Genomic DNA, 110,842 nt, shown 5'->3' with positions numbered 1-110,842 from the left:
CGCCGTCCGGAGAGCAGCTGGATCTCCTGACCGCAGGCCGCCTCGGCGGCGCGGAGGAAGTCGGGACCGTTCTCGGCGTCCCGCGCCGCCGCGGTGGCGAGCACGAAGACCTGCCTGACGCGCATCGTCTGGCACAGCACCCGGAAACGACCCAGGGCGGCGAGTGCGCGGGCCACCGCCTCCTCGTTCAGCCGGCCGGTCGTCAGGACATTGCGGCCCAGGCCGCAGAGCACTTTCTCGTTGTAGAGCGGCGTCGGCGCCCGGGTCAGTCCGTCATACGCGACGAGGCGGACCGAGTTGGAGCCGATATCGATGATCGCCACCGGATGGTGCGCGGCGCGGTCGATCGCCTCCGCGTCCCGCGCGAGGGTGAGATTGGCAAGAGGGCTGCCCAAACGTCCGAGTCCTTCATCAGCCCGGCGCACCTGCCGGCGCGCCGTGCGGGAGGTTTAACCCAGCGACGGCGCGCGGCGAAACTCAGCTGCGTTGCGCGCGTCGGCTGAGGGCCCGCGGGCTCGACTTCTTCGAGGCCTTGCCGCGTCCCGAGAGGCTGGGATTGGTCATGAAATACTTGTGGGCATTGAACGGCTCCTCGCCCTCGGCGGGCTGGATCCGTTCGCAGCCGCCCGAAGCGAGGAGCCGCCAGCTCTGACGGTTGTCGAGAAGGTTGGCCAGCATGATCTGGTCGAGCACCTGCTGATGCACCGTCGGGTTCGTGATCGGCAGCAGCGCCTCGACACGGCGGTCGAGGTTCCGGCTCATCAGGTCGGCCGAGGAGATGTAGACCGTGGCCTTGGGGTGCGGCAGCCCGACGCCGTTGCCGAAGGCGTAGATGCGCCCGTGCTCGAGGAAGCGCCCGACGATCGACTTCACCCGGATCGTCTCCGACAGGCCGGGGATGCCCGGGCGCAGGCAGCAGATGCCCCGGACCACGCAGTCGATCTGAACGCCGGCTCCCGAGGCGTCGTAGAGCGCGTCGATGATCTGGCCGTCGACTAGGGAGTTGCACTTGATCCAGATCGCGGCCGGGCGCCCGGCCTTCGCGTGGGCCACCTCCGCCTCGATATGCTCCAGGAGGCGGTTCTTCAGGGTCAGCGGCGAGACCGCCATGCGCTCCAGCTCGGCCGGCTCGGCGTAGCCGGTGATGAAGTTGAAGATGCGCGACACGTCCCGCGCGATCGCGGGATCCGCCGTGAAGAACGACAGGTCCGTGTAGATGCGCGCGGTGATCGGGTGGTAGTTGCCGGTGCCGACGTGGCAGTAGGTGACGAGCTTGTCGCCCTCCCGTCGGACCACCAGCGACAGCTTGGCGTGCGTCTTGAGCTCGACGAAGCCGAACACGACCTGCGCGCCCGCCTTCTCGAGGTTGCGCGCCCAGCGGATGTTGGCCTCCTCGTCGAACCGCGCCTTCAGCTCCACGAGGGCGGTCACGGACTTGCCGAGCTCGGCGGCCTCGGCGAGGGCCGCGACGATCGGAGAGTTCGACGAGGTGCGGTAGAGCGTCTGCTTGATCGCGACGACGTTCGGGTCGCGCGCGGCCTGGGCCAGGAACTGCACCACCGAGTCGAAGGATTCGTAGGGGTGGTGGACGATGAAGTCCTTCTGGCGGATCGCCGCGAAGACGTCGCCGCCGCTCTCGCGGATGCGCTCGGGGAAGCGCGGGTTGTAGGGCTTGAACTTCAGGTCGGGCCTGTCGATGCCGACGACCTGGGACAGCTCGTTCAGGGCCAGCATGCCCTCCACGAGGAAGATCGCGTCCGCGGCGATCTCGAGCTCGTCGGCGACGAAGCTGCGCAGATCTTCCGACATGCCCGCCTCCACCTCGAGGCGGATCACGACGCCGCGGCGGCGCTGCTTTAGCGCGGTCTCGAAATGCAGGACGAGGTCTTCGGCCTCCTCCTCGATCTCCAGGTCGGAGTCGCGGACCACGCGGAACGCGCCGCTGCCCTTCACGAGGTAGCCTGGGAAGAGCCGGCCGGTGAACATCCCGATCACCTGCTCGATCGGCATCAACCGCGCCGCGGTCTCGCTCTCGGTCACCGGCAGGCGCACGAAGCGGTCGATGACGCCGGGCAGGCGGATGAGCGCGCGCAGCAGCCTTCCGTCCTTCGGCCGAACCAGCATCAGCGCGATGGTGGTGCCGAGATTCGGGATGAACGGGAACGGGTGGGCCGGATCGATCGCCAGCGGCGTCAGGACCGGGAAGACGTGGTTGAGGAAGTACTCCTCCAGCCACGCCGCCTGCTCGGCCGTGAGGGCGGCGGGCTCGACGATGTCGATGTCGGCCGCGTGCAGCTCCTCGCGCAGCTCCCGCCAGCGGGCCTGCTGGTCGGCGGCGAGGCGCGAGACCTCGGCGCCGATCCGGACCAGCTGCTCCGACGGCGACAGGCCGTCCTGCGACGGCACCGTGATCCCGGCCCGGACCTGATCGATCAGGCCGGCGACGCGGACCATGAAGAATTCGTCGAGGTTGTTGGCCGAGATCGACAGGAAGCGGAGGCGCTCCAGGAGCGGGTGGTTCGGATTCGACGCCTCCTCCAGCACGCGCCGATTGAACTGAAGCCAGGACAGCTCGCGGTTCACGAACCGCTCCGGCGTGTGACGCAGGGACCGCCCCGCTTCCAGAACCGACTCACGGGCCGCCCCGACCGACGGCTCCGCCGGGGCCGCGGCGGCCGGCCACTCGTCGTTGGCGTCGGCCGCCGGCGCGGCCGCCGTGCCGGCCGGGTCGACCGGCACGCGCCGGGCCACCGGCGCGCGCCGCGTCGCCGGATTGGCCGCCGCGCGCCGACGGGGCTCGGCGGCCTCGTCGGCGGCGTCGCGGTCCACGGGCTTCTGCGTCGATTCCATCCCGGATCCCTGTCTCTGCTCCTCGCGGCGGCGGAGCGTGTATCACCCTAGACGGGCGGCCTTCACGACGGTTTCGTGACGACTGCCGCATTCCGCGCTCAGCCGGTCGGGTCGGGCTCGTCCTCCAGCCCCATGCGCCGCAGGACGGCCAGCGCGAGCGGCCGGCTGATCCGCCGACCGCGCCCGAGGGCGTCGCGGTCGAGCTCGGCGACGACGTCCCGGGCGCGACCCAGCGACCGGTCGATCCGCAGGGCCAGCGCGTCGATGACGCCGAGATCGACGACCAGCTGCCGGTCCACGAACAGCTTGACCAGCACGGCACGTAGCAGGGCGTCGTCCGGCGCCTCGATGGCGCTGCGCGGGGCGAGGCGAAGCCGCGAGCGCAGGTCCGGCGTCGCGAGTCCCAAGGCGTCGATGCCCGTGGCGCTGGTCAGCAGGACCGGGCAGCGTCGCTCGCGTGCCCGGTTGAGCAGGTGGAACAGCGCCGCCTCGTCGAGCCGCTCCGCCCGGTCGATGTCCTCGACGACCAGCGCCCCGTTGGAGACGAGGTGCTGGACCGCGTCGCCGCCCAGCTCGGCGGCCGGGAGGGTCCAGGCGTGGGCGCGCTCGGCCCAGATCGCCGCGAGGTGGCTCTTGCCGCTGCCCGAAGGTCCGGTGAGGACCAGGACGCTGTCCGGCCAGTCCGGCCACGCCTCGATCAGCGCGTAGGCCGCCTCGTTGGCCGGTCCCACGAGGAAATCCTCCCGCCCGAAGCGAGGGTCGAGCGGCAGGTCGAAGGCCAGCTGCCGGGGTGGGGCGTTCTCGCGCATGTGCCGCTCAGGATCATCCCGCGCCCGCGGAGGTCAAGGCCGAAGGGGTCTTGCCGTCGTGCTCGATCAGGATCGGCTGGCCCGCGTGGTAGAGGCGGCTCTCCAGGTAGCGGGCCAGGGCGAACCGGACCAGAACGCCGATCGAGGCCGCGATCGGGACGGCGAGCAGCAGCCCGACGAAGCCGAACAGCGTCCCGAAGGCCAGCAGCGCGAACATCAACCAGACCGGGTGCAGCCCGGTGGAATCACCGACGAGCTTCGGCGAGATGACGTTCCCCTCCAGGAACTGGCCGACGAGGAACACGCCGACGGTCAGGCCGAGGTGCAGCCAGTCGGCGGAGGGCCAGAACTGGACCAGCGCGACGCCCACCGAGAGCAGGAAGCCGGTGAGCGTGCCGACGTAGGGGATGAAGGTGAGGAACCCCGCGATCAGGCCGATCAGCACGCCGAAGTTGAGGCCGACGAGCCAGAGGCCGATGGCGTAGAAGCTGCCCAGGATGAGGCAGACCAGCGTCTGTCCGCGCACGTATCCGGTGACCGCCCCGTCGATCTGGCGCGCCAGCTCGCGCACCGTCGCCCGGTGCCGGGGCGGTACCCAGCCGTCGATCGCAGCGACCATCCGGTCCCAGTCGACGAGGATGTAGAAGGCGACGACCGGCGTCACGACGAGCAGCGAAGCGATCGAGATCAGCGCCTGGCTGCCCGACCAGAGCGACTTCAGGAAGGCCAGGAGCCACGTCCCGGCCTGGGTGGCGAGCGTGCCGACGGAGGATTGCAGCTCGTTGAGGACGTTCGCGCCGCCGACGCGCTCGAGCAGGGTCCCGGACCGCTCGGCGATGATCGCCTGGAGCCGCGACACCATCCCGGGCAGCGCGTTGACGAGCGCCACGACCTGGTTGGCCGTGAGCGGGATCAGGATCAGCAGCGTCACGACGAGGGCGACGACGAACAGCGCCAGGATCAGCAGGCTCGCCGCCAGACGCCCGAGGCCGAGCCGCTCCAGCCGGTCGGCCAGGGGGTCGAGGAGATAGGCGAGCGTGATGCCGGCCACGAAGGGCAGCATCACCTCCCGGAGGAGGTAGACGATCAACCCGAGGGCGACGACAGCGGCCAGCCCGATCACAGCCCGTGCGCGCACGATGACGCTCCCCCCGCAGCACACCACGCCAGCGGGCAGAGTGGGTATGCGAGGCGCGCCGATCAAGGCGCCGCCGTGCCGACTCGCGCGCCGCGCGCGAAGTCGCTAGAGCGGGGCCTGGATAGAACGAGGTGGCGCGGGCATGACGGCCAAGGACGGCAACGAGCCGAAGACGGGGCTGACCTACGCGGCGGCGGGCGTCGATATCGATGCCGGCAACGCCATGGTCGAGACGATCAAGCCGCTGGTGCGCTCGACCCGGCGCCCGGGCGCCGACGCCGAGATCGGCGGGTTCGGAGGCCTGTTCGACCTGAAGGCCGCGGGCTTCCGCGACCCGATCCTGGTCGCGGCCAACGACGGCGTCGGCACCAAGGTGAAGATCGCCATCGAGACCGGCCGCCACGACACGATCGGCATCGACCTCGTGGCCATGTGCGTGAACGACATCATCGTCCAGGGCGCGGAGCCGCTGTTCTTCCTCGACTACTACGCCACCGGCAAGCTGGTGCCGGGCGTCGGCGCCGACATCGTGCGCGGCATCGCCGAGGGCTGCCGGCAGGCCGGCTGCGCGCTGATCGGCGGCGAGACCGCCGAGATGCCGGGCCTCTACGACGGGTCCGACTACGATCTTGCGGGCTTCTCGGTCGGCGCCGCCGAGCGCGGCGCGCTGCTGCCGCGGCCCGGCATCCGGCCCGGCGACGTCGTGCTCGGCCTGCCCTCCTCCGGCGTCCATTCCAACGGCTTCTCGCTGGTGCGCCGGATCGTCGCGAAGACCGGCCTCGGCTGGGACGCGCCGGCGCCGTTCGCCCCGGGCCGGAATCTCGGCGAGGCGCTGCTGGAGCCGACCCGGATCTACGTGAAGCCGCTCCTCGCGGCTCTGGGGGCCACCGACGGGATCCGGGCGCTCGCCCACATCACGGGCGGCGGCTTCCCCGACAATCTCCCGCGGGTCCTGCCGGACGATGTCGGCATCGCCGTCGACCTCGACGCCGTGACTCCGCCGCCGGTCTTCGGCTGGCTCGCCCGCGAGGGCGGCGTCGCCGAGGCCGAGATGCTGCGCACCTTCAACTGCGGGATCGGCATGGTGGTGATCGCCGCCGCTGACGCGGTCGACGACGTCGACGAGGCGTTGACCCGGGCCGGCGAGACCCCGGTCCGCCTCGGGCGGATCACGGCGCGCGGGCCCGAGCCGGTCACCTTCGCCGGCCGCCTCGCCCTCTGATGGCGGCCGCCCGCAAGACCCGCGTCGCCGTCCTGATCTCGGGGCGCGGTTCGAACATGGTCGCGCTGCTCGAGGCCGCGAAGGATCCCGCCTTCCCGGCCGAGATCGTGCTGGTCCTGTCGAACCGCCCGGAGGCCGCCGGCCTCGCCCGGGCGGCCGCGGCTGGCATCCCGACGCAGGCGATCGATCACCGGGCCTTCGCCGACCGGGCCGGCTTCGACGCCGCCCTCGACGCGGCGCTGCGGGCGGCCGAGATCGACCTCGTCTGCCTCGCGGGTTTCATGCGGATCCTCACGACGGAGTTCGTGGCGTCCTGGGCCGGCCGGATGCTCAACATCCACCCGTCGCTCCTGCCCCTGTTCAAGGGCACGCACACCCACCGGCAGGCGCTGGACGCGGGCGTGCGCCTGCACGGCTGCACGGTCCACTTCGTCGTGCCGGAGCTCGATGCCGGCCCGATCGTCGCCCAGGCCGCGATCCCCGTCCGCCAGGACGACGATCCCGACAGCCTCGCCGACCGGGTGATCGTGCAGGAGCGCCGCCTCTACCCGGCGGTGCTCGCCCTCGTGGCGGGCGGCCGCGCCCGCCTGGAGGGCGAGCGCGTGGTCATCGCCGACGCGGCGCCGGACGGCGCGCTGTTCAGCGTCTAGCGGGCGGCAGCACGGGCGTTTCCGTCCTGGCGCGCGGGGCGAAGCTATCCGGTAACGCCACGCTCGCCGACGTCTTGCTCAACGGGTTGCTGCGCTCCGCGCGCCAGGACGGTGCGCGGAGCCGGGAGCCTTCGGGCGCTCAGACCGGGCGCTGCAGCTTGCAGCTGTCCAGGGCCGAGAGCGCCTTGGCGCGGGCGGTGTCGTTGAAGTAGCCGGTGGTCCGGTAGGCCTCGATCTCGGAGGCGTCGAGGCTGCGCAGGGTCTGACGGGCGTAGCAGCCGCAGGGGCGCTCGAGGGACGCCTCGGTGGCGCTGGTCATGCGCGCCTGGACGACGGTGCAGGCGTGGCGCACGCGGCCTTCGAGATTGGTCTTGCTGGCGGTCTTGAGGGCCGGGTCGGGCTCGTACTGCTGGAACGGGGCCGAGGATCCGCCCGCGAGGGCGGCGGTCGCGCCGAGGGCGATCAGGCCGGTCGCGATCAGCAGGGGCAGGCGGCGCATCGTCATGGTCGGGGTCGTCCGGGGGCTGAGATTGGCTAAGCTCGGCCGTTGGACGCTTCCGGGCTCTGTCCCGTCAAGGACGACCCGGTCACACAGGGCGGCATTCCCGGCGGCGCCGGGTCCGGGGCGCGCGAATGGCGGGCCGGTGTGCCCAACCCGCCACCGCGCCGCGCCTCAGGCGGCGATGTCGGAATCCTTGAAGAACTGCGCGATCTCGAGCTTGGCGTTCTCGGCGCTGTCCGAACCGTGGACGGTGTTCTCACCGACGGACTCGGCGAACTTCTTGCGGATCGTGCCCTCGGCGGCCTGGGCCGGGTTCGTGGCGCCCATGACCTCACGGTACTTGGCGACCGCGTTCTCGCCCTCGAGGACCTGAACCACCACCGGGCCGGAGGTCATGAAGGTCACGAGCTCGCCGAAGAACGGGCGCTCCTTGTGCACCTCGTAGAACTTCTCGGCCTGCTCCTTGGTCATGCGGATGCGGCGCTGGCCGACGATGCGCAGGCCGGCCTCCTCGATGACCGCGTTGACCGCGCCGGTCAGGTTCCGCCGCGTCGCGTCGGGCTTCAGGATCGAGAAGGTGCGCTCGGTGGCCATGGTGCGTCCGGTCTGTCTGTGGAAAAGATCTGCGGCGCGCCGGCGATCCGGACACGCCGCGGCAGCGAGAATTTCGCTTCGGCGCCGGGCTTATAGCGGGCGCCCCCCGGTGTCTCAAGCCGCGCGGCGGGACCGGGCGGGACAAGCGCGGCCGTGGCTCTGCCGCAACACCGCCGAAAAATCGCCCGAATGCGACGGCTCAGTCGCGCACCAACCGACTTCGTCCACCCCTCGGGCGTCCGCGGACGCCCCAACACCGGAGACGAACCATGCGCCTCGCTCTCAGCGCCAGCCTGCTTCTCGCCGGCCTCTCCGCCGCCGCCGCCGACACCGCCAAGGACCCGTCCGGCACGTGGCTCACCGGCGACGGTCGCGCCAAGATCCGGATCGATCGCTGCGGACCCGGCCAGAAGCTGGTCTGCGGCAAGGTCGTCTGGCTCAAGACGCCGACCTTCGACAACGGCGCCCCGCGCACCGACCTCAAGAATCCCGATCCGAAGAAGCGTGCCCGTCCGGTGATCGGTCTGCAGCTGATCGATGGCTTGAAGCCGGACGACGCGAAGTTCACCGGCGAACTCTACAATATCGAGGAAGGCAAGATCTACACGGTCAGCCTGGAGCGCGAGAACGAGGCCGAGCTCAACGTCTCGGGCTGCATGCTCAAGATCCTGTGCGGGTCGCAGACCTGGACCCGCGTCCCGGACGTGAACCAGCAGGCCGCCAACAAGAACTGATTGCCCGTCAGATCGCCGCGAGGCCGCGCTGCACCGCCGGCCTCGCCAGGATGCTCTCGAGCCAGCGGGCGACGTTCGGCAGGGTGTCGATGGCGACGCCCTGCTTGAAGTTGAGCTTGGCCCAGGTGAACGTCGCGATGTCGGCGATGGAGTACTCGTCGGCCAGGAAGGCGCGGCCCTCGAGCCGCCGCTCCAGCACGCCGTACAGGCGTTTGGCCTCGGCGGTGAACCGGTCGATCGCGTACGGCACCTTCTCGGGCGCGTAGATCTTGAAGTGGTGCGTCTGCCCGAGCATCGGCCCGAATCCCGCCACCTGCCAGAACAGCCACTCGTCGACCTGCACGCGGGCGCGCTCGTCGGCCGGGTAGAATTGTCCGGTCTTCCGGCCGAGATACTGCAGGATCGCGCCCGATTCGAAGACGGAGATCGGCTGTCCGCCGGGCCCGTCCGGGTCGACGATGGCCGGGATCTTGTTGTTGGGCGAGATCGCCAGGAAATCGGGCGCGAACTGCTCGTTCTTGGCGATGTCCACGGGAACGATGCGGTAGGGCAGCCCGCACTCCTCCAGCATAATCGGGATCTTCCAGCCGTTCGGCGTGCTCCATGTGTGGACGTCGATCGGCCGCCCGGACACCGCTGCCATGCTCTGCCTGCTCCTGGACCCGATCGTCGGCGGCGCGGTGGTCCTCCGCCATTTCCAAACAACCCCGGCAGTGAAGACGATTTCCCGGCCGCGCTCAAGGGCAGCGGCCCGGGAGCCCGACGATTCGGCGAAGCTGCGCCGGAGCTGTCGTCGGCCGCCGGGGCGGGCTTGCCGGCCCCGCGCGAGAGCGGCGAGATTGCGGCTCGGGCGTGGTACGTCGCCCGAGGGGGAACATCCGATGATCGATCGTCTCGTCAGGATCGCGGTCCTGTCCGTGCCGCTGCTCGCCGCCTTCCGGTCCTCGTCAAGGACCCGCCCGCCAAGGACCCTCCCGCCAAGGATACGCCCGCCCGGGACGCGCCGGCCAGGGAGGCACCCGCGAAGGCGCCCGCCGCCGAGGCGCCGGCCGCCAGGACGCCGAGTCCGGGCCAGTCCGCCACCCGCGAACGGCAGAAGACCTGCGGCGCCGAGTGGCGCGCCCTCACCGACGCGCAGAAGGCCGCGCAGGGGCCGAAATGGCCGCAGTTCTGGAGCAAGTGCAACAAGCGCCTGAAAGGTGGCGACAAGGCCTGACCGGCTAGAACCGCGGGGCGTCCCGTTCGTTCAGACATCCGCGGCGCGTTGGCGGGAGACACGAGGCGATGACGGACCCTTCTCCGTCCGGACGGGCGGTGGACAGCGCGCCGCGCCCGGTCCGGCATGGCTGAGGCCCCCGCCGCATCCGCCGCGGATCGCCGCGCCGAACCGTTCGTCGACCGCGTCGTGGCGTTCCTCGATGCCTGGGTGCCGAAGCCGGCCGCCTGGGCCTTCGCGCTGCGGATCTGGATCGCCATGATGCTGGCACTGGCCGCCGCCTTCTGGCTCCAGCTCGACAGCGCCTCGTCCGCCGCCACCTGCGTGGCGATCCTCGCCCAGCCCAAGCGCGGGCAGGCGATCTCGAAGGCGGTCTACCGCCTCCTCGGCACGCTGATCGGCGCCGTGGTGGCGCTCGTCTTCATGGCCCTGTTCGGCCAGGACCGGGTAATGCTGCTCCTCAGCTTCACCGTGTGGCTCGGCCTCTGCGTCTTCGTCGCCCAGTTCCTGCAAGACACGCGGGCCTACGGCGCGATGCTGTCCGGCTACACCGTGGCGATCATCGCGCTGGGTCAGATCGACGAGCCGCAGGGCACCTTCGACGCCGCCGTGTCCCGCGTCGCCGTGATCGTGCTCGGCATCGTCGTGATCACCTTCATCAACGACGCCCTCGCCTCGCCGAGCACGTGGCGGGCCCTGCTGCCGCAATTGCGCGAAGCCTGGGACGAGACGCGCGGCTACGCCCGCGAGACGCTGGCGGTGGGCGACCTCGGCGCCACGCGCACCGCCGCGCTGATCCGCGCCATCGCGCCGATGCGGGCCGATGCCAGCGCCATCGCGGGCGAACTGGACGACGGCCGGTACCGCGCGGCCGGCGCGCGCAGCTGCATCGCCGCGCTCTACGTGATGGCGGCCGCGATCCGCAGCCTCGGGGCCGCGGCGGCCGGCCTGCGCAACCCGAGCCCGGCCGTCGCGGAGGCGATGGCGATCTGCCGGCGGGTGGCCGACGCACCGGATCCCGACGCCCTCGACCGCGACGACGAGCGCCTGCGCGACCTGATCGACACGGCCATCCGCGACGGGACCCGCCCCCTCGACGAGGTGGTGGTGCTTCAGCGCGCCCTCGACTTCGTCTGCGCCGCGACCTTCGCGCAGGACGGCATTCGTGCCGTCGCCGACGGCCACCGGCCGCTGCGCGACGCCCAGCTGCCGACCCATCGCGACTTCCCGGTCGCCGTGCGCGGTGCCCTGCGGGTCGCCCTGAGCTTCGCGGTAACCGCCGCCACCTTCGTGGCGCTCGGCCTGCCGCAGGCCTCCTTCGCGCTGGTCCAAGTGGCCGCCACCGCGGCGCTCTCGTCGGTCACGCCGGATCCGAAGAAGTTCGCCAACGGGGTCGTCATCGGGATGACCCTCGCCGCCACCTTCGCGGGCATCGCCCGGTTCGCGCTCCTCAACGGTGTCCAGGGCTTCCCGATGCTGGCCATGGTGATGGCCCCCGTGATCTTCCTCGGCTGCTTCCTGTCGCTGAACCCGAAGACCTTCGGCATCGGCTTCATCGTGATCGTCTTCTTCCCCGTGCTGCTCGGGCCCTCGAATCCCCAGTCGTACGATGCGCTGACCTTCCTCCTGAACGCCTTCCTGGTGGTCGTCGCGGCCGTAATCCTGTCGATCGTCGTCCGCCTCATCCTGCCGATCACGCCCGCCCAGCAGCGGGTCTTCGCCCTGGATTCGGCGCGGCGCGCGCTCGCCGACGCCCTCGTCGGCCAGGGGGGCGACGCCACCACCCGCACCAGCCTGAACGCCGACCGGCTGTTCCAGTTCGCGAATTACAGCTCGGGGAGCGGCGCCGTGCGGCGGGCGAACCTGCACCACGCCTTCGCCCTCGCCCGGCTGGAGGCCGCCGCCGCCCGCGCCCACGCGGAGCTGCGCCGCCTCTGGTCGATCGGGGCACTGCGCGGCGCGATCCCGCGGGCGCGGGACGCCCTGGCGGCCGGCGACGATCGCGGCCTCGAGACGGCGGCGCGCGAGCTGATCCGCGCCGCGTCCGGCCAGGACCGGGCGGTGCGGCTGACGACGGCCCGCGCCGCCAGCGACCTCGTCACAGCGTCGCGAACCATCACCCGCCACCGGCGATTCCTCCATCGCCTCGACGTCGCGCTATTCTGACGGCCGCTTCTTCCGGAATCACCATGCACGAGGACATCCATGTCGGCGGAGTGCTGGTCACGGCCTTCGTCGCTTACGCGCTGGCCGCCTTCGTGATCCTGGTCGTCCTGCGCCTCGTCTTCGCCCGCATCCACTTCAGCCGCTACGTCGCCAACGCCCCGCTCGCCGAGGCCGGCCTCTACGTCTGTGTCCTCGCCCTCCTGATCGCGTTCATCTGATGCCCGACACAACCGCCGACGAGGACGATCCGAAGTCCGCCTCCCGTGACAGCGCCCCCGGGCGGAGCGACCCGCTGCCCGCGGTGCCGCGCCGGGGCCGCGCCGCCAAGGTGTTCCGCCTCGCGGCCACGGGCGCGATCCTGCTGGCGGCGATCGTCGCGGCGGCCTTCGTGTGGGAATTCTACGTGGCGGCGCCCTGGACGCGCGACGGCACGGTCCGGGTGCAGGTCGCCAACATCGCGCCCCAGGTCGCCGGGCAGATCGTCGAGGTCCGGGTTCAGGACAACCAGACCGTCCGCAAGGGCGACGTCCTCTACGTCATCGATCCGGTCGACTTCGAGGTCGCGGTCACCTCGGCGGACGCCGAGGTGAAGAACCGCGAGGCCGACCTGCAGGTGAAGAACGCCCAGTCAGCCCGCCGGCAGGCGCTCACGACCGTGTCGACCTCGATCGAGGAGAAGCAGCAATTCGCCGGCGCCGCGAAGATCGCCGAGGCGTCGCTGGAGAGTGCCCAGGCGCAATTGCGGCAGGCCAAGGTGAACCTCGAGCGCACCCAGGTGAAGTCCACCGTCAACGGCCGGGTGACCAACCTGCTGATGCGCGTCGGCGACTACGCCCGGACCGGCACCTCGAACATCAGCGTAATCGACACCGATTCCTTCTGGATCGACGGCTATTTCGAGGAGACGAAGATGCCCAACATTCACGTCGGCGATCGCGCCGACGTGAAGCTGATGGGCTTCGACCCGCACCTGACCGGCACGGTCCACAGCATCACGCTCGGCATCTCCACGGCGAACGCCGCCGCCAGCACGCAGGGATTGCCGGACGTAAACCCGGTCTACACCTGGGTCCGCCTCGCTCAGCGGGTGCCGGTCCGCATCCGCATCGACCATGTCCCGGCGGGCGTCCCGCTCATCGCCGGCATGACCGCGACGGTGTTCGTCAATGGTGGCCGCGGCCCGGCGCCGAACTGGTTCATGGACTTGCGCGACCGCGTCTCCGCTCTGACCACGCCGGCGGCCGGGCCGGCCCAGGAGGCCGAGCGGCGCTGAACCGTCGCCCGGGCGACCGCGCCCGCAGGCGCGGCGCCGGCGTGGTCGGCCAGGCAACACGTCCGATACGGCCGGCGGCGACGACCCGCGGCGGCACGGAAGAGGCCGTCGACCGCAGGATCCGCCGTCCCATCGAGGACGATATGGGCGCCGACAAGTCGCTGGCGCGCGACACAATATTTCGCAGTGCCGCAGGATCGATCCAAGTCCTTGAGCCGGCACGCGCTGCGGCGCGGCGGCGCCGCGAAGTGAAGCAAAAAGGTCCGTTGCCGAGAAAATAGCTATTGACCGACCCGGATTACGGGCGCAGTCTCTCACTGTGCTTGGCGAGAGCGGGCACGGGCCGGCACGAAACCTTGATGAGATCAGGTTTCGCAGCGGTGTCGGTCGCTGGAAGCTGGAGGAGACAGGGATGACTCCACCGCAGCGGAATGCCGCCTAGACGGTCCATGGACAGGTTCGGCCCGAGACCTAGCGGCGCAACACGGACAGCCGGACGGACGCGGCTCCAGGGGCGCAGAAGCGGCCACGCATGGCACGCCTTCGAATGCGCGAAAGGCCCCACTTCGAGCCGTTCCGCCGCGGTTTCTCGCCCAAGGATCCGAATGCCCCACCTGCCCGGCAGCGCCGCGGCGGGATCTCGTCGTGGTCGAGGCGATGACGGGATCCGTCGAGCCCGCCGGATCCGCCGACTTCGACGTGAGTGCCGTCCGCTCGCGCCCCCGCGGCGAGGTGCGAGCGCGGCGAGCCGCGACGGAGTCCTCTGGCTGGTCGCCCCGTCCCTGTAGCTCCTCCTCGAGGCCCGCTGATGCGGGTGCTTCAGGATGAGGCCACGCGCGGGATGGCCGGTCGCCGCGGAACGCTCACTCGATCCCGAGCTTCGCCTTGAGCAGCGCGTTCACCGCCGCGGGGTTCGCCTTGCCGCCGGTGGCCTTCATGGTCTGACCGACGAACCACCCGAGCAGGGTCGGCTTCTCCTTGGCCTGCGCGACCTTGTCGGGATTGGCCGCGATGATCTGATCCACCGCCGCCTCGATGGCGCCCGTGTCGGTCACCTGCTTCATGCCGCGGCTCTCGACGACGGCGCGCGGGTCGCCGCCCTCGGTCCAGACGATCTCGAACAGGTCCTTAGCGATCTTGCCGGAGATCACGCCCTCGCCGATCAGGTCGATGATCGTGCCGAGCTGATCCGCCGAGACCGGGGTCGCTTCGATGGACAGGCCCTCCTTGTTGAGGCGCCCGAACAGCTCGTTGATCACCCAGTTGGCCGCGGCCTTGCCGTCCCGGCCCTTGGCCACCGCCTCGTAGTAGTCGGCGGAGGCGCGCTCGGCGACCAGCACGCCGGCATCGTAGGGCGAGAGGCCGAACGCCGAGACGAACCGCGCCTTCTTGGCGTCCGGCAGTTCGGGCAGCCCCTCGGCGAGGGCGTCGACGTAGGCCTGGTCGAATTCGAGCGGCAGCAGATCCGGATCGGGGAAGTAGCGGTAGTCGTGCGCCTCCTCCTTGGAGCGCATCGAGCGCGTCTCGCCCTTGGTCGGGTCGAACAGGCGCGTCTCCTGGTCGATCGTGCCGCCGTCCTCGAGGATGGCGATCTGGCGCCGCGCCTCGGTCTCGATCGCCTGCCCGATGAAGCGGATCGAGTTGACGTTCTTGATCTCGCAGCGGGTGCCCAGCGGCTCGCCGGGGCGGCGCACCGACACGTTCACGTCGGCGCGGAGCGAGCCCTTTTCCATGTCACCGTCGCAGGTGCCGAGATACCGCAGGATCGTGCGCAGCTTGGTGACGTAGGCCTTCGCCTCCTCGGAGGAGCGCAGGTCGGGCCGGGAAACGATCTCCATCAGCGCCACGCCCGACCGGTTGAGGTCGACGAAGCTCCGGGTCGGATCCTGGTCGTGCAGCGACTTGCCGGCATCCTGCTCGAGATGCAGGCGCTCGATGCCCACGGTGATCGACGCGCCGTCGGCCAAGTCGACCAGGACCTCGCCCTCGCCGACGATCGGGTCCTTGTACTGCGAGATCTGGTAGCCCTGCGGCAGGTCCGGGTAGAAGTAGTTCTTCCGGTCGAACACGGAGCGCAGGTTGATCTTGGCCTTCAGGCCGAGGCCGGTGCGCACCGCCTGGGCGACGCACTCGGCGTTGATCACCGGCAGCATCCCGGGCATCGCGGCATCGACCAGCGAGACGTGGTCGTTCGGCTCGGCCCCGAACTCCGTCGAGGCGCCGGAGAACAGCTTCGCCCGGCTGGACACCTGGGCGTGGATCTCCATGCCGACGATCACCTCCCAGTCGTGGAGGCCGCCCTTGATCAGCTTCTTGGGGTCGACGGGTGCGTTCATGGTCGGTCCGAAAGGCGGCTGGCATTCGAGGCGTCGCCGTCTCGGCGAGCGGAGCGAAGCGATCCGGGGAAGCGCACGGTTCACGCACGCGGCGCCGCTGGATCGCATCGCTCCGCTCGCCGAGACGGTGGCGTCGTCGCGTGCGTCGAGCGAGAGATTTTCTAGGAGGCCCCTGCCCGCAGGGTCAAGCGCGGCGTCCGACCGCCTGCCGGGCGCCGTAGCCCAGGATCGCCCAGAGCAGGGCCGCGACGGCGCGCACCGGGAAGAAGGTCGGGCCGTCGTGGGTGATCGGCGCCGGCCAGGGGATGCCGGCGGCGCTGACCGCGTAGGAGAACAGCACCGAGAAACCGAGCGCCGCGATCGCCGCGATGAAGACCTTGCCGAACTGGCTGGCGGTCCAGCCGAGATAGACCGCCACCACGATCAGCGCCGGATCGAAGCCGGCCCAGATCCAGACCGTCCAGGGATAGTACGGGACGGTCATGACCACCACGGCTCGGGAAGGACCGTCCGGCCGGCGGAGTCCTCGATCACCTGCGCGACCGCGAACAACGTCTCCTCATCGAAGGGCCGGCCGATAAGTTGCAGGCCCAGCGGCAGGCCCTGTCCGTCGAGACCGGCCGGCACGGCGATGCCGGGAAGCCCGGCCATGTTCACCGTCACGGTGAACACGTCGTTGAGGTACATCTCCACCGGGTCGGCCGAGGCCTTCTCGCCGATGCCGAAAGCGGCCGACGGCGTCGCCGGCGTCAGGATCGCGTCGACGCCGGACGCGTAGGCGGCCTCGAAGTCGCGCTTGATCAGCGTGCGGATCTTCTGCGCGCGGACATAGTAGGCGTCGTAGTAGCCGGCCGAGAGCACGTAGGTGCCGATCATGATCCGCCGCTTCACCTCGCGGCCGAAGCCGGCGGCGCGGGTGTTCTCGTACATCCCGGCGATGTCCTTGCCGGGCACGCGCAGGCCGTAGCGGACGCCGTCGTAGCGGGCGAGGTTCGAGGAGGCCTCGGCCGGGGCCACGATGTAGTAGGCCGGCAGCGCGTAGGAGGTGTGCGGCAGCGAGATCTCCTTGATCGTCGCGCCGGCCGCCTTCAGCCACGCGGCCCCCTCGTCCCAGAGCTTCTGGATCTCGGCGGGCATCCCGTCGACCCGGTATTCCTTGGGGATGCCGATGGTCAGGCCCTTCACGCCCCGCGACACCGCGGCCTCGAAATCGGGTACCGCGAGGTCGGCGCACGTCGTGTCCCGGGCGTCGGAGCCCGCCATGGAGCCGAGGAGGATGGCGCAGTCGCGCACCGTGCGGGCGATCGGGCCCGCCTGGTCGAGGGAGGAGGCGAAGGCCACCGTGCCCCAGCGCGAGCAGCGCCCGTAGGTCGGCTTGATCCCCACAGTGCCCGTGAAGGCAGCGGGCTGCCGGATGGAGCCACCGGTATCGGTCGCGGTGGCGCCGAGGCAGAGCCGCGCGGCGACCGCCGCGGCGGAGCCGCCGGAGGAGCCGCCGGGCACGATCGGTGCGTCCGATCCCGCGCGCCGCCAGGGCGAGATCACGTTGCCGTAGGCGCTGGTCTCGTTGGACGAGCCCATGGCGAACTCGTCGAGGTTCAGTTTGCCCAGCATCACGGCGCCGTCGCGCCACAGATTGGCGGACACGGCCGATTCGTAGTGCGGCTCGAAGGTCTTGAGGATCTTGGACCCCGCCGTGGTCGTCACGCCGTGCGTGCAGAACAGGTCCTTGATGCCGAGGGGAATGCCCTCGAGCGGCCGCGCCTCGCCGGACGCGATCTTCCGGTCGGAGGCCTCGGCCATCGTCAGGGCCCGGTCCGGGGTCTCCCGGATATACGCGTTCAGGACCCGGGCCTTCGCCATGGCGTCGAGATGCGCCTGGGTCAGCTCGCGGGCCGAGATCCGCTTCGCCTTGAGGGCGTCGCGCGCTTCGGCCAGGGTAAGTTCGTTCGGATCCACGCTGTTCACGTCCTCGCGCGCGCCGCGCGCCTGCCCGCCAGAAATCCGGTCCGCAAGGTCCGGGCCGCGCTCGGCCTACTCGACCACCTTCGGGACCAGGAAGTAATTGTCCTCGGTCTCGGGCGCGTTGGCGACGACGTCGGCGGCGCGGCCGCCCTCCGTGACGACGTCCTCGCGCTTCTTCATCGCCATCGGCGTCACCGAGGTCATCGGCTCGACGCCCGCGACGTCGACCGTGCCGAGCTGCTCGACGAAGGCCAGGATGGCGTTCAGCTCGCCCTGCAGGGGCCCGACTTCGTCGTCGGTGACCGCGATCCGCGCCAGATGCGCGATGCGCCGAACCGTCTTCTCGTCGACCGACATGCCGTCCCGTTCGTCCCTTGCCGGGAGCACTTTCCCGAAGTCGGTCGGGCTATAGCATCGGCTCTCGACGCGCCGCAACGCGGGTGGACACCGCCACACGCTCGGGGCCGACGGGCGGCGCGCCGCCCGAGGGCATCGGGTCGAGCCGAGCGGGGCGGCGTGATGCGGGGCGGGTCAGGTCACGACGTGGTGGGGCGTCACCGACATCTCGATGGTGATTCCCGGTTGCCGGACCGGCTGGATCATGGCTTGGGTGAAGCCCGCGACCAGGACCTCGAAGGCGAGGAGGAGCATCCAGCGGTGCTTGCGCGGCATCGCCCGCCGGCGCCCGTGCGGTGCGGAACAGGAGAGCTGGCCGTTCGTCGACAAGGCGGGCCCCTTTAGCGTGGTTTAACGGAACATTAACCTACCTAGACGCGAACGGCTCCGCGCGCACCGGGGGCGATCTGCGGAGGAGCCGAAGCCTGTGGACGGTGGAGCGGGAGCGATGTGGGACAAGGTTTTCGAGGAGCTCGCGCCGGGCTTCGTACCGGACGCGGCCGCCCTCGACCGCGCGTCCGAGGCGCTGGGCTTCGCCCTCCCGGCCTCCTATCGCGACTTCTGCCGGAGCTGCGGCGTCGGCCTCGCGGGAGGACAGTTCCGCGTCGCCGTGCCGGCGCCGTTCGAGGCCTGCGATCTGGTGAGCCAAGCGGCTCTCATCGCCCACAGCGTCGGCGCCGCGGTCGCCATGCTCGAGGACGGCGCGGAGCCGCATCGCTTCGACGTCGAGGGCGGCGATGCCGGTATCGTCGAGCGCGCCTGCTTCTTCGGCACCGGCGAGGATGGCAGCTTCCTGTTCTGGGACGTCACCGGGACCGACGGGGAATACGACGTCTGGCTGCTCGCGCCCGACCTGGAGACGGTGCGGTTCGGCGGCGAGAGCCTCGACGACTTCTTCACCCGGGTCACGGCACCGTCCGCGGCGCTGGTCCTGGGACCGGGTTCGGAGCCCCTCCCCGCCCGCTTCGAGGGCGTCACCGAGGCCACCCTCGCGCGCGCCGCGCAGGCGGAGTCATGAACTTCGACGCGATCCGCGCCTTCGCGGCCGAATCCCGCGGCGGCGCCCGCCTGATCGGCATCGATCTCGGCACCAAAACGATCGGGCTCGCCCTGTCGGATCTCGGCCGCCAGATCGCGACACCGCTTGAGACCATCCGCCGGGTGAAGTTCACCCCCGACGCGCAGCGGCTCGCCGCCCTGTGCCGGCAGCACGCGGTCGGCGGCCTCGTGGTCGGACTGCCGCTCAACATGGACGGCAGTGAGGGGCCGCGGGTGCAGTCGACCCGCGCCTTCATGCGCAACCTCGCGCCGATCCTCCCCCTGCCCCACGTCTTCTTCGACGAGCGCCTCTCGACCGCCGTGGTCACCCGCGCGCTGATCGAGGCCGACGCCTCGCGGGCGCGGCGCGGCCAGCTCGTCGACAAGCTCGCCGCCGCCTACATCCTCCAGGGCTGCCTCGACGTCATGCGCAACCTCGCGGACGCCGACGCGGACGACGACACCGAGGACGGGTCCCTCAGCCGCTGATCAGAGAGACGGTGCCGCTGCCGTGGCGCTCGATCCGTCCGTCGAGCTCCAATTCCAGCAGCACGCTCTGCACGATCCGGGCACCGACCCCGGCGCTCCGCGCCAGCTCGTCGGTGCCGACCGGACTCGGGCCGAGCAGCGCGACGATCCGCGCCCGGTCGTCCTGCGGCTCCGGTGGCCGGTCGTCCCGGGCGGGGCTCGGGGCGGACGCGCCGGCGTGCCGCTGCGGGAGCGGGTGAAGCGGCGCGTCGTCCGCGTCGAGGGCGATCTCGTCCCAGAAGTCCGGCTGCTCGGCGAGGTCCGGCCGCGCGCGCGCCGGCGTCGCCTCGGCGTCCGGGCCGCGCTCGATGATCGGGCCCAGCACCTCGAGGACGTGGGACACCTCGGCGACCAGGGTGGCGCCCTGGCGGATCAGGTCGTTGGTGCCCTCGGCGCGCGGGTCGAGCGGCGAGCCCGGGACGGCGAAGACCTCCCGATTCTGTTCGAGGGCGTACCGCGCCGTGATCAGCGAGCCGGAGCGCCGGGCGGCTTCCACCACCACGGTCCCGTAGGACAGGCCGGAGATGATCCGGTTGCGCCGAGGAAAGTCGCGCCCGCGGGGCTCCCAGCCCATCGGCATCTCGGCGAGGACGGCGCCGCCCTCCGCCAGGATCGCCTCGACCAGGGCGGCGTGGCTCGCCGGGTAGATCCGGTCCTGACCACCGGCCATGACGGCGACCGTGCCGGTCCGCAGGCTGGCCTTGTGGGCCCGAGCGTCGATACCGCGAGCGAGGCCGGAGACCACCGTCAGGCCGGCTTCGCCGAGACCGCGGGCGAGGCGCTCTGTGAAGGCGAGCCCCGCCGATGAGGCGTTCCGCGAGCCGACGAGGGCGGCGGCGGGCCGGTTGAGGATCGGTGCGCCGCGCAGGGCCAGGAGGGGCGGCGCGGCGTCGACCTGGGCGAGGAGCCGCGGGTACTCCGCCTCGCCGGTGGCGACCAGCCGGCCGCCGAGTCGCGTCAAGGCCGCGACTTCGGCCTCGGCTTCGCCGCGGGTGGGTGGCACGACCCGCCGTCCCTGGCGGCCGGTGAGCTCCGGCAGGGCCTCGAGGGCGGCGGCCGCGCCGCCGAACCGGTTCACGAGCCTCCGGAAGGTGCGGGGGCCGACGCCCTCGGTCCGGATCAGTCGCAGCCAGTCGAGCCGCTGGGCCTCGGTGAGCTGCATCCACCACCCCCAACCCTGCCCGAAGGTCGGCGCGGCGCGCCGGCACTCAGCCCTTCTGGCCGATGCGCCCCTCGGTGCCGGACGCGAGTCGGCGGATGTTGGGCGCGTGCTTCCACCATAGCAGCAGGCCGAGGAGCAGGAACAGCAAGGCCTGTGTCGGGGCACCGAGCGCCCAGAGGACGAGGGGCGTAGCCGCCGAGGCGGCGAGCGCCGCCAGCGACGAGTACCTGAGCGCGAAGGCGAGCCCGAGCCAGATCGCCGCGAACGCCGCGAGGGCAAGCGGGCTGAAGGCGAGCAGTACCCCGATGAAGGTCGCGACGCCCTTGCCGCCCTTGAAGCCCAGCCAGACCGGGAAGAGGTGGCCGAGGAAGGCGCCGAGCCCCGCGGCGAGCGCCGGGCCCTCGCCCAGCTGGCGCGCGATGAGGACGGCCGCCGTGCCCTTGAGGGCGTCGCCCAGCAGCGTCGCCGCGGCGAGGCCCTTGCGGCCGGTGCGCAGCACGTTGGTGGCGCCGATATTGCCGGAGCCGATCGCCCGCACGTCGCCGAGGCCGGCGAACTTCGTGAGGATCAGCCCGAACGGGATCGAGCCCAGGGCGTAGCCGAGGGCGAGACCGCCGAGGGCGGCCGGGGTCGCGAGATCCGGCGGCATCATGCGGCCGCCGCGAGGTCGTCGACCGCGTGGACGATCCGGCCGCCGACCAGCGTCAGCACCGCCGCGCCCTGGAGGCGCGCCTCGTCGAAGGGAGAGTTCTTGGAGCGCGACTTCAGCCGGCGCTTGTCGAGGACGTAGGGGAGGTCGGGATCGATCAGCACCAGGTCGGCGGGGGCGCCCACCGCCAGCCGGCCGGCCTCGCGGCCGAGGATCCGTGCCGGATTGACGGTGAGCGCGGCGACGAGCTTGGGCAACGCGAGGTCGCCGGTGTGGACGAGGCGCATCGCGGCGCCGAGCAGGGTCTCGATGCCGAGCGCCCCGTCCGCCGCCTCGGCGAAGGGCAAGCGCTTGGTCTCCACGTCCTGCGGGTTGTGGTCGGACACGACCACGTCGATCACGCCCTCGCCGAGGGCGCCCACCACCGCCTGCCGGTCGGTCTCGTGGCGCAGGGGCGGCGAGAGCCGGCAGAAGGTGCGGTAATGGCCGATGTCGTTCTCGTTGAGGACGAGGTTGTTCACCGAGACGCCGCAGGTCACCGGCAGGCCGTCCTGCTTGGCCCGGCGGACGATCTCCACCGAATCCGCGCAGGAGATCATCGCCGCGTGGTAGCGGGCGCCGGTCAGCCGCACGAGGCGGATGTCGCGCTCCAGCATCACGGTCTCGGCCTCGCGGGGGATGCCCATCAGCCCGAGGCGCGAGGCGAGCTCGCCCTCGTTCATCACGCCCTCGGCGACGAGGGCGGATTCCTCCACGTGCTGCACGATCAGCGCGTCGAAATCCCGGGCATACGTCAGGGCGCGACGCAGCACCTGGGCATTGGCCACGGCCCGGAGCCCGTCCGTGAAGGCGACCGCGCCGGCCTCCTTGAGCAGGCCGAACTCGGTCATTTCCCGGCCGGCCAGCCCCTTGGTGATGGCGGCCGCCGGCAGGACGTTGACACTCGCCGTGTCGCGGGCTCGCCGGAGCACGAAGTCGACGATGGCCGGCTCGTCGATCACCGGGTTGGTGTCGGGCATGCAGACGAGCGTCGTGACGCCGCCCGCCGCCGCCGCGGCGCTCGCCGAGGCCAGGGTCTCGCGGTGCTCGGCTCCCGGCTCACCCACGAAGGCGCGCATGTCGATCAGCCCCGGGGTCAGCACGCGGCCGGCACAGTCGACGCGCTTCGCATCGGCCGGGGCGCCCGGCGCCGCGCCGGCGGCGATGTCGGCGATGCGGCCGTCCCGCACCAGCACCGCGCCGGCGGTCTCGCGGCCGGTCGCGGGATCGAGGAGGTTGGCGTTCGCCAGAAGGTAGCTGCTCACAGGGGCGCCCTCGCGGAAGAGGCCGGACCGTCGAGGCGCATGGCTAGACCGGCCGCCGCCATGTGCGCCTTCGCCTCGGCGACGCTCGCCTGCCCGAAATGGAAGATGGAGGCCGCCAGCACGGCGCTGGCGCCGCCCTCGGCCACGCCGGCCACGAGGTCGTCGAGGCCGCCGACGCCGCCCGAGGCTATCACCGGCACGGTGACGGCGTCGCTGATCGCGCGCGTGAGGGCGAGGTCGTAGCCGGAGCGGGTCCCGTCCTTGTCCATGGAGGTGACGAGCAGCTCGCCCGCGCCCTTCTCGGCGACGAGGCGCGCGAAGGCCACGGCGTCGATCCCGGTCGGGTCGCGGCCGCCGTGGGTGAAGATCTCCCAGGCGGCCGGCGTGCCGGGGGGCGAGACGCGCTTGGCGTCGATCGCCACCACGATGCACTGCGCGCCGAACTTCTCGGCGGCCCGGGCCACGAGGTCGGGATCCTTCACGGCCGCGGTGTTGATCGCGACCTTGTCGGCGCCGGCGAGCAGCAGCGCGCGCACGTCCTCGACGGTGCGCACGCCGCCGCCGACCGTGAGCGGCATGAAGCAGGCCTCGGCAGTCCGGCTGACGATGTCGAGCAGCGTGCCGCGGGCCTCGCGGCTCGCGGTGATATCGAGGAAGCACAGCTCGTCGGCGCCGGCCGCGTCGTAGACCTTGGCGGCCTCGACGGGATCGCCGGCGTCGCGCAGGCCCTCGAAGCGCACGCCCTTCACGACGCGCCCGTCCTTCACGTCGAGGCAGGGGATGATGCGGGTCTTCAGCACGGGCGGCGTCTCATGTCGCGAGTCTCTGGATATCACGCCACCGGGCCGCGCGCCGCAGCGATCGCGGCCAGGGCCGCCTCCGGATCGATGCGGCCGTCGTAGAGCGCCCGGCCGGTGATCGCGCCCGCGATCAGGGCGCAATCCGGCTTCAGCAGGCGGTGGACGTCGTCGATCGACGCGAGGCCGCCCGAGGCGATCACCGGGATGCGCACGGCCTGGGCGAGCGCCAGGGTCATCTCGACGTTGAGGCCCTTCAGGATCCCGTCGCGGGCGATGTCGGTGTAGATGATGGCCGCGACGCCCGCGTCCTCGAACCGGCGCCCCAGCTCCTCCGCGGTCATGCTGGAGGTCTGCGCCCAGCCCTCGACCGCGACGCGGCCGTCCTTGGCGTCGATGCCGACCGCGATCTTCCCGGGATACTTGCGGGCGGCCTCCCGGACGAAGCCGGGATCGCGCACCGCCGCGGTGCCGATGATCGCCCGGGCGACGCCCTTGCTCAGCCAGCCCTCCAGGGTCTTCATTTCGCGGATCCCGCCGCCGAGCTGGACCGGGATCTTCACCCGCGCGAGGATCGCGTCGACCGCCTCCGCGTTCCGAGGCGCCCCCGCGAAGGCGCCGTCGAGATCGACCACGTGGAGCCAGGAGAAGCCCTGCGCCTCGAAGATCGCGGCCTGCGCGGCCGGATCGTCGCCGAAGACCTTGGCCTGCGCCATGTCCCCCTGGATGAGGCGGACGCAACGCCCCTCTTTCAGGTCGATCGCCGGGTACAGGATCACGGGCGCTTCCGTCCTTCTTGCCTGGGCCGAACGGCGCTCACGGGCGCCAGTTCAGGAAGTTGGCGATGAGCGCGAGGCCCAGCCGCTGGCTCTTCTCGGGGTGGAACTGCGTGCCGGCGACGTTGTCGCGTGCGACGAGGGCGGTGACCGGGCCGCCGTACTCGGCGCGCGCCACCACGTCGTCCGGGCGCTCCGCCTTCAGCGCGTAGCTGTGCACGAAGTACGCGTGCAGCCCGTCCTCGCCGGTGGGAATACCGGCGAGCAGCGGGTGGTCGCGCTCGGTCCGCAGGGTGTTCCAGCCCATATGGGGGACCTTCAGCGCCGGGTCCGACGGCCGGATCGGACCGACGTCGCCGGGGATCCAGCCGAGCCCCGGCGTGGTCGTGTACTCGAGCCCGCGGCTCGCCAGCAGCTGCATCCCGACGCAGATCCCGAGGAACGGGCGGCCGGCCCCGTGGGCGACCTGCGTCATCGCCTCGACCATGCCGGGGACGGCGTCGAGACCGCGGCGGCAATCCGCGAAGGCGCCGACACCGGGCAGCACCACGCGGTCGGCCGCGGCCACCACGTCGGGGTCCGAGGTCAGGCAGATCCGCGCGTCGCGCCCGCTCTCGCGAGCGGCGCGCTCGAAGGCCTTGGCGGCGGAGTGGAGGTTGCCCGACCCGTAATCGATGATCGCGACGGTCTCGGTGCTCATGCGCGTCTCGCCCGGGAACTCACCGGGCGCCTTCCTGGGCGGGGAACAGCCCGATCACCGGCTCGGCCCGCCGGCTGGGGCCGCTCGGGAACGGGGCCCGCGGCGCGGCCGGGCTCGCCTCGAGCCAGCGGTTCAGAGCCCGGGCTTCGGCCTCCTCGGGCGTCGCGGCGACCACCGCGTCGCGCGCCGGCCAGCCGCGCCGCGCCAGCGTCCAGCGGCGTAGGCTCGAAGCCTCGAGGCCGATCAGCCAGCCGGCCAGCAGGGTGACGATCAGGCCGGCGCCGGCCGGCAGCCCGAGGGCGGTACCGGCGGCGGCCAGCGCCACGAGCCCGACGAGCACGAGCAGAGCGGCGAGCCAGAGCCGGTGGAACAGGAACCACAGCACCGTGAAGGCGAAGGCCGGCCAGGAGAAGCCGTCCCGCACCAGCAGCGCCCGGTCGAGCCCGAGCGATTCGCCCGGCCGCGCGTCGGCCGGCAGGTGGAGCGTGTAGCTGCGCATCCGCATCGCGAAACTCCGACAGCGTGCGCCGCGACGGCCGCGTGGCCGATCCGGGCGCCCGGCGACAACAGGTCTACAGGGAGCCCTTGGTGGAGGGAACGCGCCCCTCCTCCCGCGGATCGATCGCCACGGCCGTCCGCAAGGCGCGGGCCAGCCCCTTGTAGCAGCTCTCCGCGATGTGGTGAGCGTTGTCGCCGTAGAGGGTCTCCACGTGCAGGGTCAGGCCGGCATTCATCGCGAAGGCCTGGAACCACTCGCGCACCAGCTCGGTGTCGAAGGTCCCGATCTTCTCCACTCGGAAGGTCGTGCGGAACACCAGGAAGGGCCGGCCCGAGATGTCGACGCAGACCCGGGTCAGCGCCTCGTCCATCGGCAGGTGGATGTCGGCGTAGCGCGTGACCCCGCGCTTGTCGCCGAGCGCCTTGGCGAAGGCCTGCCCCAGGGCGATGCCGCAATCCTCGGCCGAGTGGTGCTGGTCGATGTGCAGGTCGCCGTCGACCTTCACGTCCAGGTCGAACAGGGCGTGCCGCGCCAGCAGATTCAGCATGTGGTCGAGGAAGCCGATCCCGGTGGCGATGTTCGACCGCCCGGTCCCGTCGAGATTGACGGTGACCGCGATGTCGGTCTCCGCGGTCTTCCGGCTGATGGAGGCGCTGCGCATTTCGGTCTGGACTTCGCGTCGGGGGCGGCCAGGGCCGCCCGCGCCTTCTAGAGGGACTCGTCGCCGAATGGAAAGGGCCGCCGGCTAGCCGTTGAGGACACGCCCCGCCACGGCGTCGAGCTTGGCGAGCAGTGCCGGGTCCCGGACGGCGGGCGCCGTCATGATCGCGCCGTCGAGCGCCCGGTGCGAGCCCGCAGGGCACGGCTCGCGCTCGGCCGGGAAGTCGCGGGCGAGGCGGGCCACGAGGCGTGCCGCCTTGTCGGCGTTGGCGCGGGCGACCGCGATCACCGAGGCGACGTCGACCGCGTCGTGGCCGGGGTGCCAGCAATCGTAGTCGGTCACCATCGCGATCGTCGCGTAGGTGATCTCCGCCTCGCGGGCGAGCTTGGCCTCGGGCATGTTGGTCATGCCGATCACGTCGAAGCCCTGGGCCTTGTAGGCGCGGGACTCGGCGAGGGAGGAGAATTGCGGCCCCTCCATGCAGACATATGTGCCGCCGCGATGGACCGCGATGTCCTCGGCCTTCGCGGCCTGGGCGATCCGCGCCTGCAGGCCGGGGCCGACCGGATGGGCCAGGGACACGTGGGCGACGCAGCCGTCGCCGAAGAACGACGAGGCGCGCCCGTGCGTGCGGTCGACGAACTGGTCGACGAGCACGAAGAGGCCCGGGGGCAGGTCCTCGCGGAACGAGCCGCAGGCCGAGAGGGCGACGAGGTCGGTCACCCCAGCCCGTTTCAGGGCGTCGATATTGGCGCGGTAGTTGATGCCCGACGGCGAGAGCCGGTGGCCGCGCCCGTGGCGGGCCAGGAACACGACCTTGGTGTCGCCGATCCGCCCGACGCGGAGGGCGTCCGAGGGCTCGCCCCAGGGCGAAGCCACGCGCTCCTCGCGCACGTCCTCGAGACCCGGCAGGTCGTAGACGCCGGAGCCACCCATGACACCCAGTACCGCTGCGCTCATGCCGGTATCCCTCAACGCGCGACGCCTCGGCAGCGCGGCTTATCCCACCCGGCACCTCATCCCGAGGTGCCGGAGCAATGCGGAGGCCGCGAAGGAGACCTCCCGAAGCCGCTCTGATCCCTGGAGCCCGCCTTCGAGGCCCGATGACGCGATCACCTCAGGATGAGGTGGTGCAGGGGACGGGCAGTGTCGGAAGGAGGACCGTCGCGGCGGGCGAGCGGTAGCATGGAGAGCCGACCAAAAAAAAGATGGACCTCCCGAGGGAGGCCCATCCGAACAGCGGACCGATCTGGCCGGCCTCAGTAGGTCTTGTGCAGCTCCGGCTGGAGGCCGTGGACCTCGCCGCCGACATCGGCCCAGATCTTCTTCTTCACGTAGTAGAGCAGCCCCGACAGGATGATCAGGAACAGGATCACCCGAAAGCCCAGGGCCTTGCGGTCCATCATGTGCGGCTCGGCCGCCCACATCAGGAAGGCCGAAACGTCCTTGCCGTACTGGTCGACCGTCTCGGGCACGACCGGCTGGCCCTGATCGTTCTTCGGGTACGAGACCTGCCCGTCGGTGATCGGCGGTGGCATCGCGATGATGTGGCCGGGATAGTACTTGTTGTAGTGGCCGCCCTCCGGCAGCGCGAAGTCCTTCGGCGGATCCTCGTAGCCGTTGATCAGGGCATGGATATAGTCCGGCCCCTGCTCCGAGTAGCCGACGAAGGGCAGCCAGTCGGTCAGGAAGTAGAGCGAGCCGCGGGAGAAGGTCCGCGCCTTGGCGATGACCGAGAAGTCGGGCGGTGCCTTGCCGCCGTTGGCGGCGGCGGCCGCCTGGTCGTTCGGGAACGGCGGCGGGAACGTGTCGGCCGGCCGGCCCGGACGGTCGAACATGTCGCCGGCATCGTTCGGCCCGTCCTTCACCTGGTAGGTCGCGGCCAGCGCCTTGACCTGCCCGGCCGAGAAATGCGGCCCGCCCTCCTGCGCGAGGTTGCGGAAGGAGACCAGCTTCATCGAGTGGCAGGCGGAGCAGACTTCCTTGTAGACTTGGAAGCCGCGCTGCAGCTGCGCGGTGTCGAAGCGGCCGAACACGCCGGCAAAGCTCCAGTTCACGCGGGCCGGGATCGGCCCGCCATGCCCTTCCTGGGCGGAGACCGGCACGGCGCCGATCAGCAGGGCCGCCAGGGCGGCCGCGGCGGTCGTCGAGAGGACGCGGGTCATCATCATGGTCCTGTCGTCAGCCCGTCAGCCTTTGGTGGTCGGAGCGGCGGCGGCGCCGGCCGGCATGCCGGACCCGCTCACCTGCTTGCCCGGCCCGGTCACGCTCTCGAGGATCGAGCCCGGCAGCTTCTTCGGCGTCTCGAACAGGCCGCAGAGCGGCATGACGATCAGGAAGTGCGCGAAGTAGTAGGCGGTGCAGACCTGCGCGGCGAGCACGTAGCCGCCCTCCGGGGGCTGCGAGCCGAGCCAGCCGAGGAGCAGCGTGGCGCCGACGAAGACCCAGAAGAACTGGCGGTAGAGCGGCCGGTAGTTGCACGAGCGGATCCGCGACGTGTCGAGCCAGGGCGCGAAGGCCAGGATGATCACCGCCGAGAACATCAGGATCACGCCGCCGAGCTTGCTCGGGACCGCGCGCAGGATCGCGTAGAACGGCAGGAAGTACCATTCCGGCACGATGTGCGCGGGCGTCACCGCCGGGTTCGCCTGGATGTAGTTGTCGGCGTGGCCGAGATAGTTCGGCTGGTAGAACAGGAACCAAGAGAACAGGATCATGAACACGCAGACGGCGAACACGTCCTTGATCGTCGCGTAGGGTGTGAACGGCACCGCGTCCTTGCCAGACTTGATCGGGATGCCGACCGGGTTGTTCTGGCCGGTGACGTGCAGCGCCCAGACGTGCAGCACGACGACCCCGGCGATCATCCACGGCAGCAGGTAGTGCAGCGAGAAGAAGCGGTTGACCGTCGGATTGCCGACCGAGTAGCCGCCCCAGAGCAGGGTCTGGATCGTGTCGCCGACCACCGGGATCGCCGCCAGGATGTTGGTGATGACGGTGGCGCCCCAGAAGCTCATCTGGCCCCAGGGCAGCGTGTAGCCGAGGAAGGCCGTCGCCATCATCAGCAGGTAGATCACGACGCCGAGGATGTAGAGCACCTCGCGCGGGGCCTTGTAGGACCCGTAGTAGAGGTTGCGGAACATGTGCAGGTACACGGCGACGAAGAACATCGACGCGCCGTTGGCGTGCGCGTAGCGCAGCAGCCAACCGTAATTCACGTCGCGCATGATCTTCTCGACGGAGGTGAAGGCACCCGTCGCCGAAGGCTCGTAGTGCATCGCCAGCCAGACGCCGGTGACGATCTGGATGCCGAGGAAGGCGATCAGAATCGCCCCGAAGGTCCAGAAGTAGTTCAGGTTGCGGGGAACCGGGAAGGCCACGAACGAGGAGTGCACCAGCCCGACGATGGGCAGGCGCGCCTCGAACCATTTGGCCACGCGGCTCTTGGGGACGTAGGTGCTGGCTGTCGCGCTCATGCTTCCGTCCTCCTCAGGCCGCTTCCTTGCCGCCCTCGCCGATCCGGATCTTCGAATCCGTCTCGAAGGCGTAGGGCGGGATCGGCAGGTTGATGGGCGCCGGTCCGTGGCGCACGCGGCCCACCGCGTCGAACTGCGAGCCGTGGCACGGGCAGGCCCAGCCCTCGAAATTGCCCTGGTGGCCGATCGGCACGCAGCCGAGATGCGTGCAATTGCCGTAGACGACGAGCCACTGGTCGTGGCCGCTCTTGACCCGCGTCGGGAAGGCGGCCGGATCGATCATCGCCGAGAGCGGGACCGCCTTCATGTCGGCCACTTCCTTGGCGGTCAGCTTGCGCACGAAGATCAGCTTGCCGCGCCAGAAGACGTTGACGATCTGGCCGTCCTGGATCGGCGTGAGATCGACCTCGATCGGCGCGCCCGCGGCGATCGTGTCGGCGTCGGGCGCCATGGAAGAGATCAGCGGCCACACGGCGGCCCCCGCCCCGACCGCCAGCCCGGCGCCGGTCGCCAGGAACAGGAAGTCACGGCGGCTGCCGTCATGACCAGAGACCGCGGGAGCGGCGGCTGATGTGTTCGCCAAGGTTCGGAACTCCATGCGTCGGCGTCAGGGCCGCAGGTGCCCTCGTCCCGGCTCGGTCCGGGAACAAAGCATTATGGTTCTAATCTGAGCAATGAGACCGTCTGCCGCCCCCGAGTCAAGCCGCTGGGTGCGGCGCGGCGATAAGGTCGCCCCTCGATCGTAGCGGTATGTTGCCGGCAATCGCGCCAGCGCACCACTCAGGCGACCACGCTGTCGTACCGCGGCGTCCCGTCGTCGAGGAAACCGCCCGACTGGCGCGACCAGAGGCCGGCGTAGACGCCGCCGGCGGCGACCAGCTCGGCATGCGTCCCCTCCTCGATGATCCGGCCGCGGTCGATCACGACCAGTCGGTCGAGGGCCGCGATGGTCGACAGGCGGTGCGCGATCGCCAGCACGGTCTTGCCGGCCATCAGCGTGTCGAGGGAGTCCTGGATCGCCGCCTCGACCTGGCTGTCCAGGGCCGAGGTCGCCTCGTCCAGGATGAGGATCGGCGCGTCCTTCAGCATGACCCGGGCTATGGCGATGCGCTGGCGCTGCCCGCCGGATAGCTTGACGCCGCGCTCGCCGACCTGGGCGTCGTAGCCGCGCCGGCCCTTGTGGTCGACGAGGTCGGCGATGAACGCGTCCGCGTGGGCGAGGCGGGCCGCCCGCTCGATCTCCGCCTGGGTCGCGCCGGGGCGGCCGTAGGCGATGTTGTCGCGGATGGAGCGGTGCAGCAGGGACGTGTCCTGGCTGACCATCGCGATCGCTTCGCGCAGGGATTGCTGCGTCACCGTCGCGATGTCCTGGCCGTCCACCAGGATGCGCCCGCTCTCCACGTCGTAGAGCCGCAGGAGCAGGCCCGCCAGGGTCGACTTGCCCGCGCCGCTAACGCCGACCAGCCCGACCTTCTCGCCCGGACGGATCGTCAGGGAGAAATCCTCGATGACGGTGGCGTCGCCGCGCCCGTAGTGGAAGCCGACCTCCTCGAACCGGATCTCGCCGCCGGTGACGGTCAGCGTCCGCGCGTCCGGCGCGTCGACGAGGCCGTGCGGCCGGGCCATCGTCTGCATGCTCTCCTGGACCACGCCGACGTTCTCGAAGACGCCGCGCACGGTCTGCATGACCCAGCCCGACATGGCGATGAGGCGCAGGACCAGGGCGAGCCCCGCCGAAGCCTCGCCGGTACTCATGCCGCCGTCGCGCCACAGGACGAGGCAGGCGGCGCCGGTGGCGATCAGCAGCGCGCTGTTGAGCAGCCCGAGAAGGCTCGTGGTCAGGGTCACCAGCCGGAACTGGTGGAGGTAGGCGGAGGTGTGGACCTCCACGGCGTCCTGGACGGCGGCCCGCTCCTCGCGATCGCGGGCGAAGAGCTTCACCGTCAGGATATTGGTGTAGCTGTCGACGATGCGGCCGATGAGGGTCGAGCGGGTGTCGGCGGTCTTGTGCGAGCGCGCCCGGGCCCGGGGCACGAACCACGCGGTCAGGGCCGCGTAGGCGGCGATCCAGAGCAGCACCGGGACCGCGAGCCATGGCGAGATCGCGCTGAACAGCCCGACCGCGGTGATCGCGTAGATCGCCACGTACAGCAGCGTGTCGATGAAGACGACGGCGAGTTCCCGCACCGCCGGGCCCACTTGGACGACGCGGTTGGCCAGACGGCCCGAGAAGTCGCCCTGGAAATACGAGAGCGCGTGCCCGAGGGTGTAGAGATGCGCCCGCCAGCGGATCTGGCTGGTGGATTGCGGCACGACGAGCTGGTTGGACAGCACCTCGTGGGCCCAGATCGACAGCGGTCGCACCACGGCGATCAGCAGGACCACCAGCCCGAGCTCGACTGCGTGGTCCGACAGCACCGTCGCCCGGTCGGCCGAGCCGAGCAGGTCGATGAACCAGCGCATCACGAGGTAGAGGGAGGCCTCGACCGTGCCGGCGACCACCGCGATGACGAACAGCGCCGCCAGGGCGGCGCGGATCGGGCGCAGGTAGAACCAGGCGAAACCGAGAACCGATCGCGGCGGCATCCGCGCCTCGTCGAAGGGCGCGAAGGGGTCGACGCGGCGTTCAAGCCAATCGAGGAACATGTTTACGGAGGCGTGACGCGGCGGGAGCCCCTCATGTAAGCGCCTCCCGCCGCGCGCCAACCGCGCGGCGTGGTCGCGCCGCGCGGCCTCAGCGGTTGAGGGCGAGCGCCGCGCCGGACTTGGTCAGGGCGCCTTCCAGGCCGCCGCCGCCCTGGCGAAGCCGCGCCGCCACCGAGCCGCCCGGCTGGTAGAGGTAGACCTCGCCGTCGCGGAAGTCCCAGGCCGAGACCCGCGCCAGATCCTTGTTGGCGCAGCCCGAGGCCGTCGCCCGGTAGAGGTCGAGGGCCGGCGTGCTCGAGAGCGTGACCTTGCAGTTCGCCCCGGTCGCGTCCCGGGCATCCCAGCTACCGACCACCGCGGAGCGGCCGCCCGTGGCGACCGGTGGCGGCGGCGGCGGCGGCGCGACCGGCTCGGCGATCACGGTCGGACCACCGGGCGGCGTCGCGGCCACCTGGGCGCCGGGTGGGGGCGGCGCGTCGGGGCTCGCGGCGACGCCGGGCGGCGGCGCCAGCGGGGCCGCCGTCACGGTGCCCGACGGCATGGCCGGCACGGTGTCGAGGGACGCCTGGGGCGACGGACCCCGGGTGCGCGGACCGTCGAGGCGGCTCGAGGCGCAGGCGCCGAGGCTGGCGCTCAGACAGAGAACGGCGAACGTCGACAGGCTCGGGCGCAGCATCGGTCCACTTCGGATCAGGCTTCAGAGCGCGGAGGCGCTTCGACCCTGACTCCGTGCCAATTGCGCTGACCGCAAGGCAGCGCTCCCAGCCCGGGCCGACTCCGCTGCGGAGAGCCGGCCTTTTCGGCCGAGTGTGGCCCTCAGGCCTCATGCCCGGCCGGACTCTGCAATCAGAGCGTGCGCTCGACCATCATCTTCTTGATCTCGGCGATGGCCTTCGCCGGGTTCAGGCTCTTCGGGCAGGTATTGGCGCAGTTCATGATGGTGTGGCAGCGATACAGCCGGAAGGGATCGTGCAGCCCGTCGAGGCGGTGGCCTGTGTTCTCGTCGCGCGAGTCGATCAGCCAGCGATAGGCCTGGAGCAGGGCCGCGGGGCCGAGGAACTTGTCGCCGTTCCACCAATAGCTCGGGCACGACGTGGTGCAGCACGCGCACAGGATGCACTCGTAGAGGCCGTCGAGGCGGGACCGGTCCTCCGGCGTCTGGCGCCACTCCTTCTCGGGCGCGGGCGTCTCCGTCTGGAGCCAGGGCTCGATGGCGGCGTGCTGGGCGTAGAAATTCGTCAGGTCCGGCACGAGGTCCTTCAGGACCGGCATGTGCGGCAGCGGGTAGATGCGGATCGCCCCGTCCTTGTCCTTGCGGGTCATGACCGGCAGGGCGTTGTCGGGGCTCTTGCACTCGTCGATGCCCATCGTGCAGGCGAGCGCGTTCTGCCCCTCGATGTTCATCGCGCAGGAGCCGCAGATGCCCTCGCGGCAGGAGCGGCGGAAGACCAGCGTCGAGTCGACCTTGTTCTTGATCCACAGCAGCGCGTCCAGGACCATCGGGCCGCAATCCTCACGGTCGACCTGGTAGGTGTCGATCCGCGGATTGGCCCCGTCGTCCGGGTTCCACCGGTAGATCTTGAAGGTCTGCAGGTTCCTGGCGCCGGGCGGGGCCGGCCAGGACTTGCCCTGCGTGATCTGGGAGTTCTTCGGAAGGTTGAACTGAGCCATGGTTCTCGACGGCTTCCGCTAGAGCAGGACGCGGCGGCCGGAGGGGCAAGGCCCCGCCGCCGCAGTCGTGGTGCAGAGTTGCAGATCAGTACACGCGCGCTTTCGGCTCGATGTACTGGATCTCGTTCGACATCGTGTAGGTGTGGACCGGCCGGTAGTCGATGTTTACCTGATGCCGGCTCTCGTCGAGCCAGGACAGCGTGTGCTTCATCCAGTCCTTGTCGTCGCGGTCCGGGAAGTCCTCGCGCGCGTGGGCGCCGCGGGATTCGGTGCGGTTGGCGGCCGATTCCATCGTTACCACCGCCTGACCGATCAGGTTGTCGAACTCCAGGGTCTCGAGGAGATCGGTGTTCCAGACCAGCGACCGGTCGGTGACCTTCACGTCGGCGGCGGCGTTCCAGACCTTGTGGATCAGGCCCTTGCCCTCTTCCAGCACCTCGCCGGTGCGGAACACGGCGCAGTTGTTCTGCATCGTCTTCTGCATCTCGGCGCGGAGCTCGGCTGTCGGCGTCGAGCCGTTGGCGTAGCGGAACCGGTCCAGGCGCTCGAGCGCCTTGTCGGTCGCGCCCTTCGGCAGCTCCATGGCCCGGCCGTTCGGCTCGACGATCTCGGCGCAGCGCTTGCCGGCGGCGCGGCCGAAGACCACGAGGTCGATCAGCGAGTTCGAGCCGAGGCGGTTTGCGCCGTGGACCGAGACGCAGGCCGCCTCGCCGATCGCCATCAGGCCCGGAACCACCGTGTCGGGGTTGCCGTCGCGCAGCGTCAGCACCTCGCCGTGATAGTTCGTGGGGATGCCGCCCATGTTGTAGTGGACGGTCGGGATGACCGGGATCGGTTCCTTGGTCACGTCGACGCCCGCGAAGATCCGCGCGGATTCCGAGATGCCCGGCAGGCGCTCGTGCAGGATCTTCGGGTCCAGGTGGTCGAGGTGCAGGTAGATGTGGTCCTTGTTCTTGCCGACGCCGCGGCCGTCGCGGATCTCCATGGTCATGGAGCGCGAGACGACGTCGCGCGAGGCGAGGTCCTTCGCCGACGGCGCGTAGCGCTCCATGAAGCGCTCGCCCTCGGAATTGGTGAGGTAGCCGCCCTCGCCGCGGGAGCCTTCCGTGATCAGGCAGCCCGCGCCGTAGATGCCGGTCGGGTGGAACTGCACGAACTCCATGTCCTGCAGCGGCAGGCCGGCGCGCAGCACCATGGCGTTGCCGTCGCCCGTGCAGGTATGGGCGGAGGTCGCCGAGAAGTAGGCGCGGCCGTAGCCGCCGGTCGCCAGGATGGTCATCTGGGCGCGGAAGCGGTGGATCTCGCCGGTGGCCTGATCGAGCGCGATCACGCCGCGGCAGCGGCCCTCGTCGTCCATGATCAGGTCGAGGGCGAAGTACTCGATGAAGAAGTCGGTCTGGTTCTTCACCGCCTGCCCGTAGAGGGTGTGCAGCATGGCGTGACCGGTGCGGTCGGCCGCCGCGCAGGTGCGCTGGGCGGTGCCCTTGCCGTAGTCCGTGGTCATGCCGCCGAACGGGCGCTGGTAGATCTTGCCTTCCTCCGTGCGGGAGAAGGGCACGCCCCAGTGCTCCAACTCGTAGACGGCGGCGGGCGCGTTGCGCACGAGATACTCGATGGCGTCCTGGTCGCCGAGCCAGTCCGACCCCTTCACGGTGTCGTACATGTGCCAGCGCCAGTCGTCCGGGCCCATGTTGCCGAGGGAGGCCGAGATGCCGCCCTGCGCTGCCACCGTGTGGGAGCGGGTCGGGAACACCTTGGTGATGCAGGCGGTGCGCAGGCCCGCCTCCGAGCAGCCGACCGTGGCGCGCAGGCCGGCGCCGCCCGCGCCGACGATCACGACGTCGAAGGCGTGATCGTGGATGGTGTAGGCAGGCCCGCTGCCGTTGGTGCCGTTGGCGGCCATGTTCGGCTCCTCGAGATCGTTGTTGGCGGGGTCAGGCCGGCTGTCCGAAGCCGATGCGCAGGACCGCGTAGAGGCAGGCGACGGCCACGACGACCGCGTAAGCGTTGTTGGCGAACACCGCCGCGATCTTCGTCGCCGGCGCGTGCACGTAGTCCTCGATGATCACCTGCATGCCGAGGCGCATGTGGACCGTCACCGACAGCAGCGCCAGGATCAGGAGGATCGAGACCAGGGGGGTCGCGACGAGGAGCCGCGCCTCCGCGTAGCCGCGGCCCGCCATCTTGGCGATGATCACCACGAAGCTCAGCATCAGCACGACGTTGGCGACGGCGGTCAGCCGCTGCAGCCACCAGTGGTCGGCGCCGTGATGGGAGACGCCGAGGCCGCGCACCCGTGCGCGCGGGGTGCGGATCGAGACGCGCGTGTCCTGCCGGACCTCTTCCTTAGCCATGTCGGCCTCCTCAGCGGACCAGAAGGGCGACCGCCCAGATGACGAGGGTGAGGGCCACCGAGCCGATCAGCGTCAGCCGGGCCATCGAGAGACGCTTGTCGCGGTCGAACCCGACGCCGGTATCCCAGATCAGGTGCCGGATGCCGCCGAGCATGTGGTGCATCAGGATCCACGTGTAGACGAACAGGATCAGGCGCCCGAAGATCGAGCCGAAGAAGCCGGCCACGTAAGAGTAGCCGACCGGGCCCGAAGCCAGAGCCACGAGCCAGATCGCGACCAGAGCAGTCCCGCCATAGAGCGCGGTTCCGGTGATGCGGTGGAACACCGACATCGCCATCGTCCAGGTCCAGCGATAGATCTGGAGATGCGGCGACATCGGCTGTGCCACTGTCGGGCGGGCGGTGGGTGCCATCGGGTTGAAGCCTCGCAGCTGCGAACTGGACCGTCTCTAATCTGGTAGCGCTAGTGGCTGAGCGGGCAACCCGCAATCCGCCATGGTGCGGCGCAATGTGCCGTCCGGGGCAACACTTTGCCGATTCTGTCACTTCAGCTGTCCCAGGATGCGCCACCACGCGTAGTCCAGCGGCGCCGCCACCAGCAGCGACAGCACCCCAAGGCTCAGGGTCAGCCGCGTCGCGTCCCGGAGACGGACCCGCCCGAGTTCGCTCGCGAACACGATCGGGGGCGCCTGATAGGGGAAGAACACGGTCGAGTAGCCGATCACCTGCAGCGAGACGACCGCCAGTGGTGACAGGCCGCTCGCCTCCGTCATCTCGCCCGCCAGAGCCGTGTAGAGGGCCGGGGCGCCGTTGGCAGTGACGAGGAGGGTCAGCACCGTGGCGATGCCTGTGAGCACCGCGAAGTTCTGCGTCGGCGCGTCGTGCGCCAGCGGCGCCACCGTCAGAAGCAGATGGCCGAGGCGCTCGCCCAGCCCGGTCTCATTGACCAGAGCGACGAGGCCGAGGAGCGCCGCGATGTAGAAGCAGGTCCGCAGATTCACCTGCTGGAACGCCTCCGGCGGAAGCACGCCGATCCGGGGCAGCAGGCAGACCACCGCGGCGGCGAGGCCGACCCAGGCGGGCGCGAGGCCGTGCAGGCTGTCGGTCATCCAGAGGATCAAGGTGCAGGCGAGGATCACCGCGAGGCGCCGCTCGGGCGCCGAGAGCGGCGGCCGCTCGGCCAGCGACGGAGCGGCCGAGGCGAGGTCGTCGGGGAATAACCGGACGATCAGCGCGACCAGCAGCACGCCCTTCACCAGGGCCAGGACCGGGGCGTGCAGGAGGAAGTAGGAGAGGTAGGAGAGATGCAGGCCGAGCAGGTGCTCCGCCGAGCCGGCCATGACGAGGTTCGGGACGTTGGCGGGAAGGATCGCCGCCGACAGGATCGGCGTGGCGAGGCCGACGGCCAGGACCGCGCCGGTACGCCCAGGGCGCCCGGCCGCGAGCCCGAAGGCGTCGCAGAGTGCCAGGGTCACCGGGATCATCAGGGCGATGCGGCCCAGATTCGACGGCATGACGAAGGCGATGAGGAAGCTCAGCGTCACCAGCCCGGCGATGAAGCGCCCGTAGGAACCCGAGAGCCGCAGCGCGAGCGTCCGCGCCATCCGGGCGCCGAGGCCGGTTCGGGTCATGCCCTGCCCGACCACCATGCCGGACAGGACGAGCCAGAAGGCGGAGGACGAGAAGCCCGAGAACACCGTGGCGGCAGAGCCGAGCCGCAGCAGCATCGCCATCCCGAAGAAGGCGAGCGCCGTGACGATCTCGGGCAGCAGCGCGGTCGACCAGAGGCCCATGCACAGCACGAGCAGCGCCGCCGTCGCCGCAACCAATCCCTCGCCGCTCACCGCGATCGTCCCCGCACCACGCTACACCGGAGGCGGCATCGTCACCGGATTGGAACGGTTCGCAATTCGGGAGATGTTGAGCAAGCCTTCGTGGACGGCGAAGGCTGTGGGCGCCACCGCTTCCTCGGTCGGCAGGGAGGGGTTTGCTCGGCACGGCTCTATCGGCAGGCGAACGCGGCCCGCTTCACATCGCGGCCGCGCAGCGGGATCCGGGCGCCTCGGAAGCCGGCGGAGACACGTGCGGCATCGACAGGGGTTCTCGGATCTGCGTCCCGCAGTCGACGCTCCGGGATGCCGGCGCGGAGCGTACCGTCACCCGCGGCATGACGGGCACGGGTGTCCCCGAACGGTATCGCCCGGCCTCGAGGGCCGGGCGCGGACGCGTCGCTAAGCCGGAGCGCGGGCACCGCGCCCGCGCGGCGGACTCAGTAGCCGTAGCCGTAATAGCTGTCGCAGGCGGCCGGGTCGTAGGCGCCGTAGCCGTAATTGTAGGCGCAGTTGTCGTAGCCGTAGTCGAGACCGCCCAGGCCGTACCCGACGCCGAGGCCGAGCCCGAGGCCGGCGAGTCCGTAGCCGACACCGCGGCCGTAGCGGTGGCCGTAATAGCCGCGGTTGACGAAGCCGCGACCGGCGAGGCCGCGGTTTCCGACCCCGCCGAACCGGCCGGCCTGATTGTATCCGCCGGTCCGGACGCCACCGACGCCGGCCGCGCCGAGCCCCGCACCGCGGAAGCCGCCGCCCGATCCACCGACCCGCGCCCCGCCGACGCCGCCGTTCTGGAAGGCGCCGCCGCCGAAGCCGCCGTTCCGGAAGGCTCCGCCGCCGACCCCGGTCCCGCGGAAGCCGCCGCCGAAACCGCCGCCGTGGAATCCGCCCCCGCCGAAGCCGCCGCCGTGGAATCCGCCCCCGCCGAAGCCGCCGCCGTGGGATCCACCCCCGCCGAGGCCGCGGGCCTCGGCGCCGGACGGCGCGAGAGCCACGGCCGCCAGGAGGGCGGTGGAAACGAGTGCCATACGGGTCATGGGAAATCTCAGCTTGGTAGGTGGTGTCTTAACCTCTCAACACCGCTCACAGAGGCTGTATCCAAGCTTGAGTATTGTTGACGGCGTGGCGGTCGGTCGCTGAGACGGGGCCGTGCACGCCGCGACCCTGCGCTCCTCTCCGGTTTTCGCGAGACTTTACCGGAAGGGCGGTTCGTCGAAGCTTCGCAGCTTGCGCGAGTGGAGACCTTGCCGGTCGGCCCGCAGCACGTCGAGGGCCGCCAGCCCCACCTGGAGATGCTCCGAGACCGCCCGATCGTAGAAGGCGTTGGCGGCGCCTGGCAGCTTGATCTCGCCGTGGAGCGGCTTGTCGGAGACGCAGAGCAGCGCGCCGTAGGGCACGCGCAGGCGGAAGCCCTGGGCGGCGACCGTGCCGCTCTCCATGTCCACCGCGACCGCGCGCGACTGGTTGATCCGACGCCGCTCCTGGCTGAAGCGCAGTTCCCAGTTGCGGTCGTCGTAGGTCACCACCGTGCCGGTGCGCAGGCGCCGCTTGAGCGCGTCGGCCTGCTCGCCCGTCACCGCGGCGGCGGCATCCTGGAGGGCGACCTGCACCTCGGCGAGGGCCGGCACCGGGACGTCCGGCGGCACGAGCTCGTCGAGGATCCGGTCGCGGCGGAGGTAGGCGTGCGCCAGCACGTAGTCGCCGATGGTCTGCGACTGCCGCAGGCCGCCGCAATGGCCGACCATCAGCCAGCAATCCGGGCGCAGGACGGCGAGATGGTCGGTGATCGTCTTCGCGTTCGACGGCCCGACGCCGATATTGACCAGCGTCGTGCCCCGCTGGGTCCCGTCGGCGTCGCGCGCCACCAGGTGGTAGGCCGGCATCTGGTGCCGGTGCCAGGGCGAGGCGGCAATGACCGCCGCGGGGTCGGCATCGGCCGCCTCGGCGCGGGTCACGGACACGCCGCCCGGCAGGACCAGCCGCTCGAACCCCTCCGCGCCCGAGGCGAGCCGCTCCAGCCCGTGGCGGACGAACTGGTCGACGTAGCGGTGATAGTTCGTGAGCAGGATCCAGGGCTGGACGTCGCGCCAGTCGCAGCCGGTGTAATGGACCAGACGCCGAAGCGAGTAATCGACCCGCACCGCGTCGAACAGCGCCAGCGGCAGCGGCTCGCCGGCGATCTGGTCGAATGTCCCGTCGGCGATCTCGTCGCCCACGAGAGACAGGAGCGGGACCGGGAAGTAGGTAGCGAGGTCGGCGCCGTCGACGGTCCGCCCGCGTGCGTCCAGCCCCGCCTCCAGCACGTAGGGGTAGGGAATCTCCTGCGCGCTCAGGCCGACCTCGATGGCGATGCCGTAGTCGGCGATCAGCGGCTCCAGCTGGCGGGTCAGATAGGTCCGGAAAAAGCCCGGATGCGTGACCGTGGTGGCGTAGGTGCCGGCGGCCTGGAGCTTGGCGGTGGCGCGCCTGACCCGCGGCAGCGGTCCGTCCGGGCGGTAGCTGATCCGCAGCTCCGGGTAGCGGAAGGCGAGCCGCTCCGTGGCGTCAGGCGGCGGCCCGCCGGCGAGGTATCGCTCCAGCGCGGTCCGCAGGGCTCCGGCCGCGTCGTCGTAGAGCTCGACGAGCCGGTCGATGGCGGTCCCGGCGTCGGCCACCGCCTGCATCGGCCGCAATTCCCGCTCGATCATGTCGCCTCCGTTCCTGCTGCCGGATCTACACCCCGCGCCATCCGGGGGCGAGATGCGGGGTTGCGGGCCGCGAACACATGGCCGACAAGCCGGCCGGCGCGGAGCGAGGCGGCATGGACGCGGATGAGTTCGGGACCCGTCCCGGTGAAGTGAGGGCCGCGCTGCCCGCGACCTTCGACGCGGGCCTCCACTTCATCGGTCGGCTGCGGACGCCCTGGCTGACGCGGTCCGACTGTCCCAAGAACGGGCTCCAGACGGACACGGTCTGCACCGTGGAGGTCGATCCGGCCTACGTCCCCGCCCTGCGCAATGTCACGGGCTGCACGCACCTGATCCTGCTCTACTGGATGGACCGGGCGACGCGCGGCCTCGTGGTCCAGCGTCCGCGCCACGCCGACGGCCCTCGCGGCACCTTCTCGTTGCGCTCGCCCGCGCGTCCCAACCCGATCGCCCTGTCCGTCGTGGAACTGCTCGGCCGCGACGGCGACGCGCTCCGCGTGCGCGGGCTCGACTGCCTCGACGGCACGCCGCTCCTCGACATCAAGCCCTACTACGCCACGACGGACGCGCGGCCGGACGCCCAGGTCGACCGAGCCGGGGCCGAGCCGTGAAGCGCGCCGTCCTCCTCGGTCTCGGCGGGCTCGCCCTGCTGGCGATCGGCGGGTTCGCCGGGTGGCGCCTGCATCGGCCAGGGGCCGACGCGCGGGCCTACGCGGAGATGCGCCTGATCGCCGTGCAGGTCAGCCTCGACGAGGCGCCGCCGGACTACGTGTTCTGGGCCGGCGATTCGCAGGTGGAACTGCAGCCCGGGAGCCAGCGGCCCTGCGGCCTCGAGTTCCTCAACGGCGGCATCAGCGGCGCGACCGCGGCCAGCTACGCGGACTACCTCGCGCGCCTGTCCTTCAAGGTGAGTCCCCGGCTCGCCGTCCTGACCATCGGGACCAATGACATCCTGGTGAAGAACAACCCGCAACTGCACAAGCCGACGGAACAGTTCGAGGCCGCCGCCGAGACCATCGTCAGGCGGCTCCAGACCTTGAGCCCGCGCGTCGTGGTGACCGCCCTCCCCCCGGTCGGTCGCGAGATCGGCAAGTTGGTCGACGCGGGAGCGGTCGCGGATTACTCGCGTCGATTGCAGAACCTCTGTGGGCGGCTCGGGTGCATCTTCACGGACCCGTTCGCGGCCCTGCGCGACGGCGACACCGGCTACGCGAAGCCCGGCGCGCTCCGCGACGGGCTGCATCTCGCGGCGTTCCGGCCGGCGATGAAGGCGGTCGAACCGGCGCTCTGCAATCCGTGACGACCGAGCTGGTCGCGCTCCGCCGCGCCTGTGCCGACCGCTCGGCGGCCGCTCACTCCCACTCGATCGTGCCGGGCGGCTTGGAGGTGATGTCGTAGGTCACCCGGTTGATGCCCTTCACCTCGTTGATGATACGAGTCGCGACCCGGCCCAAGAAGGCCATGTCGAACGGGTAGAAGTCGGCGGTCATGCCATCGACCGAGGTGACGGCGCGCAGCGCGCAGACATGGTCATAGGTGCGGCCGTCGCCCATCACGCCGACAGTCTTCACCGGCAGGATCACCGCGAAGGCCTGCCAGATCGTGTCGTAGAGGCCGGCCTGCCGGATCTCGTCGAGGTAGATCGCGTCGGCCTTGCGCAGGGCTTCCAGCTTCTCACCCGTGATGGTGCCGGGGCAGCGGATCGCCAGGCCCGGGCCCGGGAACGGGTGGCGGCCGACGAAGCCCTCGGGCAGGCCGAGCTCCTTGCCGAGCACCCGGACCTCGTCCTTGAACAGCTCGCGCAGCGGCTCGACGAGCTTCATGTTCATGCGCTCGGGCAGGCCGCCGACATTGTGGTGGCTCTTGATCGTCACCGACGGGCCGCCCGTGAACGACACGCTCTCGATCACGTCGGGGTAGAGCGTGCCCTGCGCGAGGAACTTCGCCCCGCCGATCTTCTTCGATTCGGCCTCGAACACGTCGATGAACAGGCGGCCGATCGTCTTGCGCTTGATTTCCGGGTCGCTGACGCCCTCCAGAGCCGCGAGGAACATCCCCGACGCCTCCACGTGGACCAGCGGGATGTTGTAGTGGTCGCGGAACAAAGCCACGACCTGCTCGGCCTCGCCGAGGCGCAGGAGCCCGTGGTCGACGAACACGCAGGTCAGCTGATCGCCGATCGCCTCGTGGATCAGCACCGCCGCTACGGCCGAATCGACGCCGCCAGACAGACCGCAGATCACCTTCTCGGAGCCGACCTGCTCGCGGATCTTGGCGATGGCCTCCTCGCGGTAGGCGCCCATGGTCCAGTCGCCCGAGCAGCCCGCGACATCGCGCACGAAGTTGCGGATCAGCAGGGCGCCGTGGGGCGTGTGCGCCACCTCCGGGTGGAACTGGACCGCGTAGTAGTTGCGGGCCTCGTCGGCCACCGCCGCGAAGGGGGCGTTCCGAGAGATCGCCACGGTGGTGAAGCCGTCCGGCAGCTTGGTGACGCGGTCACCGTGGCTCATCCAGACCGGGTACTTCTCGCCCTTGTGCCACACGCCCTTGAACAGCGGGCAATCGGCCAGGATCTCGACCTCGGCGCGGCCGAACTCCGCGTGGTGACCGCCCTCGACGGCACCGCCGAGCTGGGCCGCCATAGTCTGCTGGCCGTAGCAGATGCCGAAGACCGGGACGCCGGAATCGAACACGAGCTGCGGCGCGCGGGGCGATGCCTCCACGGTCACCGATTCGGGGCCGCCGGAGAGGATCACGCCCTTGGGCTTCTGCTCGCGGAACGCCGCCTCGGCCTTCGTGAAGGGCACGATCTCACAGTAGACGCCCTCCTCGCGCACCCGGCGGGCGATGAGCTGCGTCACCTGAGAGCCGAAATCGACGATCAGGATCTTGTCGTGGTCGGTGTTCATCGCGGGCGATTATCCGAAGGCCGCGGCGCGTGCAACGCACAAGTCCGGGTTGTCCGACCTTCCGACGTGCCGTCACCGAAGGAATGCCGGACGCCGGTACTCAATCGTGCGCATTTCTGCCGGTCCGGCGCCGCGCGGCGCGGCCAGCCGCGCGCGGCGGTCTCGGCTGGCCAAACGCGTCGGCTCTCAGTCGAAGTTGCGGACCTTGGCCGAGCCGCCGAGGCTGATCGCGGGCTTCGCGGCGGCACCGGCGAGGCTCACCTTCTTCTGGCCGGGCGGAGTCTTGGCGCGCAGCTGCGGGGCCGCCTCGGGCGCCGGCCGCGACGGCTTGAGGTGTGCCTGCCCGTGGATCACCGAGCCGATCTCGCCGGCCACGCGGATCAGGTCGTCGCGCTCGCAGGAGCGGGCAACCTTCAGCCCGAGCTTGTGCATGTGGCTCTTGCCGTAGAGGTAGGCGGCGAGCTGCGCGCGCTTGAGCGGCGGAATCTGCTCCAGAATCAGCGGTAGGTCGAAGTCGTCGGCCCGGTACACGGAGCCCAGAACCTCGAGGGTCACCGGGCAATCGACTTCGGGCTCGGCGCCGCTGGTCGGATGCGCTTGCGTCATGGATGCCTCTCGGAGGTCGATGAATCGGGATGGGGCCCGGATGCCCCGGAGCCGGGGTCGAGTTCAACCCCTAACGAAACGGTGAGGTTCGCAATCCTGTCGTCGGCCGGCGCGGGAGTCGGGGCCGGCTCGGGCTTCCAGGCGCCGAGGCAACCGGTGCACACGGACTCGATCACCGCGCGGGCATGGGCCTGCCTGCGGGCCCAGAGCATCTCCCGGGCGACGCGCGCCGCCTCGGCGTCCGACAGCGGGCGGATGCGGATGTAGAGCGGCTCCTCCTGCGCGGCGGCCGGCGCCGGCGACAAGGCGAGGAGCCCGAGGACGGCCATCGCGGGAGCGGCGGCGCGCCACCCGCGCCGCGGCGCCGACCATGCGGGTCCCGCCATGTCTCTCTCTCGCGCCCGGACCGAGCGCGATACGTCGCCCGTCAGGGTAAACCGCGTCTTAACGGGGCGCCGCGGCCGAACGGAACTTCACCCGGCCACACCGGTAGAACCAGGAGAGCGAGCGGGAGACGGCTTGATGCCTCAGATGTTCGACTGGATCTTCTTCGCGATCATGCTGCCGTTCCCGGCCTATCTGGTCTGGGACTTCATGCGGCACCGGTAGGCGGGGGACAGCGGTCCTCACCCGCTGGACGAGGCCGCGGCGCGGACGATAGGCGGGGTCCGCTCGGGCTCACTGCCCGACAGCGCCGCCTGCTCGGCCCGGCGACGCTCCTGCGCGCGCCCGAGCCAGACGCTGTTCACGAGCCATGCCATCGACAGCGGAATCGCGGCGCCGGCCACGCTGGCGCTTCCGAGCCCTATTCCCTGGATGCCGGTGAACGACCAGGCGCCGACCTGATCACCCAGCCGGTAGACCACCGTGTCGATGAAGCTCTTGGCCTTGTAGCGATCCTCCCGCGGGACGACGGTGAACAGGACCTCCCTGACCGGCCGGGCTATGGCGAAGTTGCCGGCCCGACGCAGCACTTGGAACGCCACGATCACGCCGATCGTCGGCCAGAGGGCGAGTGCCGCGAAGCCGAGGATGCTGAAGGCCGGGAGGATCGCCAGAGTCAGGGCGACGCCGATTCGGTTCACGATCCGGCCGGTGAGGAACAGCTGGATCCCTAGGGTGAGGACGTTCACCGCGAGGTCGACGCTGGCGAAGAACGCCGTCTGCGCGCCGCGATCCGGGAAGCTCCGCTTCGCGATGCCCGCCTGCTCGAAATAGAGGAAGGTCGATGTCACCGAGAACAGCAGCAGGAACAGCGAGATGTTGATCAGATAGGGCGACGCGAGGGTCCGGGTGACGCCGGCAAGCACGCTCCCGCCGATCGTCCGATCCTGCCCGTCCGCGACGCCCCCGTGGCTGCCGGGCACCTCGTGCAGCTGCGTCGACAGCGCGGAGAGCCCGCGCATGCAGAACACCGCGACCTCGAGAAGTACCACCGCGCAGAGCATCAGGCCCCAGGTCGGGACATTCTTGGCCAGGATCGCGGTGGTGGCCGAGCCCGCGATGGCGCCGAGCGTCGCGCCGGCCGCGATGAAGCCGAACAGCCGCTTGCCCTGGGCGTTCGAGAACACGTCGACGATCGTCGCCCAAAAGATCGACACCACGAACAGGTTGAAGATCGACAGCCAGACGAAGAACACCCGGCCGATCCACACGCCCCACTCGGGGGGCGCGAGATAGAGCGTCAGCGCGAAGGCGAGGATGTTGGCCGCGAAGAACCGGTAGGTGATCGGCACGAACCGCGCCCGCGGCATCCGCTTCACCAGGTAGGCGAAGGGCAGGTTCAGGGCGAGCATCCCGACCAGGGTAGCGGTGAACAGCCAGGGCAGGTTCTCGATGCCGCCAGCGACGCCCATCTGATCCCGGATGGGGCGCAGGACGTAGTAGGCGGCGAGGATCGAGAAGATGTAGGCCCAGGACCATGCCAGCGCCCGACCCTCCCCGGGCTGAACGTCGATCAGGCGCGCGAGGGTGCCGCGGGCGGGGGCGGATTCAGGCATGGGCCGATCTCACCGAGACGAGCTTCTTCCCCGGACAAGTCTCCCTCGGGGAGACGCGGTCGCACCCCTCGCCGCCGCAGGGCGCGGCGAGGGGTCGGGCGAAGCGTCTATTTCGCCAGTCCGAGTTTCCCGCGCATCTCAGGCGCGGTGACGTCGTGGCCGAAGCCCGGGCTGCCCATGGCGAACTTGTCGGCGTCCTTGAGCGGGCCGACCACCACCGGATCGAATCCGGCGTCGCGGACAAGACCCTCGGCGACCTTCAGCGCCTCCGGGTCGTCCCCGGCGATCGGGATCGCCATCCGACCGCCCGCGCGCCCCTTGCCGCCGTCCGCGCCCTCCTTGGCGAAGACCTTGTAGTTGGCCGCGTTGAAGGCGCGCACGAGCTTGGCGCCGGCGAAGTACTTGGCCGAGGTGGCGCCGATCCCGCTGGCCTGGACCTCGTCGTAGAGCGCGCCGTCGCGCTTCTGCGTGGCATTGCCGGCGTCGAGGACGACCTTGCCCTTGAGGGACGGGCCGATCTCCTTCGCGAGGTCCGGATAGGCCTTGTAGGGGACGGCGATGAAGACCGCGTCCCCGAACGTGATCGCCTCCTCGGGCGTGCCGGCCTTCGCCTTCGGCCCGAGCTCCGAGACCATGGCGGCGAGCTGCTCCGGGTGGCGGGAGGCGAACATCACCTCGTGGCCGTCCCTGACCCAGAGCGTCCCGATCGTGCCACCGATATTCCCGGCCCCGATGACGCCGATCCGGATCTTTTTCGGGCCGTCCTGGGCCAGGGCGGGCACGGCCGCCGGGAGAGCCGCGGCCACGGCCAGTCCGCCCGCGAGGGCGAGCGCCGCGCGGCGCGAGGTGAGATCAGACCGCATCGATGAACGTCTCCATCTGCTTGCGCTGCGCCGCATCCGGGAGCTTGCCCCGCGCGGCGCCGAGGTTGTCCTCGACGTAGGCAGCCTTCGCCATGCCGGGGATCGGGCAGGTCACGGCGGGGTTGCCGAGGACGTATTTCAGGAAGAATTGCGGCCAGCTCGCGCAGCCGAGATCCTTGGCGACCGCCGGCAGCTCCTTGCCCTGGACCGCCTTGAACAGGCGGTCGCGGCCGAAGGGCACGTTGGTCATCACCGCCGTGCCACGATCCGCGGCCAGCGGGAGCACGCGCTCGGCGGCGGCGCGGTTGTCGATGGCGTAGTTGACCTGGATGAAGTCGAGACTCTCGCGCCTCATGACGGCTTCCAGCGCGTCGAGCTGGTTGTCGCGCCAGACCGTGACGCCGACGTATCGGATGCGCTTCTGCGCCTTCAGGTCGCGCAGGGCCGCCAGATTCTCGGTCACGTCGATCAGGTTGTGGACCGCTACCAGATCGAGAGTGTCGACCTTCATTCGCTTGAGCGACCGGTCGAATTCCGCGAGCGTCGCGTCGCGGCCGGTCGTGTCCACCTTGCTGGCGAGGAAGATCTTCCGGCGCAGGCCGGGCTCCGCCAGGATCAGGCCGAGGACGTCCTCGGCGGTGCCGTAGCTCGGGGCCGTGTCGATCACCGATCCGCCGAGATCGACGAAGGTTCTCACGGCCTCCCTCAAAGGCGCCACTGCCTCGGGCGCCGGTTCGACCTCGTAACGCCGGGACGTACCGATCCCGATGGCCGGGAGCATCTCGCCGGTCGATGGAATCGGCCGACGGATCAGAGGCTCCGCCGCCGCGGCGAGGCGGCCGGCGAGCGGAGCGAGGGCGGCTGCGGCGATGACGGCGCGACGGGATACGGGCATGGCCGGCCTCCGACGAATTGAGGACCCGCCGGGAGATAGGGCGCGCCCGTAATGTGTGTATTCTAAATTCTCACGCTTCCATGAGCGCGGTGAACCGTGCCGATGAGGTGAGGTTAATCTTCCTCGGGAGGGTCCTCGAATTCCGCGCCCTCGGTGTCGGGGGCGATGCGGAACCGGTACTCGTCGATCGCCAGGAAGGCCCGGTGGGCGACCTGGGGATCGATCCCGTCGCGGACGACCACGGTCTGGAAGTCGATGAAGAGGCGCGCGATGCGCGCTTCCTCTGACAGGGTGGCCAGGGCGGACGAGCTGGCGCCGGCGCGCATCATGTAGCGCTTGGCCTCTCCGGCGGTGTCGGGCGCGGGCAGGATGACGACCTGCCCGGCGGTTTCCGGCTTCAGCTCCGCCCAGCGGACGGGTGTCCAGGCGATGATGGCGTCGGTGTGCTTCATCGAAGGCTCCGGCAGGTGGACGGGATCCGCCTACCGGGCGCGGCCCGGATCGTCGAGGCTTCCGCTGTTCCGGATCAGGGTGCGCGCTCCAGCTGGCCGCGGATTTCGCCCTTCGGGTTCGCGGCGGTGTGGAGGTTGAAGTACAGCTTGCCGGCCGCGAGATCGGCGGCCTTGGCGTCGTCGAGGGTCGCCTCGCCGGTGAAGGGACTGCTCGCCGCCGTCACCGGAACAAGCACGCCGGCGTTCTCGCCCACCTTGGCCGGCCCGTGGAAATGGGCGGCCGTGACCGGACCGGTGAGGCCGCTGTACCGGCCTGACCAGCTCAGGCGCTTGGTGGCGGGATCGAAGGTCGCGGTGACCTCGCCCTCGCCGTGGGACGCGGTCGCCGGGACCTCGCTGCCGCCGTTGAGGGCGGCGCGGTAGGTGACCTCCTTGCCCGCCGCGACGGCCGGACCGGCGGCGAGCGGCAGCCCAAGGACGAGAAGGACGGCGATGCTGGTCGTCCTGCGATGGCTCATGCGCGCTGTCATCGAACGCTCCGTGATCTCACGGGCCGTCGCGCGGCCCGTGCGGCAACCTAGCGGCCTCGGGCGAGTCGGACATGGCCGCCGCGTCGGCGACCGTCGGCTCCGGGTGACAGCCGAGCATTTCCTTCCGCGATCCGTGCGGCGCGGAACGCGACAGTTCCGCGTCCGCGATTTGCGCACGGAGAACCGTTGACACCGAGCGCCCGCTCTCCCTATACCGCCGCCACTGCACGCATCGTCCTCGCGGACGATCGCTGCTCGTGGCGGGGTAGCTCAGCTGGTTAGAGCAGAGGAATCATAATCCTTGTGTCGGGGGTTCAAATCCCTCCCTCGCTACCAAAAATACTCTCAAAATCGCAGGAATTTACGTTCTAGGCCCTGGACCCATCGTCCGGGGCTTTCTCGTTCTCGGGCGGATCTCGGGCGGACTTTTTTGCACGCTTGCCGGGCGATCCGCCCGATTCCGAGCGTTCGGGCGGACCATCGGGCAGCCTCGCACCGCCCCTGTGTCCCGTTCCAGGGCACGGCCCAGCCGAACACCTCCAAAAACCTCGCGGTTTGAGGGGTTTCGTGGTGTGATGGCGTCGGCGGTCGGTGAGGTGCTGCGATGCGCGGTCAGCCCGGTTTTTCGACGTCGATGAGCGTCAGAAGGATCTCTCGGCCAAGGGCGACGCGCGGGAGCGGTTGAGCCGCATCGTCGATTTCGAGCTGTTCCGGGACGACCTCGCCCGTTCCGTGTCTCGTTCAGACGGATCGAAGGGCGGTCGCCCACCGTTCGACCTCGTCTTCATGTTCAAGGTGCTGATCCTCCAGGCCAGCCACTCGCTGTCGGACGAGCGCACGGAGTTCCTGATCACGGACAGGCTCTCCTTCATGCGCTTCCTTTTCATGCGCTTCTTTGGGCTCGGGCTGTCCGACCCGGTGCCCGACGCCAACACGATCTTGACCTTCCGCGAGGCGCTCACCCGGGCAGAAATTGCGGGAAAGCCGGCCATCGCAGTGCTGTTCTCGGTCTACGAGGCGGCCCCGCGGCACGCCGGTTTCCTGGCGATGGGTGGGCAGATCGTCGACGCGACCGTGATGGCCGCGCCCAAGCAGCGCAACACCGAGGCCGAGAAGGCGGATCTGAAGGCCAGCCGTGTGCCCGACGCCTGGAAGGCCAAGCCGGCCAAGCTCGCTCAGAAGGACCGCGACGCGCGCTGGACGATCAAATGGTCGAAGGCCACGCCGGCCGAGGACGGGGCGAAGCGCGTGGACATTGCCGTGCCGGCCTTCGGCTACAAGAACCACGTCGGCATCGACTGCCGTCATGGGCTGATCCGGGCCTGGACCGCCACCGACGCGGCTCGCCACGACGGGGCGCAGTTGCCCAACCTGGTGTCGAAAGCCAACACCGCCGGCGACGTCTGGGCTGACACCGCCTACCGCTTGAAGGCTAACGAGGCACACTTGGCGGGCAACGGCTTCCGCTCCCGCATCCATCGCAAGAAGCCGCCGGGCAAGCCGATGGCCAGGAACGTCGCCCGGGCCAACGGCGAGAAGTCGAAGGTCCGCGCGGCCGTCGAGCATGTCTTTGCCCGGCAGAAGGGGCCGATGAGGCTCGTGGTGCGGCCCATCGGCTTGGCGAGAGCTCGGACGAAGATCGGCTTGGCCAACCTGTTCTACAACATGACCCGTGCGGTGTGGCTCATCGGCTACCACGCGAGGACTGCCTGAGGGTCGGGATCGAGGGCTTATCGCCCCGCCTGGGACCAGCGTGAGGACAGCATCAGATCGCCAAAGCGCTCAGCGTCCCGCTGAACCCTCCCAGGGACCGCCGTCATCACGGTAATTGGAGGTCCCCAGCCGGTTGCCGGCGACGATCTGCGGTCACTCAGTCCAAGTGAGGCCGAGGCCGAAGGCGCGCCCGTCCAGATGCGCCTCCACCCACCGGGCGTCCGGATGCCGGTCGTAGACGTCGGCCGCGAACGTGGCCGCCTCCGCCGACTCGAACAGGTAGTATGCCACGGGGAGGTGCTCGGCCTGGCCCCGCTCCAAGATACGCTGGAGGTGCGCGACACCCCTGACGACAAGATAGCCGATCCCGCCGCGCTTCTTGCGGTACACGCCGATGACGACGGGGGCGCCGAAGAGATCGTTCATGTACGCGGCTGGGTCGCCGCCGGACCTCCTTAGCTCAGCGACGCGGCCCACGTGTTCGGCCCCCGTCGAGAACATGTCCGTCAGTTGCTGTTGGGTGAAGGGCATATCTGTCAGCCTCTTTAGACCGGCGGCGCCGGCGAGGCCTGCTGATATAAACACATCCCCTTTCACGAAGCTTAGCGAGAAAATGGATTTATTTGCGATAAATTGTAGTGATCTTGTCAGTTCATAGTATTTGGTCAAATTTGAGCGATGCTTCTAAATATTCGTTCATTTTCGCGGGCGCACAGGGGGCACACAGACCGGTGGCGTGATCCCTTTTTAAGGCAACCTCCGGATTTGACTTAAACAGGCTTCACCCCGCCGGTGACCTCAGCCACGATGGAGTCCAGCGTCGAGAGCCTGGACGGCACGACGATCCGGGCCTCCGGATCCCCGGCGAGCGACAGGCCAAGCTGGCCGCCCCCGGGGGCGTAGATTACCACCGGGTCGAGCTCAGATACCCATGCCCCCAGCATCCGGATGACCTCCGCCGCGAGGGCGGCGACCAGGCGCGCCTTGACGACCTCGAAGTCCGCGGGCCGGGTGACCGGTGGCGTCGGGCGGTCCCAGTCGGGATGGATAACTACGGCCTGGGGCAGCGTGATCCGCACGGGCGTCTCGGGGTAGATCCGCATCGCCATACCTCTGCCTGGAACCGTGCCCTTCGGCATCTTGCTGAACTTGGCTCACTCCACAATCCGCATCATCCCCTCCCCTCAGCTTTAGGCCGACCAGACGGCGGGCAGGGCGGCCCCCGTCCGGATTCGAGCGCCCCGGACCGCCAGGCGCTCCAGCGCGAGTTCGGTGTGCCCGCCCCGCGGGGTCGGGGATCTCGCCTCGCCGTCTACGTGCTCTGGCACGTGCCGTGGCACGTGCCGGGCTTGCTTCTCCGAGGGGGCGGGCCGAGAATCCGTGGCATGCCCGACGACGAGTATCCACCCGAGTCTATCCGCGTCCTCGCCGGCTTGGAGCCCCCGGTCCAGGACCCGAATGACCCCCGAGTGCGCTGGTGCCGGGAGTTCCTGGAGGACCCCCGCGAGCCCCTCCTTCCGGTCACCTCGCCCCGGGTTCGGGCTGCCCTGGAGAGCATCATGCGCGACATCGGGTTCTCGGAGGACATGATCCGGGGGCGGTTCCCCACCGCCCCCGGCGAGCGTGTCGCCCGGCCGATCGGGCCCGACTACAGCCTCGACGACATCCCCGACGACCCGCGCGCGCCAGGCGGCGTGAACGGGGGATCCCGGAAACCTGCGGGCAAGCCGATCGAGTAGGTCGGCGGAGGGTGCGGGGCGGCTCATGGGCAGGCCTCCCCCGCGGGAGTGGTCGCCCCGCTCGAATCCGAGCGGTCCAGCGCCGAGAGGATCCCCGTCGCGAGGACGCCCATCAGAAGGACGGCCGAACCGGCCGAGCACACGAAGAGGGTGAGCTCGCCCATCAGGCCGGGTCCCTCTGAAGGAGCCCGTGGCTCTCCAAGACGACCGTGACCGCCCCGGCGATCTGGCGGTCGTTCAGGCCGTCCAGCCGGGCGCGGTCGAGGACCTGGCGAACGAGGCGGATGGGCGACGTCTGCCCGTTGAACTGCCCGAAGAGCACCCGCTCGACGTCGGGGCGCGCGTCGGCGGGCAGCTCGGCGAGCCCGTCGCTGACCAAGTCGTGAAGGGTCACGACCGGCCGCATCAGGTCGGTGACGCTGGCCTCGACGAACGCCTCGACCGCCTTCTCGTCGCCGCAGCGCGCATCGCGGACCGCCTCGCGGAATGCCGTCTGCGCGGCCTCCGGCATGCGGTAGAAGTCCCAAGCCGACCTGTGCTCCCAATACTTGTGCGCCATCACCCGCTCCCGCCATCGGCATCGCCAGGATAGCACTCTGAGCGATTCGGAACGGGACGGCGCGGTCGCCCATCGCCCAGGGAAAACCTAACCTTCTCTGGGACTTCCGATTGCGCACCGGGGCCGCCCCAGGCATGGTGGAGCCTCACCGGAAGGACGACCCCCGTGACCCTCGCTCGCTGCTTAAAACGGATAGCCCGCACCGCCTGAGCCCTGCTCGGCGCCCGTCTGCGCGTGCCCTCCGTTTCCAGCGAGCCTCCCCATGACATCCGACGACTTCCAGCGCCTTGCCCGGCGTGCTGCCCGGCAGGCTGCCTACAAGGAAAGTGAAGAGCATTTCCGGCGCGACATCGTCTACGCGTCGAACGGATTCCCCACGCTGGGGCAACTGTTCGCCGGAGCGATGCCGGCGGGCGGGACAGTGACGGAGGATGCCCGACGCTGGACGTCAGACCTCCTGAACTCGGCCATCGGCAAGCAGCTGTCAGATGCGCTCAAGGACGCCCTGGAGCTGCTCGGGAGCGAGCCGTGCCCCCGTTATGCCGAGGAAGTCGAGGCCCTCGCGCTGCAGGAAGGAAAGTTCAATCCGAACATCGCGCTGGAGGACCTGTGCGGCGAGATCGCCGACCGTGCAACGCTCTACGGCGCCATGCTGGCTAACCCTCAAGCGGCCGCCCGGGCCGTCGCGCTGCTGAGCGACACACTGCACAGCTACGCACACGTGGCGCAAAGCGATCCCGTCGCCGTGCGCGAGATCGCCGTCACGATGCTTCAGTGCGTGGCGCTCTGCCAGCGCGACCTCGTCCCGCCGATCGACCTTGAGCTAATCCCGTCCTGGCAGCTGACGCGATCGACCGCCCGCCGCGTCCTGGAGATGATCGCCAGCGTGGCCGCCCCGCCGGAGGAGCTGCTCCGTGCGGCCGATCCCCCTGACGATAAGTATGCGGATGCTCGTGTCATCCCGGACGACAGCCCTGTCCCGGGGTTCGTGGACGCGCGGCATCCCACGCGTGTCGTGCTGCCCACAGCTCTCGAATCGAAGAAGCCGGCCGGCGCCGCGCGGGCACTTGTCGGCCAGGCCCTTCCGCTGCATCGCATGCCAGACATCACCGTACTGGGCGAGCACCTCGTGGCGCGGCGGCCATGGCTCGCGACGCAGATCGCCCGCATTCTCGGTACGCTCGCTGGGCGGGACACCGTAGCCGTCCCGAACCTGCTCCTCGTCGGAGCGCCCGGAACGGGAAAGACCGAGCTTGCGCGGGACATCGCCGAAGGCCTGGGCGTGCCAACGGTCGTCTACGGATGCGCCGGGATCGCGGACTCCTCGATCTCGGGAACGTCGAAGCAGTGGTCTACGGCTCGGCTCAGCCTGTTCACGCAGCTCCTCGTCGATAACCAGTCCGGCGATGGCATCGTCATCCTCGACGAACTGGACAAGAGTGGAGCGACGGGTGGACACAATGGATCCCTCAGGGAGGCGATCGTCGCCGTGGGCGAACTATCGGCCCGCCGCCGCTTCTTCGATCTTGGGGTCGATGGGGTCGTCGACATCAGCGGTGTGTCGCTCGTTGCCACTGCCAACGACGTTGCAAGCCTTCGGGGCCCCCTGCTCGACCGTTTCGCGGTCGTCGAGATCCCCGGCCCCCGGCGGCAGGACCTCCCGATCGTCGCCAGAGGCATTATCGAAAAGATGAGGTCCGAGATGGGGGACGGCAGGTGGCTCGGCGACCTAGACGCAGCTGAGCTCGACAGCCTCTCGTCCTGGCGCGGCGGCTCGATCCGTCCCCTCCGCCGCGCCGTCGAGCATCTCGTCGCGCTTCGTTCAGACCGTCGCTTCGCGCACTGAGGAGGCCGCCATGGACATGCGTGCCCGCCGGGCCGCGCGCGAGCTGCGCAGCTACCTCGAACTCCTATACGGCAGCCAACCCGCGCTGCGCATCGTGCAGCACCCCACACCGGAGGGCCAGACCTTCATTCGTCTGTCCTGCACGGGACTGGAGCCGCCCATGCCGGGGGACACCGGGGACGACGGCCAGACGTACTCGGATGTGCCGCCTCATGCCTTCACGCGGCGGCACATGGACGTCGTTACGCAGATCGCTGAACGATACGTGGCCATCCGTTCAGACAGGTACCTCCCGGGGGGCGGCCTGGTCCCTGAGGACCATGGCGACATGTGCGACCGCATGTGGGCGGAGTACGGAGAGCTATTTCCATCCGGCACAGTAGAAGTTGGCGTACCATGGCAAGAGCTTGCCTGCGCCGGCGCATCTACCATGCGGTTTCACGGTGTCCTGAACGGCATCGTGACAACGCAGCTCAAGAGTAAGTTCGCCAGCCTACGCTGGTACATGAGCGGCAAGAACAACGTCGATACCGAAATGCTGGAGTTGATCCGTTCAGCTCTGGAGACGCTGTCCGTCGTCGTCTGCGAGCATTGCGGTGCGCCGGGCATTCACCGCCCGGGGGGATGGCACATCATCCTCTGCGACTCCTGCCACGAGGTACGCGAACAGGAGCGCAAGGCGGCCAAGGCCAAGAACAAGAAGGGTGGCTGATGTCTACTGGAACCTCACCCGCCGCTGTTGGTCGGTCCGCGACGGCGGCCGAGTCGTCGACCACGTCGCGGAAATTGCGCTCGTCGGCGTGAGGTTCCGGGCGAGCGAGGCCAGCCGCCTTCGCTGCCTCGGGACCGCGGTCCGAGACGTCCACGCCTGGGCCCGCGGGATCCCGCTCGCAGGCGTGCCGCGGCCGGCCGGGGCCATCCCTTTCACGTATCGTCTCGGCCAACCGGGATTCCGCATCCCGGACGACAGCATCCTCACCGCCGCGGCCGCCGCCTGGTTCGATCAGGACGGCCGGGCGTGGTGCCTCGCCCCCCGTTCGGAAGAACCTGTCATGCGTGCCGTCGCCCTCGCCATTGCCCTGGCCGCCCTCGCCGTCCCGGCGGCCGCCGACACGACATGGCTCCTGCCGCCGCCCGGGCTGTACTGCCCGAGCGCCGGAGAGAACGTCTTCGCGATCGTCGTTGGTGATGATCGGGGGCTGGGGATCGACGGGCTCGACTGCAAGGCTGTCCGGTTGCGACACGGGCGGGTGACGGCGGCCACGTGCTTCGCGAACGGCGGCTCGGAAGTGAGCCTGGACACCGACCTGCTCATCCTACCGAGCGGCGCGATGCTCCACGACTCGGTCCTCTTCCGGCGGCGTCAGGGGCCGCCCCCCTGCCCGACGAGGTGACCGCTAGTCCCTCTCACGAACCGATCCGATGATGGCGCCGAGGAGATCGTCATGCGCCCCCTGTCCCTTCGTGACCTCGTCCGGCGGCGGGCGGATGCCAGCCGCGACATCGACTTGCTGAGCTCGGGGTGGATTCCGGACGCGCGAACGCTCGCCGAGGCACCGTGCCTGTCCGACTACGTAGAGACCACGTACCCGGGCACGGACCTGCCGTGCCTCCACGGCTATGTCAGCGGGCATCCCCTGCTGCCCCCGGGTCCGGTCACGACCAGCCCGATCCTCGCCAGGGGGCCGGGATGGATCCGAACGGAGTCGCGGTGGTACGTCATCGGGGATCCACTCCGGATCCCCCCAGAGCCCGCGGCTCCGGACGCCCAGCCCAAGCCTGCCCCGGAGCATCATGACCTGCCCAACGGCGGGGTCACCACGCCCGACGGGTTCGTGGGCTTCTAGCCCTTGGCGGCCTCGCGGAGGCTGGCGGCATCGAGGGCAAAGGAAGCGAAGTACGCTTCGGTATCATTTTGCCGCATCGGTCGGCGGGGGCGGCGCGGGGCCGCCCCGGCGCAGATTTTCTAATGGGTCAGACGCCCGGGATGAGGGGCTGGCGGGTCGCCTGCGCGCCCCGGCAGAAGTGCTCGGCAAGCCCGGCTATTCCCGCAGACGTGAGGTGCGGATGGAACGCCGTGACGATACGGCCGTCCTCGCGCCGGACTTCCTTGGGGCACTGCCGGATCCATCCAGCCTTGGCGCCCGCCATCGTGGAGCGGAGCCGTTCACGCTTCCCGACGCCGATGCCACCGAGCTTCGAGAGGGTCTGGCGGACCCGGCGGACGTTCACGCCGCGGCGAATGAGCTCGGCCAGCGCCGAGGTGTCGTCCATGCCCTCGTCGACGATGACCCCGACGGCACGCTCGGCGAAGCGCCGGACGGCGTGGTCAGTGGCCCGGGCGCGGATCCCCCGGGGATTGCCGCGCTGGGGCTGGCTGACGAATGTGGGGGAGGCTGGGACGGACGTAGGGGCTGGCGGCACGGGGATCGCTCCTGTGCCCCGAGCGTCCCCCGACCGCGGTATTCGGATAGCCCGGGTTCCCCATGTCGTGGGGCTGTCGGTCCCGGCCGGGCAGCCTCAGCGGAGGTAGGTGCCCTTCTTCATCATGTGCGCCAGGTTGTCGTTGAGCTGCTGGCTCATGATCTCGGGCACGCGCGAGGCGGCATCGGAGCAGGCCTCGTCCCACGGCTTCTGCAAGATGGGCTTATACAGGGCCTTGTCGACAGCAAGGAACAGCACCCTGGGGTGGTCGACGTCCTTGAGCTTCCGGCCGATCCGGCGCAGGTCCCCGCCCCGGGTCTGGATGACCTGGTCCAGCGCCGAGTGCCCCCGATGGAGGACGTCCTGCTCGGTCACGGGCACCCGGGGCGGCCGGGCGATGTAGCCCTCATGGGCCTGCCCGTGGATCTTGATGGCCCCGTAGTAGACGCCCCACCGCCCCTGCGTGCCCGAGCGCTTCGGCGAACGGTCGGCCGAGACCTCGCGCGCCAACCGGGACAGGAATGCCCGGGGCACCCCGCCATCCTTCGTGGGGCGGACGCCCTGCGTCTTCGTGATGTTGTCCCACCACGGGATGAGGATCCGGTTCCGCGCGAGCCCGACGTCGCCGGGAAGGCGGATGTTCGGCTCCATGCCGAAGAGATACTTCAAATAGACCGACTGCTTGGCCTTCACGAAGAAGTGGGCGTAGACGTCCTCCGGGCTGCGCTCGCCCCTTTCCAGAGCGTTCAGCTCCGCCTTGCTCAGTCGCTTGTAGGCGACCGCGGATTCGGTCCACGGCGACCTGCGCTTCATGGTCGAGTGGAAGCGGTAGCGGATGTTGAGGACGGCCTGCCGGGCAACCTCGTCCACTGCCCAGCCCGCGGCACGCCTGTACTTGGCCATGCCCCGGTTCGGGTCGGTCATGCCGACCGTTCGGACGAACTCATCCCTCCAGCGGTCGATCGCCTCGCCGAGGTCGAGCGCGAGGTCGACGCCATCGAAGCCGTCGAGGTTGAAGCCGGAGGAGGATTGCTTGCGGCGTGCCATGCCGGGGAGGCTGCCACGGGGCCCGTGTCCCGGTCAGCGCCACGCAGGGGCCCGAAATAGATGAAGGCCTCCCCGGCGATCCGGAGATGCCTTCGAGATGTGCTGCATCTCGCCCGAACCCCAGGCGTCCCGACAATACCGCGTCGCCTAGGCTGCCACAAGCGCCAGGGAGCGGCGAGGCGTAGTCCAGCCCCCGGAGGCATCCGCGTAAGCCTCGGCCTCGCGAGAAAGGTCCAGCTGGGGCAGCGGGGCGGCCCTGGAAGGGGGCGCGAGGCGGCACTGACCCCGAGCGCCATCTCGCCGGGCAGACCGTCTGGCGGGCCCGACGATGGGCCTGGAGAGGTCCTGGAGAGCCGCCTGGGCAAGCACCGCATCGGCGGGGTCGACGCAGCCGGGATCCCCGACGAGGTCCCATGCCGCATCCCTGTGCCACTCCCACGTCCCGCTGGCCGTGGTCACGGTGGCGAACCAGTCCGACCAGCGCTGGACCACGACCTCTCCGGGAGCCGGCAGGGGCGCCAGTGAGGCGGGGCGGGCCTCACGCGAGGCAGAGCCCACAATATAGCGTGACGCGAACCCGACAGGCTCGACAGCCTCATCGATCCCGGTGGCGTTAGCCAGGACCTCGGACTGCGTCTCGGCCACGATGGAGGACCGCTCCAGAGCCTCGGCATCCCGGGCGGCCCTCAAGGTCTCGGCATCGATCGCGCCGTCGAGCCCGTAATCGGCGGAGGCGAGGCGCATGGCGAAGAGGACCGCCTCCTTGCCCAGGTCGTGGCAGGCGCAGATCTCGGCGAGGCTCATGCCGGCCGCTCGCTGCCCCATCGCGTACATGCCGATCGCGAGCCGTTGATCGGCCGAATCCGAGGCGCTCTCGATCCCGAGGCGACGTCGGCGTGCCGCTTGCCGCTCAGCCGGCGTCATGGCCTTGCCGCCGCCGGGGAACAGGGCGCGCAGACCGAAACGCTCCGCCTGCTCCACCTGGATGTCAAGAAGGTCGACGATCGTCGCGGCCTTGTGGTTGTACAGGATGGACTGCTCGACACCCTCGAACTCGTCGGTCTCGCCAGCCTCGTGGCGGCGCTGGCGCCGGTCGAGCGTCCCGAGGGCGCTGAGCGCCTCCTTCTCGGTCAGGCCCGCGAGAGGCGCGAGCTCGGCGGCCCAATCCTCACGCCGTCCGCCCCGGACGTGCGCGGTGGCGTTCGCGGTCAGGAACAGCCACAGCTCGCGCCTGCCCTGGGGCGGGCCGCCCATGCCGTCCCGCCACGCGTACAGGTCGCGCAGGATCCCGACCCACCGACCGGCCGGACCGGCATGGCGACGGGGACGCGCAGGAGCCGGATTGTCGTTGGCGGCCGCGGCGGTTTGGGCCTCGGCACGGGCCCTTCGGCGCTCCTCGATCTCGCGCCGGGACACGGGCAGGATGGCGTCGGCCAGGGCGTGGAACGAGTAGCGCGTCGCGTCCGCAAATGCGGCGGGCGCGATGAGCCGGGCCATAGTCCTGCTCTTCACGTTCATGCTCCCGACGAGCCGCACGACGCGGGCGCTGTCGCGGCAGACGCGGTCGAGACCGGCGTCGCGGAACAGGCGCCACATGGGCAGGCGCTTGGCCTCGATCGCATCGAGCTCGGGGTCGGCGTGCCTGCGCCGAACCTTGGGCATGCCGTTCGTGGCGAGGTCCGGCCCATGCAGGGCATCGTAGACTGCGCGCACACGCGCCCACGCGGCAGCCTTCACGCCGTCGCATGCCCACGTCCCCTGCAGGCCGCATCCCGAGGCGACCCAGATCGAGGGCAGCGGGATCCCGGCGGCGACCATCGCCTCGATCAGGAGGTCGCGCACGGCCTCGGGCGCCCATCCATAGAAGGGTTGGCTCTCGTTCTTCTGGTAGTCCCAGTCGAGAACGAGCGAGCCGACCGCCTTGAGGCACTCACCCGTGCGCCGGCGACCCCAGAAGCGGTTGAGGCTGCTGTACCGGTCCTCGGCGCCATGCTGCCTCAGGACGGCATCGGCCGGGTCGAGCGTCTCGCCCTCGAAGCGCTCGCCGTCGTCGTCGGCAACCTTCGTCCCGACCCAGGCGCGCCCGATCGACCCCTTGGGGTGCAGCCATGCGACATGGGCTGCCCGCAGGTGGGCTCGGGTGGCCTGGCAGGGTGTGGTGGAGGTCTGCGCGTCGGGCGTCATCATCTGGGGTCGGATCGAGTTGACGATGGGGCAGCACACCCATCGACGAAGCTACGGTACGCGCGTCGCTGGCCAACTCCAAACCGGGCATCCTGCGGCCGACTACCGAGCCTGCCCGCTCCTAAGAGGCGCACCGTGGCGGGGGGCCGCCCATCCCACGCATGGGCCATCGCGCGCGCGAATCGGACGCCTCGCATGACGGGCGCGCCGTGGCTTGGATCGGGACACGCCTCGCCCGGCACGGTCGCCCCCGTTGTCAGGGGAGACAGGGTCGAGGGCATGCGCGCGTGGAGTAGACGGCCGCCGTCGGCGGAGGGTGCCCCTGCCTCCGCGAGGGTAGCCTGCCCCCGGGGCACCCCCTCCCCCCGGGGGGGGCAGTCGGGTCACAACGTTTCCTGCCGATATGTAAGGAAGATGTCCCGTCAGGTTGTTGCCGAGTTCAAAAACGAACTGGTCTTCACCGCTCACTATTCCTCGGAATAGGATGGTTTCGGACCACTTGGCCGACGGCTACACCGTCAAGTGGGTCAGATCGACGTACGGGCGGAAAATGCTTGCGCGTAGTGATCGTCCGCGGTGACGATCTTGGAATGTCGTCGGCTCGCCCTGGTACACAATCGCTGCGTCGGCCAAATTCGGAGCGTCGATGACTGAGTTCGTCAGCGATCGGATGCGTATGCTTGCAAGGATCCGCCTCTGGTCTCCGAAATTAACGTCCATTTAAGCCCTAGCCTTGGCCTACCAAGAGCTACCACGGCCGATGCCGGTCTGGCAGCTTCGGACGTCGCTCGGTCCCCAGTGGGCTGCGTCGCCACCAAGATCCACCGGCGCCGCCGCCAGCGGGTCGCTGCTGTGCTCGGTCGCGGATCACGATCCCGGTCTGGTCCAGCCTGGCGTGCTCCACGAGATGACCCGAGGCTTCGTTGGCAGAGGCTCGGGGCGAGGAGGCACGGGGTTCGGCTTGCGGGGGCTCAGTGGCGCGATACCCATCAGCGTCTCCACCTTCTCCAAGGTGAACGACACCTCCGTAAAGCCAAGGCGCTCGACGGCCTTTTGTGCCTCAAGGAGGAGCTTCGGGGCATCCGGGTCGCCGGCTAGGTGCGCCTCCCGAGCCAGGAAGACGCGAGCATGGGCGCTCGGCATGGGCATGTGTGCTTTTCGGAAACCTTCCGCGGCCTCCAGGTAGAGCTGACGGCCCTTGGCCAGGTCCCCGGACCGGAAAGCCACCATTCCGTTGTTCGCCCCGGTCAGGTGCCTGAAGGCAGGGGACGCTTTTTTGGCGTCGATCTGGCGCAGGAGCTTGCTGGCCTCGGCCAGACGGTTCTGGGACGCCATGACGAAGGCACGGACGTTCAGCAGGATTGGCGAATCCGAGTTGCGTTGAAGGCCTCGGGCCGACAGCTCCTCCGCCTTCGGGAAATCCTCCGTGAAAGCGGCCGTGCTCGCGCCGAACTCGTAGGGCCGGAGCGAGAAGGGATCGACACGGGACCAAGCCTCGCAGGCGCACGGGACGTCGTCGAAGCGGGCCCTTCGATAGAGATGGAAGGCCTGGGCCTCGTGAGCCTCCGACACCGTGTCCAGTCGCTCGTGCGGGACGAGATCGACGCCGAGGTGCCGGGTCGCCCACTCACCCTGCGCCAGCGAGCTGCCGGTCGGGTCGACCATGCTCGTGCGGAACATGCGCCTGGATCGCTTCACTCCACCGCCGAGGAGGTCGGCCGTACCGATCGCGCCCGCGAGCTCGGTGATCTGGTGGGGGAACATTCCCCCGTCATCGACGAAGCGGACGCCTTGCTTGAAGAAGGTCGGATCCCGGTCGGCAAGCTCGGCCAAGGCGATCTCCGCGGCGAGCAGCCACGGGTCCCCCCGGGTCGCGGCACTCCTTCGCACGATGTCGTGCGCGCGCTCTGGGTCCCCCATGTGCAGGAACAGCCGCGACGCCGAACGCAGCACGTGCCGGTTGTCGGGTGAGAGCTGAAGGGCGACACGCATCGATCGCTCCGCCCGCTTGTCCCGCCCGGCAACCGTCTGGTGAAGTGCCAGCTCGACCCATGCCAGCGCGTCGTGCGGGTGCAGCCTCGTCAGGTCCCGCCACGCGGTGGCGTCGGTCGGCCGCGCATGCACCAGCTTGTCGGGCACCTCCTCGCCGTTGCGGCGGAGGAGTTCCGCCGCCTGGGCCCTGACGAGCGGCGCGGCGGTGCTGGCGGGGCAATCAGCCGGCGCGCTGCGTTGAGGGCCTCTCCCTCCCGGCATTCGACGATCGCTATCTCGACGAGCTCGGATGCGGAGACGATGCTGGGAAACATTCGCCAACGTTCGAGACGTTGCACCATTTCGGGCGAGAGGTGGGGCGCCGGCTTCGGGGTCCCCCTTAGCCCGAGCTCGCGCGCGCGCAAGGTGAGCGCAAGGCTCCTCCACCGTGGGACGAGACGACGTTGCGTCGCGAGGGATTCCGGCGTCATGCGGCCCTCCCGGTACGCATGAGGATGCTGAGCCGCTTCGCAGCCAAGTCCATCCTCGAAACGTACCGTTCGAGCGAGAACTGGGTGGACTGGCCGAGGTGGTCGGGATGCCCCCGGCGCTGGAGGTCCGGGTCGCAGAACTCGCGCACCAGGCCGAGCACGTCGGCGCGGACGCGCTCGTCGATGAGCGGGCTCACATCCGCCAGGACTGCGGAAAAGGCGTTCCGCACGTATGGCAGGACCTGCTCGTAGGTCCCGCCCCAGGCGCGGGGATGATGCTGCGGATCCAGCTTCGAAAGGAGGAGGGGCGTGATGTTGACCCCGGAGAACAGGAAGGCGGCGAGGTTTCCCAGCATGTAGAGATCGCAACCGATCCGGCGGTTGGTGAACTCGGGGTGCACGAAGCCGAACAGCTGCTCGGGCGGGGCATACCCGCGGTCGCCGGCGATCTTGAAGTCGTCGTGGGCGGCCGGCTGGCCCTTCCGCGAGGACCGCCCGAAATCGGCGACCTTGAAGGAGGGGCCCGGATAGGCGAGCACGTTCGACGGCTTGCCGTCCTGATGGGCGATCATCTCCTTGTGGACCTGCCAGAGGCCGAGCGTGATGTCCTTGAGCGCATGCATGCACCACAGGGCGTCGCACGCGGTGCTGGTGTCCATCTGCACCCGGACGTCGCCCTCGGCCATCTCGAAGATGAGGTAGAAGACGCGTCCCTCCATGGGGCCCATGCCGGGCACCTGGACGTCGCCGTGGTCGAGGGCGATCACGACCTTCGAAAGCCTGCGCCCGCGGCAATGATCGAGGATGGCGCGCTCGTGGTTGTAGCAGGCGATGAGCTTCTGGATCTCGTTCGCCATGTCGACGTCCGGCTGAAGGGCCGGCGAGAAGTCGAACGCCTTCAGGAATCCGACGGCGGCGCCCTTCTCCGCGATGTAGCTCTGCGAGAACATCCCGCCGGTCGCGGCGGGACCGCGCTGGAGGTGCCTCGTCACCTTCCACCCGTTCTTCAGTTCGAGGCCGAGGAGCTTGTCGGCTGCCGACATGTCAGTGTCCCTTCGAGTGGCGGGTTGAAGGCCCGGGGCCCGTCATCCTGGTGACGAGATCCCGGCCGGCGGGTGTCAGCGTGAGCGCTCTCTTGCGCGGATCGGTCAGGGAGACGCCCTGGTCGATCAGCGGCTCCTTGGGGCCGGCGCCGGATGCAGACTGGTAGCGCCCAAGCAGCACGGCGACGAAGCGGCTGGCCGATTGCTGCGGAACGCCCATCCGCTCCGCCAGGTCGTTCACCGACAGGTTCGGCTCCGCCGCGATCGTCAGTAGCGCCAGGAGCTGCGGCAGCGACAGCTCGTCACCCGCGGCGGCGATGGCATCGCGCAGGTCCCTCAGTCGCTGCGTATCGTCGGCTTCAAACGGCGTGCCCACACCAACCTCTTGTTCTTACCCATTTTTGGGTGCATATCACCAAAACGAGTACGAACACAAGCGCGATGTCCATGATCCCGTGGCGTCGGGCGTCACGCAGAGGCGGTCACCCTATGAAGATCTTTGTCAGCTCACTCATCTCCGGCCTGGAGCCGATCCGCGACGCGGCCCGCTCCGCGATCGGCGATCTCGGCCACGGGGTCATTATGGCAGAGGATTTCGGCGCACGTCCGGCATCGCCGCAGGTCGCCTGCCTCGAAGGAATCCGCCACGCCGGCCTCGTCGTGCTGATCCTCGGCAAGTCCTACGGGGCGAAGCAGGAGTCCGGCCTCTCGGCCACGCATGAGGAATACAGGGAGGCGCGCCAGACCAGACCCGTGATCGCCTTTGTCCAAGAAGGCGTCGATCGGGACGATGACGAGGCCGCCTTCGTGGCAGAGGTTCAGGGTTGGAGCGGCGGTTTGTTCCGCGGCGGGTTCAGCGGGCCCGACGACCTGCGGGGCAAAATCGTCCGGGCCGTGCACCAGTACGAGATGTCCAAAGCCGCCGGGCCGGTCGACGAAGGAGCAATGCTCGATCGCGCGATTGGCATGTTGCCTAAGGATAGCCGAAGCCACTCGACCGGCCAGAAACGCCTGTCCATCTCGGTCGTCATGGGCCCGGAGCAGTCGATCCTGCGGCCGAGCCAGATCGAGGATCGCGACCTGGCGGAGCAGCTGCTGCAGTGGAGCCTCTTCGGCAGGACCCAGATCCTCGACCGAGGCAAGGGCATCGGGGATGTCGTCGAGGGCGGTGCGCTCGTGATCCGTCAGGAGCGCGATGCCGCCGTGACGATGATGCCGCAGGGGCACATGCTGTTGACGCTGCCGCTCCCGCGCTCGGACGATATGATGGGGGCGGTCATCGAGGAGGATGTCACCGACCTGGTGACGCGGATCCTCCGTTACGCGGTGGCGGTCCTGGACCGGATCGATCCGACCCAGCGTCTCACGCACGTCGTCCTGGCGGCCTCGATCGCCGACGCCCAGTACATGATCTGGCGCACCCGCAGCGAGGCGAACGCGAACAGAGGCTCCGTCAGCCACGGTTTCGGCCACAAGGAGCCGGGTCCGGTGACCCTGTCGCCGGCCCTGCGTACCCGGGCCGCCATCAAGCATGACGAGCGCGACCTAGTTGAGGATCTCGTGACGTTGCTCCGCCGGGAATACCGGACGAACACCAACTGACGTCGGCGTGTGGGGCCGCAGGGTCCCTTCCCTGGGCCCGCAGTGACATCCGGTGCGCGCTATGAGCGGAGCCGCCGGAGGCTACGGGGCCGTCGATCGGATCCCGGATCGCGGGATCCCATCCGATTGCCGTGCGAGGGTTCGGTAGACGGTGGGCCGCGAGACGGAGAACAGCTCGGCGAGGTCGGCGATCGCGTATTCTCCCGTGTCGTTCATCCGGCGCAGCTCTCGCTGCTGCTTCTCGGTGAGCTTGGGCTTCTTGCCCCTGAGTTTTCCCCGGGATCTGGCGATCGCCATCCCCTCGCGGGTGGGCAGGCGGATCAGGTCGCTCTCGAACTCGGCGAAGGTGGCCAGGATGTTGAAGAACATCTTCCCCAACGGATCGGCCGGATCGTAGACGCTCGCCCCCAAGGCCAGCTTGATCCCTCGCCCGGCGAGCGCGTCGGCGATGGCACGGGCGTCCGGAACCGAGCGGGCCAGCCGGTCGAGCTTGGGGACCACGAGGGTGTCGCCTGTCCGGGTGGCGGCCAGCGCCTGCGCCAGGCCCGGGCGATCCCTGTTCGTGCCGGTCAGCCCGTGGTCGGTGTAGACCCGTTCCGGTGCGACCCCGAGCCCTTCGAGGGCGGCGCGCTGGGCCGCCAGATCCTGCCGGTCGGTCGAGCATCGGGCATAGCCGATCAGAATCGTCATGGCGAGAAGTGTACGATTGGCCCCCCGCCACTGAAAGGATCAGCGTACGGGTCTTGTGAGACGGTCACCCGCTCGGGAGGCCCGTATCACCGGCGGCGGATCCCAGGCGTCTGTTGGACGATCCCGTTACGGACAGGCGTTCTGACCGGTAGTGGCCGTAAGCGGAATGGCTGCTTCAGAGGAGGTTTTCTGGGAAAGCAGACGGCCTCCTGAAACCCCGTCGCAGTCGTTCACGACCGACGCGGTAGCCCTTGAAAGCGGAGGTGACAGGGCTCTTGAGGCCACATGCTCGTGGTCGTTTGCGGAATTCCTGGCACAGGCAAGACGACCCCGGGGATGGCCCTCACGGTCTGGCGTCTCGCCGCCTCTGGAGGACAAGAGAGCGGCGCTCTTCAATCGCTGTGGCAGGTTTGAATGGTTAGGGTTCTCTGGGCGGGTGTCCGTTGGCCGATGCAGGCATAGGTCATCCATGGCCGGCGGGCGCGAGGCCAGCTACGTCGGCGTTCCGCCCGGACGCTAGGTGCCGATCATGTTCGACATGACGAAAGTGGTCGCTAACGCCCTGGGCGAACACCTCGCGCTCACGTACCAGCGCACCTTCGGCAGCCGAGAGCCGCGGTACGCCGAGATCATCGAGGCCTCCGCGCGGCTCATGATCGAGCGCATCGTCGGCAGCGACGCCCTCTACCACGACGGCGACCACACGACCCTCGTCACCCTCGTCGCCCAGGACATCCTGCGCGGCCGCTTCCTCCAGCGGGGCGTCACGCCCGAGGACTGGCTGCACATGATCGTGGCCGCCCTCTACCATGACATCGGATACGTGCGCGGCGTCTGCTCGGGCGACCGGGCGGACGCCTTCGTCATCGACGCCCAGGGCACGACCGTGAGCCTGCCGCGCGGCGCCTCGGACGCGGCGCTGGCGCCCCACCACATCGAGCGCTCGAAGCTGGTGGTGAAGGAACGCTTCGGCACGCACGACCTCGTCGATGCGGGACGGGTGATACGCGCCATCGAGCTGACCCGCTTCCCGGTCCCGCAGGACGACGAGCACCGAGAGACCGGCACGGAGGCAGGCCTGATGCGGGCCGCCGACCTGATCGGGCAGTTGGGCGACCCGCTCTACCCGCGCAAGCTGAACGCGCTCTTCCACGAGTTCGCCGAGGTCGGGCTCGACCGCCAACTGGGTTACGACAGCCCGGCCGACCTGGCTGAGCGCTACCCGGTCTTTTTCTGGGCGAAGGTCGAGCCGGTAATCGGCGATGCGACCCGCTTCCTGGACCTGACGGTCGAGGGGCGTGGATGGATGGCCAACCTCTACGCCCACGTGTTCGCGATGGAGCACGACCGCCGTCGAATGGGTCCGCATCCCGGCTGAAAGCAAGGAGGCCTGCCGTAGACTGCAATGCGCGCTTGTCTGGCAGCGGTCAGACCACACTCCGTCGCGGCGCGAACGTGTAACAAATACCGGGTAACGCTATGCGGCGCCCACTACCCCGACGGTCCATCTCCCTCAGGTTTCGTGCCGTGGACTAGCACGTCGAGCCGGTACTCGTCCGTCCTGTTCTGCCCGAAGACGCGCAGGAAGGCCCGTGTCTCTTCGATGAAGCGATCCGCCGCCTCGTCGCCAGTCAGCGGATAGTGGGTCTCCCCGGTCCAGTGAACCAGCACCACGTCCCCGCCCGGCCGGAGGCAGCCATGGACGCGCTTGGCCAAGCGCGCCACGTCGCCTGCGTCGAGGTAGTACACGACCTCCGAAAGCAGGATCAGGTCGAACGCGCCCTCCGGCCATTGGCCGGGCACCTGCGTGAGCTCGAATCGTACGTGCGACAGGTCCCTGCACCGTTCGCGGGCCCGCGCCAGAGCGCGTTCGGCCAGGTCAAGGCTGACGAGGGCATCGCAGCGTCGGGCGAGGGCCTCGGTCAGCACGCCGATGGAGCAGCCGACCTCCAGGGCAGAGGAGTAACGGTCCCGCGGCAGGGCATCGAGGGTCGCCGCGTACTTGGCTCGCTCGTAGTCGCTGGTCTCGAACTGCCAAGGATCCGGATCTGCGGCGTAGCGTTCGTCGAAGTAGCTCGACGGCAGGGAATGGGCGTGCCGGCTCATCGCGTTGACCTCAATTCGAACAGGTCGCCGGCGATGCCCCCGGCCCCGAGGATCTCGGCCGCCGCGGTGGCGAGCGCCCGGTCCGGTGCGGGCTGGCGCAGGTAGGTGGCGAGGTCGCGGGACAGCCGCTCCAGGGGATGCTCGCGCATGAAGCCCTGAAGGCCGACCGACCGCTGGGCGAGCTGCAGCACGTCGAGGCCGGCCTTCTCCACCGCCAGTCTCGCGAGGTTGACGAAGGCGACGATGCGGTCAGGCGCGAATTCGTCCTCGGCGACAAGACAGGCGGCACGCTCGACCCATCCCCGTGCGCCCTCCAGTGCGATGGCGCCTTCGCCGAGGCGGGCGAGCTGGTGCGGGTCGCCGCCGCGGCCGGTCGCGGCGAGATGCCCACGCCACGCGTCGAACACCGCCTCGATGCCGCCGAGCTGCACCGCCGCGAACCGCCACGCGCCGCCCGAGAAGACCGGCTGGCGATGGTAGTCGTCCCAACCGCCCAGGATCTCCTCCTCGGTGACGACTATATCCTCGAAGTCCACGGTGCCGGTCGCGGAGGCGCGCATGCCGTGCGCGCGCCAGCCAGTGAGGTCGGCGCGGCTGCCGGGCTCCAGCGGCACGACCAGCATCAAAGGCGAGGCGCCCGGCTCGTGCTTGACCGTCACCAGGGCGCGGGTGACGAAGCCGGCGCCCGACGCGAAGGTCTTCACGCCGCGGAGCCGGCGATCGTCCCCGAGCTTCAGGCAGTCGCCGGGCGGGTCGGTGTTCCAGACCCCGAACAGATGTCCGTCCCGCACATCCGCGAACAGGCGCGCGCGCTGCGTGGGCGTACCATACCGGGCGACGAGCTGGAGCGCGTTGACGTGCCCCTCGTAGATTCGGCCGAGCGCGAGGCTGCCGTACCCCACGAGCCGCAGCACCGTCGCGAACTCGGCCATGTCCGGTTCCTCGCCTAGGCCGAGGCCACCTTCATCGGAGGGAATGGGCGCGGTGAGCAGGCCGAGGCGAGCGAGGTCGGCGACGTCCTCAGCCGGGAAGCCGTCGTCGCGGTCCTGCCCGTCCGCGCGTGCCGCGGCCGCCGTCGCCACCTGCCTAGCGGCCGCGACCGCGTCGTAGGCCAGGTTAATCGGGATCCTCAGGTCCATCCGCCTTCCTCCCGTCAGGCCGCCGCGGCGGCGATCTCCTCGACCGTGCGTCCGGTCACGACCGAACGCGGTCGCTCCACCAGAATGTCCGGGTCGTCAGGTCCGCGGGCGGCCGCGTCGCGCGACTTGACCAGCAGCCAGGAAACATGCCGCTCGCGGGGCCGAGGTTTCATCCGCGTGAGACGCCAGCGGCCGGTCAACTTCTCGCCGTGCAGCGCGAAGGCGAGGGATCCGGACGCGAGTGCCGTCTCGGGATCGCCGTCCGGTGCCCAGGTGCCTTGGTCCCACAGCAGCACGACGCCGGCACCATAGTTGCCCGGCGCGATCACCCCCTCGTAATCGGCGTAGTCCAGGCCATGGTCCTCGACCTGGACGGCCAGGCGGCGCTCGCCCGCGACGAGGCTCGGGCCGCGCGTGACCGCCCAGCTCTTCAGGACGCCGCCGAGCTCCAGCCGGAAGTCGTAGTGCAGCCGGCGGGCGGCGTGCTTCTGCACGCGGTAGATCAAGGCACCGCCCTCAGGCATCGCCGGTCCGCTCGAAGGACGTCACGCCCAGGTCGCCCGCGGCGGTCCTTGCCCCCGTTGATCGGACCGAATGGCCGAGGCGTCGAGCGCCGCGCAGCAGGCAGGAGACCGCGTTCGCGAGGCGCGTGTGCCTCGCGAGTTCCCGCGGGCGAAGCGGGCGATAACCGAGCCGAGGGCTCGCGGCCTCGACCGCGGCGAGGATGGCGCCGAGCGTGGGCAAGCCGGCGATGATCCGCGCATCTTCGGCGCGGATGCCGAGCCACGGCGCCCAGAACGGGGTGCGGGCCAGCCGCCCGGTCGCTTGGAGCCGCCGGAGCCGTCGACGCCAGGCATACCGGAACACGGCCCGGGGCAGCGGCTCCAGGCGCGGGTCGCAGGGGCTCTCCGGCACCTCGCAGCGGAGCTTCATCGTGTCCGCCGCGCCGCCGGGCGCCCGGCCGTCGAGGCGGCCCGAGGTGACGACGAGGATGTCCGGGTCGTGACGCACCCGCGCGTCGCTCGACAGGAGCGAAGACACGAAGGCCTTGTCCTCGCCGACCGCCAGCGGCGGCATGCCCCCGACCTGTCGGTAGGTTTCGAGCCGGACCGCGAGCGTCGCCCCGGAGGTGGTCCAGTGCCGCGGCCAGGGATCGTGCGGCAGCGGGTCGATGAGGGCCTCGATCTCGATCAGCCGCGTCTCGTAGCCGCCTTCGAGGCGACCTCGCGCGTGCAGGGCGGCGGGCAGGCGCGCCGCGTCGGCCTCGTCGAGGGCGATCCGGCCGGCCACCGCATCGACCCCAGCCGCGACCGCGGCGAGGTTGCGGGCGACCCAGTCAGTCGGCACCCGGCTGTCCGCGTCCGTGGTGAGGATCAGGCCGTCGAAGGGCTCGCCCTCGTCCAACCAGTCGGCCGCTGCCTCCATCGCCTCACGCCGGGCCCATCCGGCGTTCGCTTCCGCATACTCGCGCTCGATCATACGGACGGGAATGCGCAGCGAAGGCAGCAGGCCTGCGACCACGTGTGCCGTCTCGTCGGTGCAGTTGTTGAGGAACAGCACCACGCCCAGCGCGCTTGCCCCGATGCCTCGCTGGGCGGCCAGCGCCTCCAGGCACGCGGCGATCCGCTCGGCCTCGTTCCGGACCGGGATGGCGACCACGCACCTGAGCGCGGGCGTCGGGTCCTGGCTCCCGAAAGCGTTCCCAGTCTCCATGTCACGACGGTCTCCGGCGGCCGCGTCAGGCTTGCTGGCGACCCGCAAAGCTAACCTGGGACAGGCGACTCCTTTCCTGGGGTTCAGTGCGACCAATACGACCGCGGTCCAGGGCAGCAGATGCAACCAGTCACGAGCCTTCTCGCCCTCAACTTCGCCCTGGCCGGTGCGCGCGAAGGCTTCGGGCCCTTCCTGGGCGTTTACCTGCAGCAGCGCGGCTTCGACCCGGCCGCGACCGGCTTCGCCATGGGCCTTGCCGGGCTCGCCGGCCTATTGGCGACGACGCCGGTCGGCGCGCTGATCGACCGTACGACGTACAAGCGTGCCGCCCTGGCCATGGCGGTGCTGGGCATCGCCGCGGGGGCGGTCGCCCTGGTCGCGACGGACAGCCTCTGGCTCATCGGTCTGTCGCAGTTGGTCATCGGTGTCGCCGACACCAGCATCGCGCCCTTGGTCGCGGCCGTGACGCTTGGCATCGTCGGGCAACAAGCCTACGGTCATCAGGTCTCCCGCAACGAGGCGTTCAACCACGCCGGCAACGCCGCCAACGCCGCCCTCTCCGGCGTGCTCGGCTACGCGCTCGGGCTCGGCTACGTGTCCATCGCCATCGTGGTCATGGCGGTCGCCTCGTGCGGCGTCCTGCTCGGCATCGACAAGGGCTGCATCGACCACGGCACGGCGCGCGGCGGCGAACAGGACGAGCGCTCGACGCTGCGCGTCCTGTTCGGGACTAAGCCGCTCCTGCTCCTGGCGGCCGCCGTGTTCGCCTACCAGACCGCGAACGGCGCCATGCTGCCGTTCCTCGCGCAGGCGCGCACAGCCTCGGGCGCCGACCCGAGCCTGACCACCGGCGTGATGACCGTCGTGTCCCAGGCCACGATGGTCGGCGCGGCGCTGCTGGCCGCGCGGGCTGCGCAGGGGCGTGGGCACGCCGGCGTGCTCTCCCTCGCCCTCGGGCTGGTCGTGGTCCGCGGCCTGCTAGCCGCGTTCGCGACATCCTGGTGGCTGGTCATCCCAGTCCAGGTCCTCGAAGGCCTGGCGATGGGGCTGGGCGGCGTCGCCATCCCGGCGCTCGTGGCCGAGATCATGGACGGCACCGGCCACGCCAATGCCGGGCTCGGCGGCGTCATGACCGCCTACGGCGCGGGCGCGACGGTAAGCCCGTTGCTGGCCGGCGTCGTCGCCCAATACCTCGGCTTCGCGGCATCGTTCGTCGTCCTGGCCGCCGTCGCCGCCGCCGGCTTGGCGGTGTGGATGGTCGGTCGCCGCGCGCTGGGCATGCACGGTCCGGCAGGTCAGACTGGCCGGGCGTCCGCCGAGCCGGCGTGACGGCTGGGATCTGGCGGCATGGATGCGCGGACCGGAGCGACGAGGTCGTGGGCGCGCGTTATGACGGGCTCCTTCCCGGCCTTCGTGCTGCTGCAGGGCTCGCTCTACGCTGCCTACGGCACCGAGTCCCCGTTCCTGCCGAGCTTCCTCGGCGAGCGCGGCCTGACCTCCGGTGAGATCGGCGTCGCGCTCGCGGCGGGTACGCTGATGCGCCTCGCCGCGGGCCCAGTGGCCGGGTACCTCGCCGACCGCTACGACGCCATGCGGGCCGTGCTCGGCGTCGCGGCCGCCGCCTCAGGGCTGATCGCCTTCGCCTACCTCGTCGGGTACGGCTTCTGGCCGCTGTTGGGAGTGAGCGTGCTGCACGCCAGCGCCATCGCCGCCCTGGCGCCGCTCGCCGACGCGCTCGCGCTCGGCGCCGCGGAGCGGGAGGGCACCTTCTCGTACGGCTGGGTCCGGGGCGCGGGCTCGGCGGCCTTCGTGCTCGGGACCCTGGTCTCGGGCCTGCTCGTCGCCCGGGCCGGCTTGGCGAGCATCATCGTGTCAAGCGGCCTCCTGTTCCTCGTCATGGCCGTCGCGACGGCTCGCGTCCCACCCGCCCCGGCGCGGGTCGGGCTGCCGAGCCTCGGCCTCGGCGGCCTCGGCGAGCTCTTGGCCCTCAAGCCGTTCCGGCGGATGCTCGTGGTGGCGGCGCTCGTGATCGGCAGCCACGCCCTGAACGACGGCTTCGCGGTGATCCGCTGGCGCGAGGCCGGGATCGGCCCGAGCGCGATCAGCCTGCTCTGGTCCGAGGCGGTCACGTCCGAGGTCCTCGTCTTCGTGCTTGCCGGCCCCTGGCTGCTGGCGCGCCTTGGGACGGCCCGGGTCGCGATGCTGGCCGCCGGCCTCGGCGTGGTGCGCTGGGCGGCCATGGCCTCGACGGCCGCGGTGCCGGTGCTCGCGGCCATCCAGCCGCTGCACGGGTTCACCTTCGCGCTTCTGCACCTCGCCGCCATGCAACTTATCGCCAGGGTCGTGCCGGAGCGCCTCTCGGCCAGCGCGCAGACGCTCTACGGCACGTTGGGCCTGGGCGTAGCCTCGGCGGTCCTAACCGCGGCGGGCGGCCTCCTCTACGGCGCGTTCGGCGCCGGAGCGTTCTGGGGCATGGCCGCGCTGTGCGCGCTGGCGCTGCCGCTCGCGGCGGGATTGGATGGCGCGATCCCTGGGCACCCGGAGGCCTGACGAACGCGATCCGGGCGCTAGCTGTCCGGGTGCGCATCCCTGCGCGGCCGGAGACCCGTGCCATGTTCATGAAGATCGACAAGCTCCTGACGGAGTTGCCGGAGCCCAAGAAGCCCGAGCCGAACGCCGCCGCCGCCCTGCAGGAGCTGCTCGGCGGCAAGTACGGCGAGATGTCGACGCTCGGAAACTACATGTTCCAGAGCTTCAACTTTCGCAACAAGGAGAAGCTGCGCCCCTTCTACAGCCTGGTGTCGAGCATCTTCGCCGAGGAGATCGGTCACGTCGAGCTCGTCTCGACCGGCATCGCGATGCTGAACAACGGTCCGGGCAACCCCAAGAAGGACGTCGACATCTCCAAGGCGCCGTTCGCCGAGATGCAGGACATCCGGCTCGCCGGCAGCTTCCTATCGAACGGCGGCGGCGCCATGCCGATGAACTCGAACGCCGCGTCCTGGAACATGGACATGGTCACGACCACCGGGAACCTGATCATCGACCTATTGCACAACTTCCACCTGGAATGCGGCGCGCGCATCCACAAGCTGCGGGTCTACGAAACCATGACCGAACCGACCGGTCGCGAGGTCTGCGGCTACCTGCTGGTGCGCGGCTCGCTGCACGCCCACGCCTACGCCCTGGCGCTGAAGAAGCTCACCGGCGTGGCCATCGAGCAGATGCTGCCGACCCCCAACATCGACCTTTCGCGCATCCCCGAGTGTCAGAAGTACCTCGATGAGGGCAAGCACCGGCGCCTCTACACCTTCAGTGAGTCGGACTACAAGGAAGCGGCCGGCGTCTGGTCGAACGACGAGGTGGCGCTACCCGGCGACCCGCCCGGCAACCTCGAAGTCGTTGACGGCGCGCCCGAGGGCGGCAAGATCCCGGAGCTCGACGGCAACTACGGGGCGTTCGCGCCGGACTACGCGCCGGAGGAGATCTTCGAGATCGCCAGCAAGCTCTACAAGAAGGGCCGCTGAGGTCATCCCGCTCGGTGCCGGCGTGAACCTGGTCGGCACCCGGCCGAAGTTTTCCCCGTGACACAAACGCCGCGAGGGCACCTTAGGGCGCCATCCACGGTTGTGCCTCCGTTGAGGTTCCCGGAGGCACAGCCGTCCTGGACGCAGGTTCGCCGTGCCAACACGGCGTCCAGGGGGGTCGGGTGTCGCGTCGAGATGAAAACGGACCGGACCAAGTCGACCTGCGGCTTCTCAAGGCTGCGGTCGAGGCGGCCGGCGAGGCCATCCTCATCACCTCTGCCGACCTCGACGAGCCTGGCCCGAGCATCCTCTATGCCAATCCCGCCTTCACCCGCCTCAGCGGATACGCCACGCACGAGGTTACCGGACGCAGTCCGCGCTTCCTGCAGGGGTCGGGGACCGACCGCGCCACGCTCGACCGGACGCGCGCCGCGCTGTCGGCCGGAGAAGCCTTCCAGGGCGAAACGCTCAATTACCGCAAGGATGGATCAGCATACTGGGTCGAGTGGCTGATCACGCCGGTCAAGAACGCCGACGGCCACATCACCCACTGGGTCTCGGCCCAGCGCGACGTCACCGAGCGCCGCGCCTACGAGGACCGGCAGGCGCTGATGGTGCGTGAGCTCCACCATCGGGTGAAGAACACGCTGGCCACGGTCCAGGCCGTCCTGAACGCGACCGTGCGCTCGTCACTCACGATGCCGGAGTTCACCCGCGCCTTCACCGGTCGGATTGTCTCGCTCGCAAGGACGCACGCGCTGATCACCGAGGACCAGGGGCAGGTTGCATCGTTCGAAGGGCTGCTCCGGGCCGAGCTCGACCCCTACAACGAGAACGGCCGCATAATGCTGCGTGGACCGCGGGTGCGGCTCCCCTCCGAACTAGCCGTGCCGGTCAGCATGGCCTTGCACGAGCTAACCACGAACGCGCTTCGCCACGGGGCGCTGGCGCACCCGGACGGCCGGGTCTCGGTGACGTGGACCGTCGAGGAAGGCGAGACGCGGCCGTGTCTGTCCTGGACCTGGGACGAGCACGACGGTCCTCCTCCCACGCTGCCAACCCGCGAGGGATTCGGCTCGCGCCTCCTCAACAAGATCTTGGTCGCGCAGACGGCGGCTCAGGTCGATGTGGCTTTCGATGCCGATGGCTTGCGGGTCAACGTCCGCGTCCCGCTCGAACACGTCTAGCGGTCCTGCGCGAACTCGACTGTGATGGGCGTTCGACGAAAAACGATTTGTTCTCCATCGCTGCTAATCCATGCTAATTTTCGACCACGACGGGTTTTCGTCGGTGGAGCGACTCCGATGTTTACCGCGTCCGAGCACCCGCTGTCGCCACTGCTGAAAAAGCTCGGAAGCCTCACCCGCCTCTCCGACCGAGACGAGCAAGCCATCCTGCACCTGCCGGCGTCGCCGCGGGTGTTCGCGGCAGGCCAGGACCTTGTGGGCGAGGGTGACCGACCCACCCGATGCTGGCTGATCGTCGAGGGCTGGGTGCAGCGCTACAAGGTACTTGACGAAGGCAAGCGCCAGATCTCCGCGTTCCACGTGGCCGGCGACATGCCGGACCTTCAGGGCCTGCACCTCTCGGTCATGGACCACAACTTGGGCGCGCTCACCAGGGTCACGGCCCTCTCCGTGCCGCACGAGGCGCTGCGCGAGCTCCTGCTGCGCATCCCCGAACTCAACGCCCCGTTCTGGCGCGACACCCTGGTGGACGCCGCCATCTTCCGCGAGTGGGTGGCCAACGTCGGGCGCCGACCGGCCTATCAGCGGCTCGCGCACCTGTTCTGCGAGCTGTACTTGAAACAGGTCGCGGTCGGCTTGGCCCGGGACGGCCGCTGCCCGATGCCGGTCACGCAAGTCGACCTCGCCGATGCGACCGGCCTGACCAGCGTCCACGTGAACCGCACGTTGCGCGAGCTTAGGCGCGATGGGTTGATCGAGCTCAGGGGCAAGCGGCTGGAGATCCCGGACTGGCCGCGGCTCGTGGCGGCGGCCAGCTTCAATCCCGCCTACCTGCATCTCGCCAGCCGCCCGACGGCCTGAATCACGGACGCAATCCAAGTTGTTGTGTCGTCTGGTGAGGCGGGGCAGCATTGGGCATCGCTCACCGGATGACCGGGCGTGGGCGGCTGAGAGACGCGCCGTGCTCCCGCCTGGATGAGCGCGGAGCGTTCGGTGCCTCGATACTATTTCGATACCTGCGACGGCGATGACGCGATTTCGGACGACGAAGGCATCGACTTGCCGGACGCGGAGTCCGCACGCCGCGCCGCGATAGGCGTCCTCCCCGACATGGCGCGCGACAAGCTCCCGGACGGTGACCGGCGCATCTTCGCGGTCAGCGTGCGCGACGCGGACGGATCGGTCGTCTACTCCGCCACGCTCGCCCTGACCGGCGAATGGCAGGTCCAGAGCGCGGGTTCGTAGGCCGGATCGGCCGGAACGCCGGATGGGCGCAACCATCCACCGCACGGATGCGAGCTTGGCGGACGCTCACGCCTCGACGACGCGGAGCGCTCGTCCGTTCGCCTGCTCACGAAGCCTGGCCGGCGCGCATCGCGTCCGGTTCCGCCCGTTCGCCTTGGCCTCGTACAGCGCCGCGTCGGCCCGGCCGTAGAGGTCGTGCACTTGGTGGATGCCCGAGGCCAAGCCGATGCTGACCGTCACGGTACCCGGCTCGATGCCGGCCGAGCCGACCGCCAGCCCGGACACCTGGGCGTGCACCTCATCGGCGACCCGCAGGGCGCCGGCCTCGTCGGTGCCGGGTAGGATCAGCGCGAACTCCTCGCCGCCGACCCGGCAGGCGAGATCACCGGGTCGGTGCACGCTCGCGGACAGGCAGGCGGCGAGACCCTTGAGCACCTCGTCGCCGACCGCGTGGCCGTAGCGGTCGTTGAAACGCTTGAAGTGGTCGGCATCGACGACGAGCAGCGACAACGGATTGCCGGTGCGACGTGCGTCCGCGCCGGCATCTGCCAGGGCAGCCTCGAACCGGCGCCGGTTCGCCAACCCGGTCAGGGGATCGGTCCGAGAGAGCCGGGCCATCTCGGCATGCATCTCCGCGCGTCGCCGGAGCTCCCGCCCGAACAACAGCGACAGGGCGACAGTCAGGCCGCATAGGACCAGCACGACCGTGGCGATGACGAGCGCCTTCGCCCGCCATTCCGCCTCGATCTCGCGCGTCGACCGGGCGACGTTGAGGACGAGCGGCAGGTCGCCGACCTCGGTGAAGGCGTAGTGCCGCTCGATGCCGTCGCGGACCGACGTGCCGACGAACGTGCCGCCGCGCTCCCGCACGAACCGCTCGAAGTTCGGGGTGCCGGCGAGGTTCGTGCCGATGTCCGCGTCGGCGTAGGGATGGCGCACGATGCGCGTGCCGTCGCGCAGGTAGAGATTGATCGCGCCGTCGCGCCCGAGGCCGATTTGGTCGAAGAGGCGTGCGAAGTAGGACAGCTTCAGGCTGCCCAGAACCACCCCGCCGAACGAGCCGTCCGGCTTGTCGATGCGGCGGCTCAGCACGACAATGGGCGCGCCGAGCAGGCGCGAAACGACCGGCTTGCTGATGAGGAGCCCGAGATGGGCATGGGCTTTGTGAGCCTGGAAGTAGTCGCGGTCGGCGTTGTTGACCTTCCGGGCCGGCAGCGAGGAGGCGTCGAGGATGCTATCGCCGTTCTCGTCGAGAACCAGCATGACGCCGAGGTCCTTGGCGCTGGCGGCGCGGTCGAACAGGATCATCTGGCGCGCCCGCGGGCTCGCCGCCGCGGTCTCAGGGGCGCGCAGGTTATCGACCACCGCTTGCAGGGACAGGTCGATGATCTCGACGTTGCGGGCGATGTCGCGCTCGATCACCTGGAGCAGGTTCTGGGATGTCTGCTCGGCATTCCGCCAAGCGTCACGGCGCAGATCGAGCAGCATCAGGCCGGACACGACCAGCATGCCAGCGGGCGCAAGCACGCCGAGCACCCCCAACACAACCCAGGTGCGGCCAGACCGGAGGACATGCGACAGGCTGCGCAGCAGGATCATCAGCCCGCTCCCTCCATTAGTTCTATCCTTGAGGGACTTCTACCGCTTTCAAACCTTAGGAATGGCTCCCGGACGCGTCGTCACTGGGCATTGAACATGGTCGTGGCTAACGCCCGGTTGAGAGCATGGCCTAAGATCCGATGGGCTGGGCGTAGGCGCACCCGAGGCGAGGCCGATGTCACCCGGGAACCCTGTCGGTCTCCGGGTGAGGTCTCAAGAGTCCCGCTTCGGTCGAAGGGCGACGATGTTTCCCGTCTCGACAGAGTGATTGGCCCCAATCACCTCGGCGACCTTGAGGGCGAGCTGCTCGCGCTTGAACGGCTTGCCGATCAGGTGAACGCCATCGTCGAGCCGGCCGTGATGGACGATGGAATTCTCGGTGTAGCCGGACATGAAGAGCACCCTCACCTCCGGCCGGACCGCCTGGACGCGTTCCGACAATTCACGGCCCCTGACCTTCCCGGGCAGCACCACGTCGGTCAGCAGCAGGTCGACGGCCGCGGCGTTCGCCCCGAAGACGCGCAGGGCCTCCTCGCCGTCGGCAGCGTCCAGCACGCGGTAGCCGAGGTCGGCGAGGATCGCACAGGCGATCTCGCGCACCGCCGCCTCGTCCTCGACCACCAGGATGGTGGCCGAGCCGCGAGGAAGCTCGACCGGCGCCGCAGTCCGTCCACCGACCGCGGCGAGCTGGCCGATTGCCCGGGGCAGGTAGATCTTCACCGTCGTGCCATGACCAGGCTCCGAGTAGATCTTCACATGGCCGCCGGACTGCTTGACGAAGCCGAACACCATCGCGAGGCCGAGCCCGGTGCCCTTGCCGTCGGGCTTGGTCGTGAAGAACGGCTCGAATACCCGGGCGGCGACCTCCGGCGTCATGCCGTGGCCGGTGTCGGACACCGCCACCATGGCGTAGTCGCCCGGAACCACCTCGGCGTGGTGGCGGGCGTATTCGCGGTCCAGAACCTTGTTGCCGAGCTCGATGGTGAGGCGTCCGCCGCCCGGCATGGCGTCGCGTGCGTTCAGCGCAAGGTTGAGCACCGCGCTCTCAAGCTGCGCCGGATCGGCCATGGCCGGCCACAGCCCGGCGCTCTCGACGTAACGCACCTCGATGTGCTCGCCGAGCGTCCGCCGGAGCAGCGGCACGAGGTCCGGCATCGTCGCGGCGAGATCGATGGCGGCCGGTGCCAGGGGCTGCTTGCGCGCGAAGGCGAGAAGCTGGCCCGTGAGCGTCGCGCCGCGCTGGGCGGCCCATGCGGCGCGCTCGATGCGGGTCTGCAGCTTGGCGTCGCCGTCGAGCTTCGCCCGGACGAACTCCAGGTTCCCGAGGATGACCTGCAGGAGGTTGTTGAAGTCGTGCGCGATGCCGCCGGTGAGTTGCCCGATGGCCTGCATCTTCTGCGCCTCGCGCAGCACCCCCTCGGCCTGGGCGCGTTTGGTCATGTCGGAGATGGTCAGGACGAACCCACCATCCGGCATCGGCGTGCGGCGCAGCTCCAGGTGATGGCCGTCGGCGCGGGAGCGCTCGTACACGACCGCCTCGCGCGGGCCGGTGCCGCCATGGCTGACCTGGTCCCAGGTCTCCAGCACCGGCCGCCCTGTCTCCGCCGTGTGCTCGGCGAGGGCGGCGTACGACGTGCCCGGCCGGATCATGGCCCTGCGCAGGTCGAGCAGCACCTGGAAGCATTCGTTCCAGTTCGTCAGTGCCCGGTCCGGACCGAACACCGCGACGCCCTGGCTGAGGCTGTCCAGTGTCGTGCTCAAGCGCAATGCCAGGGTGCGCTGCTCGGCCTCGGTCCGGTAGGACCGCGACCAGGCCTGGTTGAGGAGGCGGGCCGCCCAGAGCAGCGCCAGGACGGCGAGGAGCGAGCCACCCAGGGTCGTCCAGCGCACCCAGGCGGCGCGGGCGTCGTTCTCGCCCAGGCGTCGGGCGAGCAGCGCCTCCTCATCGGCCAGCATGGCCGCGAGCGAGGTCTCGGCCTCCTTCATGTAACCGCGGCCGACGTCCGTGTTGACTAGGCGCCCGGCGGCCTCGACGCCGACGTCGCGGCGCAGCTGCACCGTTTGCGCGAGCTCCTCCAGCTTGTGCTGGATCACCGGGGCAAGGGCGCGCAGGCGCTCCTGCTGGGCGGGGTTGTCGGCGGTGAGCTTCTGGAGCTCGCCCTGGAGCACCCCGAGGCGGTCACGGGCGGAGTCGTAAGGGGCGAGGTAGTCGTCCTTGCCGGTGATGACGTAGCCGCGCTGCCCGGTCTCGGCATCACGCAACGCGATTGCGAGATCCTTCATCGTTCCCAGAACGCGGTAGCTGTGCTGAGACCATTCCCGGGCCTCGCGCGAGGCGTTGAGGCGCTCCCAGGTCACAATCCCGACCAGGGCGAGGATGGCGAGCAGCACCCCGAAGACGAGGAGGTTCGCGCGCGCGACGATGCGCTTCGACATGGATCTGGGTCCGCCGCCCGCGCCGTAGCCCGGGGTGGGCCGCGCCGCCGCGGAGCTTGCTCGAACGCCAAGGACTTGGAGTCGCGTGCGCGCTTGCAGGTACTGTCTAGCACGATGGCCGACGATTGCGTGCGTTTTGCGGAAGCGTCGCCGTTGCGACCGGACTAGATCCTCGTCTCCCCCGTTCCCGCCGGGATGACGTTTCGCAACTATGGGACCAGGGAGTCCAGGGGCCTCAGGCGCTCTCGCCACCTAGCACGAGCCGCAACGACCGGGCGAGCTCGTCGCGGCGGTAGGGCTTGTTCAGCACCGGTAATACGCCGCGCCCGATCACCTGCCCCTCGTCGAGGTTCGCCACGTAGCCCGAAGTGAGCAGGACCTTGATGCCGGGCCGCAGGCTCTGCGCCTCGACGGCCAGTTGCGAGCCGTTCATGCCCCCCGGCATCACCACGTCGGAGAACAGGATGTCGATGCGCTCAACGCCCCGGAGATGCTCCAGGGCCTCGGCGGCGTTGCGGGCGACGATGACCCGGTAGCGCAGCTCCTCCAGGCTTTCCACAGCCATGCCGAGCACCTGCTCGTCGTCCTCAACAAGCAAAACCGTCTCGCCCTCGCCGGCGCGGCGCAGGGGGATCGAACTCGCCGCACCGACAGCGGCCTCCTCGTCAGCCGGGTCGGTCGAGCGCGGGAAGTACAGGCTGACCGTCGTGCCCTGGCCGACCTCCGACTCGATCTGCGCGAACCCCCCAGCGCTGCGGGTGAAGCCGTAGACCTGGCTCAAGCCGAGCCCGGTCCCCCTGCCGACCTCCTTCGTGGTGAAGAACGGCTCGAACACCCGCTGGAGCTTATCCGGCGGGATTCCGGTGCCGGTATCCGACACAGAGATGACGACGTAGGCCCCGGGCGCCACCCCCCTATCGGCGACTGCGGCGGTCCCGAGGTGGACGTTGCGGCTCGTCACGGCGATGCGCGCATGGCGATCCTGGCCTTCCATCGCGTCCCGTGCGTTCACGACGAGGTTCAGCACCGCTGCCTCGAACTGCGCCGGGTCGATCCGGATCGGGTCGAGCGCAGGGTCGAGATCGAAGGTGAGCTCCACCGTCCCCGTCGCCGCCCGCTCGGCCAAGGGCCGGAAGTCCAGGAGCAGGCGGTTCGGGTTGAGCGTCTGCGGCCGCAGCATCTGCCGGCGGGAGAAGGCGAGGAGCTGCTGGGTCAGTTGCTCGCCGCGCCGGGCCGCGCCCATCGCCGCCTCGGCCAGGCGCTTGACGCGGTCGAGCTGCTCGGGCCGGCGCAGGATCATGTCGAGGCCGCCGACGATGACGGTGAGCAGGTTGTTGAAGTCGTGCGCCACGCCGCCGGTCAACTGTCCGATGGCTTCCATCTTCTGGGCTTGGCGCAGAGCCTCCTCGGTGATGCGCTGGTCGGTGCGGTCCATCAGGATGCCGGCGATGCGCAGCGCCGCACCGGCTTCGTCGCGCTTGACCTGCCCGCGCATGGCAACCCAGCGGACGGTCCCATCCGCGCGCCGGACGCGGCATTCCAGGTCGAGCCTGCCCGTCTCGGCGACCGCGGCGAAGGCCGCCTCGACGGCATCGCGGTCCTCGTCGACGACGTGGGCGAGGAAGCTGTCCCGGTCCCAGCCGGGTGCGCCCGCTTCGTAGCCGAAGATGGCGTCGAAGCGGGGCGAGCGGCGGGACGTGCCCGTGACGTAGTCCACGCCCCAGGACGCCATGCCGGCGGCATCGAGGGCGAAGGCCAGCGTCTCTCGCGCGGTTTCCACTTCCTGCGTCCGCTCGACGACGCGCCGCTCCAAGTCCTCATTGGCGTCCCGGAGCTGCTCCTGCGCGCGCTCGCGCTCCAGCAGGTGCTCGCGAGCCTGGTACTGGCGACGCCGGGCCCTCAGGGCCGAGGCCGCCGCGCTGGCCAGCGTCTCGGCGTTCACCGGGCGCTCCAGCAGGATCACGTTGCCGAGCCTTCCGAGCAGGTTCGCCGCGCGCTCGGGCCGGCGACCCACCTGGCGGGTGGCGAGGACGATGAAGGGGAAGTCCGACCAGGGCGGCTGCGCGTCGAGCCAGGCGAACAGGTCGTCCGGCCGTCCGTCGGCGAGCGCCTCCTCCGTGACCAGCGCGGCACCCGCGCCGGCCTGGAGGCAGGCGAGCCAACCCACCATGTCCGGGCAGGCCTCGGCGCGCGTGCCCGCCCGGTCCAGCACCTGCCCCACGACCTGGGCGTCGCGCCCGCGGGGCGACAGGATCAGGACGCGTTCCTCGTCCGCGACGGGGACGCTCACGCCTTGCCGCCTTCGGACGCGCCTGACAGCATCGCGACCCGCCCGTGATAGGCCGGCAAGCCCGTGAGCACGCCCTCGAAGTCGTCGAGCGCCTCGCCGACCTGCAACCCACCCTGGGACAGTTTCAGCTCGCGGATGGTGCGCTCGTGCGCGTTCACCCGGCTCTTCACCACTGATAGGGCGGTGCGGACCTGGCCCTTCGCCTCGAAGAACCGGAACAGCAGGATGCAGTCGCTGAGATAGCTCAGGTCGACGTCGCTGCGCACGTCGCCGACGATGCCGTGCTGGCCCAGTACCAGGAGCGTGGTGACGCCTTGCTGGTTCAGGTAACTCAGGAGCTCGTGCATCTGCAGGATGAGGTACTCCTCGCCCGGCATGGCATGCAGGTAGGCGTTCAGGCTGTCGACTCCCACGAAGGTCGAGCCACGCTCCTCCACCGCAGCCCGGACCTTCGAGGCGAACTCCCCTGGAGAGAGCTCGGCGGGATCGACCTGCGTGACGGTCAGCCGCCCGGCCGCGATGTGCGGGGCCAGATCCATACCGAGCGTCGCGGCCCGGACCAGCATGGTCGCGAGCCCCTCGTCGAACAGGTAGTAGGTCGCCGTCTCGCCGCGCTCCAGGGCCGCCAGCATGCAACGGATCGCGGTCGTCGTCTTGCCGACGCCGGAGGGTCCGAGCAGCAGCGTGTTGGTGCCCGGCACGAGCCCTCCGCCCAGCAGCAGGTCGAGCTCGGCCGAACCGGTCGACGTGCCCCGGGGATCGAAGCTGGCGTGGTGCTCGGCCGCGATCAGGCGCGGGAACGCCTGGATGCCGCCGGTCTCCAGCACGAAGTCGTGGTAACCGCCGCGGAACTTGATGCCGCGCATCTTGACGATGCGGAGCCGCCGCCGCTCGGCGCCGTACTCGCGCGGTGCCTGGTCCAGCGACACCACCCCGTGAGCGATGCTGTGGAGTTGCACGTCCCCCGTCTCGGAGGTCTTGTCGTCGAGCATCAGCACGGTGCAGGCGCGCTTGGCGAAGAAGCGCTTGAGGGCCAGGATCTGGCGCCTGTACCGCAGCGGGTTCTGGGCCAGCAGGCGGAGTTCCGAGAGGCTGTCGAACACGACCCGGTCGGGCTTCGTCCGGTCGACCAGCGCGATGACCTCCTTCACCGTCTCCCCCAGTTCGATATCGGAGGGGTGCAGGATCGACTGCTCGCTGTCGGGGTCCAGGCCCATCTCGTCGACCAGCTCGAACACCTCGATGCCGTCGAGCGTCCAACCATGGGTCGCCGCGGAGGCGCGGAGCTCGTCCGCGGTCTCCGACAGGGTGATGTAAAGGGTGCGTTCGCCCCGGGCAACGCCCTCACGCAGGAACTGCAGCGCGAGCGTCGTCTTGCCCGTCCCCGGCGTGCCCTCCAGCAGGTAGAGCCGGCTCGGCGTCAGACCGCCGCCGAGGACGTCGTCGAGGCCCGGCACGCCGGTCGAGATCCTGATCTCTCCACCAGGCGGCGGGCTGGTCGATGTGTCGCTCATCATGTCGGTCGGGCTCCGTGGCGACGGGCGGATCCCGGCGGGCTGACACCGTAGCGCTCGGCCAAGCCCTTGTCAGCGCTCGCTGCGCCGCATGGTGGGGATCCCCTGGAACGTAACGCGTGGCGGGTTGCGTCACCCGTTACGCGGCCCGCGCGAAGTCGTCCTTCGGAACGGGGCAGACACTCCGGGCATTGGGAACCATCCCGGAGGAGGCGACGATGACCGAGAAGAAGGGCCGCGGCAGCGACACGGCCAAGAAGGCGAACGCGAAGGCGAGCCACGAGGGCAAGTCGAACCCGCGCACATCCTCGTCGGCCCAGGCCGAGCTCGGCAAGAAGGGCGGCAAGTCGAAGTAGGCCACCTCGCCAGAGGGCCCATCCGCCGCAGGCCGCCCTAGGAACGGCGGTACCCATCCCACGTTGGCCGGCGAACCCGACACCAACGAGGAGCTACGACGGCATGGCCAACATGGACATCGGTACGATCTACGCAGGCGCGCTTCGCAATACGCGCGCCCTGGAGAAGCAGGGCCTGGAGCAGATGGAGCGCCAGCTTTCCGGCCTGGAACGCTACCCCGACTACGCCGCCGTCCTGCGCCGCCATGTCGAGACCACGAAGGGGCAGATCGACCGCCTCGACAAGGCGCTGGCAGCCGTCGGCGAGAGCGCCTCGACCCTCAAGGAGACGGTGACCAGCGTTGCCGGCTCCATCGGTGCCGCGGTGCACGCCACCGCCCAGGACGAGACCCTGAAGAACCTCTACGCGGGCTACGCCTACCAGTATGACCAGGTCGCGGCCTACCGCTCGCTCGCCGTCATCGCCGAACGCGCCGGCAAGTCCGACCAGGCTTCAGCATTCCGGGCATCCGCCGAGGAGGAGGTCAAGGCGGCGGAGGAGATCGCCGCCCTGATCGAGCGGGTGACCCAGACCTACCTCGACCTGACACTCGGCGGCTCCAAGGCCGATAGCTGACCTCGACCCTAAGGCGGCCCCGAGCGGGGTCGCCCAACACCCGAGCGGAGGCGAAAAATGGCCGGGACGGACGACCACGAGACGACCTACAAGGCGTTCAAGGAGGTCGTGAACATGACGGCTGCGGCCCTGGAGAAGCACCTCAAGAGCAAGGACAGCCAGTCGGTCGGGCAGAGGAAGGACGGCGGCGAGGCGACGGGCCATGTGGAGGGGCGGCGCATCGTCGAGATGCTTCACAAGAACAAGTCCGAGTTGTCGGAAGACGATTACGGGCACATGCGCAAGGTCGTCGGCTACGTGCACCGCCACCTCAAGCAGGGCGGCCCGAAGGACAAGGACGCGGTGAAGGACTCGCCCTGGCGGCTGTCGCTGATGAACTGGGGCCACGACCCGCTGAAGGAAGCCTGAGGCATGGACGACCCGACGCCGGTGGCCGTCACCGTCGAGGCCTGCGGCGAGAGCCACGGTCAGTATCGTTGGCACCTGACCGACGCGGACGGCGTGTCCATCCGCGTCTCCCCGGAAGCTTATGCTTCCGCCGAGGATGCCTCCGACGCCGGGCGAACGGCCCTGGAAGCGTTCGGGTCGGTTGCCCAGGCTTGAACGACAGGAACGAAGTTGCGACGGCGCGCCGCAGCAAAGCTTCAGGGCCTTGCGTGTGGATCCATATACCGGTCGCGCGCCATTAAATCGATCTACACCGACATGGCCCAACATGGGGATTCGAACGTCCCCGGGGCCGCCTCATGCTCACCGTCGTCGGATGCCTTGTCGAGGCCCATGATTTCCGCCTCGTCGCGCTCGCGGCGGCCATCTGCGCGCTCTCGGCCCTGACAACGGTTTGCCTAATCAGCCACGCGAGCCGGGCGAGGGCTTGGGCGCAGGCCGGCTGGCTCGCCGTGGCGGCAACCGCCGGCGGCTCCGGCATCTGGGCGACCCATTTCATCGCCATGCTGGCCTTCGCACCGGGCGTGCCGAGCGGCTACGACGTCGCGCTCACCGGCATTTCCCTCGTCATCGCCGTCGCGCTGGCTGGGTCCGGGCTCTCGCTCGCGGTGCTGGTGGGAGGGCGCACGGCCGCCTGGGCCGGGGGCGCCATCCTCGGCTTCGGCATCGCCGCGATGCACTACACCGGCATGGCCGCCTACGACGTCGCCGGGCACAAGACCTGGGACCCGGCCACCGTCGCCGTCTCGCTCGCGCTCGGCGGCATCCTGGGCGGCGCGGCGCTGGTGGCACAGGTAGGGGCCCGCGGCCTCGTCCGGCAATTGCCGGCGGCCCTGCTGCTGCTGCTGGCCATCTGCAGCCATCACTTCACCGCCATGGGCGCCGTCACCATAACGCCCGACCCGACGCTCGCCGTTTCCGAGGCGGCGGTCCCGAACGCATGGCTTGCCGTCGCGGTCGCGCTCGCGAGCTTCGCCATCCTGCTCCTGGCGGCCGCCGCCCTGACCCTCGACGTGCGCGACCGAGGTCACGCGCAAGTGGAGGCCGACCGCCTGCGCAGCCTCGCCAACGCAGCGGTCGAAGGGCTCGTCGTCTGCACCGGCGACACCATCGTCAGCGCGAACCGGGCCTTCGCTAAGCTCGTCGGCCTGCCGCAGGCCGCGCTCGCGGGCACGGCGCTGTCGGCGCACCTGCCCGGCGACACCGCCCGCCTCGCCCTGGCGAGCCATCCGGAGCGGCCGGTCGAGGCCGAGCTCCGGCTGGCCGACGGTGCCCTGGTGCCGGTCGAGATCATCATGCAATCGGTCGAGTATGGCGGGCGCCCGCACTTCGCCGTCGCCGTGCGCGACCTGCGGGCCCGCCGCCAGGCCGAGAGCCAGATCCAGTTCCTTGCCCACCACGACGCGCTCACGGGGCTGGCCAACCGCGCCAGCTTCGCCAAGCGCATCGACCAGGAGCTGCGCGCCGCGGACGCGAGCGGGCGCAAGCTCGCGGTGCTGTGCCTCGACCTCGACCGCTTCAAGGAGGTCAACGACTTGTTCGGCCACGCCGCCGGCGACGCCATGCTGGAGAGCGTCGCCCGCATCGTCTCAGCCGAGCTCGACGACACGCAGATGATGGCCCGCCTCGGCGGCGACGAGTTCGCCGTCCTGATGCCGTGCGCGGGGCCATCCGAGGCCGGCCGCCTCGCCGAGCGCATCCTGGAGGCGCTTCGCGCCGGCAGGACGGACGGTGGCGGGCCACAGATCGCGACCAGCATCGGCATCGCCCTCTATCCGGACGATGCACAGGAGCGGGCCGCTCTCCTGAGCTACGCCGACACCGCTCTCTACCGCGCCAAGTCGGAAGGGCGTGGCACCTACCGCTTCTTCGAGGCGAAGATGGGCGTCGAGGTGCGCGAGCGCCGCCTGCTGGAGCATGACCTGCGCCACGCCGTGGCTCGCGGGGAGATGCAGCTCGTCTACCAGCCCCAGACCGACGTCGGCACGGGCGAGGTCATCGGCTTCGAGGCGCTGCTGCGCTGGAAGCACCCCGAGCGCGGCTATGTCTCGCCAGCGGTGTTCATCCCCATCGCCGAGGAGAGCGACGCCATCCTGCAGATCGGCGAGTGGGTTCTGCGCGAGGCCTGCCGCGAGGCCGCGACCTGGCCGCAACCGCTCGCCGTCGCGGTCAACGTCTCGGCGGTGCAGATCCACAGCCCCCACCTCGTCGGCCTGGTACACGAGGTGTTGCTCAAGACCGGGCTTGCGCCATACCGGCTTGAGGTCGAAGTGACCGAGACGGCGCTGATCAGCGACCCGAACCGGGCGCTGCTGACCCTTCGGCAGTTGAAGGCGCTGGGCCTCCGCATCGCCATGGACGATTTCGGCACGGGCTACTCGTCCCTTTCGAACCTGCGCTCGTTCCCGTTCGACAAGATCAAGATCGACGGCTCGTTCGTGCGCTCGGTCGACAGCAACGAGCAGACGGCGGCCATCGTGCGCTCGGTCCTTGGCCTGGGCCGCGGCCTCGGGCTTCCGGTCCTAGCCGAGGGCGTCGAGACGGAGGCGGAGCTCGGCTTCCTTGTGGCCGAGCGATGCCACGAGGCACAGGGCTACCTGATGGGACGGCCGTCGCCCATCGGCGAGTTCGCCCAATACACGCATGGCACGATTCCGCTCATCGCCGACGCCCGAAAACGCGCCTGAGCATACCGGCGAGGGGCAAGCGTCAACCTCGCTCGCGTAAGGAGAGGGATCTCAGGGTCGGTTCGGGCAGCAGGCGGGCCTGGGGAAGCGGAAACACGACATCCCCCACGATCCCCCACGCGCGCCCCGCACCTGAGGAACGCCGCGTCGGACCCGGCCAGGGCCATGCCCTGCGGCAGCGCCGCGTCGGCGTCGGCCGGCATGACCCTGTCGCAGGCGGCGCCCGGCGCGAGCCGGCTCAGGATGTCGAGGTAGATCTCACCGGAGGAGCGGCCGACGCTCCCGGGCACGAGGGATCGAATCCTCGAACGGGATGGGTTCACGGGCGCAAGGTTCCCTCGGTGTCCGCATGGCAGGCCGATCCATCACCGCAGGTCGTCGGTCCCCACGGCAGAGCGGGCGGCCGCGATGACGCCCAACGTCTCGCGCCAGGCGCCGGACCTCCTGGCCTCGACCTCGAAGGACTGGGACCTCCGGAACGGCGCGACCTGCAAGTCCAATATGGCCGACGACGGTCGGAAGGCCGTCATTTCGTCCAACTGCCGTATGTAGGGGCGGCCCACCTCAATCCTCTCCAGGCGACCCCGTTCACCCGGTTCGTCTCGATGCCCTCCGCCATGGGACGTGCCAACATCAACCTCGGTCGCGCCCGGATGTTTTGCCCCGGGCGAGCGGCGTCATGCTCGGGATGGCTACGGCTTCAGGACTGGCCTTCCGCCACGCCGAGCCCTCCCGTCACCACGCCCCGGACGCATTCAGTACGCAAGCGGACCGCCGGTCATCCTGGCCCTGCGGGACGAAGGAGCGCATCCCCGGCCGCCACCTGCCGTTGCAACCGGGTCTCTGGTCGGCGGTTCTGCAAACGTGTGCCTGGACGCGGCTTCGCGCGAGGTTTTTCGAGCCGGTTCACGACGGCTGATCCTGGAGGGGCGGGGTGGCCGTGCGAGACGGGTTGAAGCTGGGTACGGTCGACCTCAGGCTGCTGCAGGCGGCCGTCGAGGCGACCGGGGAAGCCATCTTGATCACCTCGGGCGACCTCGACGAGCCAGGCCCGCGCATCGAGTACGCCAACCCGGCCTTCACCCGCATGACCGGCTATGCGGCCGACGAGGTCGTGGGGCGCTCACCCCGCTTCCTACAGGGTCCCGGCACCGACCGGTCCGTCCTGGACGGACTGCGCGCCTCGCTTGAGGCCGGCGAGACGGCCCAGGGCGAGGCGCTTAACTACCGCAAGGACGGATCGGCCTACATGGTCGAGTGGCTGATCACGCCGGTGTGCGACGCCGGCGGTCAAGTCACGAACTGGGTCTCGGCGCAGCGCGACGTCACCGGGCGGCGCGCCGGCGAGGACCGCCAGGCGCTGCTGGTGCGCGAGCTCCACCACCGGGTGAAGAACACGCTGGCGACGGTGCAGGCGGTGCTGAACGCGACGATGCGCTCCTCGCTCTCGGCCACCGAGTTCACCCGCGCCCTGTCGGGCCGGATCTCCTCCCTGGCCCGGACGCACGCGCTGATCACCGAGAATCTCGACTAGGCCGCCTCGTTCGAGGGGTTGCTGAGGGCCGAACTCGACCCCTACGACGAGCGCGGGCGCCTGACCCTGGACGGGCCGAGGGTCGTCCTGCCGTCCGAACTCGCCGTGCCCGTGGGCATGGCCCTGCACGAGTTGACCACCAACGCCCTGCGGCACGGGTCGCTCGCGGACCCGAACGGCAGGCTTCAGGTGACCTGGCGCATCGAGGACCGGGGCTCCGGCCGAGGCTTGCGCTGGGACTGGGCCGAGCACGACGGCCCACCGGCCATGCATCCCACCCGCGAGGGCTTCGGCCACCGCCTCCTCAACAAGATCCTGGCCGCGCAGACGGGCGCCGAGGTCGACGTCGCCTTTGCCCCGGACGGGTTGCAGGTCTCCGTCCGCATGCCGTTGCCCGCACTGGCGGAAGGAGGATCAGGGACGGATGACCAAGGCACCTAGGACACCCGCTCGGGCAATGGCGCCTCAAACGTGAACACGACGCCGCCCGGTCGGTACTCGATCCTGGCCCGGCCTCCGAGTTCCATCGCGAGCGCCCGCTCGATCATGCGCGAACCGAAGCCGTTCCGCGCCGGCTTCGCGACGGGTGGGCCTCCGAGCTCCTCCCAACGCAGCCACAGGTGGGCCAGATGCCGCCCTTCGTCGAGGCCCCAATCCAGGACCACGCGGCCCGCGTCGTTCGATAGCGCACCGTACTTCACGGCGTTCGTCGCCAACTCGTGCAGCGCCAGCACGAAAGCGAGGCTGGCGCGCGGCGACAGCCACACCTGCGGGCCGGCGACGGTGAAGCGCCTGGCCGACCCGCTCCGGAACGGCTGCAGGGCGCGCTCGACGATTTCGCCGAGGGTCGCCCCTTCCCAGCTCTCGCGGGTCAGCGCGTCATGGGCCGCCGCCAGGGATGCCAGGCGCGCGTCGAGCGTCTTGCGCGCCTCGTCCAGGCTTGCCGCGTTACGCAGCGTCTGGTGGGCGATGGATTGCATCGTCGCCATCGAGTTCTTGACCCGGTGGGTGAGCTCGCCCGCCAGCAACTGGCGCTGCTCCTCGACGCGCCTGCGCTCCGTGACGTCGATGGACACTCCGGCCATGCTCACCGGGCTGCCGTTCGCGTCGTAGAACGTCTGCCCGCGGACGTGCACCCAGCGCTCCTCGCCCGACGGCGTGCGCACCCGATACTCGATGTCGTAATCCCCGTGCCCGGCGATGGACTCCCGCACCGCCTCCTCCATCCGCTCCCGGTCGTCGGGTACGACGGCGGCCAGCAGGTCATCGTAGCCGAACGGATCGGCGACGTTCCGGCCGAAGTTCTCCTTGCAGATGTCGGAGGCCTCAAGCCGCCGGTCGGCGAGGTCGAGGGTCCAAGAGCCGATCCGCCCGGCCTTGAGGGCGAACCGCATCCGCTCCTCGGTGCGGGCGAGCTCGACCTTGCGGCGCGCCACCTCCCGCCCGCGGACCGCAAGGTCGTCCTGGAGACGCACCAGCTTGTCCCGCTCCAGCGTGACGTCAAATTGCGAGGCGAAGAAGTGGGTCAGCACGCCGGCTCGGTCGAACACCGGCGAGACCAGCAGCCGGTTCCAGAAGACCTCGCCGGACTTCTTGTGGTTGAGCAGTTCGAGCTCGATGGGCTCGCGCCGCTCGATAGCGTCCCGTATGCGGGCGACGTCGTACCGGTTGGTCTCCGGACCTTGGAGGAACCGGCAGTTCCGGCCGAGGATCTCCTCGTTCGCGTAGCCGGTGAGTTTCGTGAAGGCGGCGTTGGCGAACACGATGGGGTTGTCGGGCCGGTTCGGGTCCGTGACGATCATCGGCATCCGCGTCGCGCGTACCGCAGCGGCGAACGGATCGGAGCTAGCGTCCGAGCGCGTCAGTTCGGCCGTGATGCAGTCGTGTTCCCGGAAGTCGGTCAAGACATCGTCGCCTGACGTGGCGCCACCTCGGGCCCGCCGTTCGGCGTGACCGTAGCACAGGCGAGCCCTGGGGCGGAGAGCCCCGACGTGATCGCGCACGTCATGCACAAGGCTGGCTTCGCCCGGCCGCAAACGGGCGCTTGCTGGCCTTCCGACCCTGCGCGCCCCGGCACCGGCCTCGGGGACGGCCGGGCCAGGGAGGCGGACCTGCCCTTCGGCTCGCCATGGACGGTCCCCGTCCGTCAGGCGCCGGAAACCTGGACGGCCACGGTTGGTTGTAAGTCATGCCCGGGTTGGGGCCGGCTTGGCACCCAGGACGCGCCTGGCGCCGAGGTTCGGGAGCGGTGGACGTGCGAGATCGGAACGCGACGCAACGGGTTCCGACGGATGCCGGTCTCCTGCTCGCCGCGGTCGAGGCCAGCGGGGAAGCCGTCCTCATCACCTCCGCCGAGCTCGAAGAACCCGGTCCGCGCATCGAGTACGTGAACCCGGCCTTCACCCGCATGACCGGCTACAAGGCGGAAGAGGTCCTGGGCTAGAACCCCCGCCTCCTCCAAGGCTCGGGGACGGGCCGCGCCGTCCTCGACCGGATGCGCGCGGCGCTTGCGGCCGGCGAGCCGTTCCAGGGCGAGGCCGTAAACTACCGCAAGGACGGCTCGACCTACACGGTCGAATGGCTGATGACGCCCGTGCGCGACCCCGACGGGCGGATCGCCCACTGGGTCTCGGCGCAGCGCGACGTCACCGAACGGCACGCGGCGGAGGAAAACCAGGGCCTGCTCGTCCGCGAACTCCATCACCGCGTCAGGAACACCCTCGCGACCGTCCAGGCGGTGCTCAACGCGAGCCTGCGCTCGTCGATGGGGCTGGCGGACTTCCGGCAGGTGTTCGCCGGCCGCATCGCCTCATTGGCCAAGACCCACACCCTGATCACCGACGCGCGGACGCAGACCGTGTCGTTCGAGGGACTGCTCCGGACGGAGCTTGAGGCTTACCTGGAGCCGGGCCGCTCGCGCGTGTCGCTGCAGGGCCCCCCGGTTCCGCTCGCGTCCGAACTGGCGGTCCCGGTCGGGATGGCGCTGCACGAGTTGACCATCAACGCCATCCGGCACGGCGCGCTTGCCGACCCGGACGGTCGCCTGGAGGTGACCTGGACGATCGACGAGAGCCCCGCCGGACCGGTCCTGCGCTGGACCTGGGACGAGCATGACGGGCCGCCCGTGGCGCTGCCGAGCCGGGAGGGGTTCGGCATGGAATTGCTCGACGGGTTGCTGACGTACCGTCTCAAGGCGAAGGTCGACGTCGCCTTCGACCCGGACGGCCTCAGGGTGAGCGCCGCCGTCCCGCTGCCGCGCGTGCGGTGAGGGAAGCGCGGCGGCCGTCGGAACGTCGCCAGGCGCAAGTGGCGGACTTCGGCATCCTGGCCCACCCCACACCGGTCTCCCCTCGCCTCAGCCGCTCCCTCCCTATCGACCATGAGGACGCTCCCATGCCTGCGTCCGGGCACCACGGGCGACGGTGTCGCGGAGAACAACACGCGAGGGCCACCTGTGCTAGGTGTGTGGCATGCCCGCCCGACGCGACCGCCCCACTGCCTTGACCGCCCCCGTCGCCGCCCGCAACGGCAGCCCATCGGCCAAGCGGATGCACACCCGCACGGGCGAGCCGACGCGCACGGCCGTGCGAACGTTCCGCCTTCGTGCGGAGGCACCCGGGCAGCCCGGCTCGACGGTTCGGCCGTCACGACGCCGGGACCGAGCCTGAACCGATGACCACGAGGGCTTCGCTGTTCGCGGCAGGCGGCTCCATGGGCGCGCTGATGGGCGGCCACGACTGGGCGACCACCTCGCTCGGGCCGCCGCGGCACTGGCCGCAATCGCTCGTGACCCTGATGCGTGTCATGCTCAACTCGCGCCAGCCGATGTTCATCGCCTGGGGGTCCGACCGCACGCTGGTCTACAACGACTCCTACGCGCCCATGCTGGGCGCACGGCATCCCGCGGCCCTGGGCCGCCCGTTCTTCGAGACCTGGCCGGAGGTCCGCGACGAAGTCGGCGCGCTGATGGACCGCGTGTTCGCGGGCGAGCCCGTGCACATGGACGACCTGCAACTCACGCTGCACCGGAACGGTTACCCGGAGGAGGCCCACTTCTCCTTCTCCTACACGCCGGTGCCTGGGGACGATGGCCGGACCGTCGGCCTGTTCTGCGCCTGCACGGAGACGACCCGGCAGGTCCTGACCGAGCGCGAGGCCGCGTCCGAGCGGCAGCGGCAGCAGGCGTTGCTCCAGCAGATGCCCGGGTTCGTCGCCGTCCTGGGCGGCCGGAAGCATGTCTTCGAGTACGTCAACGACGCCTACATCGCCGTCGCAGGCCAGCGGGACTACATCGGTCGACCAGTCCAGGATGTGTTCCCGGAGTTGCGCGACCAAGGCTTCTTCGAGCTGCTCGACCGGGTCTATGCGACCGGCGAGGCCTTCGCGGCTCGGACCGTCCCGATCCGCTTCGTCGAGGATGACGACCGGTACCTCGACTTCCTATACCAGCCCATCCGCGATGAAGCGGGGACGGTCACCGGCATCTTCGTGGGCGGTTACGAGGTCACCGAGGAGGTGCGCTCGCGGGCCGCACTCGCCGAGAGCGAAAGCCGTTACCGCACCCTGTTCGAGACCATCGACGTCGGGTTCTGCATCATCGCGATGAAGTTCGACGAGACGAACCGGGCCGTCGACTATCGCATCACCGAGGCCAATCCGGCCTTCGAGCGGCAGACCGGCGCGAACGTGACCGGGCGCTGGGTCAGCGAGTTCGCACCGAACCTTGAGCCCCAATGGCTGGAGACATACGGACGCGTCGCGCTGACCGGCCAGCCCGCGCACCTTGAGAGCTGGGCCGAGGTGTTCGGGCGTTGGTTCGACGTGCGCGCGCTGCGCGTGGGCGACCCCGCGGCCCACCGGGTCGCCGTCTTCTTCACCGACATCTCCGAACGCAAGCGCATGGAGGAGGCGCTGCGCGTCCTGAACGCCAGGCTTGAGCAACAGGTCTCCGAGCGCACGGCTGAGCGCGACCTCCTCGCCACCATCGTCGAGCGCACCGACGTGATGGTGATGGCGGCGGACCTCGACTACACCATCCTGGCCATCAACAAGGCCAACGCGGACGAGTTCGAGCGCATCTACGGCGTCCGGCCCAGGGTCGGCGACAACATGCTCGACCTGCTCGCCGACCAGCCAGAGCACCAGGCCCAGGTCCGTGCCGGTTGGGGCCGTGGCCTGGCCGGGGAGGAGGTCACGATCATCGAGGATTACGGCGATCCCGACCGTGTCCGTCCGTACTACGAGATCAGCTTCCGGACCCTGCGCAACGAACGGGGCGAGCGCATCGGCTGCTACCAGTTCGTGACGGACGTCACAGAGAGGTTGCGCGACCAGGCCGAGCTCGCGCAGGCGCAGGAGGCGCTGCGCCAGTCCCAGAAGCTGGAGGCGGTCGGGCAGTTGACCGGGGGCGTGGCGCACGACTTCAACAACCTGCTGACCATCATCCGTTCCTCGGTGGACTTCCTTCGAAGGCCCGACCTACCGGAGGAACGCAAGGGCCGCTACCTCGACGCGGTCTCCGAAACCGTCGAACGGGCCGCCAAGCTGACCGGCCAGCTCCTGGCCTTCGCGCGGCGGCAGGCGCTCAAGCCCGAGGTGTTCGACGTGGGCCAGCGGGTGCGCGGCATCGCCGACATGCTCGATACGGTCACCGGCGCCAGGGTTCGCGTCCTCACCGAGGTGCCGGACGAGCCCTGCTTCATCAGGGCCGACCTGAGCCAGTTCGAGACCGCGTTGGTGAACATGGCCGTCAATGCCAGGGACGCCATGGACGGTGAGGGTACGCTGACCCTGCGCCTCGTGCGCGGCGCGGCCCTGCCCGCCATCCGCGGTCACGCCGGCTCGGACCAAGCGTTCGCGGCCGTATCGCTGACCGATACGGGCCTGGGAATCCCACCGGAGCGGCTCGGTCAGATCTTCGAGCCGTTCTTCACGACCAAGGAGGTCGGCAAGGGCACTGGCCTCGGTCTGTCCCAGGTGTTCGGCTTCGCCAAGCAGTCCGGCGGCGACGTCGACGTGCGCAGCACGGTCGGAGAAGGCGCGACGTTCACGCTCTACCTTCCGGAGGTCACGCCGGAGGAGCGGCCGGCGAATGCCTCGCGCCCGGACGACGGAATGGCTCCCCTCGGCGCTGGGCAGTGCGTCCTGGTGGTGGAGGACAACGTCGGGGTCGGCCAGTTCGCCACCCAGATCCTGGAGGACCTTGGCTACAGCACGACCTGGGCGGCCAACGCCGAGGAGGCGCTGGATCGGCTCGGGCGGACCGGCAACGGGTTCGACCTGGTGTTCTCGGACGTGGTCATGCCCGGCATGGGCGGCATGGCCCTTGCCAAGGAGCTGCAGCGTCGGCTGCCCGGCCTGCCGGTGGTGCTGGCCTCGGGCTACAGCCACGTGCTCGCCCAGGAGGGCACGCACGGGTTCGAGCTATTGCACAAGCCGTACTCGGCCGAGCAGTTGGGCCGCATCCTGCACCAGGTCCTCGGGCTCCGGTCCGGGCATCGAACGCGCGTGACCGAGCAACGAACGTCCTGACGCCGCGTTCTGCGCTCATCCCCCGACGGCGGCATCATGGGACCGCGGATCGGTGGAGGGCGGGAAACGGTTGGAACGGTGGCCGGCGAGACGGTGCAGTTCAGCGCGACGCAGCGGGAGGCCGGCGACGGCGCGCCCGGGGCGACGGCGGCCTTCCCGTACGACCGGATGACCATGGAGCGGTTCCGCGCCGCGTTCCTTTCTCAGGATCCACACTGGGACTCCAGAGCCCACGGGACGCCGCGTCGCGTCGTAACCTGCCCTTATGCAAATGGGCCGCCGCAGCAGTGACGGTGAATGTCCGTTATTGGGGAGCGGGCGAGGCCGCCTGAATGACTGGGGTGGGCGCCAAGCCGAATGTCCGGTTCTGCGCGCGATCGAGATCCGGCAGGACTCAGTCTGGCCGAAAGCGGAATGGTTGCTTCCAAGTGGGGGCGCTTAAAAAGCGGACGGCCTTCTCTCGACCCAGCTAAACCGAAAGGTACCGGTCTGCTTCGGTGATGATGGGCGCCTTCCGCGCGGGTGGTGCACTTCATTGGAACGAGAGTTCCTGGCCCGAACCGGTGACCTTGCCGGTATGTACCGTTATGGCCAGACGGACTAGACACGCTATATTAGGAGTCTCTAAATAATCTCGAATGTCTGATTCAGGAGCACCGCGAATGGACGCCGTCACGCCGAACGACCTGATGCGGCTCCAGGACAAGGCCAGCGACGCGGCGCGCCTGCTTCGGCTCCTCGCCAACGAGAAGCGCCTGCTCATTCTTTGCCTGCTTGTCGCCCGCGGCGAGATGGACGTGACGAGCCTCGCCGAGGCGGTCGAGCTCAGTCAGTCGGCGCTCTCGCAGCATCTCGCCAAGCTGCGCGAAGACGGGCTGGTCGCGTACCGCCGCGAGAGCCAGACGCTCCACTACCGGCTCGAGGACCCCCGCGCCGCCCGGGTGCTGGCGACGCTCAAGGACATCTTCTGCCCGGAACTCGGCTGACCGCATCAGGCGCGAAGGATCTCCACCTCAAGCCCCGGGCGATCCGGCCGGTTGCGCAGCCGCAGGCTCAGACCGCTCCTGCGGGACGCCATCTCGGCGATGGCGAGCCCAAGCCCGCTCCCGGTGGCGCTCTTGTGGCGGCCGCGGAAGAAGCGCGTCGTGACGTGCGGCAGTTCCTCGGCGGGGATCCCCGGCCCCTCGTCGCGCACGAGCATGCCCTCCCCATCGGGACGGGCCAGCCATTCCACCGTGCCAGCGTCCATGTGGTGCACGGCGTTCTCGTGCAGGTTGCGGACCGCCAGGCGCAGGCTCTCGGCATCGGCCCGCAGGGTGTAGCCGCGCAGCCCTGGGTCGATCAGGGTTCGGACCCCCGCGGGCATCCGCATGCCATCCACGGTCTCGGCGACCAGCGCCCCTACGTCGACCTCCGCCAGGGTCGGCGACTCCCCGGCGGCGTCGAGCCGGGCCGCGTCGAGCAGTTGCCGGACGAGGCGGGTGGTACGGTCCACGGCCGCCAGGATCTGGCGCAGCGCCGCCTTGGCAACGTCCGGGTCGGTGGTGGCCATGGCGACCTGGGCCTGGGTCTTCAGCCCGGCCAATGGCGTGCGCAGCTCGTGCGCCGCGAAGGCCGTCACCTCTCGTTCGTGCCGGCGCGCAGCCTCGACCTTGAGGAACAGCCCGTTGAGGGCGTCGGCCAACGGCCGGACCTCGGCGGGGGTCCGCCCGGCGTCGATGGCGCTCATGTCGTCGGCGTCACGGCCCGCGAGGTCCCGGGCCATCAAGCGCAAGGGGCGCAGGCCCCGCCCGAGGCTCGCCCAGATCAGCATGCCGAGGAACGGGACGACGAGGAGCGCAGGGGTGACGAGGCCCATGATGAGATCGGTCACGAGGCGCTCACGCAGGCCCAGGCGGTCTCCGACCATGACCCGCACGCCCTTCTCGGCGTCCTCGACCGTGAAGACCCGCCACGTCTCGCCGTCGACCTCGCGCTCGGAGAAGCCGGCCGGCGCGTCGGTCAGGCGCCGCTCCGGGGCTCCGCTCGACCGCGCCACCATGCGCCCGTCGAGCGACCAGATCTGGCAGGACAGCTGCCGCTCGTAGGCCGTCGGCCCCGGGAAGGTGGATGGTGTTCCGTCGGAAGTCGTGCCGCCGACCGCGCCCACCAGGGAGCCGACCATACGCGCGGCCTCCTGCAGTCGGGTGTCGAGGACCTGCTCCACCTCGCGCTTGGAGCCGAGGTAGATCCAGGCGACCGCACTGAGCCAGATCAGCCCGGTCGCGAGGAGCAGGATCGCGAAGAGCCTGACGCGCAGGGATGTCATGCCGACGCCCTCATCCGGTAGCCGAGGCCGCGCACCGTCTCGATGGCATGCTTGCCGATCTTGGCGCGCAGGTTGTGCACGTGGACCTCGACGGCATTGCTCTCGACCTCCTCCTGCCAGCCGTAGAGGCGTTCCTCCAACTCGGCCTTGGAGCGGAGCACGTCCGGGCGTTCCATCAGCGCCGCCAGCACCATGACCTCGCGCCGGGACAGGCCGACCGGCACGCCGTCGACCGTCACGGCGAGGCTGCCGGGATCGAGCCGGATGCCCCCGTGCTCCAGGACGGCGGCGGCCCGCCCCGAGGCCCGGCGGACGACGGCGCGGATGCGGGCCGAGAGTTCGTCGAGGTCGAAGGGCTTGCCGAGATAGTCGTCGGCGCCGCCGTCGAGCCCGGCGATCCGGTCGGCCACCGCGTCGCGAGCGGTGAGCAGGACGACGGGCGTGCGGTCCTTCCGGCCGCGCAGGCCGCGCAGCACGTCGAGGCCGGAGCCATCGGGCAGCATCAGGTCGAGCACGATGGCAGAGAACGCGCTCGTGGCCAGCGCCGCCTCGGCGTCAACGCAGGTCCCGACGCAATCGACCGTCGCCCCGCCGAGGCCGAGCCCCGCCCTGAGCCCGTCCGAGAGGATGGGATCGTCCTCGACGACGAGGATGCGCATGCGTGTCTCCCCTGACCGTCCCGCATCCTCCGGGCCCGGCTTAAGCCTGGCTTAAGCTGCGTTTCCGACCTGCGGCGGGCCGATCCGGACCCCGCCCATGCCGAACGTATTAGCCCACCTCTTCCTCGCCGCCCTTGTCTGGGCGGGCGCATCGCCCTGGTTGCCGGTATGGTCGCAGGACCTCGCCGGGCGGCAGTCGCCCTTCACTCTCGTCGCGACACGGGACGCGCACCTCTCGCTCCACCTCCGCTGGACCATCGCGCCCGGCACCTATCTCTATCGCGACAGGATCCGCGCCGAGGCCGGTGCCGGCGCGGAGCTTCCCGTCACCACGCCGACCGCCGAGACAAAGGACGACCTGAACTTCGGGCCGACGGAGGTCTACCACGACTCCGTGGAGGCCATCGTGCCCGGCGCGGCGCTGGCCAGCCTGCGGGAGATCCGGGTCATCTACCAGGGCTGCGCCGAGCGGGGCATCTGCTACCCGCCGGTCACGAAGCGGCTGGACCTGGCCTCCCTGGCGAACGCCGGCGCATCACCGGCCGGCGGAGCCGCCCCCGCCGCCGAGCCGGCAGACGCGACGGTCGCCGCCGCCTCCCGCCAGGACGTCTTCCCCGCCGGGCCGGCCGCCCTCCTCGTCGGCAACCTCGTCGGCGTCCTGGCGGGCATGTTCGGGCTCGGCCTCCTGCTGGCGTTCACCCCCTGCGTGCTGCCGATGGTGCCGATTCTGTCGGGCATGATCGTCCGCTCGGGCCAGGGCCTCACGCCGGGGCGGGGCCTGGCGCTGTCCGGAAGCTACGTCCTCGCCATGGCGGCGGCCTATGCCAGCTTCGGCGTCGCGGCGGCGTGGCTCGGCCGCAACCTGCAGGTCGCCCTCCAGACCCCTCTCGCCCTCGGCCTGATGGCCACCGCCTTCGTCGCGCTGGCACTGTCGATGTTCGGCCTGTTCGACCTGCAGGCGCCGCGCTGGTGGCGGGACCGCTTCGGCGCCCCGGCGGCGGAAGGTGGGTCGGTCGCCGGGGCCGCGTTCCTCGGCTTCAGCTCGGCCCTCGTCGTCGGTCCCTGCGTGACGCCACCCCTTGCTGCCGCCCTGCTCTACGTCGCCCAAACGGGGGATGTCCTGCGCGGGGCGCTGGCCCTCTTCGCCCTCGGCCTCGGGATGGGTGCGCCGCTGGTGCTCGTCGGCGCGTTCGGCGCCGGCATCCTGCCCCGGTCCGGCCCCTGGCTGGTGCGGGCGAAGCAAGCATTCGGCCTCGTGTTCCTGGCTCTTGCGGCCTCGCTCGTGACACGCTTGCTGCCGGACGTGTTGTCCCTCCTGATTTGGGCGGCGCTCGCCATCGGCACCGGCATGGCGCTCGCGGTGCTGACCACGAACGGTCGCCCGTCACCCGCCGGTCGCGCGGCGGGCTTGGTCGCCGTCGCCTATGGCGGCCTCCTCCTCCTCGGGGCTGCCACGGGCGCGGACGACCCGCTGCGGCCGCTTGCCGGCCTCGCCCCGTCGCATCCGGGCCACATCGCCGAGGCGCGGACGGTCTCCACGCTCACCGCCTTCGAGGCGGCCCTCCTGGCGGCCCGAGCTGAGGGCAAGCCGGTGCTTGTCGAGTTCGCCGCCGACTGGTGCACCGTCTGCAAGACGAACGAGCGGACGGTCCTGGCGGACGCCGGCATCCGGGAGAGGCTCAAGGCCGTCTCGGTCATCCGGGCCGACGTCACCCGTGACGACGACGCCACCCGCGCCCTGATGCGTCGCTTCGAGGTGGTCGGTCCGCCGACCCTCATCCTGATGCGTCCCGACGGCGGCGAGGTCCGGGAGGCCCGCACCGAGGGCGAACTCACGGTCGAGGACCTGAAGCGCCGCCTCGCCCTCGTCGGAGCCTGAACTGCCTCTTCCGAGCCACCCATACCCACGGAGACCGTCATGCACCGCCGGACCCTGCTCGCCCTAATCCCCGCCATCGCCCTCGCGCCCGCCCTGCTATCGCCGCACACGGAAGAGGCCTTCGCCCAGGGCATCGACCAGAACGCCATCCTCAATGACCCGGAGGCGCCGGTCTCGGGCAACCCGAAGGGCGACCTGACCATCGTCGCCTTCCTCGATTACAACTGCCCCTTCTGCAAGAAGGCTGAGCCCGACCTTCTCCGGCTGGTGAAGTCGGACGGGCGCATCCGCCTCGTCCACAAGGATTGGCCGATTCTCGGCGACGCCTCCGTCTACGGCGCCCAGCTCGCCCTCGCGGCGCGGTACCAGGGCCGCTACGACGACGTGCATCGCGCGCTGATGGGCATCCCCGGCCGTAAGATCCCGAAGGAGCGGATGCTGGAGGCGGTCTCCGCCTCGGGCGTCGACATGGCCCGCCTGGAGGCGGATCGGACGTCCCACCAGGGCGAGATCGCCGCCCTGCTCCAGCGCAACCTCGACCAGGCGGACGCCCTCGGCCTGCAGGGGACGCCGGTCTTCCTGATCGGCCCGCTCAAGGTCGCGGCCGCCCTCGACTACGACGGCTTCAAGCAGGCGGTGGCCCAGGCACGCGCCAAGGGCCGCTCGTGATGCGGCGGGTGATGCGCCTAACGGCGCTCCTCGCGCTCGCCGCGGGGGTCGGAGCCTGCTCGGCCTCGATGGGCGCCCCCGGCCCGGTCGCCGGGGCGGGGGCGCGCCTTCCGGCCGATGCCGTTCGTCGCTACGCGGCCATCACCGACGAGCCGTTCCCGGTCGATGCGGTCGAGCCACGCGACCTGAAGGCCCGCAACGTCCGCCAGGTTGTCGACTATCCGACCAAGCAGCCACCGGGCACGCTCGTGGTCGACCCCTACCGGCGCTTCCTCTACCTCGTCATGGAGGGCGGCAAGGCCATGCGCTACGGGGTCGGCGTGGGCAAGGCCGGCTTCGAGTTCACCGGGGAGGCGACTGTCGCCCGCAAGGCGTCCTGGCCGCGCTGGACGCCGACCCCCGACATGCTCAGGCGTGACCCGGAGCGGAACGGGCGCTGGGCCGGCGGGATGCCAGGTGGCGCACGCAATCCCCTCGGGGCCCGCGCGCTCTACCTGTTCAAGGACGGCAAGGATACGCTCTACCGCATCCACGGCACCACCGAGCCCTGGAGCATCGGCGAGGCGGTGTCCTCGGGGTGCATCCGCATGCTCAACCAGGACGTCATCGACCTGCACCGCCGCGTACCTACGGGCACGAAGGTCGTCGTGCTTGGGTCGCACGGCACCGCCCAGGCCGCGCGGCCGGCCGCGCCGGAGACGACCGGCAGCCTCGACCGTGCGCGCCTCGACGACCTATCCCGCGGCGCCTCGGAGGCGCCCGAACCCCTGACGGACGACGGAGTGGCGGATGACGACGGTCTTTAGGAGCCTGGCGCTGGCGGTCGTCCTCGCGACGATGGGCATCGGAACGGTTCGTGCCGGCTCGGAGGCGCCGGCCGGCTACTACGCCGACCAGAAGGTGGTCTACCACAATGGCGGAAGCGGTCCGGACGAAGCAGCCTACTTCAAGCGCCTGCTCGCCAACCTGCGCAACCACGTCGAGGCCGTGGGCAAGGCGCATGTCGAGATCCGCGTGGTGAGCCTCGGTTACGGCGTCGGCCTCTTCCAGTCGGCCGCGAACGACAAAGAACTCGCCGGCCGCATCGACGCCCTCAAGGGGATGGGTGTGCGGTTCCTGGTCTGCGCCAACACCCTGCGCGAGCGGAAGATAGACCGCACCACCCTGTACGGCGTCGGCGAGGACGACCTCGTGCCGAGCGGCGTCGCCGAACTGGCGCGCCTGCAGGCCATGGGGTTCGCATACATCCACCCCTGAGGCCTTACACCGCTTCGGCAATCGACCGCGAAGACCTGATCGTGTGCCGCCGCACCTGACTCTAGGGCGCTTGTCCGCCGGACCATCTTTCCGCTTGTCATTACATTAGAAGATGCTAATTGAGTGTCATCTAATGTTTTGCGTGGGGCAGTAGTCCCCGCGGCCGGACCGGGCGCTTCCCGGACCGCACTTTGGGACAGATTGAGATGGAAGGCTTCACCCCCGTCAGCGCAATTCTCGGCGGAGCGATGATCGGCGGGTCCGCCTCGCTGCTGCTCATCCTCAACGGACGCATCGCCGGCATCAGCGGCATCCTCGGCGGCATCCTGGCCCCGCCCTCGGGTGAGACCGCTTGGCGGGCGGCCTTCGTGGCAGGCCTCGTCCTCGCACCACTCGCCTATGCCGGCCTGGGGGGCAGCCTTCCGCCGGTGACGGTCGAGGCGTCATTCCCGCTGCTGATCCTCGCGGGCCTGCTGGTCGGGTTCGGCGCGCGCCTCGGCTCAGGCTGCACCAGCGGCCACGGAGTCTGCGGCATCGGCCGCGGCTCGCCCCGCTCGCTGGCCGCGACCGGCATCTTCATGACCGTCGCCGTCCTGACCGTCCTCGTCATGCGCCATCTCGTCGGAGCCTGAGCCATGGCCAAGACCGCCTCCGCCTTCGCCGTCGGCCTCCTGTTCGGCCTCGGCCTCCTCGTCTCGGGCATGGCCGACCCGGCCAAGGTCCTCGCCTTCCTCGACGTGACCGGACGCTGGGACCCGAGCCTCGCCCTCGTCATGGCGGGCGCCGTCGCAATCTCGGCCGCCGGCTACCGCTTGGCGAGGCGGCGCGGACGGCCTTTGCTCGCGCCCAGGCTCGACGTCCCGACCCGGCGCGACCTCGACGGACGCCTGTTCGCCGGGGCCGCGATCTTCGGCCTCGGATGGGGCTTGGCCGGCCTCTGCCCCGGGCCCGCCCTCACCATCCTGACGGTGGCCCCGGCCGAGGCCGTGACCTTCGTGGCGGCGATGGTCGCCGGCATGCTGCTGTTCCGCCTGGTGCCGGCGGCGCGCCTGAAGCCGACCGCCGCGCTGGGAGCCGACGCATGATGCCCGGCCCCCTCACATCCGGCCTCGCCGCCGGCTCGGGCGGGGTCGTGGGCGTGATCCTCGGCCTCGTCGGCGGGGGCGGCTCGATCCTCGCGGTCCCACTGCTGACCTACGTGGTCGGCGTGTCCTCGCCCCACGTCGCCATCGGGACCAGCGCCCTGGCGGTCTCGGTCAGCGCGGCGGGCAACCTGGTCCCGCAATGGCGAGCCGGGAACGTGAAGTGGCGTTGCGCGGCGGCGTTCTCGCTCGCCGGGGTCCTTGGCGCGCTCGTCGGCTCGGCGGCCGCCAAGGCGGTCGACGGGAAGAGCCTGCTCGCCCTGTTCGGGGTCGTCATGCTCGTGGTCGGGGGCCTGATGCTGCGCAAGCGACGCGGCGAGGGCGACCCGGACGTGCGCCTGACCAAGGCCAGCGCGCCGGTGCTCCTGCCTTGGCTCCTCGGCATCGGCCTCGCGGTCGGCCTGTTCTCCGGCTTCTTCGGCATCGGCGGGGGATTCCTGATCGTGCCGGGCCTGATGCTGGCGACGGCGATGCCGCTGCCCATGGCCATCGGCACCTCGCTGGTCGCGGTCAGCGCCTTCGGGGCGGCGACCGCAGCGAGCTACGCCGCCTCCGGCCTGATCGACTGGCCGCTCGCCGGGCTGTTCATCCTGGGGGGCGTGCTCGGGGGCCTCGTCGGATCGAGGCTCGGCCAGCGCCTCGCCGGGCGCAAGCGCGCCCTGACCGTCACCTTCGCCGGCCTCGTCATCCTGGTCGGCCTGTACGTCGTCGCCCGCGGGGCCCTGCCGCTCCTCGGCCTGAGCGCCTGATCCCGGACAGGAGGAGATCCATGTCGAACCAGACCGCCGGAGCCCTGCGCGGGCATCCCATCGTGACCGGCTTCCACGACGAGCCGACCGGGAGCATCCAGTACGTCGTCGCGGACCCCGCGACGAAGCGCTGCGCGATCATCGACCCGGTCCTCGACTTCGACCCGAAGTCCGGCGCGACCGCGACCCGCTCCGCCGATGCCCTGCTCGCCCATATCGAGCGGGAGGGCTACGAGTTGGAGTGGATCCTCGACACGCACCCGCACGCCGACCACTTCTCGGCGGCAGGTTACCTCCACGACCGGACGGGCGTCCCGACCGCCATCGGCGAGAAGGTCATCGACGTGCAGCGGCTCTGGAAGGGGCTGTACAACCTGCCGGACACGTTCCGGACGGACGGTTCGCAGTGGTCCCGGCTCTTCGCCGACGGCGAGCGCTTCCGGATCGGCGACCTCGAAGTCGAGGTGATGTTCACGCCGGGCCACACCCTGGCCTCCATCGCCTATCGGATCGGCGACGCCGCCTTCATCCACGACACCCTGTTCATGCCCGACAGCGGCTCGGCGCGGGCCGACTTCCCCGGCGGCAACGCGCACGCGCTGTGGCGCAGCATCCGGCGCATCATGGCCCTGCCGGACGACACGCGGCTGTTCACCGGGCACGACTACCGCCCGGGCGGCCGGGCGGCGGCCTGGGAGAGCACGGTCGCCCGGCAGCGGAGCGAGAACCCGCACCTCGTCGAGACACCGACCGAGGAGGCGTTCGTGGCGATGCGCGAGGCCCGGGACCGCGAACTGCCGATGCCGAAGCTCATCCTGCACTCCCTGCAGGTGAACATCCGCGGCGGGCGCCTGCCCGAGCCCGAGGCGAACGGCCGCCGCTACCTGAAGATCCCGCTCGACTCCCTCGACGGTGCGGCGTGGGGCGATTGACGGAGGTGACCATGACCACGATCAGCGCGAAGGACCTGGTGGCGCAGGCCAACCGGGAGGTGGAGACCCTGTCGGCCGCGGAGGCGCTGGCGCGCCTGGGCCAGCCGGGCTCGGTGCTCGTCGACGTGCGCGAGGGCGAGGAGTTGGCCAAGACCGGCAGGATCGCCGGCGCCGTCCACGTGCCCCGCGGCTTCCTGGAGTTCCAGGCCGACCCCGCGAGCCCGACCCACCGGGCCGAGCTCGGCGAAGGCAAGTGCCTGGTGCTCTACTGCGGCTCCGGCAACCGTTCGGCCCTGGCAGCCAAGACCCTGAACGACATGGGCCTCGGACCGGTCGCCCATGTCGCGGGCGGCTTCCCCGCGATGGCGAAGGCCGGCGGCACCGTCGAGCCAGCCTGATCGGGACTGGCAAGCCGACAGGCCGCAGGTCACTTGCGACCGGCGGCCTCCAAGTTTGGGCGGTCGACGATCTCGACCGCGCCGCGCCGGACCTCGATCAGGCCGGCCTCGGCCCATTGCCCCAGGATGCGGCTCACGACCTCGCGCACGCTGCCGATGTCATCCGCGAGCTTCTGATGGGTTACCGAGGCCACCCCACGCGGGTCCGCCTCGGCCAGAAGCCGTTGCGCGAGGCGCTGCTTGAGCGGGGCAAACGCGACCTCGTCGATCAGCGTGAATAGGCCGGACATCAACCGCGTATAGTCATCCATGACGAAGCTGCGGAACGCGGCGCTCTCGCCCATCAGGTGTTGGAACGTGCTCACCGGCAGAGCCGCCAGTTCGGTCCGCTCCTCGGCGATGCTTTGCGCCGGAAAGTTGCCGCCGGAGAGGAGGCACTGTGTGGTCAGGGCGCAGGTGCCGCCCGGCCCGACTTTGTAGATCAGCACCTCGCGCCCGCCTTCAGACATCCGGAAGATGCGCGTACGGCCCTCCAGACACATCAGGTAGTTGGCGCACTCGCCATCGAGTTCGTAGGCGATGGCGCCCGCGTCCAGTACCGGAAAATGCACAGTTCCCCGGGCGATCTGGAGGTGCGCTGGGCTGAGCGCCTGCAGGAGCGGAAACCGGTCGATCCATCGCTCGACCTTCTGGGCATCCGTCATGGCGGCGTAGTCCCCCCGGCCATGACGACGGGCTGATCGTCCGGCTCGCGTTGCGTTTTTCTCCCGCCGCGCCGGACTTGTGTGACCTGGGTCACCGACCGGGTGCAGCGGCCCGGCATAGCATCGCATCACAAAGAACACGATAAGGGCATCCGCCATGCGCGGCGCCCACCGGGAGTGAACCGATGCACCGCCTCGCCCTGAGCTTCATGCTCGCCGTACTCGCCGCCGGCCCCGCCGCGGCCGAACAGGACCTCCTGCTCGGGGCCGACATGTCCTCGCCCGCCATGATCAAGGCCGAGATGAGCCGCGCCGACGTCGAGGCGCTGATCAAGGCCGCGGACGGCAAGCCGGTCGACCTGCACGACAAGTCCCTGTCTGGCCTCGACCTCTCCGGGCTGTACCTCCGGGGCGCAAACCTGCGGACCGCCCGCCTGAACAAGGTCAATTTGCGCGGCGCCGACCTCAGCGGCGCGAACCTCGAACAGGCATGGCTGCTGAAGGCCGACCTGTCCGGCGCCAAGCTCGTGGACACGAAAATGTTCGGCATCACCGCCCGCGACGCCAACCTCAGCGGCGCGGACCTCAGCCGGTCCATGCCCATTGGCGACTTCAAGGGCGCCAACATGAGCGGCGCCACGCTGGTCGACCTCAGGGGGGGCGCCGACATCAAGAACCAGTCCATGGGCCTGATGCGGGCCGTGTTCGTGTCGGTGAACCTCTCCGGCGCCAACCTGAAGGGTGCCAACCTCGGCCGGTCGCGGCTCGAATACGCCAACTTGAAGGATGCCAACCTCACCGACGTGGTGTTGATGGGCTCGGACCTGTCCGGGGCCAACCTGACCGGCGCGACGGTCACAGGAGCAGACTTTAAGAACGTCGACGTCAGCGGTGCCCGGCTGATCGACCTCAAGGGTCAGTCCGAGGCCAAGGACTGGGCCGAGCGCGTGAACGTAGACCGCGCCGTCACCCAGGCAACCAATTGAGCCGCCCGTAAGCCTCGACCCATCACAAGGACCCAGACAGCCCATGACCACCCGTCGCTTCCTGCTCGGCGCCCTGGCCGCCGCTCCCCTGCTGTTCGGTACCGCTGCGAATGCCGCCGAGGCCGTCTTCACCCCTGAAGCCTTTGAGGCGGCCCAGAAGGCGGGCAAGCCGATCCTCGTCCATGTCACCGCGCCCTGGTGCACCGTCTGCGCGTCGCAGAAGCCGATCCTCGCTAAGCTGGAAGCCCAACCCCGGTTCAAGGACCTGCAGGTGTTCGACGTCGATTTCGACAGCCGCAAAGACGTGCTGAAGCGGTTCGGTGTGACGACGCAGAGCACCCTGATCACCTTCAAGGGTGAGAAGGAGACGGGGCGCTCGGTCGGCGACACCCAGCCGGAGTGGATCGAGGGCGCTGTCGAGAAGGCTTTGTAGGTCGGCCATGGCCACGACGTTCGGCCTCGCGTTCCTCGCCGGCATCCTCTCGGTGATGTCGCCCTGCGTGTTGCCCTTGCTGCCGCTGGTCCTGGGCGCGGCGGCATCGGAACACAGGCTCGGCCCCGCTGCCCTGGCCGCCGGCCTCGCGGTGTCCTTCGTGGCCATCGGGCTGTTCGTAGCGACCGTAGGGTTCGCCCTCGGCCTCGACGCCGATGTCTTCCGCACCGTGGCGGCCATCATGCTGGTCCTGATCGGGCTCGTCCTGATGGTTCCGGCCGCCCAGACCCGGCTTGCTGTGGCCGCCGGCCCGGTGAGCAACTGGACCGAGAGCCGGTTCGGTGGCTTCTCGACCACCGGGCTTCTGGGACAGTTCGGCGTCGGGCTGCTGCTCGGCGCGGTCTGGAGCCCCTGCGTCGGGCCGACCCTCGGGGCCGCGTCCCTCCTCGCCTCGCAGGGGCGAGACCTGGGTTCGGTGGCAACGACGATGCTTCTGTTCGGCCTCGGCGCCGCCCTGCCACTCCTGCTCCTCGGCACGCTGTCCCGCGAGGTGCTGATACGCTGGCGCGACCGGATGATGGGGCTCGGCAAAGGGCTGAAGGTCGCCCTGGGCGCCATCCTCGTGGCCACCGGCCTGATGATCGCCACGGGCTACGACAAGGCCGCGGAGACCGTCCTGGTCAACGCTTCGCCGGCTTGGCTCACCAACCTGACGACCCGCCTGTGACCTCGATAGCGTCTGCCTCCAAAGCCCGCCCCATGCGACCCTACCGTCTTCGAACCTGCCTGCTCTACGCTGCCATCCTTCTCGGGATTGCAGGTCCGGCGCAGGCTTGGGAATTGGTCGGCACGAAGCAGCTTGAGCTACGCACTCGCGACGGTACGTCCATTCCAATCGGCACCGTGACGTTCACCCCAGGGCCGGACGCCACGCGGTTCGTCGTCACCCTCGACCGGACGAAGTTCAAGGACTTCTTCCTGTCGATGCGCGAGTTCAAATGCGTCGAGGGGCCCGAGGTCCAGTGCCACGTTCCCTATCCCTACGCGAACCCGGGAACGGTCCGGCCGGGCGATTATGCGTGGCTGGAGCACGCCCTGCTCTTCCTCTACAAGGCGCCGGCCGACTACGGAGCCAAGTTGAGCAACGGCCTCTACTACGCTCTTCAGAAAACGGAGGACGGGCTGGTTGGAAGGCCGATGGCGGTGGATCTCAACGACATCGCGGCCCCGCCTCAGGATCCCTCCGTGCCCCCGTTCGATCAGGCTGCCCGTGCGGACATTGTTCCAGGCGCCCGCTGGATCGAGGCGCTCGTCATCCGCTGAGACGAGTTCGTCGCCCCACCGGACCCAGTTAAACGCGCAGGTAGCTCCATCCTGCTTCCTGAAGGGTCACGAGACGGACCGCCCCCGCCGGAACGATGCCGACGTGGGGCAGCAATTCCAGCGAATGCCCCTCGGCCTTCTCCATGGCCTTGACGGTGTTGCCGCAGGCCGAGAGGACGATCCCCGGCACGCTCTCGCTGATGGAATGGATCCTCGCCGTGACGGGCGATGTGTCGGCCCGCAGCATGTGCAGGCCTGGGCCATAGGCGACGATCTCGACTTCCA

At 70.0% G+C, this 110,842-nt stretch carries 112 protein-coding genes, 1 tRNA gene and 3 pseudogenes (2 of these 116 cut by a window edge); 51 read left to right on the top strand and 65 right to left on the bottom strand.

What is annotated here, in order from left to right; all coding sequences use genetic code 11:
* From ppx to J3A75_RS06385, 4 genes are all read right to left on the bottom strand, one after another.
* Positions 1-395, bottom strand: partial view of an exopolyphosphatase gene (ppx, locus tag J3A75_RS06400; protein ID WP_029358363.1) — the beginning only. The gene continues 1,159 nt to the left of window position 1, outside the view; 395 of the gene's 1,554 nt are visible here — the first part of the coding sequence; it begins with the start codon at positions 393-395; the stop codon falls past the left edge of the window.
* A gap of 82 nt (positions 396-477) precedes the next feature.
* Entirely contained in the window at positions 478-2,850 is a 2,373-nt protein-coding gene (locus tag J3A75_RS06395; RefSeq protein ID WP_024831104.1) for an RNA degradosome polyphosphate kinase, read from the bottom strand.
* A gap of 98 nt (positions 2,851-2,948) precedes the next feature.
* Positions 2,949-3,659 carry a hypothetical protein gene (locus J3A75_RS06390; RefSeq protein ID WP_043073094.1) on the bottom strand — a complete coding sequence of 237 codons (711 nt, stop codon included), beginning with the start codon at positions 3,657-3,659 and terminating at the stop codon, positions 2,949-2,951.
* 13 nt (positions 3,660-3,672) lie between these two features.
* Complete coding sequence (locus tag J3A75_RS06385) at positions 3,673-4,797, bottom strand: AI-2E family transporter (RefSeq protein ID WP_012317499.1); 1,125 nt, start codon at positions 4,795-4,797, stop codon at positions 3,673-3,675.
* Positions 4,798-4,939: 142 nt separating this feature from the next.
* Between J3A75_RS06385 and purM the strand changes: the two genes are divergently transcribed.
* Both purM and purN read left to right on the top strand, forming a co-directional pair.
* Positions 4,940-6,019, top strand: coding sequence for a phosphoribosylformylglycinamidine cyclo-ligase (purM, locus tag J3A75_RS06380; RefSeq protein ID WP_059408476.1), 1,080 nt, complete (start codon positions 4,940-4,942; stop codon positions 6,017-6,019).
* Entirely contained in the window at positions 6,019-6,669 is a 651-nt protein-coding gene (gene purN / locus J3A75_RS06375) for a phosphoribosylglycinamide formyltransferase (protein ID WP_024831107.1), read from the top strand. The genes purM and purN overlap by 1 nt, the downstream gene beginning before the upstream one ends.
* A gap of 139 nt (positions 6,670-6,808) precedes the next feature.
* On the opposite strand, the gene J3A75_RS06370 is transcribed toward purN, so the two are convergent.
* Positions 6,809-7,174, bottom strand: coding sequence for a hypothetical protein (locus tag J3A75_RS06370; RefSeq protein ID WP_012317496.1), 366 nt, complete (start codon positions 7,172-7,174; stop codon positions 6,809-6,811).
* Positions 7,175-7,342: 168 nt separating this feature from the next.
* Positions 7,343-7,765 (bottom strand): nucleoside-diphosphate kinase, encoded by a 423-nt coding sequence (gene ndk, locus J3A75_RS06365; RefSeq protein WP_012317495.1) that lies wholly within the window; start codon positions 7,763-7,765, stop codon positions 7,343-7,345.
* A gap of 269 nt (positions 7,766-8,034) precedes the next feature.
* Here ndk and J3A75_RS06360 point away from each other — a divergent pair, with 269 nt between their 5' ends.
* Positions 8,035-8,499: a DUF2147 domain-containing protein gene (locus J3A75_RS06360; RefSeq protein ID WP_012317494.1), complete on the top strand. Its 465-nt coding sequence runs from the start codon at positions 8,035-8,037 to the stop codon at positions 8,497-8,499.
* Between the two features lie 7 nt (positions 8,500-8,506).
* Here J3A75_RS06360 and J3A75_RS06355 read toward each other — a convergent pair whose 3' ends face one another.
* On the bottom strand, positions 8,507-9,142 hold the full coding sequence (locus J3A75_RS06355) for a glutathione S-transferase N-terminal domain-containing protein (RefSeq protein WP_012317493.1): 636 nt from the start codon (positions 9,140-9,142) through the stop codon (positions 8,507-8,509).
* 238 nt (positions 9,143-9,380) lie between these two features.
* On the opposite strand from J3A75_RS06355, the pseudogene J3A75_RS36435 reads away from it, so the two are divergent.
* The 4 genes and pseudogenes from J3A75_RS36435 to J3A75_RS06340 all read left to right on the top strand — a co-directional run bounded on the left by J3A75_RS36435 (position 9,381) and on the right by J3A75_RS06340 (position 13,154).
* Positions 9,381-9,715: pseudogene (locus J3A75_RS36435) on the top strand (hypothetical protein).
* A gap of 126 nt (positions 9,716-9,841) precedes the next feature.
* Positions 9,842-11,881, top strand: coding sequence for an FUSC family protein (locus J3A75_RS06350; protein WP_209649820.1), 2,040 nt, complete (start codon positions 9,842-9,844; stop codon positions 11,879-11,881).
* A 23-nt stretch (positions 11,882-11,904) separates the two neighbouring features.
* Positions 11,905-12,099: a DUF1656 domain-containing protein gene (locus J3A75_RS06345; protein ID WP_012317490.1), complete on the top strand. Its 195-nt coding sequence runs from the start codon at positions 11,905-11,907 to the stop codon at positions 12,097-12,099.
* A complete protein-coding gene (locus tag J3A75_RS06340; RefSeq protein ID WP_058606306.1) occupies positions 12,099-13,154 on the top strand; it encodes an HlyD family secretion protein in 1,056 nt (351 codons plus the stop codon). Before J3A75_RS06345 ends, J3A75_RS06340 begins: the two co-directional genes overlap by 1 nt.
* Before the next feature lie 863 nt (positions 13,155-14,017).
* Here the strand turns inward: J3A75_RS06340 and gatB are convergent.
* The 5 genes from gatB to J3A75_RS06315 all read right to left on the bottom strand — a co-directional run bounded on the left by gatB (position 14,018) and on the right by J3A75_RS06315 (position 18,127).
* A complete protein-coding gene (gatB, locus tag J3A75_RS06335; protein WP_024831111.1) occupies positions 14,018-15,490 on the bottom strand; it encodes an Asp-tRNA(Asn)/Glu-tRNA(Gln) amidotransferase subunit GatB in 1,473 nt (490 codons plus the stop codon).
* Between the two features lie 184 nt (positions 15,491-15,674).
* Complete coding sequence (locus J3A75_RS06330; protein ID WP_012317487.1) at positions 15,675-15,974, bottom strand: hypothetical protein; 300 nt, start codon at positions 15,972-15,974, stop codon at positions 15,675-15,677.
* Positions 15,971-17,449, bottom strand: a complete 1,479-nt coding sequence (gatA, locus tag J3A75_RS06325; protein WP_209649818.1) for an Asp-tRNA(Asn)/Glu-tRNA(Gln) amidotransferase subunit GatA — start codon at positions 17,447-17,449, stop codon at positions 15,971-15,973. Before gatA ends, J3A75_RS06330 begins: the two co-directional genes overlap by 4 nt.
* A 75-nt stretch (positions 17,450-17,524) precedes the next feature.
* The gene (gatC, locus tag J3A75_RS06320; protein WP_012317485.1) at positions 17,525-17,812 is read right to left on the bottom strand and encodes an Asp-tRNA(Asn)/Glu-tRNA(Gln) amidotransferase subunit GatC; all 288 of its coding nucleotides are present in this window, start codon (positions 17,810-17,812) and stop codon (positions 17,525-17,527) included.
* 174 nt (positions 17,813-17,986) lie between these two features.
* Positions 17,987-18,127: a hypothetical protein gene (locus tag J3A75_RS06315; protein WP_012317484.1), complete on the bottom strand. Its 141-nt coding sequence runs from the start codon at positions 18,125-18,127 to the stop codon at positions 17,987-17,989.
* Between the two features lie 172 nt (positions 18,128-18,299).
* On the opposite strand from J3A75_RS06315, the gene J3A75_RS06310 reads away from it, so the two are divergent.
* Together J3A75_RS06310 and ruvX are read left to right on the top strand one after the other, a co-directional pair.
* Positions 18,300-18,869, top strand: a complete 570-nt coding sequence (locus J3A75_RS06310) for an SMI1/KNR4 family protein (protein ID WP_053620280.1) — start codon at positions 18,300-18,302, stop codon at positions 18,867-18,869.
* On the top strand, positions 18,866-19,378 hold the full coding sequence (gene ruvX / locus J3A75_RS06305; protein ID WP_012317482.1) for a Holliday junction resolvase RuvX: 513 nt from the start codon (positions 18,866-18,868) through the stop codon (positions 19,376-19,378). The genes J3A75_RS06310 and ruvX overlap by 4 nt, the downstream gene beginning before the upstream one ends.
* On the opposite strand, the gene dprA is transcribed toward ruvX, so the two are convergent.
* From dprA to J3A75_RS06200, 21 genes are all read right to left on the bottom strand, one after another.
* Complete coding sequence (dprA, locus tag J3A75_RS06300; protein ID WP_209649816.1) at positions 19,368-20,579, bottom strand: DNA-processing protein DprA; 1,212 nt, start codon at positions 20,577-20,579, stop codon at positions 19,368-19,370. The genes ruvX and dprA overlap by 11 nt on opposite strands.
* Before the next feature lie 46 nt (positions 20,580-20,625).
* On the bottom strand, positions 20,626-21,228 hold the full coding sequence (plsY, locus tag J3A75_RS06295; RefSeq protein ID WP_041372485.1) for a glycerol-3-phosphate 1-O-acyltransferase PlsY: 603 nt from the start codon (positions 21,226-21,228) through the stop codon (positions 20,626-20,628).
* Positions 21,228-22,532, bottom strand: coding sequence for a dihydroorotase (locus J3A75_RS06290; RefSeq protein WP_029360477.1), 1,305 nt, complete (start codon positions 22,530-22,532; stop codon positions 21,228-21,230). The genes plsY and J3A75_RS06290 overlap by 1 nt, the downstream gene beginning before the upstream one ends.
* Entirely contained in the window at positions 22,529-23,332 is an 804-nt protein-coding gene (gene hisF / locus J3A75_RS06285; RefSeq protein WP_053620281.1) for an imidazole glycerol phosphate synthase subunit HisF, read from the bottom strand. The genes J3A75_RS06290 and hisF overlap by 4 nt, the downstream gene beginning before the upstream one ends.
* Before the next feature lie 32 nt (positions 23,333-23,364).
* A complete protein-coding gene (gene hisA / locus J3A75_RS06280; RefSeq protein ID WP_012317477.1) occupies positions 23,365-24,108 on the bottom strand; it encodes a 1-(5-phosphoribosyl)-5-[(5-phosphoribosylamino)methylideneamino]imidazole-4-carboxamide isomerase in 744 nt (247 codons plus the stop codon).
* A 37-nt stretch (positions 24,109-24,145) separates the two neighbouring features.
* The gene (gene hisH / locus J3A75_RS06275) at positions 24,146-24,805 is read right to left on the bottom strand and encodes an imidazole glycerol phosphate synthase subunit HisH (protein ID WP_012317476.1); all 660 of its coding nucleotides are present in this window, start codon (positions 24,803-24,805) and stop codon (positions 24,146-24,148) included.
* Positions 24,806-24,824: 19 nt separating this feature from the next.
* Positions 24,825-25,310, bottom strand: a complete 486-nt coding sequence (locus J3A75_RS06270; RefSeq protein ID WP_083460885.1) for a DUF2628 domain-containing protein — start codon at positions 25,308-25,310, stop codon at positions 24,825-24,827.
* A gap of 67 nt (positions 25,311-25,377) precedes the next feature.
* The gene (hisB, locus tag J3A75_RS06265) at positions 25,378-25,965 is read right to left on the bottom strand and encodes an imidazoleglycerol-phosphate dehydratase HisB (protein WP_209649814.1); all 588 of its coding nucleotides are present in this window, start codon (positions 25,963-25,965) and stop codon (positions 25,378-25,380) included.
* An 84-nt stretch (positions 25,966-26,049) separates the two neighbouring features.
* The gene (locus tag J3A75_RS06260; protein WP_012317473.1) at positions 26,050-26,925 is read right to left on the bottom strand and encodes an S-methyl-5'-thioadenosine phosphorylase; all 876 of its coding nucleotides are present in this window, start codon (positions 26,923-26,925) and stop codon (positions 26,050-26,052) included.
* 299 nt (positions 26,926-27,224) lie between these two features.
* Positions 27,225-28,136, bottom strand: a complete 912-nt coding sequence (locus tag J3A75_RS06255; protein ID WP_024831119.1) for a cytochrome c1 — start codon at positions 28,134-28,136, stop codon at positions 27,225-27,227.
* 18 nt (positions 28,137-28,154) lie between these two features.
* Complete coding sequence (locus J3A75_RS06250; RefSeq protein ID WP_012317471.1) at positions 28,155-29,441, bottom strand: cytochrome b; 1,287 nt, start codon at positions 29,439-29,441, stop codon at positions 28,155-28,157.
* Between the two features lie 13 nt (positions 29,442-29,454).
* Complete coding sequence (gene petA, locus J3A75_RS06245) at positions 29,455-30,039, bottom strand: ubiquinol-cytochrome c reductase iron-sulfur subunit (protein ID WP_234741283.1); 585 nt, start codon at positions 30,037-30,039, stop codon at positions 29,455-29,457.
* A gap of 182 nt (positions 30,040-30,221) precedes the next feature.
* Entirely contained in the window at positions 30,222-32,087 is a 1,866-nt protein-coding gene (locus J3A75_RS06240) for an ABC transporter ATP-binding protein (protein ID WP_209649812.1), read from the bottom strand.
* Between the two features lie 88 nt (positions 32,088-32,175).
* On the bottom strand, positions 32,176-32,763 hold the full coding sequence (locus tag J3A75_RS06235) for a protease inhibitor Inh/omp19 family protein (RefSeq protein WP_053620285.1): 588 nt from the start codon (positions 32,761-32,763) through the stop codon (positions 32,176-32,178).
* Positions 32,764-32,933: 170 nt separating this feature from the next.
* Entirely contained in the window at positions 32,934-33,758 is an 825-nt protein-coding gene (locus tag J3A75_RS06230) for a succinate dehydrogenase iron-sulfur subunit (protein ID WP_024831121.1), read from the bottom strand.
* An 85-nt stretch (positions 33,759-33,843) separates the two neighbouring features.
* Complete coding sequence (sdhA, locus tag J3A75_RS06225; RefSeq protein ID WP_012317466.1) at positions 33,844-35,661, bottom strand: succinate dehydrogenase flavoprotein subunit; 1,818 nt, start codon at positions 35,659-35,661, stop codon at positions 33,844-33,846.
* Between the two features lie 31 nt (positions 35,662-35,692).
* Positions 35,693-36,112: a succinate dehydrogenase, hydrophobic membrane anchor protein gene (gene sdhD, locus J3A75_RS06220; RefSeq protein WP_024831123.1), complete on the bottom strand. Its 420-nt coding sequence runs from the start codon at positions 36,110-36,112 to the stop codon at positions 35,693-35,695.
* 10 nt (positions 36,113-36,122) lie between these two features.
* Positions 36,123-36,524, bottom strand: a complete 402-nt coding sequence (sdhC, locus tag J3A75_RS06215) for a succinate dehydrogenase, cytochrome b556 subunit (RefSeq protein ID WP_012317464.1) — start codon at positions 36,522-36,524, stop codon at positions 36,123-36,125.
* A 129-nt stretch (positions 36,525-36,653) separates the two neighbouring features.
* Positions 36,654-37,904: an SLC13 family permease gene (locus J3A75_RS06210; RefSeq protein WP_245364562.1), complete on the bottom strand. Its 1,251-nt coding sequence runs from the start codon at positions 37,902-37,904 to the stop codon at positions 36,654-36,656.
* Positions 37,905-38,380: 476 nt separating this feature from the next.
* A complete protein-coding gene (locus J3A75_RS06205; protein ID WP_209649808.1) occupies positions 38,381-38,977 on the bottom strand; it encodes a hypothetical protein in 597 nt (198 codons plus the stop codon).
* A gap of 156 nt (positions 38,978-39,133) precedes the next feature.
* Positions 39,134-40,627: an AMP nucleosidase gene (locus J3A75_RS06200; protein ID WP_209649806.1), complete on the bottom strand. Its 1,494-nt coding sequence runs from the start codon at positions 40,625-40,627 to the stop codon at positions 39,134-39,136.
* 113 nt (positions 40,628-40,740) lie between these two features.
* Between J3A75_RS06200 and tsaA the strand changes: the two genes are divergently transcribed.
* Both tsaA and J3A75_RS06190 read left to right on the top strand, forming a co-directional pair.
* The gene (gene tsaA / locus J3A75_RS06195; protein ID WP_053620380.1) at positions 40,741-41,238 is read left to right on the top strand and encodes a tRNA (N6-threonylcarbamoyladenosine(37)-N6)-methyltransferase TrmO; all 498 of its coding nucleotides are present in this window, start codon (positions 40,741-40,743) and stop codon (positions 41,236-41,238) included.
* A complete protein-coding gene (locus J3A75_RS06190; RefSeq protein ID WP_053620287.1) occupies positions 41,235-41,927 on the top strand; it encodes an SGNH/GDSL hydrolase family protein in 693 nt (230 codons plus the stop codon). Before tsaA ends, J3A75_RS06190 begins: the two co-directional genes overlap by 4 nt.
* Positions 41,928-41,979: 52 nt before the next feature.
* On the opposite strand, the gene guaA is transcribed toward J3A75_RS06190, so the two are convergent.
* From guaA to J3A75_RS06150, 8 genes are all read right to left on the bottom strand, one after another.
* Entirely contained in the window at positions 41,980-43,536 is a 1,557-nt protein-coding gene (gene guaA, locus J3A75_RS06185; RefSeq protein WP_012317458.1) for a glutamine-hydrolyzing GMP synthase, read from the bottom strand.
* 186 nt (positions 43,537-43,722) lie between these two features.
* Complete coding sequence (locus tag J3A75_RS06180; RefSeq protein WP_012317457.1) at positions 43,723-44,142, bottom strand: hypothetical protein; 420 nt, start codon at positions 44,140-44,142, stop codon at positions 43,723-43,725.
* Positions 44,139-44,471 carry a hypothetical protein gene (locus J3A75_RS06175; RefSeq protein WP_106427898.1) on the bottom strand — a complete coding sequence of 111 codons (333 nt, stop codon included), beginning with the start codon at positions 44,469-44,471 and terminating at the stop codon, positions 44,139-44,141. Before J3A75_RS06175 ends, J3A75_RS06180 begins: the two co-directional genes overlap by 4 nt.
* Before the next feature lie 297 nt (positions 44,472-44,768).
* On the bottom strand, positions 44,769-46,142 hold the full coding sequence (locus tag J3A75_RS06170; RefSeq protein ID WP_053620289.1) for an NTP/NDP exchange transporter: 1,374 nt from the start codon (positions 46,140-46,142) through the stop codon (positions 44,769-44,771).
* 107 nt (positions 46,143-46,249) lie between these two features.
* Positions 46,250-47,005, bottom strand: a complete 756-nt coding sequence (locus J3A75_RS06165; RefSeq protein WP_012317454.1) for an NADPH-dependent F420 reductase — start codon at positions 47,003-47,005, stop codon at positions 46,250-46,252.
* Positions 46,995-47,900, bottom strand: coding sequence for an aldo/keto reductase (locus J3A75_RS06160; RefSeq protein WP_012317453.1), 906 nt, complete (start codon positions 47,898-47,900; stop codon positions 46,995-46,997). The genes J3A75_RS06165 and J3A75_RS06160 overlap by 11 nt, the downstream gene beginning before the upstream one ends.
* Before the next feature lie 113 nt (positions 47,901-48,013).
* On the bottom strand, positions 48,014-48,352 hold the full coding sequence (locus J3A75_RS06155; protein WP_012317452.1) for a hypothetical protein: 339 nt from the start codon (positions 48,350-48,352) through the stop codon (positions 48,014-48,016).
* Between the two features lie 74 nt (positions 48,353-48,426).
* Entirely contained in the window at positions 48,427-48,882 is a 456-nt protein-coding gene (locus tag J3A75_RS06150; RefSeq protein WP_058606545.1) for a CHRD domain-containing protein, read from the bottom strand.
* A 259-nt stretch (positions 48,883-49,141) separates the two neighbouring features.
* Between J3A75_RS06150 and J3A75_RS06145 the strand changes: the two genes are divergently transcribed.
* A tRNA-Met gene (locus J3A75_RS06145) sits at positions 49,142-49,218 on the top strand.
* 268 nt (positions 49,219-49,486) lie between these two features.
* Positions 49,487-50,595: pseudogene (locus tag J3A75_RS06140) on the top strand (IS5 family transposase).
* A 153-nt stretch (positions 50,596-50,748) separates the two neighbouring features.
* Here J3A75_RS06140 and J3A75_RS06135 read toward each other — a convergent pair.
* The gene (locus tag J3A75_RS06135; protein ID WP_142585087.1) at positions 50,749-51,264 is read right to left on the bottom strand and encodes a hypothetical protein; all 516 of its coding nucleotides are present in this window, start codon (positions 51,262-51,264) and stop codon (positions 50,749-50,751) included.
* A gap of 101 nt (positions 51,265-51,365) precedes the next feature.
* On the bottom strand, positions 51,366-51,698 hold the full coding sequence (locus J3A75_RS06130; RefSeq protein WP_142585088.1) for a hypothetical protein: 333 nt from the start codon (positions 51,696-51,698) through the stop codon (positions 51,366-51,368).
* A 282-nt stretch (positions 51,699-51,980) separates the two neighbouring features.
* On the opposite strand from J3A75_RS06130, the gene J3A75_RS06125 reads away from it, so the two are divergent.
* Positions 51,981-52,334 carry a hypothetical protein gene (locus tag J3A75_RS06125; RefSeq protein WP_059408488.1) on the top strand — a complete coding sequence of 118 codons (354 nt, stop codon included), beginning with the start codon at positions 51,981-51,983 and terminating at the stop codon, positions 52,332-52,334.
* Between the two features lie 23 nt (positions 52,335-52,357).
* Here J3A75_RS06125 and J3A75_RS06120 read toward each other — a convergent pair whose 3' ends face one another.
* Positions 52,358-52,498 (bottom strand): hypothetical protein, encoded by a 141-nt coding sequence (locus tag J3A75_RS06120; protein WP_159392712.1) that lies wholly within the window; start codon positions 52,496-52,498, stop codon positions 52,358-52,360.
* Positions 52,498-52,893, bottom strand: coding sequence for a hypothetical protein (locus J3A75_RS06115; protein ID WP_070998510.1), 396 nt, complete (start codon positions 52,891-52,893; stop codon positions 52,498-52,500). Before J3A75_RS06115 ends, J3A75_RS06120 begins: the two co-directional genes overlap by 1 nt.
* A gap of 262 nt (positions 52,894-53,155) precedes the next feature.
* Between J3A75_RS06115 and J3A75_RS06110 the strand changes: the two genes are divergently transcribed.
* From J3A75_RS06110 to J3A75_RS37350, 4 genes are read left to right on the top strand one after another with little or no spacing between them, the layout of a single operon-like run.
* A complete protein-coding gene (locus tag J3A75_RS06110) occupies positions 53,156-54,739 on the top strand; it encodes an AAA family ATPase (RefSeq protein ID WP_059407724.1) in 1,584 nt (527 codons plus the stop codon).
* A gap of 10 nt (positions 54,740-54,749) precedes the next feature.
* A complete protein-coding gene (locus tag J3A75_RS06105) occupies positions 54,750-55,451 on the top strand; it encodes a hypothetical protein (RefSeq protein WP_059407727.1) in 702 nt (233 codons plus the stop codon).
* Positions 55,444-56,133: a hypothetical protein gene (locus J3A75_RS36430; protein WP_245364360.1), complete on the top strand. Its 690-nt coding sequence runs from the start codon at positions 55,444-55,446 to the stop codon at positions 56,131-56,133. Before J3A75_RS06105 ends, J3A75_RS36430 begins: the two co-directional genes overlap by 8 nt.
* Before the next feature lie 51 nt (positions 56,134-56,184).
* Entirely contained in the window at positions 56,185-56,586 is a 402-nt protein-coding gene (locus J3A75_RS37350; RefSeq protein WP_059407728.1) for a DUF6634 family protein, read from the top strand.
* A gap of 127 nt (positions 56,587-56,713) precedes the next feature.
* Here J3A75_RS37350 and J3A75_RS06095 read toward each other — a convergent pair whose 3' ends face one another.
* The 6 genes from J3A75_RS06095 to J3A75_RS06070 form a co-directional block, all read right to left on the bottom strand.
* Positions 56,714-57,163, bottom strand: a complete 450-nt coding sequence (locus J3A75_RS06095) for a hypothetical protein (protein WP_070998508.1) — start codon at positions 57,161-57,163, stop codon at positions 56,714-56,716.
* A gap of 96 nt (positions 57,164-57,259) precedes the next feature.
* On the bottom strand, positions 57,260-58,210 hold the full coding sequence (locus J3A75_RS06090) for a hypothetical protein (protein WP_059407733.1): 951 nt from the start codon (positions 58,208-58,210) through the stop codon (positions 57,260-57,262).
* 147 nt (positions 58,211-58,357) lie between these two features.
* A complete protein-coding gene (locus tag J3A75_RS06085) occupies positions 58,358-60,397 on the bottom strand; it encodes a hypothetical protein (RefSeq protein WP_059407734.1) in 2,040 nt (679 codons plus the stop codon).
* Positions 60,398-61,261: 864 nt separating this feature from the next.
* On the bottom strand, positions 61,262-62,533 hold the full coding sequence (locus J3A75_RS06080; protein ID WP_209649804.1) for a tetratricopeptide repeat protein: 1,272 nt from the start codon (positions 62,531-62,533) through the stop codon (positions 61,262-61,264).
* A gap of 319 nt (positions 62,534-62,852) precedes the next feature.
* Positions 62,853-63,899 (bottom strand): protein kinase domain-containing protein, encoded by a 1,047-nt coding sequence (locus J3A75_RS06075; protein ID WP_059407737.1) that lies wholly within the window; start codon positions 63,897-63,899, stop codon positions 62,853-62,855.
* 1 nt (position 63,900) lies between these two features.
* A complete protein-coding gene (locus J3A75_RS06070) occupies positions 63,901-64,275 on the bottom strand; it encodes a MarR family winged helix-turn-helix transcriptional regulator (protein WP_059407742.1) in 375 nt (124 codons plus the stop codon).
* 113 nt (positions 64,276-64,388) lie between these two features.
* Between J3A75_RS06070 and J3A75_RS06065 the strand changes: the two genes are divergently transcribed.
* Entirely contained in the window at positions 64,389-65,501 is a 1,113-nt protein-coding gene (locus J3A75_RS06065; protein ID WP_059407745.1) for a DUF4062 domain-containing protein, read from the top strand.
* Positions 65,502-65,582: 81 nt separating this feature from the next.
* On the opposite strand, the gene J3A75_RS06060 is transcribed toward J3A75_RS06065, so the two are convergent.
* A complete protein-coding gene (locus J3A75_RS06060) occupies positions 65,583-66,191 on the bottom strand; it encodes a recombinase family protein (protein ID WP_059407746.1) in 609 nt (202 codons plus the stop codon).
* A gap of 529 nt (positions 66,192-66,720) precedes the next feature.
* Between J3A75_RS06060 and J3A75_RS06055 the strand changes: the two genes are divergently transcribed.
* Positions 66,721-67,569, top strand: coding sequence for a hypothetical protein (locus J3A75_RS06055; RefSeq protein WP_059407748.1), 849 nt, complete (start codon positions 66,721-66,723; stop codon positions 67,567-67,569).
* Positions 67,570-67,682: 113 nt separating this feature from the next.
* On the opposite strand, the gene J3A75_RS06050 is transcribed toward J3A75_RS06055, so the two are convergent.
* From J3A75_RS06050 to J3A75_RS06035, 4 genes are read right to left on the bottom strand one after another with little or no spacing between them, the layout of a single operon-like run.
* Entirely contained in the window at positions 67,683-68,297 is a 615-nt protein-coding gene (locus J3A75_RS06050) for a class I SAM-dependent DNA methyltransferase (RefSeq protein ID WP_059407750.1), read from the bottom strand.
* Positions 68,294-69,436 (bottom strand): acyl-CoA dehydrogenase family protein, encoded by a 1,143-nt coding sequence (locus J3A75_RS06045; RefSeq protein ID WP_059407752.1) that lies wholly within the window; start codon positions 69,434-69,436, stop codon positions 68,294-68,296. Before J3A75_RS06045 ends, J3A75_RS06050 begins: the two co-directional genes overlap by 4 nt.
* A gap of 14 nt (positions 69,437-69,450) precedes the next feature.
* A complete protein-coding gene (locus tag J3A75_RS06040) occupies positions 69,451-69,960 on the bottom strand; it encodes a DNA polymerase ligase N-terminal domain-containing protein (RefSeq protein ID WP_059407754.1) in 510 nt (169 codons plus the stop codon).
* The gene (locus tag J3A75_RS06035) at positions 69,953-71,149 is read right to left on the bottom strand and encodes a glycosyltransferase (RefSeq protein WP_059407756.1); all 1,197 of its coding nucleotides are present in this window, start codon (positions 71,147-71,149) and stop codon (positions 69,953-69,955) included. The genes J3A75_RS06040 and J3A75_RS06035 overlap by 8 nt, the downstream gene beginning before the upstream one ends.
* Positions 71,150-71,269: 120 nt before the next feature.
* On the opposite strand from J3A75_RS06035, the gene J3A75_RS06030 reads away from it, so the two are divergent.
* From J3A75_RS06030 to J3A75_RS06005, 6 genes are all read left to right on the top strand, one after another.
* On the top strand, positions 71,270-72,478 hold the full coding sequence (locus J3A75_RS06030; RefSeq protein WP_059407757.1) for an MFS transporter: 1,209 nt from the start codon (positions 71,270-71,272) through the stop codon (positions 72,476-72,478).
* Between the two features lie 60 nt (positions 72,479-72,538).
* On the top strand, positions 72,539-73,699 hold the full coding sequence (locus J3A75_RS06025; RefSeq protein WP_059407760.1) for an MFS transporter: 1,161 nt from the start codon (positions 72,539-72,541) through the stop codon (positions 73,697-73,699).
* Positions 73,700-73,761: 62 nt separating this feature from the next.
* Positions 73,762-74,676 carry a manganese catalase family protein gene (locus J3A75_RS06020; protein ID WP_059407763.1) on the top strand — a complete coding sequence of 305 codons (915 nt, stop codon included), beginning with the start codon at positions 73,762-73,764 and terminating at the stop codon, positions 74,674-74,676.
* A 182-nt stretch (positions 74,677-74,858) separates the two neighbouring features.
* Complete coding sequence (locus J3A75_RS06015; protein ID WP_059407765.1) at positions 74,859-75,863, top strand: HWE histidine kinase domain-containing protein; 1,005 nt, start codon at positions 74,859-74,861, stop codon at positions 75,861-75,863.
* 117 nt (positions 75,864-75,980) lie between these two features.
* Positions 75,981-76,724, top strand: coding sequence for a Crp/Fnr family transcriptional regulator (locus J3A75_RS06010; RefSeq protein WP_059407767.1), 744 nt, complete (start codon positions 75,981-75,983; stop codon positions 76,722-76,724).
* 114 nt (positions 76,725-76,838) lie between these two features.
* Positions 76,839-77,108, top strand: a complete 270-nt coding sequence (locus tag J3A75_RS06005; protein WP_202130604.1) for a DUF6894 family protein — start codon at positions 76,839-76,841, stop codon at positions 77,106-77,108.
* Positions 77,109-77,174: 66 nt separating this feature from the next.
* Here the strand turns inward: J3A75_RS06005 and J3A75_RS06000 are convergent, their stop codons facing one another.
* The 4 genes from J3A75_RS06000 to J3A75_RS05985 all read right to left on the bottom strand — a co-directional run bounded on the left by J3A75_RS06000 (position 77,175) and on the right by J3A75_RS05985 (position 84,947).
* Complete coding sequence (locus J3A75_RS06000; protein WP_059407769.1) at positions 77,175-78,707, bottom strand: sensor domain-containing diguanylate cyclase; 1,533 nt, start codon at positions 78,705-78,707, stop codon at positions 77,175-77,177.
* Positions 78,708-78,920: 213 nt separating this feature from the next.
* Entirely contained in the window at positions 78,921-81,143 is a 2,223-nt protein-coding gene (locus J3A75_RS05995) for a CHASE3 domain-containing protein (protein WP_059407770.1), read from the bottom strand.
* A gap of 235 nt (positions 81,144-81,378) precedes the next feature.
* Positions 81,379-83,433: a PAS domain-containing hybrid sensor histidine kinase/response regulator gene (locus tag J3A75_RS05990; protein ID WP_209649801.1), complete on the bottom strand. Its 2,055-nt coding sequence runs from the start codon at positions 83,431-83,433 to the stop codon at positions 81,379-81,381.
* Positions 83,430-84,947: an ATPase domain-containing protein gene (locus J3A75_RS05985; protein ID WP_059408269.1), complete on the bottom strand. Its 1,518-nt coding sequence runs from the start codon at positions 84,945-84,947 to the stop codon at positions 83,430-83,432. The genes J3A75_RS05990 and J3A75_RS05985 overlap by 4 nt, the downstream gene beginning before the upstream one ends.
* A gap of 218 nt (positions 84,948-85,165) precedes the next feature.
* On the opposite strand from J3A75_RS05985, the gene J3A75_RS05980 reads away from it, so the two are divergent.
* The 7 genes from J3A75_RS05980 to J3A75_RS36420 all read left to right on the top strand — a co-directional run bounded on the left by J3A75_RS05980 (position 85,166) and on the right by J3A75_RS36420 (position 91,028).
* A complete protein-coding gene (locus J3A75_RS05980) occupies positions 85,166-85,303 on the top strand; it encodes a hypothetical protein (protein ID WP_185156782.1) in 138 nt (45 codons plus the stop codon).
* A 103-nt stretch (positions 85,304-85,406) separates the two neighbouring features.
* Entirely contained in the window at positions 85,407-85,919 is a 513-nt protein-coding gene (locus J3A75_RS05975; protein WP_059407774.1) for a DUF892 family protein, read from the top strand.
* A gap of 57 nt (positions 85,920-85,976) precedes the next feature.
* Entirely contained in the window at positions 85,977-86,327 is a 351-nt protein-coding gene (locus J3A75_RS05970; protein WP_059407776.1) for a DUF3140 domain-containing protein, read from the top strand.
* A gap of 3 nt (positions 86,328-86,330) precedes the next feature.
* Entirely contained in the window at positions 86,331-86,522 is a 192-nt protein-coding gene (locus J3A75_RS05965) for a hypothetical protein (protein ID WP_059407778.1), read from the top strand.
* A 143-nt stretch (positions 86,523-86,665) separates the two neighbouring features.
* Positions 86,666-89,053, top strand: coding sequence for an EAL domain-containing protein (locus J3A75_RS05960; RefSeq protein WP_059407779.1), 2,388 nt, complete (start codon positions 86,666-86,668; stop codon positions 89,051-89,053).
* A gap of 952 nt (positions 89,054-90,005) precedes the next feature.
* A complete protein-coding gene (locus tag J3A75_RS36425; protein ID WP_245295893.1) occupies positions 90,006-90,587 on the top strand; it encodes a PAS domain-containing protein in 582 nt (193 codons plus the stop codon).
* A gap of 18 nt (positions 90,588-90,605) precedes the next feature.
* Positions 90,606-91,028, top strand: coding sequence for a sensor histidine kinase (locus tag J3A75_RS36420; RefSeq protein WP_244612615.1), 423 nt, complete (start codon positions 90,606-90,608; stop codon positions 91,026-91,028).
* On the opposite strand, the gene J3A75_RS05950 is transcribed toward J3A75_RS36420, so the two are convergent.
* Complete coding sequence (locus J3A75_RS05950; protein WP_059407784.1) at positions 91,025-92,491, bottom strand: HWE histidine kinase domain-containing protein; 1,467 nt, start codon at positions 92,489-92,491, stop codon at positions 91,025-91,027. The two genes, J3A75_RS36420 and J3A75_RS05950, sit on opposite strands and share 4 nt — an antisense overlap.
* Positions 92,492-92,841: 350 nt before the next feature.
* Between J3A75_RS05950 and J3A75_RS36415 the strand changes: the two genes are divergently transcribed.
* From J3A75_RS36415 to J3A75_RS05935, 5 genes and pseudogenes are all read left to right on the top strand, one after another.
* Positions 92,842-93,030, top strand: a complete 189-nt coding sequence (locus J3A75_RS36415) for a PAS domain-containing protein (protein WP_245295892.1) — start codon at positions 92,842-92,844, stop codon at positions 93,028-93,030.
* A gap of 42 nt (positions 93,031-93,072) precedes the next feature.
* A pseudogene (locus tag J3A75_RS36990) lies at positions 93,073-93,249 on the top strand (PAS domain-containing protein); the annotation flags it as partial.
* Positions 93,250-93,267: 18 nt separating this feature from the next.
* Entirely contained in the window at positions 93,268-93,855 is a 588-nt protein-coding gene (locus J3A75_RS05945; RefSeq protein WP_280178955.1) for a sensor histidine kinase, read from the top strand.
* A gap of 404 nt (positions 93,856-94,259) precedes the next feature.
* Entirely contained in the window at positions 94,260-97,118 is a 2,859-nt protein-coding gene (locus J3A75_RS05940) for a PAS domain-containing protein (protein ID WP_059407786.1), read from the top strand.
* A 662-nt stretch (positions 97,119-97,780) separates the two neighbouring features.
* A complete protein-coding gene (locus J3A75_RS05935; RefSeq protein WP_059407790.1) occupies positions 97,781-98,104 on the top strand; it encodes an ArsR/SmtB family transcription factor in 324 nt (107 codons plus the stop codon).
* 5 nt (positions 98,105-98,109) lie between these two features.
* Here the strand turns inward: J3A75_RS05935 and J3A75_RS05930 are convergent, their stop codons facing one another.
* Positions 98,110-99,426, bottom strand: a complete 1,317-nt coding sequence (locus J3A75_RS05930; RefSeq protein WP_059407792.1) for an ATP-binding protein — start codon at positions 99,424-99,426, stop codon at positions 98,110-98,112.
* A complete protein-coding gene (locus J3A75_RS05925; protein WP_059407793.1) occupies positions 99,423-100,085 on the bottom strand; it encodes a response regulator in 663 nt (220 codons plus the stop codon). The genes J3A75_RS05930 and J3A75_RS05925 overlap by 4 nt, the downstream gene beginning before the upstream one ends.
* Positions 100,086-100,182: 97 nt before the next feature.
* On the opposite strand from J3A75_RS05925, the gene dsbD reads away from it, so the two are divergent.
* The 9 genes from dsbD to J3A75_RS05880 all read left to right on the top strand — a co-directional run bounded on the left by dsbD (position 100,183) and on the right by J3A75_RS05880 (position 107,111).
* Positions 100,183-101,964: a protein-disulfide reductase DsbD gene (dsbD, locus tag J3A75_RS05920; RefSeq protein ID WP_059407795.1), complete on the top strand. Its 1,782-nt coding sequence runs from the start codon at positions 100,183-100,185 to the stop codon at positions 101,962-101,964.
* Between the two features lie 39 nt (positions 101,965-102,003).
* On the top strand, positions 102,004-102,633 hold the full coding sequence (locus tag J3A75_RS05915; RefSeq protein ID WP_059407797.1) for a DsbA family protein: 630 nt from the start codon (positions 102,004-102,006) through the stop codon (positions 102,631-102,633).
* Entirely contained in the window at positions 102,633-103,439 is an 807-nt protein-coding gene (locus tag J3A75_RS05910) for a L,D-transpeptidase (RefSeq protein ID WP_059407799.1), read from the top strand. The genes J3A75_RS05915 and J3A75_RS05910 overlap by 1 nt, the downstream gene beginning before the upstream one ends.
* Positions 103,423-103,890: a DsrE family protein gene (locus J3A75_RS05905; protein WP_059407801.1), complete on the top strand. Its 468-nt coding sequence runs from the start codon at positions 103,423-103,425 to the stop codon at positions 103,888-103,890. The genes J3A75_RS05910 and J3A75_RS05905 overlap by 17 nt, the downstream gene beginning before the upstream one ends.
* Positions 103,891-104,096: 206 nt before the next feature.
* On the top strand, positions 104,097-104,522 hold the full coding sequence (locus J3A75_RS05900) for a YeeE/YedE family protein (protein WP_059407803.1): 426 nt from the start codon (positions 104,097-104,099) through the stop codon (positions 104,520-104,522).
* Between the two features lie 3 nt (positions 104,523-104,525).
* A complete protein-coding gene (locus tag J3A75_RS05895; RefSeq protein WP_059407805.1) occupies positions 104,526-104,975 on the top strand; it encodes a DUF6691 family protein in 450 nt (149 codons plus the stop codon).
* Positions 104,972-105,781 carry a sulfite exporter TauE/SafE family protein gene (locus tag J3A75_RS05890; protein WP_185156781.1) on the top strand — a complete coding sequence of 270 codons (810 nt, stop codon included), beginning with the start codon at positions 104,972-104,974 and terminating at the stop codon, positions 105,779-105,781. The genes J3A75_RS05895 and J3A75_RS05890 overlap by 4 nt, the downstream gene beginning before the upstream one ends.
* Positions 105,782-105,801: 20 nt before the next feature.
* Complete coding sequence (locus J3A75_RS05885; RefSeq protein ID WP_059407807.1) at positions 105,802-106,713, top strand: MBL fold metallo-hydrolase; 912 nt, start codon at positions 105,802-105,804, stop codon at positions 106,711-106,713.
* 11 nt (positions 106,714-106,724) lie between these two features.
* Positions 106,725-107,111, top strand: a complete 387-nt coding sequence (locus J3A75_RS05880; protein ID WP_059407809.1) for a rhodanese-like domain-containing protein — start codon at positions 106,725-106,727, stop codon at positions 107,109-107,111.
* A gap of 29 nt (positions 107,112-107,140) precedes the next feature.
* On the opposite strand, the gene J3A75_RS05875 is transcribed toward J3A75_RS05880, so the two are convergent.
* On the bottom strand, positions 107,141-107,815 hold the full coding sequence (locus J3A75_RS05875; RefSeq protein WP_059407811.1) for a Crp/Fnr family transcriptional regulator: 675 nt from the start codon (positions 107,813-107,815) through the stop codon (positions 107,141-107,143).
* Between the two features lie 185 nt (positions 107,816-108,000).
* Here J3A75_RS05875 and J3A75_RS05870 point away from each other — a divergent pair, with 185 nt between their 5' ends.
* From J3A75_RS05870 to J3A75_RS05855, 4 genes are all read left to right on the top strand, one after another.
* Positions 108,001-108,801, top strand: coding sequence for a pentapeptide repeat-containing protein (locus tag J3A75_RS05870; RefSeq protein ID WP_059407813.1), 801 nt, complete (start codon positions 108,001-108,003; stop codon positions 108,799-108,801).
* Between the two features lie 43 nt (positions 108,802-108,844).
* Positions 108,845-109,234, top strand: coding sequence for a thioredoxin family protein (locus J3A75_RS05865; RefSeq protein WP_059407815.1), 390 nt, complete (start codon positions 108,845-108,847; stop codon positions 109,232-109,234).
* Between the two features lie 7 nt (positions 109,235-109,241).
* Positions 109,242-109,961 carry a cytochrome c biogenesis CcdA family protein gene (locus tag J3A75_RS05860; RefSeq protein ID WP_059407818.1) on the top strand — a complete coding sequence of 240 codons (720 nt, stop codon included), beginning with the start codon at positions 109,242-109,244 and terminating at the stop codon, positions 109,959-109,961.
* 176 nt (positions 109,962-110,137) lie between these two features.
* Positions 110,138-110,557 carry a hypothetical protein gene (locus J3A75_RS05855; protein WP_244507391.1) on the top strand — a complete coding sequence of 140 codons (420 nt, stop codon included), beginning with the start codon at positions 110,138-110,140 and terminating at the stop codon, positions 110,555-110,557.
* 28 nt (positions 110,558-110,585) lie between these two features.
* Here the strand turns inward: J3A75_RS05855 and J3A75_RS05850 are convergent, their stop codons facing one another.
* A protein-coding gene (locus tag J3A75_RS05850; RefSeq protein WP_059407826.1) for a DsrE family protein crosses the window boundary here: on the bottom strand, positions 110,586-110,842 show its 3' portion. The gene runs 205 nt beyond the window's last position; only the last 257 of its 462 coding nucleotides appear in the window; its start codon lies beyond the right edge, outside the window; its stop codon occupies positions 110,586-110,588.

Origin of the sequence: Methylobacterium sp. PvP105 (assembly GCF_017876975.1) — a bacterium.
GTDB lineage: Bacteria > Pseudomonadota > Alphaproteobacteria > Rhizobiales > Beijerinckiaceae > Methylobacterium > Methylobacterium radiotolerans.
The sequence above is the reverse complement of the archived record's forward strand: the minus strand, read 5'-3'. Positions and strand labels throughout refer to the sequence as shown.

What these genes read in the sequence shown, in the direction of transcription:
- J3A75_RS06010 (WP_059407767.1), top strand. Translation starts at nt 75,981, where the DNA reads ATGTTTACCGCGTCCGAGCACCCGCTGTCGCCACTGCTGAAAAAGCTC.
- dsbD (WP_059407795.1), top strand. Translation starts at nt 100,183, where the DNA reads ATGCCGAACGTATTAGCCCACCTCTTCCTCGCCGCCCTTGTCTGGGCG.
- J3A75_RS05915 (WP_059407797.1), top strand. Translation starts at nt 102,004, where the DNA reads ATGCACCGCCGGACCCTGCTCGCCCTAATCCCCGCCATCGCCCTCGCG.
- J3A75_RS06165 (WP_012317454.1), bottom strand. Translation starts at nt 47,005, where the DNA reads ATGCGGTCTGATCTCACCTCGCGCCGCGCGGCGCTCGCCCTCGCGGGC.
- hisH (WP_012317476.1), bottom strand. Translation starts at nt 24,805, where the DNA reads ATGAGCACCGAGACCGTCGCGATCATCGATTACGGGTCGGGCAACCTC.
- J3A75_RS06035 (WP_059407756.1), bottom strand. Translation starts at nt 71,149, where the DNA reads ATGGAGACTGGGAACGCTTTCGGGAGCCAGGACCCGACGCCCGCGCTC.
- J3A75_RS05870 (WP_059407813.1), top strand. Translation starts at nt 108,001, where the DNA reads ATGCACCGCCTCGCCCTGAGCTTCATGCTCGCCGTACTCGCCGCCGGC.
- J3A75_RS06205 (WP_209649808.1), bottom strand. Translation starts at nt 38,977, where the DNA reads ATGACCCGTATGGCACTCGTTTCCACCGCCCTCCTGGCGGCCGTGGCT.
- petA (WP_234741283.1), bottom strand. Translation starts at nt 30,039, where the DNA reads ATGGAGTTCCGAACCTTGGCGAACACATCAGCCGCCGCTCCCGCGGTC.
- J3A75_RS05895 (WP_059407805.1), top strand. Translation starts at nt 104,526, where the DNA reads ATGGCCAAGACCGCCTCCGCCTTCGCCGTCGGCCTCCTGTTCGGCCTC.
- J3A75_RS06395 (WP_024831104.1), bottom strand. Translation starts at nt 2,850, where the DNA reads ATGGAATCGACGCAGAAGCCCGTGGACCGCGACGCCGCCGACGAGGCC.
- purN (WP_024831107.1), top strand. Translation starts at nt 6,019, where the DNA reads ATGGCGGCCGCCCGCAAGACCCGCGTCGCCGTCCTGATCTCGGGGCGC.
- J3A75_RS06030 (WP_059407757.1), top strand. Translation starts at nt 71,270, where the DNA reads ATGCAACCAGTCACGAGCCTTCTCGCCCTCAACTTCGCCCTGGCCGGT.
- J3A75_RS06075 (WP_059407737.1), bottom strand. Translation starts at nt 63,899, where the DNA reads ATGTCGGCAGCCGACAAGCTCCTCGGCCTCGAACTGAAGAACGGGTGG.
- J3A75_RS06390 (WP_043073094.1), bottom strand. Translation starts at nt 3,659, where the DNA reads ATGCGCGAGAACGCCCCACCCCGGCAGCTGGCCTTCGACCTGCCGCTC.
- tsaA (WP_053620380.1), top strand. Translation starts at nt 40,741, where the DNA reads ATGGACGCGGATGAGTTCGGGACCCGTCCCGGTGAAGTGAGGGCCGCG.
- J3A75_RS05940 (WP_059407786.1), top strand. Translation starts at nt 94,260, where the DNA reads ATGACCACGAGGGCTTCGCTGTTCGCGGCAGGCGGCTCCATGGGCGCG.
- J3A75_RS06330 (WP_012317487.1), bottom strand. Translation starts at nt 15,974, where the DNA reads ATGACCGTCCCGTACTATCCCTGGACGGTCTGGATCTGGGCCGGCTTC.
- J3A75_RS06020 (WP_059407763.1), top strand. Translation starts at nt 73,762, where the DNA reads ATGTTCATGAAGATCGACAAGCTCCTGACGGAGTTGCCGGAGCCCAAG.
- J3A75_RS06350 (WP_209649820.1), top strand. Translation starts at nt 9,842, where the DNA reads ATGGCTGAGGCCCCCGCCGCATCCGCCGCGGATCGCCGCGCCGAACCG.
- J3A75_RS06175 (WP_106427898.1), bottom strand. Translation starts at nt 44,471, where the DNA reads ATGGCCGTCCTCGGGCTCCTCGCCTTGTCGCCGGCGCCGGCCGCCGCG.
- J3A75_RS06210 (WP_245364562.1), bottom strand. Translation starts at nt 37,904, where the DNA reads ATGGGCCTCTGGTCGACCGCGCTGCTGCCCGAGATCGTCACGGCGCTC.
- J3A75_RS05960 (WP_059407779.1), top strand. Translation starts at nt 86,666, where the DNA reads ATGCTCACCGTCGTCGGATGCCTTGTCGAGGCCCATGATTTCCGCCTC.
- J3A75_RS06085 (WP_059407734.1), bottom strand. Translation starts at nt 60,397, where the DNA reads ATGATGACGCCCGACGCGCAGACCTCCACCACACCCTGCCAGGCCACC.
- ruvX (WP_012317482.1), top strand. Translation starts at nt 18,866, where the DNA reads ATGAACTTCGACGCGATCCGCGCCTTCGCGGCCGAATCCCGCGGCGGC.
- J3A75_RS05980 (WP_185156782.1), top strand. Translation starts at nt 85,166, where the DNA reads ATGACCGAGAAGAAGGGCCGCGGCAGCGACACGGCCAAGAAGGCGAAC.
- J3A75_RS05970 (WP_059407776.1), top strand. Translation starts at nt 85,977, where the DNA reads ATGGCCGGGACGGACGACCACGAGACGACCTACAAGGCGTTCAAGGAG.
- J3A75_RS37350 (WP_059407728.1), top strand. Translation starts at nt 56,185, where the DNA reads ATGCGCCCCCTGTCCCTTCGTGACCTCGTCCGGCGGCGGGCGGATGCC.
- J3A75_RS06315 (WP_012317484.1), bottom strand. Translation starts at nt 18,127, where the DNA reads ATGCCGCGCAAGCACCGCTGGATGCTCCTCCTCGCCTTCGAGGTCCTG.
- J3A75_RS06370 (WP_012317496.1), bottom strand. Translation starts at nt 7,174, where the DNA reads ATGACGATGCGCCGCCTGCCCCTGCTGATCGCGACCGGCCTGATCGCC.
- J3A75_RS05865 (WP_059407815.1), top strand. Translation starts at nt 108,845, where the DNA reads ATGACCACCCGTCGCTTCCTGCTCGGCGCCCTGGCCGCCGCTCCCCTG.
- J3A75_RS06065 (WP_059407745.1), top strand. Translation starts at nt 64,389, where the DNA reads ATGAAGATCTTTGTCAGCTCACTCATCTCCGGCCTGGAGCCGATCCGC.
- J3A75_RS05900 (WP_059407803.1), top strand. Translation starts at nt 104,097, where the DNA reads ATGGAAGGCTTCACCCCCGTCAGCGCAATTCTCGGCGGAGCGATGATC.
- J3A75_RS06000 (WP_059407769.1), bottom strand. Translation starts at nt 78,707, where the DNA reads ATGATCCTGCTGCGCAGCCTGTCGCATGTCCTCCGGTCTGGCCGCACC.
- J3A75_RS06160 (WP_012317453.1), bottom strand. Translation starts at nt 47,900, where the DNA reads ATGCCCGTATCCCGTCGCGCCGTCATCGCCGCAGCCGCCCTCGCTCCG.
- J3A75_RS06170 (WP_053620289.1), bottom strand. Translation starts at nt 46,142, where the DNA reads ATGCCTGAATCCGCCCCCGCCCGCGGCACCCTCGCGCGCCTGATCGAC.
- J3A75_RS06005 (WP_202130604.1), top strand. Translation starts at nt 76,839, where the DNA reads ATGAGCGCGGAGCGTTCGGTGCCTCGATACTATTTCGATACCTGCGAC.
- J3A75_RS06105 (WP_059407727.1), top strand. Translation starts at nt 54,750, where the DNA reads ATGGACATGCGTGCCCGCCGGGCCGCGCGCGAGCTGCGCAGCTACCTC.
- J3A75_RS05880 (WP_059407809.1), top strand. Translation starts at nt 106,725, where the DNA reads ATGACCACGATCAGCGCGAAGGACCTGGTGGCGCAGGCCAACCGGGAG.
- J3A75_RS06270 (WP_083460885.1), bottom strand. Translation starts at nt 25,310, where the DNA reads ATGCGGATGCGCAGCTACACGCTCCACCTGCCGGCCGACGCGCGGCCG.
- J3A75_RS05930 (WP_059407792.1), bottom strand. Translation starts at nt 99,426, where the DNA reads ATGACATCCCTGCGCGTCAGGCTCTTCGCGATCCTGCTCCTCGCGACC.
- J3A75_RS06115 (WP_070998510.1), bottom strand. Translation starts at nt 52,893, where the DNA reads ATGGCGCACAAGTATTGGGAGCACAGGTCGGCTTGGGACTTCTACCGC.
- J3A75_RS05885 (WP_059407807.1), top strand. Translation starts at nt 105,802, where the DNA reads ATGTCGAACCAGACCGCCGGAGCCCTGCGCGGGCATCCCATCGTGACC.
- J3A75_RS06255 (WP_024831119.1), bottom strand. Translation starts at nt 28,136, where the DNA reads ATGATGATGACCCGCGTCCTCTCGACGACCGCCGCGGCCGCCCTGGCG.
- J3A75_RS06355 (WP_012317493.1), bottom strand. Translation starts at nt 9,142, where the DNA reads ATGGCAGCGGTGTCCGGGCGGCCGATCGACGTCCACACATGGAGCACG.
- J3A75_RS06230 (WP_024831121.1), bottom strand. Translation starts at nt 33,758, where the DNA reads ATGGCTCAGTTCAACCTTCCGAAGAACTCCCAGATCACGCAGGGCAAG.
- J3A75_RS06240 (WP_209649812.1), bottom strand. Translation starts at nt 32,087, where the DNA reads ATGTTCCTCGATTGGCTTGAACGCCGCGTCGACCCCTTCGCGCCCTTC.
- J3A75_RS06155 (WP_012317452.1), bottom strand. Translation starts at nt 48,352, where the DNA reads ATGAAGCACACCGACGCCATCATCGCCTGGACACCCGTCCGCTGGGCG.
- sdhC (WP_012317464.1), bottom strand. Translation starts at nt 36,524, where the DNA reads ATGGCACCCACCGCCCGCCCGACAGTGGCACAGCCGATGTCGCCGCAT.
- J3A75_RS05890 (WP_185156781.1), top strand. Translation starts at nt 104,972, where the DNA reads ATGATGCCCGGCCCCCTCACATCCGGCCTCGCCGCCGGCTCGGGCGGG.
- ndk (WP_012317495.1), bottom strand. Translation starts at nt 7,765, where the DNA reads ATGGCCACCGAGCGCACCTTCTCGATCCTGAAGCCCGACGCGACGCGG.
- J3A75_RS06125 (WP_059408488.1), top strand. Translation starts at nt 51,981, where the DNA reads ATGCCCGACGACGAGTATCCACCCGAGTCTATCCGCGTCCTCGCCGGC.
- J3A75_RS06090 (WP_059407733.1), bottom strand. Translation starts at nt 58,210, where the DNA reads ATGGCACGCCGCAAGCAATCCTCCTCCGGCTTCAACCTCGACGGCTTC.
- J3A75_RS06130 (WP_142585088.1), bottom strand. Translation starts at nt 51,698, where the DNA reads ATGCGGATCTACCCCGAGACGCCCGTGCGGATCACGCTGCCCCAGGCC.
- J3A75_RS06150 (WP_058606545.1), bottom strand. Translation starts at nt 48,882, where the DNA reads ATGACAGCGCGCATGAGCCATCGCAGGACGACCAGCATCGCCGTCCTT.
- J3A75_RS06340 (WP_058606306.1), top strand. Translation starts at nt 12,099, where the DNA reads ATGCCCGACACAACCGCCGACGAGGACGATCCGAAGTCCGCCTCCCGT.
- J3A75_RS06345 (WP_012317490.1), top strand. Translation starts at nt 11,905, where the DNA reads ATGCACGAGGACATCCATGTCGGCGGAGTGCTGGTCACGGCCTTCGTC.
- J3A75_RS06310 (WP_053620280.1), top strand. Translation starts at nt 18,300, where the DNA reads ATGTGGGACAAGGTTTTCGAGGAGCTCGCGCCGGGCTTCGTACCGGAC.
- dprA (WP_209649816.1), bottom strand. Translation starts at nt 20,579, where the DNA reads ATGCAGCTCACCGAGGCCCAGCGGCTCGACTGGCTGCGACTGATCCGG.
- gatB (WP_024831111.1), bottom strand. Translation starts at nt 15,490, where the DNA reads ATGAACGCACCCGTCGACCCCAAGAAGCTGATCAAGGGCGGCCTCCAC.
- guaA (WP_012317458.1), bottom strand. Translation starts at nt 43,536, where the DNA reads ATGAACACCGACCACGACAAGATCCTGATCGTCGATTTCGGCTCTCAG.
- J3A75_RS05975 (WP_059407774.1), top strand. Translation starts at nt 85,407, where the DNA reads ATGGCCAACATGGACATCGGTACGATCTACGCAGGCGCGCTTCGCAAT.
- J3A75_RS06040 (WP_059407754.1), bottom strand. Translation starts at nt 69,960, where the DNA reads ATGCCTGAGGGCGGTGCCTTGATCTACCGCGTGCAGAAGCACGCCGCC.
- J3A75_RS06260 (WP_012317473.1), bottom strand. Translation starts at nt 26,925, where the DNA reads ATGAGCGCAGCGGTACTGGGTGTCATGGGTGGCTCCGGCGTCTACGAC.
- sdhA (WP_012317466.1), bottom strand. Translation starts at nt 35,661, where the DNA reads ATGGCCGCCAACGGCACCAACGGCAGCGGGCCTGCCTACACCATCCAC.
- J3A75_RS06235 (WP_053620285.1), bottom strand. Translation starts at nt 32,763, where the DNA reads ATGCTGCGCCCGAGCCTGTCGACGTTCGCCGTTCTCTGTCTGAGCGCC.
- J3A75_RS06060 (WP_059407746.1), bottom strand. Translation starts at nt 66,191, where the DNA reads ATGACGATTCTGATCGGCTATGCCCGATGCTCGACCGACCGGCAGGAT.
- J3A75_RS06360 (WP_012317494.1), top strand. Translation starts at nt 8,035, where the DNA reads ATGCGCCTCGCTCTCAGCGCCAGCCTGCTTCTCGCCGGCCTCTCCGCC.
- J3A75_RS05910 (WP_059407799.1), top strand. Translation starts at nt 102,633, where the DNA reads ATGCGGCGGGTGATGCGCCTAACGGCGCTCCTCGCGCTCGCCGCGGGG.
- J3A75_RS06050 (WP_059407750.1), bottom strand. Translation starts at nt 68,297, where the DNA reads ATGAGCCGGCACGCCCATTCCCTGCCGTCGAGCTACTTCGACGAACGC.
- J3A75_RS06200 (WP_209649806.1), bottom strand. Translation starts at nt 40,627, where the DNA reads ATGATCGAGCGGGAATTGCGGCCGATGCAGGCGGTGGCCGACGCCGGG.
- J3A75_RS05935 (WP_059407790.1), top strand. Translation starts at nt 97,781, where the DNA reads ATGGACGCCGTCACGCCGAACGACCTGATGCGGCTCCAGGACAAGGCC.
- hisB (WP_209649814.1), bottom strand. Translation starts at nt 25,965, where the DNA reads ATGCGCAGCGCCTCCATCAGCCGGAAGACCGCGGAGACCGACATCGCG.
- J3A75_RS06055 (WP_059407748.1), top strand. Translation starts at nt 66,721, where the DNA reads ATGTTCGACATGACGAAAGTGGTCGCTAACGCCCTGGGCGAACACCTC.
- J3A75_RS05985 (WP_059408269.1), bottom strand. Translation starts at nt 84,947, where the DNA reads ATGAGCGACACATCGACCAGCCCGCCGCCTGGTGGAGAGATCAGGATC.
- plsY (WP_041372485.1), bottom strand. Translation starts at nt 21,228, where the DNA reads ATGCCGCCGGATCTCGCGACCCCGGCCGCCCTCGGCGGTCTCGCCCTC.
- gatC (WP_012317485.1), bottom strand. Translation starts at nt 17,812, where the DNA reads ATGTCGGTCGACGAGAAGACGGTTCGGCGCATCGCGCATCTGGCGCGG.
- J3A75_RS05925 (WP_059407793.1), bottom strand. Translation starts at nt 100,085, where the DNA reads ATGCGCATCCTCGTCGTCGAGGACGATCCCATCCTCTCGGACGGGCTC.
- J3A75_RS06110 (WP_059407724.1), top strand. Translation starts at nt 53,156, where the DNA reads ATGACATCCGACGACTTCCAGCGCCTTGCCCGGCGTGCTGCCCGGCAG.
- J3A75_RS05875 (WP_059407811.1), bottom strand. Translation starts at nt 107,815, where the DNA reads ATGACGGATGCCCAGAAGGTCGAGCGATGGATCGACCGGTTTCCGCTC.
- J3A75_RS06120 (WP_159392712.1), bottom strand. Translation starts at nt 52,498, where the DNA reads ATGGGCGAGCTCACCCTCTTCGTGTGCTCGGCCGGTTCGGCCGTCCTT.
- sdhD (WP_024831123.1), bottom strand. Translation starts at nt 36,112, where the DNA reads ATGGCTAAGGAAGAGGTCCGGCAGGACACGCGCGTCTCGATCCGCACC.
- J3A75_RS06180 (WP_012317457.1), bottom strand. Translation starts at nt 44,142, where the DNA reads ATGACGCAAGCGCATCCGACCAGCGGCGCCGAGCCCGAAGTCGATTGC.
- J3A75_RS05860 (WP_059407818.1), top strand. Translation starts at nt 109,242, where the DNA reads ATGGCCACGACGTTCGGCCTCGCGTTCCTCGCCGGCATCCTCTCGGTG.
- J3A75_RS05905 (WP_059407801.1), top strand. Translation starts at nt 103,423, where the DNA reads ATGACGACGGTCTTTAGGAGCCTGGCGCTGGCGGTCGTCCTCGCGACG.
- J3A75_RS05995 (WP_059407770.1), bottom strand. Translation starts at nt 81,143, where the DNA reads ATGTCGAAGCGCATCGTCGCGCGCGCGAACCTCCTCGTCTTCGGGGTG.
- J3A75_RS06250 (WP_012317471.1), bottom strand. Translation starts at nt 29,441, where the DNA reads ATGAGCGCGACAGCCAGCACCTACGTCCCCAAGAGCCGCGTGGCCAAA.
- J3A75_RS05965 (WP_059407778.1), top strand. Translation starts at nt 86,331, where the DNA reads ATGGACGACCCGACGCCGGTGGCCGTCACCGTCGAGGCCTGCGGCGAG.
- purM (WP_059408476.1), top strand. Translation starts at nt 4,940, where the DNA reads ATGACGGCCAAGGACGGCAACGAGCCGAAGACGGGGCTGACCTACGCG.
- J3A75_RS06025 (WP_059407760.1), top strand. Translation starts at nt 72,539, where the DNA reads ATGACGGGCTCCTTCCCGGCCTTCGTGCTGCTGCAGGGCTCGCTCTAC.
- J3A75_RS06045 (WP_059407752.1), bottom strand. Translation starts at nt 69,436, where the DNA reads ATGGACCTGAGGATCCCGATTAACCTGGCCTACGACGCGGTCGCGGCC.